This is a genomic window from Streptomyces sp. NPDC018045 (assembly GCF_044327445.1).
Lineage (GTDB): Bacteria > Actinomycetota > Actinomycetes > Streptomycetales > Streptomycetaceae > Streptomyces.
This window is the reverse complement of sequence record NZ_JBIRFL010000007.1, coordinates 114,015-223,511: the sequence shown is the minus strand read 5'-3', so window position 1 is coordinate 223,511 and position 109,497 is coordinate 114,015. Positions and strand designations below refer to the sequence as shown.

Genomic DNA, 109,497 nt, shown 5'->3' with positions numbered 1-109,497 from the left:
TCTCGGTGACCGTGAGCCGTACGTACAGGCCCACGGCGAACAGTGCCAGGCTCAGCAGGAACGGTACCCGCCAGCCCCAGGCGAGGAACCGGTCGTCGGGAAGGGCGCCGACCGCGGTCACGACAGCGGTGGACACGAGCGTGCCCACCGGGGCGCCGAGCTGGGTGAAGCTGGTCCACCGCCCGCGCGGGCGCTCACCGGCGTGCTCGGCCGCCATGAGAGTGGCGCCACCCCATTCGCCGCCGATCGCCACCCCTTGGACGACGCGCAGCAGGACGAGCAGGACGGGGGCCCACACACCGATCGTGGCGTAGGTCGGCAGCAGTCCGATGAGGAAGCTGCCGGTGCCCATCAGGCCCATCGTCGTCAGCATCATCGACTTTCGGCCGAGCCGGTCGCCGAAGTGCCCGAAGACGACGCCGCCGAGCGGACGGGCGAGGTAGCCGGCGGCGAAGGTGCCGAAGGCCGCGATGGTGCCGGTGGCGGGGTCGGCTCCGGGGAAGAACAGGTCGTCGAAGACCAGGGCGGCGACGGTTCCGTAGACCAGGAAATCGTAGAACTCCACGGCCGTGCCGAGCAGGCCGGACAGGGCTACGCGGCGCAACTGTGCGTCCTTCGGGCCGCGTCGGCGTGACCGCATGACGTACTCCCTTGGGGCGAGGGGGAAGGGGCGTCCGGGCCCGGCGGACGGGGCGGGCCGGGGCCCCGGCTCCGGCTCCGGCACGTCAGGCGTAGAAGCGGGACAGGCTCTGCAATACGGCGGCGGGCTTGTCGCCGCCATCGATCTCGACGGTGCCGTCCACGGCGATCTGCACGCCGCCGGGTACGTCCTCGACCGAGGCGAGGCGGCCGGCCAGACGGATACGGGCGCCCGCCTTCACCGGGGCCGGGAACCGGACCTTGTTCAGCCCGTAGTTGACCTTGGCAGTGACGCCGCTGACCTGGAGGACCTCGGTGAACAGCGGGATGAAGAGCGAGAGCGTGAGATACCCGTGGGCGATGGGGGCGCCGAACGGGCCGGTCTGCGCCTTCTCGGGGTCGGTGTGGATCCACTGGTGATCGTCGGTGGCGTCGGCGAAGGTGTTGATCCGGTCCTGTGACACGGTGATCCACCGGCTGGTGCCGAGGTCGCTTCCCGCGAGGGCGCGCAGCTCGTCCAGGCCGTTGACGGTGATGCTCATGGGGCGTACTCCGTGGTGTCTGTGGCGGATGGGTCGGATGGGTCGGATGGGTTGAATAAGCCGGATAGGGCGAGTGGGGTGTGAGGGGTTCAGCGCGCGCCGCAGAGGCCCCGCACGGGGGCTCGTGTCGGAGCGTGCGATACGCGATGGATTCAGCGCGCGCCGTACAGTTCCCGTACCTCGGGCTTGCGCAGCTTCCCCGAGGCGGTGCGCGGCAGCGTGTCCGTGAAGACCAGCGACTTGGGGACCTTGTACTTGGCCAGGCGCCCGGCGAGCGAGGCGAGCACCGCGTCGGCGTCGGGCACGGCGCCCCCGCGGGCGACGACGACCGCGCGGGGCACCTGTCCCCAGGTGGGGTCGGGGACGCCGATGACGGCGCACTCCGCGATGTCGGGGTGGGTGAGCAGGGCGGCTTCCACCTCCGCCGGGTAGACGTTCTCGCCACCGGAGATGATCATGTCCTTGAGCCGGTCGACGATGGTGACGTAGCCGTCGGCGTCGATGCGCGCGGCATCCCCGGTGCGCAGCCAGCCGTCCGCGAGGACCTCGGCGCTCTCCTCGGGCAGCCCCCAGTAGCCGGCCATGACGTGCGGCCCGCGCACGATCACCTCGCCGGTCTCGCCCGGCTCGACCGCGGTCAGGTCGGGGCGGACGACCCGTACGTCCGTGAAGAAGTGCGGCACGCCGGCCGATCCGGTCTTGGCCCCGGCGTGCTCGGCGTCCAGGAACAGCACCCCGGGCGATGCTTCCGTCATGCCGTATCCCTGCCGGAAGGAGAGCCCGCGCCGGTGGTACGCCTCGATGAGCCGGGCCGGGACGGGCGCGCCGCCGCAGTTGAGGGTGCGCAGCGACGAGAGGTCGGCGCGCTCCCAACGCGGGCAGCGTGCCATCTGCTCGTACATGGTGGGCACCCCGAACATGAAGGTGACCCGCTGCTGTTCGACGAGGTCGAGCGCGGCGTCCGGGTCGAAGGACTCGACGAGGACGCAGGTGCCGCCCTTGAGCAGGACCGGCAGGGTGAGCATGTTGAGCCCGGCGGTGTGGAACAGCGGCGCGGACACCAGCGCCACCTCGCCCGCCGTCAGGTCGGTGTCCACCAGGACGTTGACGGCGTTCCACAGGAGGTTGGCGTGGGTGAGCACGGCGCCCTTGGGGCGGCCGGTCGTACCCGAGGTGTACATGATGAGGCACACGTCGTCGTCGGTGACGGTCGCGTCGATCCGGGCCGTGGGTGCCGCGGCCAGCAACTCCTCGTACGGCGCGCCGACTTCGATGGTGACCGTGAGGCGCGATGCCTCCCGCGGGCCGGGCACGAGCGGTTTCTGCGCGGCGGCGTGGACGAGGACCGCCGCCCCCGAGTCGGTGAGCTGGTAGGCGATCTCGGGGGCGGCCAGCCGGGTGTTGAGCGGGACGAAGACCGCGCCCAGCAGGCCGGCGGCGAAGAGCGTTTCGAGGTACGACGGGTGGTTGGGCCCGAGGTAGGCGATGCGATCGCCGCGGCGCACCCCCAGGCCCCGCAGGGCGTGCGCGAGACGGGTGGTGCGCTCGTGCAGTGCGGCGTAGGTGAGCGCGGTGCCGTCGTGGAGCAGGGCGGTGCGGTGGGGCGTCTTGCGGGCCCGGCGCGCGGGCCACGACCCGATTCCTTCGTTGCGCATGGCGGGTGCCCTTTCAGGCGCGGGGGAGGCCCAGCAGGCGGGCGGCGTTCTCCTTGAGGATCTTCGGTCTGACCTCGTCCTTGATCGGCAACTGGGCGAAGTCGGCGAGCCAGCGGTCGGGGGTGAGGACCGGGTAGTCCGAGCCGAACAGGACCTTGTCCTGGAGCAGGCTGTTGGCGTACTTCACGAGCTGCGGCGGGAAGTACTTCGGCGACCAGCCCGACAGGTCGATGTGCACGCCCGGCTTGTGCGTGGCCACCGCCAGGGCCTCGTCCTGCCAGGGGAACGAGGGATGCGCGAGGATGATCTTCAGGTGGGGGAAGTCCGCGGCGACGTCGTCGACGTACAGGGGGTTGGAGTACTTCAGCCGGATGCCGCCCCCGCCGGGCACGCCCGCGCCGATACCGGTCTGCCCGGTGTGGAACAGGGCGATGGCGCCGGTCTCCTCGATCACCTCGTACAGCCCGTACGCGAGGCGGTCGTCGGGGAAGAAGCCCTGGATGCTCGGGTGGAACTTGAAGCCCCGCACGCCGTGCTCCTCGACCAGGCGACGCGCCCGCTTGACCGCCGCCCGGCCGCGGTGCGGGTCGAGCGAGGCGAAGGGGATGAGGACGTCCGGATTGGCGGCGGCCGCCTCGGCGACCTCCTCGTTGGGCACGGGCTCGGTGCCGGTGGCGGCCTCGGCGTCCACGGTGAAGACGACCGCCGCCATCTTCCGTTCGCGGTAGTAGGCCGCCATCTCCTCAAGCGTCGGCTTCCGGTCGCCCTCGACCTTGAAATACGCGCCGGAGGCGGCATACAGGTCCTCGTCCAGCGACGCCGCCCCCTTCGAGGACACCTCGGCGTGGGTGTGGACGTCGATCGCGGTCAGCTCGTCGATGTTCACCGGGCCTCCGGAAGGCGGGGGGCGGGGATGCCGACGGTCTGCGGCTCGGCGCCGAGGGTGGTGGGCCAGACCGCGGCGATGCCGTCGGGGCTCCAGCCGCCGTCCGCGTACGCCGCTGTGGTCTCCTGCGGGTGTGACCACAGCGTGAGCCGGTCGCCGCCGATGCCGACGCACTGCCCGGTCACGTCCCGGGCGGCGTCGGAGGCGAGGAACGGGACGAGTGCGGCGCAGTCCTCGGCGGTGCCGAACCCCTCACCCTTGCGCAGCACGTCCGGCAGCGGCCGCCCCTGCTTCATGGCCGCGATGTACGGCGCGAACGCGGGGATGGTCTCGGTCATCGCGGTGGCGGCGACCGGCACGATGGCGTTGACCGTGATCCGCGCCCTGGCCAGCTCCATCGACCAGGTGCGGGCCATGGCGGCGATCCCGGCCTTGGCGGCGGCGTAGTTGGTCTGCCCGAAGTTGCCGCGCTGGCCCGCCGGCGAGCCGACGAGGACCAGGCTGCCGCCCTCGCCCTGCTCCCGCATGCGTACGGCGGCGGCCCGGGCGCAGGTGAAGGTGCCCCTCAGGTGGGCGGTCACCACGGCATCGAAATCGTCGTCGGTCATCTTCCACAGCACCCGGTCCCGCAGGATGCCGGCGTTGGTCACCATGACGTCGAGGCGGCCGAACTCCGCTACGGCACGGGCGACGAGCCGGTCGGCGGCCTCGCTCGTACCGACCGCGGCCGCTTCGGCCACGGCCCGGCCACCCGCCTCGGTGAGGCACTTGGCGGTTCGTACGGCCGCTTCCTCGTCGATGTCGTTCACGACGACGGCGGCACCGGCCCGGGCGAGCGCGGCGGCGTAGGCAAGTCCCAGACCGCGGCCGGAACCGGTGACCACGGCGACCTTCCCGGTCAGGTCAACGGGGTGCGGAGCGGCGGTCTTCGGGGACGAAGGGTTCGGCACTGCGCGGTCCTTTCGACAGGCGGGGCGCGGGGAGGTGAGGCGTCAGCGGGAAGGCGTCGCGCGCCGGGACGTCTCGGGCTCGACCGGCGCCGGCCGACACAATGGAAGCTAAGACCAATCATTGTTGTCGTCAATAGTTGTTGGGGTGATGGGAGTACGGCATGCTGGGGCCAGCAGCGTCACCGCCCCGCCGCGGGGCCCGGCCCAGGGAGCCAGCCATCACCGCCCAGACAACGCCCCAGCGAACAGCGCCCGTTGACGCTGACGAGCCCTGGATGCGGGGCCTGCACTCCGACACCGGCTATCTGCTCTACCGGATCGGGCTCCGTTCCGGGCAACTGTTCAACGCGGCGCTCCAGGAGTCCGGCCTGCGGCTGCGCCACTACGCGGTGCTGCGCTACCTCGCCACCACCGAGGGCGCTCTGCAGCGCGAACTCAGCGAACGCCTCGGGTACGACCCCAGCGCCATCGTCGGCCTCGTGGACGACCTCGAACGCAAGGAACTCGTCGAGCGGCGCCCCGCCCCCGGTGACCGGCGCAGCCGCGTCGTCGCCCTCACCCGGGCGGGCGAGGCATTTCTGAGGGACGCCGACGACGCGAGCCGCCAGGTCACGGACCAGTTGGCCGGCCCGTTGTCACCGCGGGAACGCGAGACGCTGCACGACCTGCTCCTGCGTATCGCCCGTCCCGACGAGGGGGCGTAACCGCCGTGACGATCGGAGCCCGGCGGCGTGCGCCGGTCAACCCCGGTCGGCAAGGGCCGGGTTCGCCACATCAGCGGGCACGGCCGGCGTCACTCATGTCAGGCAAGCCCCCGACCCGCACGGCGATGATATTCGGGTGCTGGTCACCGGCGTGCGCACCTATGGTGGACCGATGGCGTCGATCAAGCAGGTCCAAATCACCTTCGACTGCGCGGAACCGGAGCGTGTCGCTCGGTTCTGGTGCGAGGTGTTGGGGTACGTCGTACCGCCGCCGCCGGAGGGGTTCGCCACGTGGGACGATTTCGATCGCTCGCTGCCGCCTGAGCGGCAGGGGGCGGCGTTCTCCTGTTGTGATCCCTCGGGCGTGGGCCCGCGACTGTTCTTCCAGCGCGTTCCCGAAGGCAAGGTCGTCAAGAACCGGGTCCATCTCGACGTGCGGGCCGGCACCGGGCTCGTGGGGGAAGAGCGCCTCGCCGCACTTGAGGCGGAGTGCGCACGGCTGATCCCGCTCGGCGCCGTACGTGTGCGACTGCTGCGGGCCGACGAGTACAACGAGTCGTGCATCGTGATGCAGGACGTCGAGGGCAACGAGTTCTGTCTCGACTGAGGGGCCGCGGACGTGCCGCCCGGATTCCCCGGGCCGCTTCGGCCACGGCCCCCGTCGTCGGCAGGCACTCAGGCGGGGCTCATCCTGGCCCGTATGGTCTTGCCGCCCCGGGGATCGTCGAGGACGTCCAGCCGGCGGGCGAGGGCGCTGACGATCGCCAGGCCGCGACCGTGCTCTTCGGACACGCCAGCCGTGCGGTGGCGGGGCCGCGAGGGCGCGTCATCGTGGACTTCGATGGTGAGGTGCCCGCTCGGCGCGGCGCACAGCCGCAGCCGGCAGACACTGTGGGCATGGCGCGTGGCGTTGGTGACCAGTTCCGAGACCACCAGCGCGGCGTCGTCGGCGTTCGCCCGGGTGAGCGCCGCGGTGTCCTCCCGGGCGAGGAAGGCCGCGGTCAGCCGCCGCGCCCAGGAGGCGGCGGTTTTCGCGCGGGGCAGCAGATATTCGTCGCGGACGGTACGGCTGCGGGCAGGCAGGCGTGGTGACATGGTGTTCCCTCCCCCTCCAGAACCCGGCCGGCGCACGCTGAACGAGGCGCCGGGGCCGCCGGGGCGCGGCGGCCGGTTCTGCAGTACTGGTATGCCCTGCCCCGTGCGCACCAACCGGTGGCCGCGCCGCCGACCGGCCGGCCGGTGACATCCGGCCGGTGGCGCGCGCCGCGGCGCACGGGCCGGCGCTCAGGGCCGTGCGGGGCGCGCGGCGGGGGTGATACGGCTGTGGATGCGGTACCGCTCGTGCGCCGGTACGGAGGCGGGGGCGAGGCGTACCGTGACCGGGCCCGCGAAGGTGTAGGCGCGGGCGGCCGCGTGGCCACGGACGGCGACCGACAACTCCAGTTCCAGCGGCGCCAAGGCACCCCGCAGTTGGCGGTGGCTGGCCTCGGGCACCTGGAGGACGAAGGTGTTGGGGACCACTACGCGGCCGCGCCCCACGATCACGGCGCGCTCGTCGCAGATCCGCCGCAGTATGGTCACCACCTCCAACGGGTCGCGCCGTGCCGCGCGCCGGCGCCGGTGCCAGCCGAAGGCCCGGTCGTCCATCCACGCTTCGAGACCGCTCAGGATGCCCATCCCTGGCGGCTGCCCACAGGCCCGGGAGCCATGTTGGCCCGTTCGGGTGACCGCCGGTTCCGGCGGGTCACGGCCGCGTGGCGGGCCGGCGGGTGCTCGTGTTCAGCGGGCGAGGCGGGCCCGGATCGTCTTGCCGTTCCCGGGCCCGGAGGTGATGGCGAGGTGGCGGGAGAGTTGGCGGATCATCGGCCACCCGAAGCCGCCGCTGCCGCCGTCCAGATCGGGGGTGCGTTCGCGCGGGCGGACGGGGCTCGGGTCGCTGACCGAGACGGTCACGCTGCCAGGGGCGGCGGACAGTTCGAGGCGGTAGCGGCCGCCGCCGTGGCGCAGGGCGTTGGTGACCAGTTCACAGACCACCAGGACCAGGGTGTCCGCCCAGGCGGGATCACGTGCGGGGGTCAGCCGTTCGGCGAAGGCGTGCGTGGCCCGCCGGACATCGCGGAGGCCGGCCGGGCTGTCGCCCTCCACCACGGTCGTCTGCGGGACCGGCCGGCGCAGGGTCTCGGTGTCGCTCATACGCGTGCCCCATTCGTGGTCGGTCGCACTGCTGCCCACTGCATATGCCCGACTCTCGGGCGCTCAGTCCCGAACGCCCCGCCATCACGCTTTTTCCGGTACTGCTGAACACCAGAACCATGTGCCCGATGGACGCGGAAACCTGTCCTCGTCAGGGTAGACATCTGCACGCGTGAAGATTATGGTGGTGCCCGTAGCCAAGAGTCGATGAGGGCGCGGCAGAGGTGATCTGCCGCGCACGCGGTGCCAGAAGGCAGGGCACGGCAGTGGAGCGGCGGGGCCGTCAGGTACGCACGTGGGTCCCGCCACTGACTGCCGGGCCGGTGGCCCCCGGGGCCGCGAGTATCACCGCACCAGGCAGTAGCAAGAGGTTGACCAGGAGAAACAAGGAGGCAGACGCCATCAGGATCGCCCGGGCGAGGAAGTGTCCGCCCGGGTACCGCAGACCCCGAAAGGACAGGTGGTCCCCGGTCACGCATCCGCGATCCCCGTATGCCCCGCCTCTCTCTGGGCGGGCCGACGGAAACAAGGAGCCGGCTCAGCAGTTGGCCGGCAGATGGTGTTGAAGTCCCCTCGGGGCCCTGGTGCCGCACGGCACCAGGGCCCCTCGATGTGTGTAACAGAAGAGGTGCACGTGACAGCAGAAAAACCCCGTAGTTCCGCCGACCGTCTCGACGACGACGACTACCCCGCCTACACGATGGGGCGGGCCGCCGCGATGCTCGGCACCACCCCCGGCTTCCTCCGCGCGATCGGCGAACACCGCCTGATCACCCCGTTGCGCTCCGAAGGCGGCCACCGCCGCTACTCCCGCTACCAGTTGCGCATCGCCGCCCGCGCCCGCGAACTCGTCGACCAGGGCACCCCCATAGATGCCGCCTGCCGCATCATCATCCTCGAGGACCAGCTCGAAGAAGCCCGCCGCATCAACGAAGAGATGCGCCGCGCCGGCCACGGGCCCCGGCCGGAGACCGAGACCTGATCCACGGCTGCGTTGGCCCGACCTGCCTGGGGCAGCAGGGCCGATCAGCCGGCCGGCGCAGGCCGGCGATGTGTGTGCCGGGCGAGGGGTGGGGCCGGTTTCTGCGCGAGCCGGCTTTCGCCTGCCGACGCGCCGGTTGCGTCCCCATGCGGGTCAGCCGGAAACCGCCACCCGCTCCACAGGAATCCACAGCTCCGTGTCCGCCTGTGTTCCGTCTTCCGAGAGGCGGGTACGGAGGATTTCGGGGCCCGGCCTGCTCTGGTACGGGTTGGACGGGAACCACTGGGTGAAGACGTCGCGCCACAGCAATTGCAGCGCCTCCGGGTAGGGGCCGGAGTCCTCGAAGACCGCCCAGGTTCCCGGCGGGACGACGAGAGTGTCCAGGTCGCCGGGGGCGTCCGCCTGGGTCACCACGCCGTGGTAGTAATCGAGTTCGGTGCCCTCGGCCCGGCTCGGGTCGAGGTCGTCGCAGACGGCCACGATTCCCTCCGGCTGCTGGTCGGAGAGGGCGGCGATCCGCCGTATCGTCTCCTGGCCGATGCCCCGGATGAACTCCGCGATCGCCGGGTTCGCCCCTTGGTGGACGAGCGGGACCCGCGCCTTCTTTCCGACGACGTGGAACTCTTCCTTCTCCGTGATCCGGTATCGCATACTGCTGCTCCCTTCGACAATGAGGCGGAAGGACATCCGGGGCTGGGAACGCAGTGCAGCGCCGTCCCGCCGGGCCTCGCCCGGGCCCACACCGTGTACGGCCCGAAAAGCCCGCGCGAACGCTTCCCCCGAGCCGTAGCCGTACCGGATCGCGATGTCCAGCAACGTCCGTTCGCCGGTGAGTACCTCGGCCCCCGCGACCGTGAGCCGTCGGCGGCGGATGTATTCCGACAGGGAAATCCCGGCGAGCGCGGAGAACATACGGCGGAAGTGGTATTCCGACGTCCTCGCGATTCTCGCCAGCTCGGTCACCTCGATCCGACGGCAGATGTGCGCCTCGATATGGTCCAGGGCCTCGTTCAGCCGCTCCAGCACTCCGGTCTCCTTCCTTCACGCCCCTCACGTTAGGAAGAGCGCGTGGTCCCGCACCCGACATCTTGTGCCCGGTTCGGTCGGGTGGGGTGGGGGCGGGAGTCCTGCTGTCCTCGGGGTGGAGGCGTGGGGTACTGCTGCGGGGTGGCTGTGATGACCCGATGGGCCGGGGCGGAGCGTCGGGCCTAGGGGATCAGGACGACCTTGCCCATCGTGCCGCGGCTCTCCAGGGCGCGGTGTGCGGCTGCCGCCTTGGCCAACGGAAAGCGCTGTACGTCCGGTACGAGACGGCCGGCCGCGGCCTCGGCCAGGGACGCGGTCTCCAGCGTCCGCAGCGGGTTGTCACCGCCTGCCTTGGCCATCATCGCCGGGCCGAGGACGGACTCCGAGGTGATGCCGCGTGCGGCCAGCTCACCCTCGGCGAACGTCAGCGGGCCGCCGGTCAGCGGGCCGCCCGAGGACCAGCCGAAGACGAGGTGACGTCCGCCGCGGGCGAGCAGCTCCACGGCGGCGCGGCCCGGCTCGCCGCCCACGGAGTCGAAGACGAGGGTGGCGCCGGGGGCGGCACGTGCGTCCAGGAAGGCGCGTACCTCGGTGGGCCAGTCGGCCTTCTTGTAGTCCACGGCGAGGTCGGCCCCCAGCTTCCGTACGCGTTCGGTCTTGACCGGGCCGCCCGCGAGGCCGATGACGGTCGCTCCGGCGTTCTTCGCGTACTGGACGAGCAGGGAGCCGATGCCGCCGGCCGCGGCCGGGACGATGGCGATGTCCTCGGCGGTGAGGTCGGCGAAGAGCAGGATGCCCATGGTGGTGCGGCCGGTGCCGATCATGGCCACCGCCTGGGCTTCGTCCAGGTTGTCGGGGACGGCGTGGAGCCTTGCGGCGTCGGCGACGGCCTTCTCGGCGTAGCCGCCCGGGTGCATGCCCAGGTGGGCCACGACCCGGCGGCCCAGCCAGATGGGATCCGTCCCTTCCCCGAGGGCGTCCACCGTGCCCGCGACCTCCCGGCCGGGGATGGTCGGCAGGTCGGGGAGCGGGGCCGGGCCGCCGGCGAGGCCCTCGCGCAGGGCCGTGTCGAGCAGGTGGACACCGGCCGCCGCCACGGCGATCCGTACCTGTCCGGGGCCGGGGCGGGGGTCGTCGACCTGCTCGTACGTGAGGTTCTCGGCGGGGCCGAAGGTGTGCAGCCGGATCGCGTGCATGACGTCTCCTGGTGAGGGCGGTGCCCGCCCCGTCGGTGGGGTGGGCATGGTCGTTGACCTGGAAGTACGGCGGACGGTGGGCGGCGGGCGGCCGTCGGTGTGCGCGGCCTGCCTGCCGTTGCCGTTGGCCCTCACTCTGTTTCCTCGACTTTGGCTGAGGTCAAGCCCGGATCATGAGGCCCGGAGACGTGCGGGCCCGTGAGCCGGGGCGGGGGCCGGGCCACCGGCCCCGGCGATACCGACGGAACGGAGCGCCAGAGTGCTCGCCTCCAGGGCGCTGCTGAACGAGACCTCACTCAGTACGCCGGGTGCCGCCACCTGGTCACCCGCCAGGTAGACGCCGTCACCGCGGTCGACGGAGGGGCGGTCGCGCCAGGTGGTGCCCGGCAGATCCACCGCCCCCGTACGGCCGAGGGCCAGGGCGTCGCGACGCCAGGTGGCGCGCTCGCGCCAGCGCGGGAAACCGGCGTCCAGCAGGCGTTCGGCGCGGGCGATGCCGTCGGCGCGGTTCTCGCCCGGGCCGATACCGGCCTGGCACTGGAGCAACTCCTCGCCGTACGGGGCGAGGGAGCGGTCCGCAGTGGTGAAGCGCTCGACCCACCCCGGGAAGTCGAGCCCCGAGACCGCGAACAGGTCACCGTGCCGGGACCGCAACGCGACGTCGAGCAGTGCCGTACGGGCGCTCTCCCAGCGCAGACGGTCGTCCTTGAGGAGGGCCCGGGCCGATTCGAGCTGGGTGGCGACGATCACCGGGCCGTCTTCGGGGAGCGCGTCGACACGGGCGCCCGTCTCGACGCGTACACCCAGCACGCGGGCCTGGTCGGCCATACGGGTGATGAGTTCGCCCCACCCGCCTCGGATGTAGCGCGCCTCAGGAGGCAGGGCGGTGGCGCGGCGAAGGCGCTCCTGCACGAACGCGGCGGACAGCGAACCCGGGTCGTGGTGGAAGGTGGCGACGCCGATGTAGTGGGCGGCGGCACGCGCCGCCGCCTCGCCCACCTGGCTGGCGGCCCAGGTGAAGAAGTCCTGGTCGACGGGGGCGCGCCGGCGTCCGCGCAGCTTGAGCAGACCCGCCGGGGGGATGCGGCGCAGTACGCCGTTCCGGTGGAAGCGGATGCGGGTGGCGGGCAGGAGCGGCAGGGGGGCGAGCGGCTTGAGCAGGCCCCGCTGCTTGAGCCAGGTCCAGTGCGGGCCGCCGTTGTAGAGGGCGTGCGGGCCCTCGTTGGTGCGGTACGGCCGATCGGCGGTACGGGCGCGGCCGCCGAGCGCGCGATGCGCCTCGTGGAGGGTGACGGTGGCGCCGCCCTCGGCGGACGAGATGGCCGCGGTCAGGCCCGCGAAACCGCCGCCGATGACGGTGATGTGGGGTCGTCGCATGGTGGCGCTCCTCGGAGTCGGGGGGTGAGTGTGCCGATGTCTTCGTGGAGTGGACGGGCGAGGTGGCGCCGGTTGTGACATGCGTGCGGGACGAGGGACGTTTTGGCTGTTCAGGGGCTTGGGTCGGGGGATTGTCAGTGGGGTGGGTCACGATGGGGGCAGTTGGTCGTGCGGGCAGGCTCGGGACATCGCTCGGGCATCGCTCGGGACGGCGTTCGGACGCGTTCGGACGGCGGCCGGGGTGGTGTCCGGGGTGGGAAGTCGGCGCGGACAGCGGGGCGGAGACAGGTAGGGCACGACAGTTGGACAGAAAGGCGGTGGGCGGGCGTGAGGGAGCGTGACGGCGGGACCGGGCGGCCGGGGCAGCGGGGCGGAGCGGGGCGTCCGGTACGGGAGGTTCGGCGGCCGTCCGTGCGGTTGCCGGAGCTGAAGCCGTACGTGGGAGCCGAATTGGAGATCGAGGGGGATTACGACGGGCTGGAGTTCGCGGACGCCGATCTGGCGGGGCAGCCGGGGCGCGGGGCCCGGTTCATGGACTGCGCGCTGCGGCGGTGCGCCTTGGACGAGACGGACTTGAGCCGGGCGCGGTTCATCGACAGCGTGCTGGACGGGGTGCGCGGGGTGGGGACGGACCTGTCGCAGGCGTCACTGAGAGACGTCGAGGTCCTGGACGCACGGCTCGGCGGCGTCCAGACGCACGCGGCGGTGCTGGAGCGGGTGCTGGTGCACGGCGGGAAGATCGACTTCCTGAATCTGCGCAAGGCGAAGCTGAAGGACGTCGCCTTCGAGGGGTGCGTGCTGGTGGAGGCCGATTTCGCCGGCGCGGAGCTGGAGCGGGTGAGCTTCGACGACTGCACGCTGACCCGGGTGGACTTCAGCGGCGTACGGATGCGTGATGTGGACCTGCGCGGGGTGGCCCGGATGGACATCGCCCGGGGGATCGACCGGCTGGCGGGAGCGGTGATCAGCTCGGCGCAGTTGATGGACCTGGCTCCGGCGTTCGCGGCGGAGATCGGGGTGCGGGTGGAGTGACCGGGAGGGGGAGGCGGCCGGGTGGGTCCTCGGGCGCGGAGGTGGGGTGACCGGGTTGGTGCTCGGGCGCGGGAGTGAGGTGGCCGGGCAGGTGTTGAGGCGGGGGGGGGAATGGCCGGGCAGGTGTTCAGAGGCGGGAGTGAGGTGGCCGGGTGGGTGCTCGGGCGCGGGAGTGAAATGGCTGGGCGGGTGCTCAGACGCGGGGGAAGCGGGCCTGGAGGTCCCATACGGCCGGGTTGTCGCCGAGTCCGTCGTGCAGGTCGGTGAGGTCGGCGATCAGGTCGTGCAGGAAGTCGCGGGCCTCGCGGCGCAGGGCGGAGTGCTGGAAGGTGAGCGGGTCTTCGTCGGCCGGCATCCAGTCGGCGTCGACGTCCACCCAGCCGAAGCGGCGCTCGAAGTACATCCGGTCCGCCGATTCGGTGAAATCCAGCTCCGCGAACTGCGGCTGGGCGGCGCGGTTGCCGAGGGGGTCGCGGTCGATCCGTTCGACGATGTCGCACAGGGCCCAGGCGAAGTCCAGCACCGGCACCCAGCCCCAGGCGGTCTGGATCTCGCGGTCCGCCTTGGTGTCGGCCAGGTAGACGTCACCGCAGAAGAGGTCGTGGCGCAGGGCCCGCACGTCCGCGGTGCGGTAGTCCATCTGCGGCGGGTCCGGAAAGCGGCGGGAAAGGGAATAGCCGAGGTCGATCACGTCCTTGATGGTGTCACGCTCGTACGTTCGTCCGCGCCGTCGCGGTCGTCGTAGCCGAACAACGAGGTAGGAGGCCCGGCGATTCAGCGGGCCGGCGGACCGGCGAGACAGCGGAGCAACGCGACAGCGCGACCACGAGGTAACGAAACAACGAGGCAGAGGGTGGGGATTGGATCATGACGGGTTCCATGCTCAGACGCTCGGGCGTCGCACTGTTCGCCGCCGCGGTACTGGCGGCGTTACCGGTGCTCGGTACGGAACGGGAGATGACCGCTGCGGCCGCTTCGGCGCCCATGGCGGGGACCGCGGGAGTGGGGGCGGGGGCGGCAGAGGGGAGCGCCGGGCGCCTCGGGACTGAGCAGGGCGGCGGCTACGGCAGCGATGACGGACGAGGTTTCGGCAGCGGCAGCGGTCGTGGCGAGGGCGACGGTTGCGGGGGCGGCAGTGGTGGGGAACGCGGCCACGACGATGATCGCGGCAGCGGAAAGCGCTGGCGAGGCGGCTGGGCGACGTCCGTGCAGGCACCGCACGGGCTGATGCCGAACTGGTCGACGCAGGGCTTCACCGACCAGACGGTCCGGCAGGTGGTCCGGGTCAGTACGGGCGGCACCCGCGCCCGTGTCGAGCTGTCCAACCGTTACGGCCGCACGCCGCTGACGGTGACCGGCGCGACCGTCGCCCGTGCGGGAAAGGGGGCGGCGGTGCAGGACGGGACCGTACGGCACCTGCGCTTCGAGGGGCAGCGGTCGGTGACCGTGCCCGCGGGTGGCGAGGTGCGCAGTGACGGGCTGCCGATGAAGGTCAGGGCACTGGAATCCCTGACCGTGACGCTGTACCTGGCGGGGCCGACCGGCCCCGCCACCTTCCATCACTCGGCCTTCGCCACGACCTACCGGGCGACGGGCGATCACCGCGCGGCCACCGGGGGCGCGGCGTTCACGGAGCAGTCCCAGTCCTGGTACTACCTGTCGGGAGTGGAGGTTTCCGGCGGGAAGGACGACGCCTGCCGGAGAGCGGTGGTGACGTTCGGCGACTCCATCACCGACGGTTACGGCTCGACCGTCGACGCGAACCGGCGCTATCCGGACGCGCTGGCGGAGCGTTTCGCGGCGGCCGGGCATCCGCGCAGCGTGCTCAACCAGGGCATCGGCGGCAACCGGGTCACCGCGGACTCGACGTGGGCCGGGGAGAAGGGCGTGGCCCGTTTCCGGCACGACGTACTCGGCGAGCCGCACGTGGGCACGGTCATCGTGCTGGAGGGGATCAATGACATCGGCGCCAGCGCCTCGCCGGACTGGCCCGACGGCCCGGCCCCGGACGTGTCGGTCGCCCAGCTCATCAAGGGACACCGTTCGCTGATCCGCCAGGCACACGCGGCGGGGGTGAAGGTGATCGGTGCGACGGTGACGCCGTTCAAGGGCGCCGCGTACTACTCCGAGCGGGGCGAGGCCAAGCGGGACGCGCTCAACGAATGGATACGCACCTCCGGTGAGTACGACGAGGTCGTGGACCTGGACCGGGCCGTGTCCGACCCGGCCGACCGGGACCGCCTGGCCCCCGCCTACGACGTCGGCGACCACCTGCACCCGAGCGACGCCGGATACCGCGCGATGGCGGAGGCGGTCGATCTGGACGAGCTGTGACGAGGTGAGGACCGGCCGGGCGGTTACGGCAGCGGCGCCTCGTGCTGCCGCCAGAGCATCGGCCACGACCCGCCCGGCCACCTGCATCGCGTCGAGTGCCGCAGCCGTCATGACCCAGCACTCCGTGCCTCGCCACCCACGCCCTCTCACCCACGCCACGCCCCCCTCACCCACGCCCCACCACCCGGCGCCCCACCCCCCGAAGTACGCCGCGCCCCGCCGAGACGGAGGTCTCGGCGGGGCGCGGCGGGTGGCTGTCCCGGGGCCGGCCGTTCAGGGGCGGGCCGTGCCGGGGCAAGGCGCTCGGGATCAGACGTTGACGCCGAAGTCCTTCGCGATGCCGGCCAGGCCGGAGGCGTAGCCCTGGCCGACGGCGCGGAACTTCCACTCGGCGCCGTTGCGGTAGAGCTCGCCGAAGACCATGGCGGTCTCGGTCGCCGCGTCCTCGCTCAGGTCGTAGCGGGCGATCTCGGCGCCGCCGGCCTGGTTGACGATGCGGATGAAGGCGTTGCGCACCTGGCCGAAGTTCTGGCTGCGGTTCTCGGCGTCGTAGATCGAGACCGGGAAGACGATCTTGTCGATGTCGGCCGGGAGGGCGGCCAGGTTGACCTTGATCTGCTCGTCGTCGCCCTCGCCCTCACCGGTGACGTTGTCACCGGTGTGCTCGATGGACTGGTCCGGCGTGACCTTGTTGTTGAAGAAGACGAAGTGCTGGTCCGAGTAGACCTTGCCGCTCGGGTTGACCGCGATGGCGCTCGCGTCGAGGTCGAAGTCCGTGCCGGTGGTGGTGCGGACGTCCCAGCCGAGGCCGACCGTGACGGCGGTCAGGCCCGGTGCCTCCTTGGTGAGCGAGACGTTGCCGCCCTTGGACAGGCTTACAGCCATGGGGATGTCCCTTTCCTCGTCGAATCGTCGGGCTCCGTACTGCGGACGAAGCTACCGTCACCCTGCACAACGCCACGAAGGGACCGTCGGGTTCCAGCTCCCTTTACTTTCTTTGCCAATTCCTGATGCCGGGTGGCGAGAAGGGGCGGCAGGTGAAGGAGGAGCGGCTGTGGGGGTACGGCAAAAGAAGGTGACGGAAGCGCGCGGACGCGGGATCATGGGGGCATGTCAGGGCCCTATGTCATCCGCGGTTCGGTCGCTCTTCCGGAGGCCGAACTGGTGTGGCGTTTTTCGCGTTCCTCGGGGCCTGGCGGACAGCACGTCAACACGTCGGACAGCCAGGTGGAGTTGCGTTTCGACGTCGCCGCCACCGAAGCGCTGCCCGAGGTCTGGAAGGAGCGGGCGCTCCAGCGGCTCGCCGAGCGCGGCCGGCTGCTGAACGGCGGGGTGGTCTCCGTACGGGCCTCCGAGCACCGCTCCCAGTGGCGCAACCGGGAGACCGCCGCCGTACGGCTCGCCTCGCTCCTCGCCGAGGTCACCGCGCCGCCGCCCAAGCCACGGCGCAAGAAGCGGATACCGCGCGGGATCAACGAACGCCGGCTGCGGGAGAAGAAGCAGCGCGGCGACGTCAAGCGCGGGCGCTCCGGCCGCGACTGGACGTGAACCCGTAATCCGCCGAGGCCGGGCCCCAGCCGCCCAGCCGCCCAGCCGCCCAGCCGCCCAGCCGCGTCTCTGCGGCCCCGCCATGCCCTCACGCCCTCCACATCACCCCAAATGCCGATACTTCCCCCGGAAGTAGGTGAGCGGCCCGTTGTCGTCCCGTGTGACGTCCGCCGCCAGGACCCGTCCGATCACCAGGGTGTGATCACCCGCCACGACCCGCTGTTCCGTACGGCATTCGAGGTGGGCCAGGGCCCCGCCGACCAGGGGTGACCCGGCCTGTTCGCCCCGTTCCGTAGGAATGTCCTCGAAGAGCAGTCGGTCGCTGATGCGGTTCTTCATGGCGAACCGGCCCGCAATGTGCCGCTGCCCTTGCGACAGCACCGAAGCGGCCCAAAGGGGCTGGCGCTCCAGAAGGTCGTCCATGCGTGAGTCGTTGCGAACGCTCACCATCACCAAGGGCGGTTCGAGCGACACCGACATGAAGGCCGTGGCGGTCATGCCCACGTCCTCACCGCGCGGTCCGTCGTCCGGATCGTGCGCGGTGATCAGTACGACCCCGGCGGCGAGCCGGGACAGGGCGGCGCGGAACTCGTCGTCACTCACCCCTCCAGGATGGGGGATCGTGTCTTCACCGGGCGCGGAGAGTGGCGTGGCGGGCGCCGCGGGGCGATCACCGGGCGTGGCGTCGGAGGTTTTCGTGAACACGCCATGAACGCTAACGGGGGCCGTAGGCTGCCCGCATCGGGCCCGGGGACCAGGCGCGCCCTAGGTCCGGCGGCCGAGGGTGTTCTTGCGTCCGGATTTGCGTTCAGGAATTGTAGAAGCGCCTCCAGCGGCACCCGGGTGGGGAGCGTCAAGCGGCCACCACGCTCTGTGACTTGAGTCACAGCAGCCGGTAATTGTTGACCCTGTGTACCGAGTGAACAGCTCACTGTGATTCAGTGGCCGTGGCAATCGGACGACACAGAATCCTGGAGTTGCTGTCGAGGTCTCGGGGAGAGCGAGCGATGGAGACCGAGTCGGAGCCATATGTCCGTCTTGCGACCCTGCGGCAGTTGCACCAAGTGGTCGCCGAGCTGAACACCGCACGCAGCCTTGCAGACACCCTGCAGACCGTCGCCGACGGAGTGATCACGGGGCTCGGTTACGAGCTGGCCGCGGTCAACCTCGTACGGCCGGACGGTGACCTCGTGGTGGCCGCGGTCGCCGGCAGCGCCGGTGCCGAGGCCCTGATGGCGGGCCGGGTCGGCTCCCGTGCCTCCTGGGACCGCCGGCTGAACATGGGCGAGCGCTGGGGCGGCCTGTGCTTCATCCCGCACACCGAGGGCTGGGTGCTGGACGACGACGATGTGCCGCAGTGGCACGCCGCCGGGCCCGAACCGCGCTTCCCCGGTGAGTGGCATCCGATGGACCGCCTCTTCGCGCCCATGTACGCGGCCGCGAACGGCAGCGGCGAACTGCTCGGCGTGATCTCCGTCGACAAGCCGCGCAACGGCCGCCGCCCCGGCGCGTGGGGGCAGGAAGCGCTGCAGATGTACGCGTTTCAGTCCGCCATCGCGATCAGCAACGCCCGGCTGCGCGCCAACATGCAGCGGGCGCTGGTCCGGCTGGAGCGCGAACAGCAGGCCCTGCGCGCCAGTGAGGAAAGCTTCCGGCAGGCATTCGAGTACGCGCCCAGCGGCATGGCCATCGCCGAGATGGGCGGTGACCAGCACGGCCGGCTCCACCGTACGAATGACGCGCTGTGCCGCCTGCTGGGCCGCCCGGCCTCCGCGATGCGCCGCTACTCCTTCTCCGACCTCGTCCACCCCGAGGACATCGGCACCCTGCTGCGGACCTCCGCCGAGGGCGGGCGCGCCGAGCTGCGCCTCGCCCGCCGCGACGGCACCTACGTGTGGGTCTCGCTGCGCAACTCCGTCGTCGCCGACACCACCGACGGCCCGCGCTTCCTGCTCACCCACGTCGAGGACATCGAGGAGCGCAAGCGCCACGAGCTCCAGCTCGCGCACCGCGCCAGCCACGACGCGCTGACCGGGCTGCCCAACAGCGCCGAGCTGCGGGCCCGGCTCGGCGCCCGGCTGTGTTCGCGCCCGCCCGGCTCGGACGCGGACGCGTACGCCTCGGCCGCCTCCGCCGCGTCGGTGGCCGCCTTCCAGGAGGCGCACGGGTTCGGCACGGACGGCCCCGAGGTCTTCGACGGGTACGACGCCGCCGACGGGCCGGAGCGGGTGCCGTCCGGCCCGTACGACCACCACGTGCACGTCATCGCGCCGTCGGACGGGCCGGAGGACGACGGGGCCAAGGGGCTCGCGGTCCTCTTCTGCGATCTGGACGGCTTCAAGTCGATCAACGACCGTTTCGGGCACCACACGGGTGACGCGGTCCTCATCGAGGTGGCCCGCCGGCTGACCAACGGCGTCCGGGACGGCGACACGGTCGCCCGGCTCGGCGGCGACGAGTTCGTGGTGCTCGCGGACGGCCTGGGCAAGGCCGACGCGCAGGACCTCGCGGTCCGGCTCCGCAACGGCATCATCCCGCCCATCCGGGTGGACGGCCGCGGCGTACGGGTGGGCGCCAGCTTCGGCATCGGGTGGGCGGCCTGCGGGATGTCCGCCGAAGAGGTGCTGCAATCCGCCGACCAGCGGATGTACGTCGAGAAGCGGTCCCGCTCGAAGGCGAGCCGACGCGCGGGCTGAGGGCGCGGCCCCCGGGAGCCGCGCCGACGGCACGCCGGACCGTGGGCTTTCTGTAGCGTGCCTGTGGCCGTTCCGAACCGGCGTGCCATCGCTCGAACGGGGTAGGCTGCGCCGATGCGGCGGGGCGCCGCCGGGGGCCCGAAGATCAGCACAGCCATCTCGCACAGACCGCTGGGGAGTGACACGGAATGACGGCCGGCAACAACGGTGCGGGCACGCCCGAGGACGACGACCCGTTCGCCCACCTCTACCGCTCCGAAGGCGGCGAGAGCGGCGCGCAGGGCGCGGCGGGCGGCGGCTCGGCAGCGCGCCGGCCGGGCGTACCGCGTGCCTCGTACAACCAGGTGCGGGCGGTCGGCGAGCGCCAGTACGGGCAGCGGCAGTACGGCCAGCAGCAGGTCCCCGCCCAGCAGCCGTACGGTCAGCAGAACGCCCACTACGCGGCCCCCGAGACGCTCCCGGGCGCCGACAACGCCCGCCAGGGTCCGCCCCCCGGTCACGGCGACGGCGGCGCGCCCCGGCGCAGCCACAAGGGCCTGCTGATCGGCGCGGTCTCGGTCGTCGCGGTGGTCTGCATCGGCATCGGCGTCGCGATGCTCACCAACAAGAACGGCGACAAGAAGGACGAAGCGGGCGGCGGTGACCCGACCCCGACGGCCGGACAGTCCGTCGAGCCCAGCGAGAAGCCGTCCGGCAAGCCGTCCCAGGGGCCGCTGCCGAAGGAGGCCGCGGCGTCCCTCTCGCTCAGCCCCGAGGCGAGCACGGACAAGTCGGTGCCGGGCGCGAAGTCGACGAACGGCGCGTATGTGTCGCTGAACAAGGTCGGCGCCTCCGCCACCTGGTCGGTGGACGTGCCGCAGAGCGGTGAGTACACGGTGCTCATCGACTACGGCGTGCCCGGCAAGGACGCGAAGACGACGCTCGCGGTGAACGGGGACCAGCCCGACAAGATCAACATGTCGAACTTCGCCCATGCCGCCGAGGGCGCCTGGGACAAGGGCTGGACGACCACCTACCGGTGGGTCAAGCTCAACAAGGGCACCAACACGGTCAAGATCTCCTGCGAGCAGGGCGACCAGTGCGAGGTCAATCTCGACCGGGTCTACCTCAAGGCGGGGCACGTCAGGCGCTGACGGCCCGCAGGTCGCGCGGGCGGGGCCGCGCGGACGCGCCGGCGGCCCCGGAAGAAGGCCCCGCCCGTCCGGCAACGTCCCGAACGGCGCTGGGGGCAGTGACTCTCACGCCACCGCCGGATGCTCCGTCACCATGACCTCCTCCAGCAGCTCTTCGTACGTCCCCCGGTCGAACTCGCCCGCCGCCGGGGCCCGTACCGTCGCCGCCGACAGGGCCACCGCGCGGGACAGGCGGGCGGGCCAGGGGAGGTCTTCGACCAGGCCGGAGAGCAGGCCGGCCACCGCGGAGTCGCCGGCGCCGGTCGGGTTGCCGGCGATGCGGCGGGGCGGGGCGGCCTGCCAGGCGCCGTCCGAGGTGACCACGAGCATGCCGTCGGCGCCCAGGGAGGCGGCGACCGTGTGGGCGCCGCGGCGGCGGGCGTCGCGGGCGGCGCGCAGGGGCTCGGTGGAGCCGGTGAGGGCGGCCAGTTCGTCGGCGTTGGGCTTGGCGAGGTCGGGGCGGGCGGCCAGGCCGCGGCGCAGCGGCTCGCCGCTGGTGTCCAGCAGGACGGGCACGCCCGCCGTACGGGCGGCGCGGGTGAGCCGCGCGTAGACATCGACGGGGACGCCCGGCGGTAGGCTGCCGCACAGGGCCACCGCCCGCGCGTCGGCGAGCAGCTCGCGGTAGGTGGACATGAACGCGTCCCACTCGGCGGGCGTGACGACCGGGCCCGGCTCGTTGAGCTGCGTGGTGTCGCCGGTGGCCTCGTCCACGACGGCGACGGTGCGCCGGGTCGCGCCGCCGAGCGGGACCAGCGCGTCGGTCACCGAGGTCTCCTGGGCGAGCAGCGAGCGCAGCGCGTCGCCGGTGCCGCCGCCCGCGAAGCCGGTGGCGACCGCCTCGTGGCCGAGCGCGGTCAGCACCCGGGCGACGTTCAGGCCCTTGCCGCCCGGGCGCTCGCAGACCTCGGTGACGCGGTGGGTGGTGTGCGGCTGGAGCCGGGGCACGCGGTAGGTGATGTCGAGGGCAGCGTTCAGCGTGACCGTGAGGATCATGGTTCCCCCTCCCCGGAACATACGTGGACGGACGGCGGCACACCGGGCCGGGCGGCCGGCGGGCCCGTACGGACGGACAGGCGCGCGGGTGCGCGAGTGCGCAGCGATCATGCCATCGCGAGCGGCGGTTGGCCCAGCCCTTGGGCCGACCGCCGCACGGCCGGCACCGCTCCGGGCGCGCCGAACCGGCCATGTGCCACAGGGGGCACGGCGCGCCGCACCCGCCCCGCCGGTGCGCGGACGGCGACCCGCGCACCGTCTCCGGCGGGCCGTCCGCGTCCCGCCCGTACGCCGTCCGGGTCCCGTCTCACCCGCCCGTGGGCCGCACCACCCATTCCCCCTGCCGCACCACGCCCACCAGGTCGTACGAGGCGTCCAGGACGACCAGGTCGGCGTCCTTGCCCGCCTCGATCGCGCCGGTGCGGCCGGCGATGCCGAGCAGCCGGGCGGGGTTCCCGGACAGTGCCCGTACGGCCTGGCCGACGGTCAGCCCGTCGATGGTGACCGCGCGCTTGAAGGCGCGGTCGAGGGTGAGGGTGGAGCCCGCGATGGACCCGGCGGTGGGGCCGTCGCTGATCCGGGCGACACCGTCCTTGACCTCGACCGTCATCGGGCCGAGCGGGTACATGCCGTCGTTCATGCCGGCCGCGCCCATCGCGTCGGTGATGAAGGCGACCCGGTCGGCGCCGGCGCCCCGGAAGGCGAGTTCCAGGACGGCGGGGTGCAGATGCGTACCGTCGTTGATCAGTTCGACGGTGACCCGCTCGTCCTCCAGGAGGGCCGCGATCGGCCCCGGCGCCCGGTGCCCGAGCGGCGGCATCGCGTTGAACAGGTGGGTGGCGACGGTCGCGCCCGCGTCGATGGCCTCGCGGGTCGCGTCGTACGAGGAGTCGGTGTGGCCGATGGCGGCGAGCACGCCGGCGTCGGCGAGCAGCCGTACGGACTCCAGGCCGCCGGGCAGTTCGGGCGCCAGCGTCATCATCTTGGCGGTGCCGCGCGCGGCGTCCACGAGCTTGCGCACGTCGGCCGGGTCGGGGTCGCGCAGGAGGCCGGGCTGGTGGGCGCCGCAGCGGTGCGGGGAGATGAACGGGCCCTCGAAGTGGAGGCCGGCCAGGTCGCCCTGCTCGGTCAGCTCGGACAGCACGGCGGCCTGCCGGGCCAGGTCGTCGAGGTCGCCGGTGACGGTCGAGGCGAGCAGGGTGGTGGTGCCGCGCCGCCGGTGGGTGCGGATCGCCGTCAGGCACTCCTCGGCGTCGGCGGACGAGAAGGAGCCGCCGCCACCGCCGTGTACGTGCATGTCGATGAAGCCGGGGACGACGAGGTGCCCGGTCAGGTCGAGCACCTGGTCGCCGGGGGCCGGCGCGGTCGCCTCGGCGGCGCTCGCCGCTTCGGTGATCCGGGTGCCCTCGAAGGCCACCAGGCCCTCGTCGGCCACGCCGGACGGCAGGGCGACCCGGGCGCCGGTCAGGACGGTGCGCCGGGGGCTCGGGGCGCGGTCCCCGGACTGTTGCAGCGGCATCAGGCAGTTACCTCCGTGGAGAGAAGATCCCAGGCGAGCAGACCCGCGCCCAGGCAGCCGGCGGCGTCCCCGAGCGCGGCCGGAACGATCAAAGGGAGCCGCTGGAAGGTCACCCGTGCGCGGACCGCCTCGCGCAGCGGCTCGAAGAGGGTGTCGCCCGCCTCGGCGAGCCCGCCGCCGATGATCAGCGTGTGCGGGTCGAGCAGGGTGAGCGAGGTGACCAGGCCGTCGGCGAGGGCGTCCACCGCGTCCTGCCACACGGCCCGCGCGCGGGCGTCGCCGGACTCGACGGCCTTGGCGGCGTCGGCGGCGGTGGCCCGCGGGTCGCCGCAGGCCTCGGCCCAGGCGCGGCCGACGGCGGCGGCCGAGGCCAGCTTCTCCAGGCAGCCGCGCTGTCCGCAGCCGCACTCGGGACCGCCGGGCCGTACGACGATGTGGCCGATCTCGCCCGCGCTGCCGTGCGCGCCCGCCTCGATGCGGCCCTCGATGCCGATCGCGCCGGCGATGCCGGTGCCGAGCGGCACGAACAGGAAGCGGTCGGCGCCGCGGCCCGCGCCGATGCGGCCCTCGGCCAGACCTCCGGTGCGTACGTCGTGGCCGAGCGCGACCGGGACGCCGCCCAGGCGCTCGGAGAGCAGGGCGCGCAGGGGGACATCGCGCCAGCCCAGGTTGGCGGCGTACACGGCGACGCCCCGCGCGTCGTCGACGATGCCGGGGACGGCGACGCCGGCCGCCGCGGCGGGGGCGCCGAACCGCTGCCGCCCGGTCTCGCGCAGTTCCTCGGCGAAGTCCAGGATCGAGGCGACGACCGCTTCCGGGCCGCGTTCGCGGCCGGTGGGGCGCCGGGCCTCGTGCAGCAGCGTGCCGTCCGCGCCTGCCAGGGCGGCCTTCATTCCGGTGCCGCCCACATCGAGGGCGATGACGTGTTTCACGGGAACAGTTTCGCGCGATCGGCCGTGAAAGGTCTAGTCCACTCGCGGGGACGGCGTGGTTCCGCTTGTGGAGGCGGTGAGGGCCGCTCGCGGGGACCGCGAGGTTCTCCGCGCGGGGACGCCGTGGCTCCGTTTCGGGTGGGCGCTGTCGCGCGGGCGTGACCTGCGCGTGTGACAGGCGATACGTAAGTGAAATGAGGGGTGGTGTAGACCTTGTGTGGGTAATCGGGGGAGACTCGACATGCATGCCGGTTGAGGGCGGACCCCTGAAGCCACGGGGCATTCCCCGGCAAGCACGGAACATTCGGGACAAAAGGCGGTAATGGCAGTGCAGCGGCGGTACTTGAGCCTGGCGGCAGCGGGACTCACCACGGCCATGACGCTTTCCTTGTCCGCCTGCGGCAGCGGCGCGGGCGACGGCGGCGACGTCACGCTCAAGCTCATCGCGGCGGACTACGGCGACAACAAGGCGAACTCCTCCCAGCACTACTGGGACAAGCTCACCAAGGACTTCGAGAAGCAGAACCCGGGCATCAAGGTCGATGTCTCGGTCTATAGCTGGAAGGACGTCGACAAGAAGGTCGAGGACCTGGTCAAGTCCGGTAAGGCACCGGACATGGCGCAGATCGGCGCGTACGCCGACTACGCGGCCGAGGGCAAGCTCTACGGCGCCGACCAGCTCCTCTCCATCCCCGTGCAGGCCGACTTCGTCCCCGCTCTCGCGGAGGCGGGGGAGTACCAGCGCAGGCAGTTCGGGATGCCCTTCGGCGCCAGCACCCGCCGCCTGTTCTACAACAAGAAGCTCTTCGCCGAGGCGGGCATCACCGACCCGCCGCAGAACTGGTCGGAGATCGCCGCGGACGCGGCGAAGCTCAAGGCCAAGGGCGTGAAGATGCCGTACGCCCTGCCGCTGGGCCCGGAGGAGACGCAGGCCGAGACGCTGATGTGGATGCTCAGCGGCGGCGGCAGCTACACCGACAGCATCGGCAAGTACACGATCGACTCGCGCGAGAACGTCAAGACCTTCGAATGGCTGAAGAAGGACCTGGTCGCCCCGGGGCTGACCGGCACCGACCCGGCCAAGCTCAACCGCCAGGACGCGTTCGACGCGTTCGCGGCCGGTGACGTGGGGATGCTCAACGGCCACCCCACCCTGATGAAGCAGGCCGAGGCCAAGGGCGTCGACTACGGCACCGTCGAGCTGCCGGGCGTCACCGGCAAGGCCAAGGCCACCATGGGCGTCGCCGACTGGATGACGGCGTTCAAGCAGAACGGCCACCGCAGCCAGATCGGCAAGTTCCTCGACTTCGTCTACAACGACAAGAACGTCATGGACTTCTCGGGCGAGTACGGGCTGCTGCCGGTCACCACCTCCGGCTCCCAGGCGATGCTCGCCGACAACAAGTACGCGAAGCTGCACAGCTTCCTGCGCCAGCTCGACAACGCCGAGTTCTACCCCGCGGACAAGACCTCGTGGCCGCTGGTCAGCAAGACCGTCAAGGCGAAGATGGGCATCGCGGTGGGCGCCAACGGCAACCCGTCCAGTGTGCTCAGCGACATCCAGAACACGGCGATCGAGGCGGACAACACCGCCAAGTGAGCCGCCGCGGCGGGCCGCGGGCGCGGTCCGCCGCCCGGCTCCGGGCCGGCGGCGGGGGACTGTCGTACCGCGGCCTTATCGTGGACGGGTGATGACGAGCGACAGCACCGACGGCGGCACCGGAGGCGGTGGCATAGGAGCACTGTCCGCCCAGGACGAGGCGGTGCTCGGCGTCGAGCGCCGCTCCTGGCCCCGGCCGGGCGCCAAGGAGCGGGTCATCCGCGAGCGGCTCGGCATCTCGCCGACCCGCTACTACCAACTGCTGAACGCGCTGCTGGACGACCCGCGGGCGCTGGCCCACGACCCGGTCACGGTCAACCGGCTCCGCCGCGTCCGCGAGGCCCGGCGCGGCCGCCGCTGAGCCGGGGCGCAACCACAAGCCGCCGCCCCGGCCCCGACCGGGCACCGCAAGCCGCCGTCCCCGCCCGCCCCGCCTCCGGCCGAGCCGTCCCCGACCCCCGCCCACGGCCGGTTCCGGCCCCGTCCGTGCCGTCGCGCTGCGCCGGTGCGCCCGTACGCGCGGCGCGTGCCCGCGCGCGACCGGTAATGTCGAGGGCATGGGCAGCCCCCCGAACTCCTTGCCGACGCCGGTCACCGAAGCGGGCCGGGACGGCCTCGCCGCGCTGTTGGACAGCCCCGGCCGAGCCGTGATCGCTCTCGACTTCGACGGCACGCTCGCCGGCATCGTGCCCGACCCCGAGAAGGCCCGCGCCCACCCCGGCGCCGTGGCCGCGCTCGCCCGTCTCGCGCCGCTGCTGCGCTCGCTGGTGGTCATCACCGGCCGCCCGGCCGGTGTCGCGGTCCGCCTCGGCGGCTTCACGGACGCGCCGGGCCTGGAGCGGCTCGTGGTCCTCGGCGGCTACGGCGCCGAGCGCTGGGACGCGGCCACCGGCACGGTACGGGCCCCCGCGCCGCCGCCCGGCGTCGCCGCCGTACAGGCCGAACTCCCCGGCGTGCTGGACACCCTGGGCGCCTGGCACGCCTCGTGGGTGGAGGACAAGGGCCGGGCCATCGCCGTGCACACCCGCCGCGCCGAGGACCCGCAGGCCGCCTTCGACCTGCTGCGCGAGCCGCTGTACGCGCTCGCCGAGCGGCACGGCCTGATCGTCGAGCCCGGCCGCTACGTCCTCGAACTGCGCCCGCCCGGCATGGACAAGGGCGTCGCGCTCGCCGAATACGTACGGGAGACCGGCGCCACCACCGTCCTGTACGGGGGCGACGACCTCGGCGACCTCGCCGCCTACTCCGCCGTGGACAAGCTCCGGTCGGACGGCCTGGCGGGGGTGCTGGTGTGCAGCGGCAGCGCGGAGGTCGCAGAGCTGGCCGACCGGGCGGATCTCGTCGTCGACGGTCCGCCGGGCGTCGTCGCGCTGCTGCACGCCCTCGCGGACCGGCTGGGAGCCCCCGCCTGACGACCCGCGGCCGGGGCTTTCCCGGGACGGGACCCGGCGGCCTGTTCGACGCCCGCGGCCGGGGTCCGCCCGGGGCCCCGGCGCCGCTACCGCTCCAGCGCCCGCAGTTGCTGGAGGAACCAGCGGTCCGGCGGCAGCGCGGTGGCCGCGGCGGCCAGCCGCTTCGTGCGCTCGGCCCGCTCGCCGTCCTCCATGGACAGCGCCTCGTGCAGCGCGCGGGCGGTGCCGCAGATGTCGTACGGATTGACGCAGACCGCGTCCTCGCCCAGCTCCGCGTACGCCCCGGCCTCCCGGGACAGCACCAGCGCGCAGCCCGTCTCGGAGATCACCGGGATCTCCTTGGCGACCAGGTTCATGCCGTCCCTGATCGGGTTGACCAGCGCCACGTCGGCGATCCGGTAGGCGGCCAGCGACCGCGCGAAGTCGTCCTTCACGTGCAGCACGACCGGCTGCCAGCCCGGGGTCCCGTACTCGGCGTTGATCTCCTCGGCCAGTCGCCCGACCTCGTCGGTGTAGGCGCGGTAGACCTCCAGGTCCTGGCGGGAGGGGTAGGCGAACGCGATGTGCACGACCCGTTCGCGCCACTCGGGGTGCCCGGCGAGCAGCGCCCGGTAGGCGTGCAGTCCGCGCACGATGTTCTTGGACAGTTCCGTTCGGTCCACCCGCACGATCGTCCGGCGGTTCTCGCCGCCGATCTGCTCGCGCAGCGCCGCCAGCCGCTCGTCCACGTCGGGCTGGTGCGCCCGGTCCCGCAGGAACTCCGCGTCCGCGCCGAGACCGTGCACGCCGAGCCGGGTCGTCCGGCACTCGTGGACGATGCTCAGCCCGCCGTCCGCGTCCCGTTCCACCTCGGCGCCCAGCACCGTCGCGCAGCACTCCGCGAACGCCTCGGCCCACCGCTGCGTCAGGAACGCGGCGCGGTCGCCGCCCAGCATCCCGCGCAGCACCGCCTCGGCCACGTCGTCGGGCAGCATCCGGAAGTAGTCGGCGGGCGCCCACGGCGTGTGCGAGAAGTGTCCGATGCGCAGGTCGGGGCGGCGGGCCCGGAGCAGGCCGGGCACCAGGGCGAGGTGGTAGTCCTGTACGAGCACCACGGCGCCGGGCGCCGCCTCGTCGGCGAGCGCGTCGGCGAAGGCCGCGTTGTACGCCTCGTACGACGCCCACTGCGCGCGGAACGCGTCGTCGAAGGAGGGCTCCAGCGGCGTCTGGTAGAGCATGTGGTGGACGAACCACAGCACGGAGTTCGCGATGCCGTTGTAGGCGGCGGAGAAGACGTCGGCGGGGATGTCCAGCATGCGGACGCGCTGACCGCCCGTGTCGGCGGTGTCCAGGTGGCCGCCGCCGCGCCGGACGGCCTCGCGGTCGCCGTCCCCGAGGGCGGCGCACACCCACACCGCCCCCACGTCCGGTCCGATCGCGGAGAGGCCGGAGACCAGCCCGCCGCCGCCGCGTCTGGCGGTCAGCGTGCCGTCCTCCTCCCGCGCGTACGAAAGCGGGCCGCGGTTGGACGCGACGAGAACCTGGGCACCAGAACGCTCGGAGACCATGTTGCGAGACTAGCCCGCCACCGATCCGCTCAAACGTGCGCAGCGACGGCGGAACGTCACGGTTCACGCGACGCCCGGAGCCGGCCCGCCGGGCACCGTCGCCTCAGGCCGCGCGGCGCTCCGCGTACTCCGGTATCTCCACCATCGGCGGCCGCTCCTCGGTGTCCACGTCCCAGGTACGCGGCACGAATCCGGCCTCGCCGCGCTCGAACTGGGTCAGCCGCGGCCGCACCAGATGACCGCGGGCCAGCCGGAGCTGCGCCGTGCGGTAGATCGCCGCGGCCATCCTGCCGAGCGCCTGGCCGCTCTGGTGGCGGTGCTTGCGCACCCCGACGTCGACCTGGGCCAGCGCGTCCAGACCGGCCGTGTGCAGGGCGTCGACCAGCAGGCCCAGCTCCACGCCGTACCCGACCGGGAACGGCAGCCGCTCCAGCAGCGACCGGCGGGCCGCGTACTCCCCGCCCAGCGGCTGTACGAATCCGGCGAGCTGCGGCCAGTGCAGGTTCAGCAGCGGCCGGGCGACCAGCTCGGTGACCCGGCCGCCCTGGCCCGCCGCCTCGCCCAGCGGACGGTCGTACATCCCCTTGACGAACTGCACGCCCGGGTCGGTCAGCAGCGGGCCGACGATCCCGGAGACGAAACCGGCGTCGAACTCGCGCAGGTCCGCGTCGACGAAGCAGACGATGTCGCCACCGGTGGCCAGCAGGGAACGCCACAGCACCTCGCCCTTGCCGGGCAGCGCGGGCAGCCGCGGCAGCACCTCGTCCCGGTGGACCACCCGCGCGCCCGCCTCGGCCGCGACCTTGGCGGTGCCGTCCGTGGACCCGGAGTCCAGCACCACCAGCTCGTCGACGAGCGGCACCGCCGGTGTCATCAGCTCCGTACGGATCGCCTCGACGATCGCCCCGACCGTCGCCTCCTCGTCGAGCGCCGGCAGCACGACGGAGACCGTCTGCCCCGTCTCGCGTTTCGCGGCCAGCAGCCGGTCGAGCGGGCGGTCCACGGCCGACCAGGACCGTCCGGCCAGCCAGCGCTCCACCTCTTCCAGCACCTGCGCGTCTCCTTCGTTCCCGGGTCGGCGATGTGACCCATCTCGCGGTGCGGACGGCTGTCTCAACCGCCCTGCCCTTCGGCTACAGTCTTGAACAACGCGATCGCCCCGGACATGCCGGGGTCGGCGCGACAAACGCCTGGGCCCCGGCCCAGCGCCATACCGCTCATCCAGAGGGGCAGAGGGATACGGCCCGTTGAAGCCCCGGCAACCCTCCAGTCGGTCTCCGTCGCCGCGCACCGCGCGGCCCGCGAGGCTCCCGGCTAGGGAAGGTGCCAATTCCGTCTCGCGGCGAGATGCGTCGCGAGGAAGATGAGGAGAAAGGGCCTCGCCTCCATGGCTGTGCAACCCGTCGAAAGCACCACGTCCGCCGGCGTCTTTCTCGGCCCGGCCGCCGCGCTGTCCTGCCGCGAGTGCGGCGAGCGCTTCGGCCTCGGACCGATCTTCGCCTGCGCGTCCTGTTTCGGGCCCCTGGAAGTGGCGTACGACCTGCCGACGGGCGACCCCGAGGGCCTGCGCAAGCGGATCGAGGCGGGCCCCCACAGCATCTGGCGCTACGCGCCGCTGCTGCCCGTCCCGGCGGACGTCGCGGACAAGCCCAACCTCAACCCCGGTCTGACCAAGCTGGTCAAGGCCGACAACCTGGCCCGTGAGCTGGGCGTCACCGGCGGGCTGTACGTCAAGGACGACTCCGGCAACCCGACGCACTCCTTCAAGGACCGGGTCGTCGCCATCGCCGTCGAGGCCGCCCGCGCCTTCGGCTTCACCACCCTGTCCTGCTCCTCCACCGGCAATCTCGCCGGGGCGGTCGGCGCCGCGGCGGCCCGGGCCGGCTTCCGCTCCTGTGTGTTCATCCCGCACGACCTGGAGGCGGGCAAGGTCGTCATGGCCGCGGTCTACGGCGGCGAGCTGGTCGGCATCGAGGGCAACTACGACGACGTCAACCGCTTCTGTTCGGAGCTGATCGGCGATCCGCTGGGCGAGGGCTGGGGCTTCGTCAATGTGAACCTGCGCCCCTACTACGGCGAGGGCTCCAAGACCCTCGCCTACGAGATCTGCGAGCAGCTCGGCTGGAAGCTGCCGGAGCAGATCGTCATCCCGATCGCCTCCGGCTCCCAGCTCACGAAGATCGACAAGGGGCTGAAGGAGCTGATCGCGCTCGGACTGGTCGAGGACCGGCCGTACAAGATCTTCGGTGCCCAGGCCGAGGGCTGCTCGCCGGTCTCCGCGGCCTTCAAGGCCGGCCACGACGTCGTACGGCCGCAGAAGCCGGACACCATCGCCAAGTCGCTGGCCATCGGCAACCCGGCCGACGGCCCGTACGTGCTCGACATCGCCCGGCGCACCGGCGGCGCGGTCGAGGACGTCGACGACGGCCAGGTGGTCGACGCGATCAAGCTGCTGGCCCGTACGGAGGGCATCTTCGCCGAGACCGCCGGCGGCGTGACCGTGGGCGTGACGAAGAAGCTGATCGAGAACGGCCTGCTCGACCCGGCGCTGACCACCGTCGTGCTGAACACCGGCGACGGGCTCAAGACGCTGGACGCGGTGGCGCCGACCACCGGGCCCACGGCGACGATCAAGCCGAGCCTGGACGCGTTCCGCGCCGCCGGTCTGGCGGACTGACCGCCGGGCGCGGCCGCGCGCACCCGTACGCGTCGCCACGCGCCGGTACGCGTCGGCACACTTCCGCCCACGCCCGCCCTTACGCACCCTCCCGCAAGCTGGAAGGCAGAACACCATGAGCGTCAACGTCCGCATCCCGACCATCCTGCGCACCTACACCGGCGGGCAGGCCGAGGTCTCCGCCGAGGGGGCGACCCTCTCCGAGGTCATCGAGGACCTGGAGAAGAACCACGCCGGTATCGCGGCCCGCGTCCTGGACGACACCGGCAAGCTGCGCCGCTTCGTGAACGTCTACGTCAACGACGACGACGTGCGCTTCGAGCAGGGCCTGCAGACGCCGACGCCGGACGGCGCGGGCGTCTCGATCATTCCGGCGGTGGCGGGCGGCTGCTGAGCCGGCCGCCGGGACGCCGTAACGATCTTTTTCGGCCCTTCCCCGGGCCGACGGCTGGAATCGCCCCGTCCACACGAAGTGGACGGGGCGATTCCGTGTTGTTAAAGGCGATACAGTTGAGGTGATCCCTCGTCTAGTGCGCACCGAACGCCCGTGAGACCCCGGCAAGTTGTGCGCGAAGTGTGGACATGATTTGTCGTGTTGGTGAGCTTTGCCCGGCCCGACTTGCCCTGACCTATGGGCTTTTCCTCGCATATTTGCGATTGTTCGCGAGCAGAATTCTCGTCCGACTGACCTGTTGCGCTGGGCAGTTGGACAGATACATTCAGCGGCGGTCGACGCGTTCCGGCGCACACCCCCTCCTGTCGGGGGGTGAGGTCTGACCCGGGTCCGCGGAGTGCGGTCCTGTGCAAGGGCCAGTAATAGGGGAGTTAGGCATGGCTCAGGGCACCGTCAAGTGGTTCAACGCGGAGAAGGGGTACGGCTTCATCGCGGTCGACGGTGGTGCGGATGTATTCGTCCACTACAGCGCGATCCAGATGGACGGTTACCGCACCCTTGAGGAGGGTCAGCGGGTCGAGTTCGAGATCTCGCAGGGCCAGAAAGGGCCGCAGGCGGACATGGTCCGCGTGGCCGGCTGAAGCGCCGACCGACTGCTGCGTACGAAGGTCCGCGTCCCCTGTGGGGGCGCGGACCTTCTGTGTTCGCCGGGCCGGGGGCGGGCTCCGCGGAGGGGTGTCAGGTCGCCCGGTTGCATCCGGTTTGACGCCTGGGCTCCCTGGGGATGGCTCCTGCCGACGCGCTTGCCTACCGGCCCGTCACCCGGCCGGTACCCCCATACGGGGCTTCTTCGAAGCCGCTTGCGCTCTCCCGTCGCCCGACCACCACCCCCATACGAGGCTTCTGCGAAGCCGCTTGCACTCTGGGGGGTCGAGTGCTAATCATTGCGTTAGCACTCTACGAGTGAGAGTGACAGCTAAGGACCGACTCGGTGAGGTCCGTGGGCAGGTGGGGCAAGGAACCACAGGCTCACAGACCGTCCGTCGCGGGCGCCAGCGCGGTCCGGAGTATCCACCCTCCCCCAGACCCAGTCCGGGGGGACCCCCAGTCCGGGAGGACCACTTCACATGGCCAAGATCATCGCGTTCGACGAGGAGGCACGGCGCGGTCTCGAGCGCGGGATGAACCAGCTCGCCGACGCCGTCAAGGTCACCCTTGGCCCCAAGGGCCGCAACGTCGTCCTCGAGAAGAAGTGGGGCGCCCCCACGATCACCAACGATGGTGTGTCCATCGCCAAGGAGATCGAGCTCGAGGACCCGTACGAGAAGATCGGCGCCGAGCTGGTCAAGGAGGTCGCGAAGAAGACGGACGACGTCGCCGGTGACGGCACGACGACCGCGACCGTCCTGGCCCAGGCCCTGGTCCGCGAGGGCCTGCGCAACGTGGCCGCCGGCGCCAACCCGATGGCCCTCAAGCGCGGCATCGAGCGCGCCGTCGAGGCCGTCTCCGCCGCCCTGCTGGAGCAGGCCAAGGACGTGGAGACCAAGGAGCAGATCGCTTCGACCGCCTCCATCTCCGCCGCCGACACCCAGATCGGCGAGCTGATCGCCGAGGCCATGGACAAGGTCGGCAAGGAAGGCGTCATCACCGTCGAGGAGTCCCAGACCTTCGGTCTGGAGCTGGAGCTCACCGAGGGTATGCGCTTCGACAAGGGCTACATCTCGGCGTACTTCGCCACCGACATGGAGCGTATGGAGGCGTCGCTCGACGACCCGTACATCCTCATCGTCAACTCGAAGATCTCCAACGTGAAGGACCTCCTTCCGCTGCTGGAGAAGGTCATGCAGTCGGGCAAGCCGCTGCTGATCATCGCCGAGGACGTCGAGGGCGAGGCCCTGTCGACCCTGGTCGTCAACAAGATCCGCGGCACCTTCAAGTCCGTCGCCGTCAAGGCCCCGGGCTTCGGCGACCGCCGCAAGGCCATGCTCGGCGACATCGCCATCCTCACCGGTGGCACGGTCATCTCCGAGGAGGTCGGCCTCAAGCTGGAGAACGCCGGTCTCGACCTGCTGGGCCGCGCCCGCAAGGTCGTCATCACCAAGGACGAGACCACCATCGTCGACGGTGCCGGTGACAGCGAGCAGGTCCAGGGCCGCGTCAACCAGATCCGTGCCGAGATCGAGAACAGCGACTCGGACTACGACCGCGAGAAGCTCCAGGAGCGTCTGGCGAAGCTGGCCGGCGGCGTGGCCGTCATCAAGGCCGGTGCCGCCACCGAGGTCGAGCTCAAGGAGCGCAAGCACCGCATCGAGGACGCCGTGCGCAACGCGAAGGCGGCCGTCGAGGAGGGCATCGTCGCCGGCGGTGGCGTCGCCCTGCTGCAGGCTTCCTCGGTCTTCGAGAAGCTGGAGCTGGAGGGTGACGAGGCCACCGGTGCCGCCGCTGTGAAGCTGGCCCTGGAGGCCCCGCTGAAGCAGATCTCCGTCAACGGCGGCCTTGAGGGCGGCGTTGTCGTGGAGAAGGTGCGCAACCTGGCCGTCGGCCACGGTCTGAACGCCGCGACCGGCGAGTACGTCGACATGATCGCCGAGGGCATCATCGACCCCGCCAAGGTCACGCGCTCCGCGCTGCAGAACGCCGCGTCGATCGCCGCGCTGTTCCTGACCACCGAGGCCGTCATCGCCGACAAGCCGGAGAAGGCCGCCGCGGCCGCTCCGGGCGGCATGCCGGGCGGTGACATGGACTTCTGATCCTCCCGGATCATCTGTCCTCGATCGCCGGGGCGGCACTCCTCCTCCCAGGGGGGTGCCGCCCCGGCGGCGTTTGCGGGCGCGGCGCCAGGGCGGGTCCGTACGGCTCCGGCGCGGCTGCCCCGTCCTGGTCGCCGTACGGCTGAGGTGAGCCGATTCCGTACGGGGGTCCTTGCGCGACCCCCGGCCCGACGGGGCACGATCGCCCCATGACGACTCGAAACAGGCAGACCGCCCGGCCGGACCGGTTCCCCGCCGACACCGTCGCCCTGATCACCGGTGGCAGCAGCGGAGTGGGCCTGGCCGCCGCGCGGCGGCTGCTCGCGGACGGCGCGCGGGTGGTGGTGTGCGGACGTGACGAGCGCCGCCTCGACGCCGCCGTGGCACAGCTCGGGGAGCAGGCGAACGAGGCCGTGGCGGGCGGCGAGGCGGCCGTTGCGGATGCGACGGGAACAGCCGGCGCCGCGGCGGACCGGGTGCTCGGCGTACGGGCCGACACGAGCTGCGTCGCCGACCTGGACGCCGTGGCCGAGGCGGTCCGCGACCGCTTCGGCCACCTCGACATCATCTTCGCCAATGCGGGCCGGTACGCCGCCGCTCCCTTCGAGGAGATCACCGAGGCCGACTTCGACCGGGCGGTCGGTGTGAACTTCAAGGGCGTGTTCTTCACCGTCCAGCGGACGCTGCCGCTGCTGCGGGACGGCGGCGCGATCGTCATCAACGCCTCGTCGCTTCTGCAACGCGGACAGGCGGACGCCACCCTGCACGCCGCGACCAAGGCCGCCGCGCACAACCTTGCCCGGACGCTCGGGGCGGCGCTCGCCGGGCGCCGTGTCCGTGTCAATTCGGTCAGTCCCGGCTACGTCGAGACACCGATGTTCGCGGACTCGGAGATCGACCCGGCGGAGGCGGAGAAGCTGCGGGCGCAAACGGCGGTGGGCCGGTTCGCGCGGCCCGAGGAGATCGCCGATGCGGTGGCCTTCCTGGCCTCCGGCGAGGCGTCGTACGTCACCGGACAGGACCTGGTCGTCGACGGCGGACTGCACGGCTGCGCCGTGTGAGGGCGGGGCGCCGTCGAGGGGTGTCCGGGCGGGCCGGCGTGGCAAGGGTGTCCGGGCGGACCGGCGTGCCGCTGTGCGGTCCTGCCGACGGGCCGGAGTGCCGTCGTATCGCTATGGCGTTATGTCGCTTTATGTGAGATGAGGCACGTAGGGCGGCGCTGGTCCTGTTATGGCAACGCCGTCCATACTTTCCGGAGCCGTACCGGAGGTTGATCTTCCGGTACGGCCTGCCCCCGCACCCCGGACGCCCCTTAAGGACGCCCATGAGCACGCTCGATTCCCTGATCGTCGGCCTCAACGACGGTCTCTGGACCTACCTGCTGATACCGCTGGTGGTCTGCGCGGGCCTGTATTTCACGGTCCGCTCCAGGGCCGTGCAACTGCGGCTCTTCCCGGAGATGCTGCGCGTGCTCAAGGACAGGTCGCAGCCCAGGGCGGACGGCTCCAAGCCGGTCTCGTCCTTCGGTGCCTTCACCATCTCGGCGGCCGCGCGGGTCGGTACGGGCAACATCGCCGGCGTCGCCACCGCCATCACCCTCGGCGGGGCGGGCGCGGTCTTCTGGATGTGGGTGATGGCGCTGGTCGGCGGCGCCTCGGCGTTCGTCGAGTCGGCGCTGGCCCAGCTCTACAAGGTCCGCAATCGCGACGGCTCCGGTACGTACCGGGGCGGCCCCGCGTACTACATGCAGCGCGGGCTCGGGAAGCGCTGGCCCGGTGTGCTGTTCGCCGTCGCCATCACCGTGACCTTCGGGTTCGTCTTCAACGCCGTGCAGTCCAACACGATCACCTCGGTCGCCTCCGGGTCCGTCTCCGGCAGCGGGTCATCGTGGTTCGCCCCTGCGGTGGGGCTGCTGCTGGCCGTACTGCTGGGGGTCGCGATCTGCGGCGGCGTCCGCCGCATCACCTCCGTGACGACCGTCCTCGTACCGGTCATGGCCGTCGTCTACCTGCTGCTGGGCACCGCCGTCGTCCTCCTCAACCTCGGCGACCTGCCGCGGGTCTTCGGCGACATCGTCGGCGGCGCGTTCGGCTTCAAGGAGCTGGCGGCCGGCGGGATCGGCGCGGCGATCCAGCAGGGCGTCCGGCGCGGCATGTTCTCCAACGAGGCGGGCCTGGGCTCCGCGCCGAACGCGGGCGCGGCGGCCGAGGTCACCCACCCGGTCAAGCAGGGGCTCGTGCAGTCCCTCGGCGTCTTCTTCGACACCCTGCTGATCTGCACGATGACCGCCTTCATCATCCTGACGACCACCCCGGAGCTGAGCGGGCGCCAGGGCGCCGACCTCACGCAGACCGCGCTGACCGACACGCTCGGCGGCTGGGCCGGTCACGTGCTGACGGTCGTCGTCTTCATGCTCGCCTTCAGCTCCATGATCGGTAACTACTACTACGGCGAGTCCAACATCGGCTTCATGACCCGGCGCACCTGGGTCCTGCCCGTCTACCGTGCCCTCGTCCTCGCGGTCGTCTTCCTGGGCGCGCTGGGCTCGGTCGGCGTGATCTGGAACCTCGCCGACGTCTTCATGGGCTTCATGGCCCTGATCAATCTCCTGGCCATCCTCCCGCTCTCGGCCATCGCCTTCCGCCTCCTCGACGACTACACCGCGCAGCGCCGCTCCGGCCTCGACCCGGTGTTCACCAGGTCCCGGATGCCGGACCTGACGGGGGTGGAGTGCTGGCCGGACGAGCGGCCCGCGGCGGATCGCGGGCAGGCGGAACACGGGGAGCGGGAACACGGCGAGCGGGCGGGCGCGGGAGTGCGCTGAGCCCCGCGGAACACCGAGCCCCCGCGTAACACCGAGCCCCGCGTAACACCGTGCCCGCGCCTAACCCGGAGCCCGCGCGTACCGCACGGCCGGGGCGTCGGCGGCGGCCGGGTCGGTGGCGGTGTTCAGGTCCGCGAGGGCCTGCTTGCCGAAGCCGAAGAAGTACGTCGCGAGGAAGCCGGCCGCGTAGCCGACGAGCAGGCCGAGGGCGTAGACGGCGAGCGTGGCGCCGAGCGGCCGGTCGCCCTTGAGCAGGGGGAACAACGCCCACCCCGACGGGCCGATGGCGGTGGAACCGGTCGCCGTGCCGAGCTGGTTGAACAGCCCCACGAAACCGCCGCCGAACGCGCCGCCCACGCAGGCGGTGACGAACGGGCGGCCCAGCGGCAGCGAGACACCGTAGATGAGGGGCTCGCCGACGCCGAGGAACCCCGCGGGCAGCGCGGACCTGATCGTCGTACGGACCGAGCGGTTGCCCGGCAGGCGGACGTAGACCGCGAGGGCGGCGCCCACCTGGCCGGCCCCGGCCATCGCGAGGATGGGGAGCAGGACCGTGTAGCCCTGCTGCTCGATCAGTGTGGTGTGGATGGGGATCAGGGTCTGATGCAGCCCCAGCATGACGAGCGGGAGGAAGAGGCCGCCGAGCAGGAACCCGGCCGCGGCGCCGCCGTGGGCGAGCAGCCAGTTCGCGCACGTGCCGATGGCGGCGGCGGCCCCGCCGGCCAGGAACATCAGGCCGAAGAGCGTGACCAGGCCGGAGACCAGCACGGTCACGGTGGGCGTGACCAGGACGTCGAGTGCCTCGGGGACGTACCGGCGGCACCACTTCTCGACCAGTACGGCGAGCAGCGCCGCGCCCAGCGCCCCCAGGACGCCGCCCTGGCCCGGCGAGAGCTGCTGCCCGAAGACGGTCACCTTGGCGACGCCCGCGTACACGATGATCGCGGCGACCGCGCCGCCCAGCACGGGCGTACCGCCGAACTCCTTCGCGGTGTTGTGGCCCACGAAGACCGCGATCAGTGACATGAAGCCGGAGGCGATCGCGGCCAGCGCCGGCACGAGACCGGGCAGCACCCCGAAGTTGGTCAGCAGGCCGTTCAGACCGGCGATGATGCCGCAGCCGATGAGGGCGGGGATCAGCGGGACGAAGATGTTGGCGATCCGGCGGAGGAAGAGCTTGACCGGGGTGGCGTTCCTGGCCTTCTGACGGGCCTTGAGGGCGGCGCCCCGGTCGGCGAGTTCCGCGGCGGTGGGCGTTGCGGGAGCGGCGGGGCCGGGCGCGGGAGCGGCGGGGCCGGGCGTGCCGGGCGCGGTGTCGGGAGGTGCTTCGTGTCCGGCGTCGACCAGGGCGGTGAACTCCGGGGTGACGCGGGCGACCGTGCCGGGGCCCAGCACGATCTGGTACGTGTCGTCCTCGACGACGCCCAGGACGGCGGGCAGCGCCTTCAGGGCCTCGTCCCGGACCAGGGAGCGGTCCGCGAGGCCCAGGCGCAGCCGGGTCATGCAGTGGGCCACGGACGTGACGTTGGCGGCGCCGCCGACCAGGGGGAGGATCGCGGCGGCGGTGGCGCGGTTCTTCTCATCGGACATGTGGGGTGCCTTGCTGTGCGTACGTGCCGGAGCGGGGCGGGTCAGCCGTCCTGGGCGGTCGGGGTGTGCAGGGCGGTGTGCAGCGCGGCCCTGAGATGGCCGCGGGAATCCGCCAGCAGGTGGGCCGCCGTCGGCCCGTCGACCCCGGCCAGGACGACCAGGATGGCGTTCTTGACCTCCCCGTCCGTGGCGGCGAGCGCGGCCTCGATCTCCGGGTCCCCGGCGCCGGTGGCCAGTGCCACGATGCGGCGCGAGCGGGCCCGCAGCTTCTCGTTGGAGGCGCGGACGTCCACCATCAGGTTCCCGTAGGTCTTGCCCAGCCGGATCATGGTGATGGTCGAGAGCATGTTGAGGACCAGCTTCTGCGCCGTACCGGCCTTCAGCCGTGTGGAGCCCGTGAGGAGTTCGGGCCCGACGACGACCTCGATGCCGTGGTCGGCGGCCGCGGCCAGCGCGGAGCCGGCGTTGCAGGACAGGCCGATGGTCAGCGCGCCGCGGGCCGCGCGGGCGTGTTCGACGGCACCGATCGCGTACGGGGTGCGTCCGGAGGCGGAGACGCCGACGACCGTGTCGTCGGCGGTCAGACCCAGCGCGTCCAGGTCGGCGGCGGCCAGTTCCTTGCTGTCCTCGGCGCCCTCGACGGCGGCGATCATGGCGGTGGGGCCGCCCGCGATCAGGCCCACGACCTCGGCCGGGTCGGTGTTGAAGGTGGGCGGGCACTCGCTCGCGTCCAGCACGCCGAGGCGGCCGGCCGTGCCCGCGCCCGCGTAGACCAGCCGGCCGCCGCGGGCCATCCGCTCGGCGGTGGCGTCGATGGCGGCGGCGATCTCGGGAAGCCGGTCGGCGACGGCGGCGGGGACGGTGGTGTCCTCGCCGTTCATCGTGCGGGCGATTTCCAGGGTGGACAGCCGGTCGATCTCGGCGAGTTCGGGGCGGAAGGCTTCGGTGGTGAGGGTGTCCAGTTGGGCGCGCAGTTGGGCGTAATCGGCGGGGGAGGTCATGGTGGTGGCGGCTCTTTCCGGGCTCGTACGGCTCTGTACGGGGGAGCGGAGGCGGCAGGCGGTCGGGGGCCGGGCGCGGCCGGGACCGGGACCGGGGCCTTCGGGCCGGGGCGGCGATCGGCCGCCGGCCGGCGGTCAGCGGTGGGGCGTACGGGACGAGTGGCGGTGGGCGAGGGCTTCGTAGGAGGCGGACAGGGCGGGCGCGGCGGTCTCGTACGTCCGCTGCGCGACGCCCACGAACAGGCAGTCCACGACGAGCAGTTGGCTCGTACGGGAGGACATGGCGGCGGGGCGCAGCTCGCTCTCGCGGGCGGTGGACGTGGCCAGGACGTGGTCGGCGTACGCGGCGATGCCGCCGTCCGGGCGGCCGGTGATCGCGATGGTTGTCGCGCCCCGGTCGAAGGCCACCCGCAGCGGCTCTATGACATCGGTCGTTCGGCCCGAATGGGTGATCGCGACGGCCACGTCACCGGCGCGCATCTGGACCGCGTTCGTCACGGCGAGGTGCGGGTCGGAGTGGGCGTGTGCGATCAGGCCGATCCGCAGCAGCTTCTGGACCAGGTCCTGGCCGACCAGGTTGGACGCCCCTATGCCGTACACGTCGATGCGCCGGGCGGTGGCCAGCGCGCCGACCGCGGCCTCCAACTGCGTCAGGTCCAGCCCGGCAGCGGTGTCGGCCAGGCACTGCTGCTCCTCCTGGGCCAGCTTCGCGACCACGTCGGGGAGCGCGTCGTCGACCGCTATGTCGGCGGTGACGGCGGGCGCGCGGCCGGTGGCCTGCTGGGCGGCGAGGGCGGCCAGCGCGAGGCGCAGGTCGCGGTAGCCCGGATAGCCGAGCAGGCGCGAGGTGCGCACGACGGTGGCCTCGCTGGTGCCCGTGCGCTGCGCGAGGCCGGTGACGGTGAGCGCGGCGCAGCCCGCCGGGTCGCCCGCGACGGCCTCCGCGACCCGCTGCATGGACCGGGTCATGGACGGCGCCAGCGTCCGTACCTTGGCGGCCAGGGCCGCGGGGGCGGGCGGGCTCGGGGTGGGCCGGGCGGCGGCGCCGGAGTCCGTGAAAGTTTCCTTCAGGTCGGGGCTCACGCCTGAAAAGTAATTTCACCACTGGTCCGCGTCAATACCCTGTGGACGGCGTGGCCCCCGTGGCCGGTGGCGCCGGAGCGGTTGTCGGTGGTGCGCGCGAGAATGGGGGCATGGAGCTCGAACAGGCACTGCACGCGGCCCGTGCGCTGGTCCTCGCGGACCTCGTGGCGGGCGAAGTCGCCGACGCGGAGATCGTCTCGCTCGTCGAGGAATCCGTGGCGCACCGCCGCTGGTGGGTGGAGCAGTGGCCCGCGGGCGCGGAGTTCGTGGCCGGGCTGATAGCGCAGGACGTCCAGGACGCGCTCCTGGAGCGGTACGGCCGCTGGCCGCTGTGCCCGGTGTGCACGCACAGCGGTGATCCCCACGCGCTCGACGTCGAGCCCGAGTTGGGCCCCGACCCGCACTGGGTCTGCCCCAAGACGGCGGTCTCGGTGGCGCGGGTCGGCTCCCTCGGCGCCGGTGCGGGCGGCTGACATGGCGCTCTACATCGACCCGCCGACCTGGCCGGGCCACGGCCGGATGTGGTCCCACCTCGTCAGCGACGCCTCGTTCGAGGAACTGCACGCCTTCGCCGAGCGCCTCGGCTGCCCCCGCAAGGCGTTCGACGGCGATCACTACGACATACCGGCGGAGCGCCACGCCGACGCGGTGCGGGCGGGCGCGCGGGAGATCGGCAGCAAGGAGCTGGTCCGCCGGCTGCGCGAAGCCGGCCTGCGCCGTCCGAAGACCCGGGAGGGCGGGGCGGCGGGCCGGTAGGCCGGCGGCGGGGGTACGAGCCGGGGCCGGGCGGCGTGCGGCGCCCAAGGCCGGGACCCGCGCCCGGACCGGCACCGCGCCCCGGCACGACTGGACCGGCACCGCGCCCCGGCACGACGAAGGCCCGCCCGGGAAGCGGGCGGGCCTGAGCTGACCGTCGAGAGGCGAGGGCGAGGGGCGGCGCGGACCCGCCGCAGCCCCGCCCCGTCTCAGCCCCGGTCCCCCTCGGCCGCCCCGACCGGCTCCGCCGCCGTCGTGTGCGGCGTGCCGGCCGAGGAGGCGACCAGGCGGGAGGTGCTCTTCGTGCGGTGCAGCCGCAGGGCGACGAGCGTGGTGCCGACGCCCAGCGCCGCGAGCGCCGAGGCCGTCCACGCGACGGCCGGGTAGCCCCAGCCCGCGCCGATGACGAGCCCGCCGAGCCACGGCCCGAGGGTGTTGCCCAGGTTGAAGGCGGAGGTGGTGGTCGCGCCGGCCAGCGTGGGCGCCGCGGTCGCCACGTTGAACATCCGGGCGTTCAGCGCCGGCGCGGTGGCGAACGCGGTGACGCCGAGCAGCAGCGAGAGCGTGACGGCGGCGGCGGGGGTGTGCGCGGTCAGGGCCAGCAGCGCCAGCACGGTGGCCGAGGCGGTGATGCCTGCGATGATCGTCCCGAACGGGTGCGCGTCGGCTGTCCGCCCGCCGACGAACGTACCGATCAGCGCGCCGACGCCGAACAGCGCCAGCACGGTCGGCACGCTGCCCTCGGCCAGTCCCGCGGTGTCGGTCAGCAGCGGCGCCAGGTAGGAGAACAGCGCGAAGACCGCCGCGCCGTTCAGCGCGGTGCCGATCAGCGCCAGCCAGACCTGCTTGTCGCGGTAGATGCTCAGTTCGCGGCGGAGCACGGGCCGTTCGTCACCGGTCGGCACGGCCGTCCGCGGCACCAGCGCGACCACGCCGACCAGGCCGATCGCCGACAGGGCCGCCACGGCCCAGAAGGCGGACCGCCAGCCCGCGTGCTGCCCGAGCAGCGCGCCGGCCGGGACGCCCGCGATGTTGGCGATGCTCAGCCCGCCGACCATCACGGCCATCGCGCGGGCCCGCGCGGTGACCGGCACCAGCGACACCGCGACGGCCGCGCCGACCGCCCAGAACCCGGCGCAGGCGAGCGCGCTGACCACCCGGGAGACGAACAGCACGGCGTACGACGGCGCCACCGCGCCCGCGACCTGCCCGAGCCCGAAGACGGTGAGCAGCGCGATCAGTGTGGTGCGGCGGGGCAGTTGCAGGGTGGCGCCGGCGAGCACCGGCGCGCCGACCACCATGCCGATGGCGAAGGCCGAGACCAGCAGGCCGGCCTGCGGAATGGACACCCCCATGTCCCGGGCCAGGGGCTGGAGGATGCCCGACAGCATGAATTCGCTGGTGCCGAGGGCGAAGACGGAGAGTCCGAGGACGTAGACGGCCAGGGGCATGCGGGTGCGATCGGGATGGTCTTGCATGTCACGAACGAACAGTGCCGACACGCATGACATTCCCGGTCGCCGTGTCGGGTCGGAACGGTACCGGGTGGTTCCGGACGGGTGGCCGGGTCGCGTTCCCTCGGCGTTTTGCCCCGTGGGCCCGGGGTACCCCGGCGGCTCCGCCCGGTCCGTGACGGCGAGGAGGCCCGGATGGGGCGTACGGCGAGGAGGGACGTATGAGGCACACGAGGGCGGTGGTCAGCGGCGTGCTGACGGGCATCGGCACGGCCGCGTTCGTCGACGAGACGGTGTTCCACCAACTGCTGCACTGGCACCACTTCTACGACAAGTCCACCACGGACATCGGCCTGGTCTCCGACGGGCTGTTCCACGCGGGGAGCTGGCTGGCGATGGTGGCGGGCCTGGTCCTGTACGCGGACGTGCGGCGCCGCGGGACGCTGGTGCCCCGGGCCTGGTGGGGCGGGCTCTGCCTGGGGCTGGGCGGGTTCCAGCTCTACGACGGCACGTTCCAGCACAAGGTCCTGGGCATCCACCAGATCCGGTACGGCGTGGACCTGGCGCCGTACGACTGGACGTGGGACGGGATCGCCGTGCTGCTCCTGGCGGCCGGCGCGCTCCTGCTGGCCCGCGCCGCGCGCACCGCCCCCCGCGCCGCTTCGCCGCGCACCGCGCCGTCCACCACCCCGCGCGGCCGATGACCTCTGCCGCCCTGCCGCCGCCCTTCACCGCGGCCGTCACCGCCGCCACCGTCCTCGGCTGCCTCGCCTACCTGGCCGCCGCGGCCCGGCTGCGCGCCCGGGGGGACGCCTGGCCGTACGGGCGTGACGCGCTGTTCTGTACGGGCGGCGCGGTCCTGGTGGCGGGCGTCGCCGAGCCGTGGGGCGCCGCGCCGCCGTTCACCGCCCACATGCTCACCCACCTGTGCGTGGGGATGGCGGCCCCGCTGTTCCTGGTGCTCGGCCGCCCGCTGACGCTGACCCTGCGCACCGCGCCCGTCCCCGTCCGCCGCGCCCTGGTGGCCCTGACCCGTTCGCGCTGGGCGACGGTCGCGGTGCTGCCGCCGGTGGCTGCCCTGCTCGACTTCGGCGGGCTGTGGCTGCTGTACCGCACCCCGCTGCTGTCCGTCAGCCACCACGACGCCTGGCTGAACGCGGCCGTGCACGCGCACATCCTGCTCGCCGGGCTCCTGTTCTCCTTCGGGCTGCTCGCCCTGGACCCCGTACGCCACCGTCCCGGTCCCGGCCTGCGGGCGGCCGTGCTGCTGGCCGCGGGCGCGGCGCACGCCGTCCTCGCCAAGTCCCTGTACGCGGCGGGCCCGCCCGGCACCTCCTTCGGCACCGCCGACCTGCACCTGGCCTCGCAGGTCATGTACTACGGCGGCGATGCCGTGGAGCTGGCGCTGGCGGCCGTCGTGGCCGGGCAGTGGTACCGGGCCGGGGGGCGTGCGCTGCGGCGCGAGGGGCGCGCGGGCCGGCCGGGGCCGCGCGGTGCGGCGGCCGCCGTCACCCGGTGGTGAGCAGCTCCAGTTCGGTGGTCAGGTTGCGGCGGGCCACCCGCTCCCACTGCTGCTTGCCGTACGGCGTCCGGAAGACGCTCGCCATGCCCAGGAGGTGGCGCAGCACCTCGGCGCGCCCGGCGTGGAACTCCCGGTCCGGCACGAACCCGTACTCCTCGCGGACGGCGGCGGCGTAGGCCGCGTACTGCCCGGGCGCCCCCGCCAGGACCGCCAGGTCGGCGTCGCACAGGGCCGCGCCGTTGTGGTCGTCGGGGGCCGGGTCGTGGCTCGCGGTGAGGCGTACCAGGCGGGCGACCTCCGCCGTACAGGCATCGCCGATGCCCAGCTCGGGCAGCGCGCGCTCGGCGAGGGCGGCGCTGCGCTCCTCGTTCTCGGAGCGTTCGGGCCGGTAGACGGCGTCGTGGAACCAGGCGGCGAGGCGGACGGCGTCCCAGTCCACGGGGACTCCGGCGTCCAGGTCGGTCGCGTGTACGGCCAGCTCGTCGATGCGGTCCAGTACGGCGATGAGGTGCCCGGTGGTGTGGTACCGGCGCTGCGGCTCGGCCCAGCGGCCGAGCAGGTTGTCCGCGTACGGGGCGGGGTCGGGGTCGGTGGGGCCGCTGCCGCCCCGGGCACCGGCGACGGCGGTGGCCCAGCGGTGGTGCAGGTCCGGGAACGGGTCGGCGCCGCCACCGAAATGGGTGTGGGCCGTGCCGGACGGAGGTGTCGTGCGAGCCATACGGCCCATTGTGCCCGGGTGGAGGTCAAGAGGGGCTTTCCGGTCGAGTACCGGGGCGTTGTGGTCCCGGCGGGCGGGTCGGCCCGTACCCTGGGGCATTGGACTAGACCTGTCGTCCTTCGCTGTCCGTGTCGGCATCCCGTCTCGTCCTGCTGAAGTCGTCACGTCGAAGGAATGGGGACCCATGACCAAGCGCGCACTCCTGGAGGTGATCGCGCTCGACGCCGCCGACGCGGTGGCCGCCCAGGCCGGCGGGGCGGACCGCCTCGAACTCGTCAGCGACATGGCCGCCGACGGCCTCACCCCGTCGCCGCGGACCGTCGCGGCGGTCCGGGCGGCCGTCGACATCCCGGTACGGGTGATGCTGCGGGCCGCCGACGGTTTCGCGGCGGGCGACGTGGACGCCCTGTGCGCGTCGGCCGCGGCGCTGCGGGCCGAAGGGGCGCGGGAGTTCGTCTTCGGCTTCCTCGACACGGACGGCCGGCCGGACCTGACGGCCGTCCGGGCGGTGGCCGCCGCGGTCGACGGCTGCCGGTGGACGTTCCACCGGGCCATCGACCGGGCCGCCGACCGCGACGCGCTGCGCAAGGAACTGGCCGGGCTGCCCGGCCTCGACACGTACCTGACGGCGGGCTCGCCCGCCGGTGTCGACGACGGACTGCCGACGCTGCTGGCCGAGCGCGCCCGTACGGCGGAGGGCGAGCCCGGCTACCAGCCGCGACTGCTGATCGGCGGCGGCCTGGCGCTCGCGCACCTGCCGGAGCTGCTGGCGGCCGGCGTGGACGCCTTCCACATCGGCGGCGCGGCGCGCCCCTCCGGGTGGGACGCGCCGGTCGACGCGGGAGCCGTGGCGGCGTGGCGCGAGGCGCTGGAAGGGGTGCCGGTCTGAGGCACGACTTCGGGGCGGACCGACGAGGTCGCTCCTAGGCCCGCCCGGCCGGTACCCGCCGGTCGGGCGCGCCGCTCGGTGCCCGTCCGGCGGGCGCGGGGGCGTGCCGCCGGGTCGTCGCCACGGCCGAGGCCAGGGCCAGCAGGACGAGCGCTCCGGACGCCAGCGGGAACCAGTGCGGCCCCAGCAGCCCGATGGCCGCACTGCCCACGCCGCCGCCCGCCGCCATGCCCAGATACAGGGCGCTGCTGTTGAGGGAGAGCAGCAGCGGAGCGTTGGCCGGGTCGAGGGACGCCGTCCGGTGGGCCAGCGCGACGGCCATGCCCCAGGCGAAGAGCTGGACGACCAGGACGTACCCGAGGGCGCCCGCCATGGTCAGGGACAGCCAGGGCAGCGCGAGATAGCCGGCCGCCGTCACCGCCGCGCCGGTGACCAGGACGGGCCGTACGCCCAGCCGGTCCACCGCCCGGCCGCCCAGCCAACTGCCCGCGACCGAGGACAGCCCCCCGACGAACATGATCAGGGTCAGTCGGCCCGCGTCACCGCCGGTGGCCGGGCGCATCGCCGTCGCCAGGTAGATGTAGACGCTCTGGACCGCGAGGAAGAAGAGGAACGTGGTGCCGATGCCGCCCAGCACGCGGCGGTTGCCCAGCGGCACCAGGCGCTCGCGCAGGCCGGGCGCGGCCGTCGGGGCGGGGATGCCGCGCAGCAGTACGGCCAGGCCCGCCAGTGCCACGGCGCCGAGCGCGACGACGAGCCACATCGTCAGCCGCCAGTCGGCGTCGCCGATGTAGGTGCCGAGGGGGACGCCGAGCGCGGTCGCGACCGTCATCCCGCCCATGACCGTGGCCAGCGCCCGGCCGCGGCGCTCGGGCGGCACGAGCGAGGCGGCGGCCGCGCTGGCGGCCGGGGTGTAGAGCGCGGCACCGGCCGCGGCCAGCAGGCGGGTGGCGAGCAGCAGCGGGTAGGTGGGGGCGAGGGCGCTCAGCGCGTTGCCCAGGGTGAAGACGGCGAGGGCGGTGAGCAGCAGCCGCTGCCGCGGCCAGCGGGCCGTCACGGTGGCGAGCGGCGGGGCGAGCACCGCGTACCCGAGGGCGAAGACGGTGACGAGCTGTCCCGCGGCGGGTACGGAGATCTCCAGGTCGGCGGAGATGTCGCCGAGGAGGCCGGCCATCACCATGGTGTCGGTCCCGACGGCGAACGCGCCGAGGGCGAGCAGAAGCAGACGTAGACGCACGGGTGTCCTTCCCGGATCCGGCGCGGGCGACGGAGGAGGCGGCCACGACGACGGGTAAAGTTTGATGTGCGTCAAACGATATGGATTGTTGGATGATTGTCAAACAGTTTCGGGGCGGCCGGAAGGAGCGGGTGTCGTGGTGAACGAGGAGGGAGAGCTGCTGCCGCAGCCGGAGACCGCCGACATCGATCTGGTCAAGGTGTTGCACGCACTGGGCGATCCGACCCGGATGCACCTCTTCCGGGTCTACGCGTCGGGCGAGCAGTACGACTGCTCCTCCGAACGCCTGGGCCTGGACCACCTGCACAAGTCGACGGTCTCCCACCACATGCGGATCCTGCGCGAGGCCGGAATCGCCTCGACCCGGGCCGTCGGGCGCCACCGCTACGTACGGCTGCGCCGCGCCGACCTCGACGCGCGGTTCCCCGGCCTCGTGGAGTCGCTCCTGAACTCGCCGGAGCCGTGACGGGACCGGCCGCCGCGCAGGCCACGGGCGCTCACCCGGCGGCCGCGCCGAGCCGCTCCGGAAGGGCGGCCGCGTGGACCACCGTCAGCCCGGAGACCGGCCGGGTCAGACAGACGTACAGGCGGCGCAGACCGGTGCGTTCGTCCGGCTCGCCGTCGACGATCGCGGCGGGCTCGTCGAGGACGACGTAGTCGTACTCGAGGCCCTTGGCGAGCGTGGCCGGGACCAGGGTCAGCCGGGCCCGGGCCGAGGTCTCCTCGCCGGGCGCCAGCACGGCCAGGCCCGCCGCTTCCAGCGCCGCGCGCAGCGCGGGCAGCCGGGCCTCGGCCGCGATCAGGCCGACCGACCCCTCCTTGCCCAGCGCTTCGTGGCAGGCGGCGATGACCGCGTCGTCCAGCTCCGCCCCCGGCACCGGCCGGACCGTGAAATCCCCCGCCGCCTCGCGGATCGAGGTGGCCTCGGCCAGGTCGGGCGCGATCGCGGGCAGCAGCCGCGAGGCGTACGCGATGACCTCGCGCGGCACGCGGAAGCCCAGCGTCAGCTCCTCGATCCGCGCGCCCGGCTTGCCCAGGTGGGCCAGTGCCTCCTCCCAGGTATCCGTGGACCACGGGGTGGTGCCCTGCGCGATGTCGCCCAGAATCGTCGCCGAACCGGTCGTACAGCGCCGGCCCACCGCCCGGTACTGCATCGGCGACAGGTCCTGCGCCTCGTCCAGCACCACGTGCCCCAGGGAAGGCGTGCGGGCGACCAGGTCCGCCGCCTCGTCGACCAGCACCGCGTCCGCCGCCGACCACTTGGCGCTCTTCACGCTGCGCGCCGGCTTCGCCCACAGGATCGTCTTCTGCTCCTCCGGCGTCAGGATGCCCTCCGCCTGCGCGGCCAGGAACTCCGCGTCGCACAGCAGCCGCAGCACCAGCTTCGCCGGATCGACCGGCGGCCACACTTCCTTGACCAGGGCCTTGACCGCCGCGTTGCGCGCCACCGCGTCCTGCACCCGGTCGTCCGGCGCCTCGCCCGCCTGTTCCATCCGGACGAGCACCGCGTGCGCGATCCGCTGCGGCAGCGCCTCCCGGGCCGCGCCGTAGCGGATGTCGCGGCGCAGCAACTCCTCGACGATCTCCTCGATCTCGTACGCCGGCACTCGCCAGCGCCGCGACCCGCGCACCACCACGCACGCCTCGGACGGCATCCGCACGTGTGACCACACCGCCCGCCGCAGCACCTCGGCCAGCCGCGCGTCCCCCTTGACCGTCGCCGCCGCCGCGTCGTCGGTACCCCGCACCTCCACGTGCGCCACCAGATCGTCGACGGTGGCCTGCTTGACCTCCAACTCGCCCAGCGCGGGCAGCACCTGCTCGATGTAGTGCAGGAACGAGCGGTTCGGACCGATGACGAGGGTGCCGGAACGGGCCAGCCGCTCGCGGTGCGCGTACAGCAGGTACGCGACCCGGTGCAGCCCCACCGCCGTCTTGCCGGTGCCCGGCGCGCCCTGGACGCAGACCGTGCCGCCGATCCCGGCGCGGACGATCTCGTCCTGCTCCGGCTGGATCGTCGCCACGATGTCGCGCATCGGCCCCACCCGCGGCCGTTCGATCTCGGTCTGAAGCAGCCGGCTGTGCTGCTCCGCCTCCGCCGGGTCGGTCAGGTGCTCGTCCTCGTACGCGGTGAGCTGCCCGCCCGTGTAGCCGAAGCGGCGGCGCAGCTCCAGGTCCATCGGGTCCTTCTTCGAGGCCCGGTAGAACGGCTGCGAGACCGGCGCGCGCCAGTCGATGACCATCGGGTCGCCGTCGGCGTCGTGGACGTGCCGGCGGCCGATGTAGAAGTTCTCGCCCGCCGCGCCCTCGGCGGCGTCCACGCCCGGGGCGTGCAGGTAGTCGAGGCGGCCGAAGAAGAGCGGGGTGCCGGCCAGGTCGGCGAGCGCCTTGATACGGGCCTCCACCTCGCCCTGGAGCACTTCGGCGTTGACCCAGTTCGCGGTGACGTCCGCGATGTTGAGTGCCTGGGCGTCCCGGCGCATGGCGCGCAGCGCCGCCCGCGAGGCGGCGAGGTGGGCGCGTTCGCGTTCCAGGGGGTCGGGCCGGCCGTGGGCCTGGTCCCGGGGATGGACGGGTGCCTGGTCATGGGCGTGCGAGGGCACGGTGTTGCCTCCGGCGGATCCGGCTACGGACGTACGTGACGGCGTACGCGTAGGCGTCTTCGGGTGCGGGCAGATGCGTTCAGATGCGTGAAGCGAGAAGCCGGCCGGTTTCCGTGCGGCCGGTGGCACTCCGCTGAGGGAGGCGGGCAGACCGGTGATTGTAGCCAGCAGGTATCAGGGGCGCCAACGCATTTACGCAGCGAGGTGACCGGCGACGACGCGGACCTCCCGGGCGCGCCCCGCGACGATCGGCGCGGGACGCCTCACCTTTCCGCCCGGGCCCGTCCGTCTCCCGTAGGGGGCGGGGTAGGCCCAGGGGCTGACCAAAGACCCGTGCGGGATGGGCCCGTGGGCCGATGTGCGGGCCTTCCGCGAAAACCATCATGGAGACATGAGCAGCGCAACCTTCACCCCAGGCACCCTGCACCCGGCCCACGGCGCCACCGCCCTCGGCCCGGACGCCGCCGGTGCGCCGCACTCCCACGAGCAGCGCCACATGGTGGGCAACGTCTTCCGCGCGGTCAAGGTCTTCGCCGCCGCCGCGGTCAGCGTCGTCCTCCTCGGGGAGTACGCGGACGACTGAGCCGGACGCCCGCGGACGGTCACCCGGCACCGCGGCCGACCGCCGACGCCGCACTCCGCTCCAGCGCCCGCCCGACTCGAACCGGCCCGCCCGACCGGCCTGCGCCGGCCCGACCGACCCGACTGATACGCAACCAGCATCCAGACGACCGGAAACCGTTACAAACAGTCGGTCCCGATCGACTAGCGTCGCCGCAGACAGCGCGCGTCCGGCGACGAGAAGGGGCCCAACAAGTGTCTGCCGTCGAGGGGACGCGGTCGGTACCGCACAGACGACCGTGGACGCGGCATCTCACGCGCCCGGACAAGAAGACGATAGCCGCCGTGATGCTGCTGATGGCATCCATGGCCGCGCTGGCCGTCGTGTTCCGGCTGGTATCGCTGTCCATGTCCGACATAGCGGTCTACCGAGCCGAAGGCGAGGCCGCGGCGACCGGCGGCGACCTGTACGGCTTCACCGTCACCGAGTGGAACCTGCCCGCGACGTACCCGCCCTTCGCCGCCCTGCTGTTCATCCCGACGACCTGGCTCCCGCTCGGAGCTCTCAAGGTCGCCTCCGTCCTCGTCAACGTGGCCCTCGTACCGGTCCTGCTGCACCTCTCGTACAAGGCCGCGTACGTCACCGGCACCGGCGACCCGGCGGGCGCGTCCCGACTGCGGCGCGCGCGGACCCTGCCCGCCGTGCTCGCCGCCACCGCGCTCGCCATCTGGCTCGAACCGCTCTTCCAGACACTCGTCTTCGGACAGATCAACATCGCCCTGACCTGCCTGGTCCTGTGGGACCTGGCCCGACCGGACGGCGCCCGGCTGAAGGGCTTCGCGGTCGGCATCGCCACGGGCGTCAAGCTCACCCCGGCGGTGTTCGCCGTCTACCTGCTGATCACCGGCCGGGTACGGGCCGCCTGCACCGCCCTGGCCGGCTTCGCCTGCTCCGTCCTGCTCGGGGTGCTCGTCCTGCCGGACGCCAGTGTGGAGTTCTGGACGCGGCGGATGTTCGAGACCGGCCGGGTCGGCAAGGCGTGGATCGTCGACAACCAGTCCTTGCAGGGCCTGCTGGCCCGCTGTCTGCACGTCGAGCAGCCGGGACTGCTGTGGGCCGGCGCGGCGCTGCTGACCGGCATGGCCGGGCTCCTCGTCGCCCGCCAGGTGTACCTGCGGCGCGGCCTGGACTCCTGGGGCGTGCTGTGCACCGCCGTCACGGCCCTGCTCGTCTCGCCGATCAGTTGGTCCCACCACTGGGTGTGGTGCGTGCCGCTGCTGGTCACCCTCGGGGCGCACGTCCGCGGCGTATGGTGGCGCCGTCTGCTGCTGGTGGCCGTGGCGGTCGCCTTCACGGCCCGCACGATGTGGGTGCTCCCGCACCAGGGCGACCGCGACCTGCACTTCTCCTGGTGGCAGCAGCCGCTGGCGGCTCCGTACCCGGTCCTGGGGCTGGTGCTGCTGGCGGCGGTGGCCTGGTGGAGCCGCCGGCCCCCGGCCGTCCCGCAGTCCGGCCTGGTCCGCCGTCCCTTCCCACTGCCGCGCACCGCCCGCGGCCCCCGCGAACTGAGCACCCGCGTCCCGGAACGCTGACGCGCGTACGGGCCGGTCCGCGTCGCTGCCGATGCGGCGGCCCGGGCCGGGCGAACGCCGACGCCTGGCCGGAAACCGGGCGAACCGACGCTGGTCCGCCGGGCCCGTACGAACCCACACCCGCCCGCCCGGGCACCGGCCCGCCCTCAGCCCTCCGCCAACAGCTCCGTCGCGTCCACGATCCGGTACGCGTACCCCTGCTCCGCCAGGAAGCGCTGCCGGTGCGCCGCGAAGTCCTGGTCGACGGTGTCGCGGGCGACGACCGAGTAGAACCGTGCCTCGTGTCCGTCCGCCTTGGGCCGCAGCACCCGCCCCAGCCGCTGCGCCTCCTCCTGCCGGGACCCGAATGTGCCCGACACCTGGATGGCGACCGTCGCCTCCGGCAGGTCGATCGAGAAGTTCGCGACCTTGGAGACCACCAGCACGGAGAGTTCGCCGTCCCGGAACGCGCCGAAGAGCTTCTCGCGCTGCGCGTTGCTCGTCTCCCCCTTGATGACCGGCGCGCCCAGGTGCTCACCCAGCTCGTCGAGCTGGTCGATGTACTGCCCGATCACCAGGGTTTGCTCGCCCTTGTGCCGCCGGACCAGCGCCTCGGTCACGCTCTGCTTGCTGGCCGTCGTCGCGCAGTACCGGTACTTCTCCTCCACCTCGGCCGTCGCGTACGCCAGCCGCTCCGACTCGGTCAGGTTGACCCGCACCTCGACGCAGTCCGCCGGCGCGATGTACCCCTGCGCCTCGATCTCCTTCCACGGCGCGTCGAAGCGCTTCGGGCCGATCAGCGAGAAGACGTCCGACTCGCGCCCGTCCTCCCGCACCAGCGTCGCGGTCAGCCCCAGCCGCCGCCGGGCCTGCAGGTCGGCCGTGAACTTGAAGACCGGCGCCGGCAGCAGGTGCACCTCGTCGTAGACCACCAGCCCCCAGTCCCGCGAGTCGAACAGCTCCAGGTGCGGATAGACGCCCTTCCGCTTGGTCGTCAGCACCTGGTACGTGGCGATGGTGACCGGCCGGATCTCCTTCTTCGTACCGCTGTACTCGCCGATCTCGTCCTCGGTCAGCGAGGTCCGCTTCACCAGCTCGTGCTTCCACTGCCGCGCCGAGACGGTGTTGGTGACCAGGATCAGCGTGGTCGCCTTGGCCCGCGCCATCGCACCGGCGCCCACCAGCGTCTTCCCGGCGCCACAGGGCAGTACGACGACACCCGATCCGCCGTGCCAGAACCCTTCCACGGCCTGCTGCTGGTAGGGCCGCAGCGCCCAGCCGTCCTCCGCCAGCTCGATCGGATGCGCCTCACCGTCCACGTATCCGGCCAGGTCCTCGGCCGGCCAGCCCAGTTTGAGCAGCGTCTGCTTGATCTGCCCGCGCTCGGACGGATGCACCACGACCGTGTCCGGGTCCAGCCGCGCCCCCACCAGCGGCTGCACCTTCTTCGACCGCAGGATCTCCTCCAGCACCGGCCGGTCGGTGGTGCTGAGGACCAGCCCGTGCGCCGGGTGCTTGGACAGGGTCAGCCGCCCGTACCGCGACATCGTCTCGGCGATGTCCACCAGCAGGGCGTGCGGCACCGGGTACCGCGAGAACCCGACCAGCGCGTCCACGACCTGCTCGGCGTCGTGTCCGGCGGCCCGCGCGTTCCACAGCCCGAGCGGCGTCACCCGGTACGTGTGCATGTGCTCGGGCGCCCGCTCCAGCTCCGCGAACGGCGCGATGGCCCGCCGGCACGCGTCCGCCTGCTCGTGGTCGACTTCCAGCAGCAGCGTCTTGTCGCTCTGGACGATGAGAGGTCCGTTCACGCGCCTCGCCTTTCGCGTCACTGCGCCCGGCCGTTCCCCAGCCCCGACCGCGGCACCCGGCCGTCCGTACGGCCAAACGTCCAGTGTGCCGCATGGCCGGGCGATCACTTCCGGGTCGCTGAAGGCGCGGTCCGCCGCCGCGGGGCGCGGCGAACGGCGCGATGTCACGCCGGCGGCGCGTTGTCAGTGGTCGGTGTCACACTGATGTCGACGGATGCCGCTGAGGAAGTGGCGTGATGAGCGTGGCGCACGAAGATCACTACGGTCCTTGGACCGTAGAGCAGGTTCAATCGAGAAGCCGCTGCCGGTCGAGCTGGACCCGGGGTCCCTGGTGCGGCAGAGGCGCTGACGACTCAGACCTGCCAGAGCCTGTGGCTGGAACCCCAGCGGCAGCTCCGGGGTGGCGGGCGCCCGGCCGGGGGCAGACACAGGCTCTCTCAGGGGCGGGCGCTCTGCTGACGCGCGGCCGGGGCCTCACGGAGGCTGTCCCGGACCTGCGACCGGGGCCTCACGAGGCCGTCCCGGGCCCGTGGCCGGGGCCCTCACGGGCTGCCCCGGGCCTGCTGCCCGGGCCCTTCACGAGGCCGTCTCGTCCGCCAGTTCCGCTACGCCCGTGATGCGGTGGAGGGGGAAGGTGCGGACCTCGTCGGCGGTGTGGTCGTAGGCGGTGACGAAGCCGCCCTCGACGCGGACGGGGGCGATGACGCGCTGGCTGGCGGCGCCGTCGGCGTTGACGTAGCCGATCCAGAGGGTGGCGTTGGTCAGGACGGCGGCCTGCATGGTGGCGAGCGTCTCCGCGGAGGTGGTGCGCGGGAGAGCGCCGGGGGCCGGGGCGGGAGCGTTCGACGGCTTGCGTTCGGCGGTCGCCGCCAGGTCGCCGGCGCGGATGGCGCGGACCGCCGCTTCGAGGAGGGTGGAGTCGGGCGCGGGCGGCCCCTCGGGGACCGGGGTGGGCGCGGAGCGCGGCGGGGTGCGGTAGGCGTCCGGGCGGGCGATGAGGACATCGCCCTCGGCGGACTCGGCGGCGGGGGCGTAGCCCATCGCGCGCAGGCCCTCCAGGAGCTGGTCGGGCAGGGCGGCCGAGGCGAGCACGGTCGGGGCGAGCCGGCGCAGGCGCAGGCCGACGGCGCGCCGGTCGGCGAGGATCTCCGTGAGGAGCGCGTCGTCGTCGCAGCGTACGTACGCGGAGGCCGCGCCGACGCGGAGCCGGCCGTGGCGCCGGGCCACGTCGTCGATGAGGTAGGCGAGCGGCTGCGGCACCGGGGTGCGGGAGTGCGCGGCGAGGAAGGACCGCAGCTCGGCGGCGGAGCGGCCGGCGTCCAGGGCGCGGCGTACGGAGGCCGGGGTGAAGCGGTAGACGGTGGCGCCGCCCTTGGACTCGACATCGGCGAGCACACCGAGCGCGTCGGCGAGGGGGCGTTCGAGCGGGCCGGGGGCGACGGCGGTCAGGTCGGCCTGGAGGAGGACGTGGTCGAGGGGTTCGGGGAGGAGGGGGGCGAGGAGGGCGGCGGCGCGCGTGGCGGGGTCCTCCGCGTCAGCGGAGCCGGGCCGGGAGCCGGAGCCGGTCTCGGGGGCGGACCTGACCCCGGCCTCGGTGCCCGCTTCCAGGAGGGCGCGGGTGTGAGTGGCGAGGGCGCCACGGCCGGTGATGCCGAGGAGTTCGGCTTCGGTGAGCGTCCACCGGGCGATGCGGGAGCGCAGATCGTCGGTGGCGGCCGTGGCGGTGGCCGGGCCCGCGTTGCGGGCGGCGTCGGCGTCGGCCGCGGTGGCCGGGTCGGGGCGGCGGGCGCCTGCCGTGCTGCCGCTGTTCGCGGCGGGGCCCGCCGCTGTCCGGCCCGCGCCGCGCAGCGGACGTTCCCAGCGCAGCCGGTCCAGTACGGCTTCGGCCGGTACGGCCGTGCCGGGGGCCAGGGACGCGAGCAGGGTGAGCGTCCGGCGGCGTACCTCGGGCGCCGCGGAACGGTCGAGGTTCGGGCCGAGCGCGGACAGGGTGCGGCCCTTCGGGTCGGGCGTGCCGACCAGCCCGGCCGTACGGGTCGCCGCGAGCCAGGCCGTGGCCAGCCGCACCCAGCGCTCTTCGGCCGGGAGCCGGCGCCAGTCCTCGGCGGCGGGGGTGGGCGCGTACCGCTCGTCGGCCTCGCCGTCGGACGCCAGCAGCCCGGCGCCGTAGGCCAGTTCGAGCCAGAACGCGGCGAGCTGTTCGGTGACGTCCAGGGCGGCCGCGGTCCGCTTGAGGTCGCGGACCGACAGGCCCCCGGCGCGCAGGACGCCCGGCCCGCCGAGGTCCCACTCCTTGAGCAGTTCCTCGACGGTGGCCAGCGCGGTGAACGCCTGGCCGGCGGCAGCGCTGTCCACAAGCTGTGGATCGCGTTCGGTGGTGGGCGCGAGGGCGGGCGGCAGGGGCTCGGGGACGTGGTGCGCGCGCCCCGCGCGCAGGTGCAGCGCGGCCTCACGGGGCAGGACCACGTTGCGCGGCCCGGCGGGCAGCAGCAGCCCACGGTCCAGCAGCCACCGCAGGTGCGCGGCGGGCCGGTCGGTGACGGCACCGTACGGCGGGCCCCAGACCAGCCGGTCCAGCACGGCGAGCGCCTGGCCGGGTGCTGCACCGAGCAGCGCGGCCATCCGCGTACGGTCCTCGAACAGCCCGGTCAGGGCGGCGACGGCGGTCACCGGGTCGTGGGTCGCGGCCAGCCCGGCGGCGGCCAGGATCTCCTGGAGGCGGCCGGGCGACATGCCGGACGTGGCTTCGGCGACGGTCGGGCCCAGGCCGGTGGGGGAGGGGTGCGCGGGTCCGGGCGCGAGCAGTTCCCGGGCCGTACGGACGAGGCGCAGCCGGTCGTCACCGCCCCAGACCAGCGCCTGGCCGCGGAGGGTGCGCAGGGCGCGGGGCAGCTCGGCGGTGATGGCGGCGACCGTGCCGGGGTCGAGGGCGGCGCTCCCGGCAGCGGCGTCGGCCCCGCCCGCCCCGGTCGGCTCGCCTGCCCTGCCGGCCCCGTCCGCCCCCGCAGCGTCCACATCGTCCGCCCCGCCCGCGTCCCCCGCCATCAGCCCGAGCAACGTCTCGTACGGGCAGGGGTCCGGTGCCACCGCCAGGGCCTCGGCGGTCTGGAGCGCGAAGCGGTCCAGGCGTTCCACGGCCCGGACGGCGGAGGCGCGGGTGCCGGCCCGGGTGGCGAGCTGGGTCAGGTCGCCGGGGACCGGGTTGAGGAGGTCGGGGCGGGCCCGCAGCAGGTCGGCGAGCCCGCTGTCGGGGCGGGTGCGGAGCTCTTCGGCGAGCGTGCGGGGTGTTTCACTCATCCGCTACACGGTAGCGGGGGCGTGTGACGTCGGCGGGTGCGGCGCCGCGCCCCGGCACCTCTGTGCTCTCGCGCCCCGCACCTCCGCGCCCCCGCGCTCGCCGTGCCCGCCCCTGCCGTCACCGGGAACGGCGCCGCGCGGGCCGGTCGGCGCCGCCACCCCCGTGGGAGAGGCGATCGGGGGTACGGTCTCGGGAGGAACCGGGCTGTGCCACAGGGGATTTCGTGGGGATCGAGAGCGACCAGCTTGTCTTCGACTATCTGAGCCGGGTCGGTGATCTGGCCCAGCAGCGCGGGCTGTCCTCCGGAGCGCGGATGCGCCTGGTGGCCGAGTTGCGGGCGCAGGTGGACGCGGTGAAGCCGGACACGGTGCCCGGGGTCAGACGGGTGCTGGCCCGGCTCGGTACGCCCGAGGCGGTGGTGGCCGCGGCCGGCGGCAGCGGCCCGCCTGCCGCGCGGGCGCCTCAGGGCGGGGCGGAACCGCCGTCGCGGCCGGGCCTGCGCGACAAGCTGGGCGGGGCCGCGCGCCGCTTCGGCCCAGGCGGTACGGGGAGTACGGGCGGGACGCACGGCGGCGGTACGGGCAACGGTGCGAGCGCCCCCGGCGAGACAAGCGGAACCAGTGCTTCCGATGCTCGCGACGGCGGCGCGCCCCACGACGGCGCCCCGGCCGGCGACGGCACCCCCTCCAGGACCGGCGGTCTCCCGACCCTGTCCGGCCTGGGCGATGGCCTGCGCGGCCTCGTCGGCAAGGTCCCCGCCCCGCGCGACGGCAGGCGCCGCTCCGCCCGCGCGAAGGAGCCGGAGCCACCGCCCACCGCGTCCCCGCCGCACCTCGCGGGCTTCGACGAGCTGGGTGACGGCACCGTCGCCTTCGGCGAGGACACCGGAGAGCCCGACTGGTGGCGCGTGGAGGAGAGCCCGTTCGGGCCGGTCGGGACGTACGAGTCCGGTGAGACGGTGCCCGGCTTCATCGGTGGCATCGAGATTCCCGAGATCCGCGAGCGCCCGCCGGGCGAGCGGAAGGAGGGCGGCCCGCCGTCCCTGGAGAAGGGCGAGCGGGGTGCGGACGGCGAGGCGGCCGACGAGGAGTCCGAGGACGGGAACGCGGACGGGAACGCGGACGGCGAGGAGATGTCCGCGCCGCCGCGCACCGGCCTGCTGCCGCGCGTCCTCGCGTGGCGGCGGCGGTCGGCCGCGCCCGAGCCGTACGCGGAGGAGCCCGAGCCGGTGGAGTACGCGCCGCCCGCGCGGCCCCCGCTCAGCCCCGTTCTGTTGCTCGCCGTCCTGTTGCTGGTCGCGGGCGCGGTGCTGGGGTCCTGGCTGGCGCTCGGCGGCGGCTGGGTGATCGCGTACACCTCCCGGCGGCTGTCACGCGCCGAGGCGAAGTTCGCGGCGCTCGGGGTGCCGGGAGCGATCGCCGGCGGGCTGGTGGTGTGGCTGTGGGGCCGCGTGGACGGGCGGTGGGGCGAGCCCATCGCCGAGGGGCAGTTGGGGCACGAGATGGCCGGGGTGCTGCCGGTGGTGGTCCGTGTCGCGGCTGTCGCCTCGGCGCTGTTCCTGGTGTGGCGGATGCGGAGGCTGCCGCGCTGAGCGCCGGGGCGGCGAGCGGGCACGGGCGGGCCGTACGGATGCGGGCCCCAGCGGGCGGGCCGTACGGATGCTCCCGGGCGGACCGCACGGACCCGCTCCCCGAGGGGCCGCACGCGCGCCGCCCCCTGTACGCGGACCCCACGAGCGCCGCCCCGCCCGGCCGCCGCTACTTCTTCGCCAGCTTCTCCTGCAACTGGGCCAGGATCTGACCCGCCGCGGTGTAGCCGATGCCCTGGATCCACAGCTCGTCGTCGACCCGGAAGGTACGGCCGTTCCTGACCGCCTTCATGTTCTTCCACAGCGCCCCGCCGGTGACCTGCGACTCCTTGGACTTCTCCGGGCTGCCGTACGCCGTGTAGAAGACCGCGTCCGCGTCGGCCTTGGTCACCTGCTCCGCGCTGACCTCGATCATCATGCCGTCCGGCGCGTCCCGCACCACGCTGGTCGGGCCGGTGCCGATGTCGTTGAGGACGGTGCCGATGTAGCTGCGGCAGCCGTAGACGCGGGTGTCGGCGCCCGCGACGAAGCGGACGACGTTGGTCGTGGTCCGCTTCGCCGCCGCGGCCCCGCCGAGCGCCGCGGTGACCCGCTCGGCGTGTGCCTCGTACGCGGCGACCGCCCGCTTCGCCTCGGGGATCCTGCCCAGCGCGTCGGCGTGGGTGGCGAAGTTCTGCTTCCACGGGTAGCCGGTGGTCTCCGTCATGACCGTGGGCGCGATGGCCTTGAGCTGTTCGTACCGTTTTCCGTCGCGCACCTTGCTGGTGAGGATCAGGTCGGGTTTCAGGGCGGCGACCGCCTCCAGGTTCGGCGCGCCGATCGTGCCGACGTCCTGGATGCCCGCGAGCTTGTCCTTCGGCAGGTAGTTCAGGAAGCCGCCGGCCACGTCGGCGCGGGTGGCGCCGACCGGCCGGACCCCGAGCGTGATCGCGGAGTCCAGCTCCGCGGTGTCCAGCACGACCACGCGTTCCGGCGCGTTGGGCACCGTCACCTCGCCCTGCGCCGTACGGACCCGGTGCCTGCCCTCGCCGGCCGCGGGCTGCGCCCAGGTGGTGGCGGGCTGCGCCGGGCAGTCGGCCGCCTCGTCCGAGGACCCGGAACCGCCCGGTCCGGACGGGCCGCCGGACCCGCCCGAACCGCAGGCGGCCAGGGTCAGCGAAGCGGCCAGAGCGGTGGTCACGGCGAGCAGGGCACGGCGGCGCCCGGCCCACGGAACCGGACGGGGGACTGCGGGGAGCGGCATGACAAGCCCTTTCGGCCGGGCCGCCCGCGGCGCCGGCGGGCGGCCGCGCGGACGGCGGGTTACGGAACTGGCGGAGCCAGCGGCGGCGCAGCTACGCGGACCCGGGCGGGGGCGCGCCGCCTGCCCCACCCGGAGCCTGCCAAGGCCGCCCCGGCACCACCAGAGGTGAGCCCGTCACCGGATCGGGTACGACCACCGACTCCAGCCCGAACACCTCCCGCACCAGCCCGGCCGTGACGACCGCCGAGGGGTGTCCCTGCGCGACGATGCGCCCCTGCTTCATCGCCACCAGGTGGTCGGCGTAGCGCGCGGCCTGGTTGAGGTCGTGCAGGACGGCGACGACGGTGCGCCCCCGGTCGTGGTTGAGCTGCCGGATCAGGTCCAGCACCTCGACCTGGTGCGCGATGTCGAGGTACGTCGTCGGCTCGTCCAGGAGCAGCAGGCCGGTCTCCTGCGCGAGCGCCATCGCGATCCACACGCGCTGCCGCTGCCCACCGGACAGCTCGTCCACCGGCCGGTCGGCCAGCGGCGTCACGTCCGTACGGTCCATGGCCTCGGTGACGGCCTGCTCGTCGGCCTCGGACCACTGCTGCCACCAGTGCTGGTGCGGCTGGCGGCCACGCGAGACCAGGTCGGCGACGGTGATCGCCTCGGGCGCGACGGGGGTCTGCGGCAGCAGCCCCAGCGACCGGGCGATCTTCTTGGTGGGGATGCGGGCCAGGTCCGTACCGTCCAGCAGGACGGTGCCGCGGCGCGGCTTGAGCAGCCGGCCCAGCGCCCGCAGCAGGGTGGATTTGCCGCAGGCGTTGGGGCCGACGACGACCGTGACCGCGCCGGGCGGGATGTCGATGTCGAGCCCGGCGACGACCGTGCGGTCCTCGTAGGCGAGCGTCAGGTCCCGGGCCGCGAGACGGCCGCCGGCGGGAGCCGTGTCCTTGCTGCCCTCGGTCACGCGCGTCCTCCCACGGCCCGGCTGCGGATGATCAGGTGGATCAGGTACGGGGCGCCGACGGCCGCGGTCAGCACCCCCACCGGCAGTTCGGTCGGCGCGAGCAGCTTGCGGGCGAGCAGGTCGCCGAGGACGACGACGACCGCGCCGAGCAGCGCCGAGCACAGCAGCGGGATCTGTGCCGTACGGGTCAGGCGGCGGGCGGTCTGCGGGGCGAGCAGCGCCACGAAGTCGACCGGCCCGGCCGCGCCGGTCGCCGTCGACGCCAGCACCACGCCGAGCGCGACCAGACCGAGGCGGGTGCGGTTCAGCCGTACGCCGAGGGCGGTCGCCGTGTCGTCGTCCAGCGAGACGGTGCGCTGGGCGCGGGCCGCCCACAGGACGGCGGGCAGCAGCACCAGCAGCGCCCATCCCAGCGGCGCGGCCTCCGCCCAGCCGCGCCCGTTGAGCGAGCCGGTCAGCCACACCTGCGCCTGCTGGGCGACGAGGCGGTCGCCCTTGGTGAGGAACAGATGGGTGAGCGAGCGCAGTGCGACGGCGAAGCCGATGCCGATCAGGACGAAGCGGGTGGCGTGCAGGCCGCGGCGCCAGGCGAAGACGTAGCCGAGGGTGGCGGCGAGCACGCCGCCGGCGACCGACAGGTACGGCAGGACGGCGTACGAGGTCACGCCGAACGTCATCGCGCCCACCGTCAGCGCGCTCGCGCCCTGCGTGACGCCGATGACGTCCGGGCTGGCGAGCGGGTTGCGGGCCACGTTCTGGATCAGCCCGCCCGCGACCCCGAAGGCCGCGCCGACCAGCAGGCCGGCCGCCATCCGGGGCAGCCGCAGCGTCCCGACGACCAGCTCCTGCGACGACGGCCGCCCCAGGACGACCCGCAGCGCCTCACCGGGCGGCACGAAGGATGCGCCGACACACAGATACGCCAGGCAGACGGCGGCGAGCAGGACGGCGAGCACACCGGCGACGCCCGCCGCCCGCCGGTGCACGAGGAAGGAGCCCCGCCCGGCGCGCACGAGCCCGTACCCGGCGGGCCGCGTACGGGCGTGCCGTACGACGGCGCCGGGGCCGGTGGCCGGTCGCGTCATGCGGGCACCGCCTTCCGCCGTACGAGGGCGACCAGGAACGGGACGCCGATCAGGGCCGTCAGCACCCCCGCCGGCACCTCGGACGGCGGGAACAGCACGCGCCCGGCGACGTCCGAGAGCAGCACGACGACCGGGCCGAGCAGCGCCGCCATCGGCAGCAGCCGGCGGTGGCCGCCGCCCACGGCCGCGCGGGCGAGGTGCGGCACGGCCAGGCCCACGAAGGCGATCGGCCCGGCCGCCGCGACACCCGCGCCGGTCAGGACGGTCGCCCCGAGCCCGGCCACGACCCGTACGGCGGCGACGTGCTGCCCGAGCCCCCCGGCCACGTCCTCGCCGAGCGCCAGCGCGTCCAGGCCGCGCGCGACGGACAGCACGAGCACCGCGCCCACCAGCAGGAACGGCCAGATCCGCGCGGCGACCTCGCTGTCCCGGCCGGTGAGCGAGCCGACCTGCCAGAACCGGAACTCGTCCAGCGCCGCCGCCTTGGTCGTCAGCACCGCCATCGTCACCGCGACGAGCAGCGCGTTGACCGCCGCGCCGGACAGGGCCAGCTTCACGGGCGTCGCGCCGCCCCGCCCGCCGGCGGCGATCGCGTGGACCGCGACCGCGGCGGCCCCGGCGCCCGCGAAGGCGAACCACACATAGCCGCTGAGGGTGTGCACGCCCAGGAAGGACAGCGCGAGGACCACCCCCACCGAGGCGCCCTGGCTGATGCCGAGGACCCCCGGGTCGGCGATGGGGTTGCGGGTGATGCCCTGAAGGGCCGTGCCGGCGAGGGCGAGCGCGGCGCCGACCAGCAGGCCGATCAGCGTGCGCGGCAGCCGCAGGAAGCGCACCACCTGCGCGGCGTCGCCGTCCCCGCCGTACAGCAGCGCGTCGAGCACCTCGGACGGCGTGAACGGGCGGCTGCCGACCGCGAGCGAGAGGAGTACCGCCAGCAGCAGGGCGAGCACCGCCACCGCCGTCCAGCCGACGCGGCGTCCCACCAGGGGGGCTCCGGGGCCACCGGACCGGACGACTGGCATCGGTTCCCTTTCGCGACGGCGCCGCGGGGCGGGGGAGCGGGGCGAAGTCAGGAGGCGCTCAGTGTAGGCCCGCCGCACCGCGGTCATCGGCCACAATGGCCACCATGGCTTCGCACACCCCGGTACCCGATCCCACGGTCGCCACGGCCACGCAGTCGCTCACGGTCGGCTTCGACCTGGACATGACGCTGATCGACTCCCGCCCCGGCATCAAGGCGGCCTATGAGGCGCTGTCCGCCGCGACCGGGACGTACGTCGACGCGGACGCGGCGATCACCCGGCTCGGGCCGCCGCTGGAGCAGGAGATCCGCCGGTGGTTCCCCGAGGAACGGGTGGCCGAGATCAGCGACCTGTACCGGGAGCTGTACCCGTCCCACGCGATCACCGGGACGCTCGCGATGCCGGGCGCCCGCGAGGCGGTGGCCGCCGTCCAGCGCCACGGCGGCCGGGCGATCGTGGTGACCGCGAAGTACGAGCCCAACGCCAAGCTGCACCTGGACCATCTGGACATCGGCGCGGACGCCGTCATCGGCTCGCTGTGGGCGGAGGCCAAGGCCGAGGCGCTGCGCACGCACGGCGCGTCCGTCTACGTCGGCGACCACACCGGTGACGTACGCGGTGCGCGGACCGCCGATGCGCTGTCCGTCGCCGTGGCCACCGGGCCGTGCGCCGCGGACGAGCTGCGCGCGGCCGGCGCGAACGTGCTCCTCGACGACCTGACCGGCTTCCCGGCCTGGCTGGAGGGGTACCTGGCACAGCGGGCCCGGCGGACCGCGTGAGTCCGCCCGGCCCGGGCGCTCACGCCGTGGACGACCTCGCCTGCCGGCGCTGCGCCGCGACGGAACGCAGCACTCCGGCCCCGGCGATGAGGAAGCCGGCGCCCATCAGCATGCAGACCCAGTAGAAGACGGACGGCAGCGGATCGGCCCCGATGAACAACGGGGTCACGGTGGCGAGAGTGGCCACCGCGCCAATCAGGAAAACAATCGCGCCGATCCGGACCAGCAGATCCCCTGCCTGGGGAGTTTCGTCAGACACAGGACCAGGGTAAGTCCGGGCCAGAAGCGCGGGGGAACCACCCGGCGACGTCTTGTCACCGGGCACCGGACCATTAGCCTTGGGGGGTGGCGGGTCAGGTGGCCCGCTGCACTGCTATCCAGAGCTGTTTTTTCCCGCAGGAAACACCGTAACCAGACCCCAGTGGTCTTCCGACGAGTACGAGGACGAGGACAGACGTGCCTACCGGCAAGGTCAAGTGGATTCACTAAGCACGCATGTCTTAGGGTGGCGATCATGCAACCCAACCTGCGCTACCTCGCAGCCCTCCGGCTGTCCTCCGACTCCGACGAATCGACCGCCATCGTCCGGCAGCGTCGAAGCATCCAGCACCACCTGAGCGCCCCCCATGTCGCCGGCCTCCTCGTTGGCGAAGCCGAGGACACCGACGTGTCCGGCGGCCTCTCCCCGTTCAAGCGCCCGAAGCTCGGCAAGTGGCTGACCAACCGCCAAGACGAGTTCGACGTGATCATTGCCGCCAAGCTCGACCGGCTCACGCGAAGAGCACTTCACTTCAACGAGCTGCTGAAATGGTGCAACGATCACGGAAAATTCATTGTATGCGTTGAAGAAGGATTCGATCTTTCCACCGGGCCCGGAAAGATGATGGCCCAGATCACGGCTGTCTTCGCCGAGGCCGAGTGGGACACCATCCAGGCCCGCATTCTCAACGGCGTACAGACCCGCCTCGAAAACAAGAGCTGGCTCGTGGGCGCGGCGCCGACCGGGTACAAGCTGGTCGAGGCCGAAGGTGACCGCCGGAAGATCATTGAGCGGGAAGAGTCCTACTGGCCCGTGGTCGAGGACATCAAGAATCGGATCAGGGAAAAGAAGCAGACTACCCACAAGATCGCCAAAGAGTTCAACGAAGCAAAGATCCTCACCTGGAGTGATCATCAGCGGGTCCTCAAAGGCAAGGAGCCCAAAGGCATCCTGTGGCAGGCCACGATCATCAACAAGATGATCCGCTCGCCATGGTTCGCCGGGATCTACACATACAAGGGGGAAGCCGTCCTCAACGACGACGGTGAGCCGTACGTCATGCCGACACAGCCCCACGCGACCATGGAGGAATGGTTCGACCTCGTAGACCGCATAGCACCCGCCGAGAAGGAAGAGGGAGAAACCGTGACGCGGGCCGCGAAGAGCCTCCTCGCCGGGGTCGCGAAATGCGGTGAATGCGGCGCCTCGCTCGCCCGAGTCAACACTTCCGGAGCGAAGCGCAAGGACGGCACCCGAGCACCGTCAAGATCCTTCTACCGGTGCACCAACCGATTCCGCGGGGGGACATGCGAGAAGGGCGCCTACATCGCGTGTGAAGAACTCGACCGGGTCGCCGAGGACATCATCGTCAGCAGCGTCGGCCAGTGGGACATGTACGAGCGGGCCGGCGCGGGCCCCTCGAACAAGAAGGAGCTGGAAGCCGCCGAAGCTCGCCTGACCAAGCTCGAAGCCGACTTCCTTGACGGCAAGTACGACGGGGAAGGGCAGGAAGACTCCTACTGGCGGATGCACAAGGCCCTGTCCGGCAAGGTGCAGGCCCTCAAGAGGGCCGAGGAGGAGCGCAAGAGTCCGGAGATCAAGGCCACCGGCCGCAAGTACGCAGAGGTCTGGGCGGAGAAGGATGAGCACGACCGCCGGGACTTCCTCCGCGAGTACAAGGTCACCATGTGGGTCTGGCGTGACTGCCTGCCGAACATGACCCGCGGCAACCGATCCGGCGCCGTGCTTGACCTCGGAGAGATCGGCCGCATCGCCGAGGAACTGAAGCTCGTCATGCCGGAGGCGGCTGACTGGCTCTGGCACGGCTGGAACGTCCCCCAGCACTGGGCATCCCCCCACCTGCTCGAAGACCCCGAGTTCCGAGAGCTGATGGAACAGACTTACGGCGCGGCCGAGCTGCCCAAGGTGCTTCAGGAGCGCTTGGAGAAGTACAAGAAGGAACGCGAGAAGCGAGAGACCGCCGAGCAGACCGCGTAACTGATCGAGTGGAACCCCCGGCACGGTGGATGCGTCGGGGGTTTCACGTGTCGGCGGGCGAGCACGGCTGGCGGAGCAAGCGAATGATTCATTCATCGACCGACGGCGGGCTGGACTGCACCTATCTGTGCTCGGCGAGTCGCGTGCGCAGAGACTCCGCCAAGTCGTCTGCCACGCCGGCCAGCTCCGGGTACGTGTCGGAGACCAACATCAGAAGGCGCCTCACCGCCTTCGCCTCGCCCGCGGTGGTGAGTGCCAAGCGCGGCCCGGACTCGGCTGCCATGCCAGCCAGCCGAGATGCAGTCTCTCGCGCGTCGGGGAGGAGGCGGGGCGCATTGCCGAGATGCCCGACCTGTATAGCCATACCGCCTATGCGGGCGCCGTCTCCGATGATGTTGTGCACAGTCATGGCCACAAGATCGCACAACCGGCCGGCGAGGGGAACATCAGAGCCCCGACCGCACGTCTCGGGGGAAGAACGCGCGGCCGGGGCCGTCGGTGGCAGGCTGGCCAGTCAGTCGCGGGTGCGGAGCATCTGCGCGCGTCGGGGGCGCCATGCCATGGCGTCGTTGATGGCGTCGGAGATGGTCAGCTTCGGTGCCCATTCCAGTGCTTGCATGGCGCGGGTGTTGTCTGCGCAGAACCCGGCGACATCACCGGGGCGAGTCGCGGCCTCTGTGACGTCAAGGGTGCGCTTGGTCGCCGCCTGGAAGGCGAGGGCCATTTCTCGGACGGTGGTGCCGTGGCCCGTGCTGAGGTTGAGGACGTTGTAGCCCTCTTCGGTGGGCACGGAGTCGAACCGCTGTAGAAGGGACACGTGGGCCTGTGCGAGGTCCCAGATGTGGATGTAGTCCCGCAGTCCGGAGCCGTCGCGGGTAGGCCAGCCTGTACCGGTGATGGTGAACTGCCCGTCCCCCTCGGCTGCACTGATAAGGCGGCCGAGAATATGGGTGGGCGCGTCGATCTGGAGCCCCGTCCTCAGCTTGGGGTCGCTGCCGATCGGATTGGCGTAGCGCAGCGCCACCGCCGTGAGCGCGCCCGTGCGGGCCACGTCCCGCAGGAAAGTCTCGACGATGGCTTTGGTCTGGGCGTAGGGGCTTGAGGGGCTGATCCGGCTGCCCTCCGTGACCTCGGTGGTGTCCCCGGCGTAGACCGACACGGACGAGCTGAAGGCCAAGCGGCGGCAGTTGTTGCGGATGAGGTGGGCAGTGAACTCCACCGTCTTGCTGACGTTCTCGCGGTAGTACCGCACCGGATCAGCGACGGACTCGGGCACGACGACCAAGGCGGCACAGTGCACGGCCGCGTCGATGGGGTGCTCGGAGAAGATCCGATCGATGAGCGCGCCATCGGCGACATCGCCCTCGTAGAAGTGCCGGCCAGTGGTGAACTCTCGGCGGCCGGTGATCAGGTTGTCCAGGATGACGGGTTCGATCCCCTGGTCGGTGAGTGCGGAGGCGATGGTGCTGCCGATGTAGCCGGCGCCTCCGGTGATGAGTACGGTCATGATCCGATCCGTTCTGTGGGGTCGAAACTTCCAGCGCAGCGGAAGCCGGTTTGGACGCTGCTGTACCGCTGATCGCCCGCGAATCGCTCGGCGGTGCGGCACTGGTAGCGGTAGTGCATCCAGCTACCGCCGCGCGCGGTGCGGTACCGCTCTTTGATGTGGTCATAGAGCGCGCCGTACGAGTGATCGGGCTGGTAGGGACGGTAGAGGCTGCCCGTCCACTCCAGGACGTTTCCGGCGAGGTCCATCACTCCAAAGGGGGATGCGCCGTCAGGATGCGATCCCACGCGGGTGGTGGTGGGCGCACGATGGCGCATGTGGTGAGTGCTCCACCATTGGCGCCAGGAAGCAGCGTCAGTGATGGGGGAGGAGTCGTTCCAGTGTTCGGCGCAGTTGCAGGCGTCGGAGGCCCAGCGGTCGCCCCAAGGCCACGTGCGGAAGGAGCTGGGACCACGGGCGGCGTACTCCCATTCAGTTTCCGTGGGCAGCCGCAGGTGTGCCCACGTGGCGTAGGCGTCTGCGTCGGCGGCGCACAGGTGGATGGCCGGATGGTCGGGCACCTCATGCCAGCGCCAGCGCGGTTCCGCTGCCCCGGCTGGGTAGCGCCAGCTTGCACCTGGACGCTCCTCCCAGAACTCCGCCCCGTAGACCAGTCCGAATCCGCGCTGCTCTGCCTCGGTGACGTAGCCGGTGACGGTGGCGAACTCGGCGAACTGGCGGTTGGTGACCGGGTATCGACCGATCGCGAACGGAGCCACTTCGACTGTGGCTGTGGGGGTCTCGTCCTCGAACCATGACCGGTTCAGATGCTGCTCTGCGTCCAGTTGGTTGAGTTGGGCCGTGGTGCTGCCCCGCAGTAGCACGCCAGCGGGAATCGGAACGAGGTCCACGGTCAACCTCCAGCCAAGGCTGGGACGACGAGAACCGTCTGGTCGGCCGTCAACAGGGTGCGAGGGATGTCCGCGCGCCCCACGATGGCCCCGTCAACGGCCACGTTGAGCCAGGAGGCCACGACACCCGGCGTGCTGAAGACACGGCCCCTCAGCGCCGGGAACCGGTTGGTGAGGATTTCCAAAGCACTGAGCACGGTGGTGGCTTCGACCTCCACCACAGTCGTTTCACCGATCACGGTGCCCCAAGCATCGGGGACTTGGACGTTGGGCATTGGTACCTCCCGCGGAAGAGAGGGGTGGAGGCCCGCCCCCTGCCGAGTCCCGCGGCCAGGGCAAGGGGGCGGGCGTCTGTGGGCTAGCCGGTGCTCGGCTTGCCGGTGAGGCGTTCGCGCATCCGTTCCACCAGCTCAGCCCGCTTGGCTTTCTGGTCTTCGGCGGCGCGGCGGTCCTTGGTCACGATGGCGTTTCGAGGGTCAGCCTTGGCCGCGTGGCACGGGCACGGCTTACGCATAGTCGTCCTCCGGGTCTGGGAGGCGTAGGCACGCTTCGCAGTTCACGGCGCGACGCCAGGTAGTGATCTCGTCGTCGGCTGTCCCGGAATCGCACAGGGGGCGGTGTTTGGGTGGATCTTCGCCGACCACGCGGGCCTTGTGGACGGTGAAAACGTCTTCTCCGACCGTGACGCCGAACATGCCGTGTACGCGGGTCACCGCGCGGCCCTGCCCTTCTTGGACGCAGGAGCCGGGCGGTCGTGGTCGGGGTGCCGATCAATGAGGACACGGCAGTCCGCGGCCTTGGATCGGTCGCCTGATGCAACGGCGGCGTCGAGGTCGCGGGTCAGCTTCTGGCAGCGGGGGCAGTTCATGGTGGGTCCTGAATGGGGGGGGAGGAAAGGGCGGAAGTGGGGACGGTCAACCATGAGGGCGAAGAGAGACTTCCTGTCCCAGGTAGTCGACGGGACGGGCGACATCTATGGAGGAGTCGATGCCAACGGGGGGCCGGCTCCTGAAGATCAACGTCTTGCCGCCACCACTCCTGTACCGCATGTCGGCCACCTGGTGCCACATGTCAATGAGCACCCAGTCACCGACCCGGACGTGGTCCGGTGTCAGCACCATGCGCGCCGTACCGCGCGGCAGGGCAGGCCCTCGTTTGCCGTGATCGTCCGGCGAACCCACTGCTTCGTCCTTTGGCTCTTATAGCGGGATCTTGGTAGTTGGGGAGGTCCGCCCCTGCCCCTGCCGGCTCCGGGGGAGAGGCAGGGGCGGGCGTTACGGGGATGAGGAACGGAGCCAGACGGCTGCGAAGAACGCTCCGATGGCCACAGTGATCAGGAACAGGAAGACTTCCTCGGCGGCGGCGCGGCGCTCAGACGACTGACGCCCCTGCGCCGCTGGTCCTGGCGGTCCTGGAGGTTCTTCAACTCCGCCTTCTGTGCGGTAGTGGCGAAGCGAACGGTCTTGGCGTCTACCGACCACGAGAGACCAGAGGGGCGTACCAGCGTGAGTACCGTCCCCTCGGCCGACTCCACGGTGCCTGTGCGGTCCTTCGAGCAATCCCTGACCACATCCCCCACTTCGTAGAGGGTCTTGTTCATCGAAGTTGCTCCCTCTCAGGTAGTCGTCGAACGGGGCACGGAGCTGGAGCTGCTGGCCTGACGGTGCGGATGCGCGGATATCTGGCGGTTCACGTGCTGCACCGTGGCCACACTGCCGATCCCGCGGGCCCTCGTGCGCTGGTTGTCGAGAGCGCGACATATGTTGCAGCCCTCGACGGGTACCGGCTCAAGAGTGGGAAGCGCCAAGGCAATCGGGCCGGACACAGCATGTCTGCTCGACATCTTGAACTGCCCCTCTGCATCGCTTGTACCGCTTGCGCAGCCTGGCTAGTTGACCTACTGACGAACAGGTAACCGCGCCTTAGCGGACGGCGGTACGGTACGTGCAACGTGGCGACTTAAGAACCTTAAGAATCGACCCAGGCCGGGGAGATGAAGGCAGTGAGCAAGATCGTCAACAACGAGATGCTGGCCCGCCTGCTGGCCGAGGCTGATTGGACCTACAGTCAGCTCGCCATGGCGGTGAATCGGGCTGGCACAGAGACCGGCAAGCCTCTCCGGTACACCGCGGTGTCTGTGCACCAGTGGCTCAACGGGGGCAAGCCACGCAAAAATGTGCAGCCGCTCGTACGTGAGGCGTTCGCCCGCAGGCTCATGCGTCCGGTGACAATGACCGAGCTGGGCTTCGAAGAGTCCCCTGCACCTTCCCGCACCATGGACACAGTGGAAGGACTCGTGGACCTTGGGAGGCGCGACATGGACCCGACGCGAAGGGGTGTGCTCGGGGCAAGCCTGTTCTCCGTGGCACTGACCATCCCGGCCTGGCATGACGTCGTTGGCAGGGCTGAGGCGGTCCAATCCGGGCGCAGCTCGCGGATCGGCTGGGGGGAGGTGGACATGGTGATAGCGATGACCGACAAGCTGTCCGAGGTGGACGACCAGTTCGGCGGCCGACATGCACGCCCCATGGCCGCTTCCTTCCTGGTGAACACTGTTTCGGCCTACCTCCAGGCTGACGCTCCGCAGGAGGTGCGGGAGGGGATGCTGTCCGCAGCCTCCGACCTGTGCTACCTGACTGGCTACATGGCTGTGGACGAGGGCTACCACGGTCTGGCTCAGCAGTACTACCTCAAAGCTCTGGAACTGGCCGGCCACGCCAACGACCACCTCACGTACTGCACGACTCTCCGCGGGATGAGCCTCCAGGCGGTCGATCTGGGGCACGGGCAGCGTGCGGTTCGACTCGCTGACGCCGCTGCCGCGGCTTCCCCGCACGCCGGCCCTCGGATGCGGGCTTTCCTTGCCGGCCAGCAGGCGCATTGCTATGCGCAGATCGGTGAGAAGCACACGGCTGTGCGATACATGGCCGAGGCCGAGGTCGCGATGGAGAAAGCAGAGTCGAAGGAGAAGGCTCTCGGGTCGTATGACCCCTCCTCCCTCTACTACCACATCGCCCAGGTGAAGTTCGAGATGGGTGATCTGGCCGGCTCGGTGGAAGCCATGGTCGAATCAGACCGTCTGTGCTACCAGGTCTACCGCAGGAGTCGGGTGAAGCACCGGCAGATGATTGCGGAGAGGAAATTGTCCATCGGGCACCTCGAAGAAGCCTGCGCAGCGTGGACCTTGGCCCTAGATGAGTACCCGATGGTGCAGTCAGGGCGCTGTGATGCTCGGTTCCGCGAAATGGCGGCCCTCCTCAAGCCCTATTCGAAGCACGGGGCAGCGAAGGAGCTGTTGGACCGGTACAAATCGTTGCCAGAGGCCGTCAAGGTATAGGCCAGTACAAGCCCCCCCTCTCGAAGGAGGGGGCTTACTGCTTCCTGGGGTGTCTCAGGAGGTGTATATAACCCCCGGCATAAAGTATGTAGGTGTGATAGCGGGGCGAACAGTACGGCATCTCGCCCAAAAGTTGCCCATTTCACACCAATGATTCATTCATGCGGCCCCCGCCGCGCCAGGTTCGCGCCAACGAGCCCCAGGAACGGCCTTGAGGGCCCCTCTCGGGCGCCTTTTCGGCATCGGACACCCTTCCCTCGGCCTACCGCCGGCCAGGCCGCCGAGAGGCCACTGAACGCTTCATACCCGTACGCGGCCGGAGGAACCCACCCCCGGTGGGTCCTCATGAGGTAATGAAAGGTATTACCCCCGTGATGCACAGGCAGACGCAATGATTCATTCACCCATTGCCCTTGAGGGAATCGCATACCGAAAGACTCCAGCGGTAATGACGAGATACCTATTTGGGTCACGCGTGAATGCATTTGCGACACAACGGCAATAAGTCATTGCGGCCGAATGAATGAACCATTAGCGCCTATCGGGGCGCTGCATAACGGAGTGCCTTACCTTCGTCACTCAGAGTTGATCTGAGACACACGCGAGTGCGGTAACAGTTCCATAACGAATGGTTCCGTCGGGACCGCCACTCAAGCAAAGACTAGGCAAAATGCGGCGGGTGAGTCATGGCGCTATGTGATGGCAATGCGACTGACGGTAGTGCCTGAAGCGGGTAGAAGTGATACGTCTCACTATGTTGCCTATTGATTAGAGGGCCGTGAATGTGCAACGCGCGTCTTCCTTATGTACGCGCGAATGCGTGTGCATCATGCGTGCCTAACCACAAGTTGAACTGAGACGCGAAACCACGTAATGTTCTTCCTGTCAGCCCCACGGGGCAGGCACCCGGAGGAAAGCCCCAAGGGGGCGATTACAAAGGCAGTGCTGGCGACTTGATAACTCAATAGTGGACGGCGATAGAGGCTAAAGCCTCTGGGCCTCTGCCTGCCGGAATGAGCGGCTTTTAGGTGCGACACCGGGCAGAGGTGCGAGAGTGCCGATTAACGGTGCTCAAAATGGCACACAGCTACCGAAAGGGCGATACATGGACTGTTCAGTCTGTGCCGCGTGGGGGATAACCAAGTCTGCCGAATTTCAGGGGTATTGGGATGACGGCAGGGAATGCCTCATGTGTGCTGGATGCAAGAATGCCGGTGCCGGGCGCGGTAAAGGTGACCCTGTAGCGCTCCCTGACGGGCGTTCGCTACTGGACCCCTTTTTTTCCCACAAAAGTTGATTTGAGACGCGAGGTATAGCAATGACGATGACGAACACCAACTACTACGAGGCCATCATCTCGAATGGTGGCCTCACCTTCTCTCCAATGCGTCCGACGCCCGTTAGTGGCTACATGGTGAGCGTTGCGGGCAGTGAGCGCACTTTCCCTCTGCACTCGTTCAGCGTTTCCGACCTGAACAAGTACATGCACGAATACCTTGACCGGGTCGTGTACGAATCGATGTTCTTCGGAGCCTGGATAGACGGTGATCTCGTGTACCTGGATCTGTCTGTGAACATCGCCGATCGCAATGCGGCGGTAGTGCTAGGGCGCATGGAATCCCAGCTCGCCATTTACGACGTGACCAATGAAAAGGTGATCTCCCTGTGAGTAAGCGAAAGACGCTTATTGAGCCTGCGATGATCCTTTTCCTTGTCATAGCGGCTTTCGCTGGCGGTTTCTCCTTCGGGGGGTACGTCCAGCATGAGGACGACGCGAGAAAGCTCGCCCCCGTCATTTCTCGAAATGAGGACGAGTGTTTTATCCGGGAGAACTTCCCTGGCATACCTGACGCCCCGGAATGGTGCAACGACTGATTGAACAGCTTTGGCCGGGCCGGTGTGTTCACACCGGCCTAGGCCATGGCTGGTCACTCGACCAACACCACCAAACGAAAGGAATGGCCATGCGTATTCGCGTAGTGGACTCGCACGACTACCTCACGCAGGAGGAGAAGCACATCACCGCAAATGAGGTCTACGGAGCGCTTCGAGAGGCGAAGGGCCCGCATAAGCGGCTGTTCATCAGCCTCGATAAGGGGACCACCCTTGAGCGCCTGGACTCCACTAAGGGGCGCAAGATCTACGGCCCCGCATGGGTGCATGTCAGCGCCTTTGCCGACGGCAGTATTGAAACGGTGGTGCGGTAGTGAGAAAGGAACCACTCAAGGTCAGCGGGAACAAGGAATATCCGATCACGTTGACCGATGAAGATTGGTCGACACTGGCTGCCGTGATCGTCATTCAGCGGAGACGTTCACGATATGCCCGGGAGATAGACCAGCTTGGTGGCGCATTCACCGCGATTGTGCGGGGGCGCCGGGACGGAACCGTTTGGCTCCGGGGCAGCGAACTGCACTGGATCGGTGCCATGAATGCTTCCGGGCATCGGTATTCCGATGACGTGGAACGCATCAAATGCGAGATTCTTTCTCAGCTCGAATCGGTGGAGGCATGACAATGACGCACTTCGGAGATCTGCACGCGGCTCAAAGGAACGTCAAGCGGGCCGATTGGGGGTTCAGTGCCCTCAAGCAGTACGCAGCGCTTCCGGGTGTCGGTGAAACCGGAATAGACGTACCCACGGTATACGACGTGCGGGATGAGGACTTCATTGACATGGCGCAGGCGCTAATGAGCGCACTACTTCACGCTGGGCGGGAGCTTGGTCTGAACATCGAACAAGACATTGTCAACGGGGGCCTCTCTCGCTTCCATGAGGAGACCGAAGAGGAGTGGGCCGAAGAGGGCAGGGCGGAAATCGAACTCTTCCGCAGCAACGGTCAGGAGGACCTGGAGAGGAAGTTTCTGATGGAGGAGTACGCCAGTGTCTGAAATTGCTGGGCCCGTAGCTATCACCATACCCGCCACGCTGCTGGACCAAATCCTAGAAATCCACCACGCTCGCGATGAGGACATGACCGACCGCTACGACTACTACGACAATGCCGATAGTGCCGTGGAACTTGTCTCGGAACTCGCTGAGCTGATCTTTGAGGGGACGCTCAATGTCTGATTCAGCCTCCAACGTGCTGCGAAACGCACGCAAACAGATAGAGGACCACGAGGCCGGATGGCTGGCGACGCTCCGCGAAGAGGTCCCGTCTTACGACCCCGATGAAGGATACGCCGACGACCATGAGGTTTGGCGCATGGACGAAGTTCAGAGGGACCAGGCTTTCGCAGCTCAAGAACTGCTGCGCGATCTCCTGACCGAATTCCGAAAGGTAGCAGCATGACCACGGACGCATACGTACTCGAAGAGCACCCCGTAGACCTTTCCGCCCGCGAATTCTGGGTAAACACGGACGGTGGCGTACGGCACACTCTCGAATTCCAAGAAGGTCTGGACCGGCAAGGAAGCATTGAGGTGGTGTGGTCCTCGGAATCCCGTGACCGCATTGCGTGGGAGTCACGAAGCGCTATTGAGATCTCCCTAGCTGACGCACGCTTCATGATCTCCGCGCTTTCGGTCCTGGTGGCCGAAGCGGAAGAAAAGGCCATGGCCTCTCAGCACTGACGGGCCTTGCCTGGGGCCGCTCGACCGTGCTCTTCGAGCGGCCCTTTGCATGGCCTGTCAGCCTGACAGGCAGAACTGAGAAAGGAAAGCCGTGCATATCGCCTGCGAAAAGGACCCGTCGCACTGGTCCAGTGTCCACGTGGTCACCGCCCGGCCCGACGGGCGCGGAATGCGAATCACTGCCCATGTGTGCGCCGATTGCCTTGATCACTGGGTGGCCGAGCTGAGTAGGCAGGACGGGCATCAGCTCATGTCGTACCGCTCGCTGGATGACAACTGCCGTCCGTACGGGCTGTGTGAGATTCAGGGGAAGCGCAATGCCTAAGATCACCATCCGTGCCGGGCAGTGGGAAGAGGACCGCAGCCGCATACGGGTCCGCATGTGGCGTGAGAGTGAGGAAGCCCCCTTCGTAGACCTCGTTTTGGGGGAGTGGCGCCAGCAGCTCTACCGGGAGATGCCCGCTACGACGCTCACCTTCCTTGCGGAAGAGCACGGCGTTACCAACCCGCCGAAGCGGTACCGCAAGGACTACCACAACGATTACAACATTTTCCTTTACGACCTTGTTGGGGAGTGTGAAGCATGAGCGGCTGGCGATACGAGGTCTGGGTGTGTGACACCGGCTATCGGAAACCGGCAGACCACGACGGGTCGTGTGGGGCGTGGAAGCGCGCGGGCATCCACTGGAACGCGAAGTGGTTCAACGCCTTCGAGGAGGCGGCCCTCCACGGTCACGCGCTTGTGGAGGCCATCCCGGTCGGCATCGATCCGGGCTGGAAGCCTCACACCGCCTTTGAGCACGTCCACGGTGGCGGCCTCTGCAAGGGCTGCTGGGACAAGCACATGAACACGCACACCGAGCACGTTCTTGAGGACGTTACGGGGTGGTGCCGCCCCTGTCTGGACGTGGAAAAGAGGCGGGGCCCGCTGACCCGGACCCCGGATGGTCGGGTGTTCATGTGCGAGGACTGCCGGGCGGCCTTTCGGCGCCACCATGAAGGGTGCGCACGCGGCGAAGGCCGCGACCCCGACCCGCGTCTGTACCGGCCCGTCCTGGATGTGGCCCGCGAAGACGCGGGGGCGTGACGGACATGGGCAAGGGCTCGACCAAGAGCGAAGTACGGCACTTCCAGACGCTCGATGACGGGCGTATCGGGTGCTGGTTCTGGGGCTGCGGTGACCCCGCAACGCGGTGGATCGATATGGAGCGGTACGGCATTCGCCGCTGGCTGAGCACGGCCTACTGCGACGACCACGGCGACCGTGAGCACGCCGATTTCCACCACACCTACCGCGTACGGCAGATCAAGGAGAACCCCAGCAAGTGAGCACGGCCACCAGGTGGATAGCCACCTTCAACGAATCGATCGGTCGGCTGGACATCATCAGCTCGGACCATCCTGAACCGGTCCACACGTGGCGTCGCCGTCAGGACCACATCCACGCGATTCAGACCCTGATCCTGTGGAGCTGGGAGCGTCCGGAGCGCGGCTTCCGCACCGCGGCCCTGTGGGAGCGCCTGGACGGCGGCCTCCTGGTCGCCGACGCCTGGCCCATCCGGATCACCGTGGAGGACCGATGAGCCTGACCAAGCGGTACATGGAAGACCTGTCGACGCTCACGTGGAGGGCGCACGAGGCGGCCGGCTGGGAACGAGGGGTGGACCGGATGACGGCTTTGAGTGAGGTGTTCAGCGCCTGTGGGGAGGCGGCCACGGCCTACCAGGACCCCGAGCGGGTAACGGTCGCTTTCGTCCGGGAGGTCACCAACTCCTACCTGGACTCCCGCACTCGGATTCGGGAGCTGGTGGCCGCATGATGCGCAAGACACTCCCGTCGGGCCTCCAGGTGAACCCGCTCGGCCGCTGCGCCGATAGCTTCTGCCCCCGCGACGCGACCCTGGTCACCACTTTCATCTCCAAGCGGGGTACGTCCCCAGTTGGGCCGGTCGGGTACTGCGCCCTTCACGTCGAAGCGCGGTTCGTGGATGACGAGACGTACGAGTGGCGACTCGCGAACTATGCGGGGCACGGTGTGGGGCCTCGCGTCTACCCGCGCAGCTCTTATGAGATTCGGGAGCCGAACGAGGTCGAGGCCGCCGAGCTGGCGCACGAGCGGGCGGCCGAGGAGCGGTGGACGGCTGAGGGCCGGATCGGGGAGTACCGACGAATAGTCGAGCTGCACTCGGCCTCGAAGGTCGACGGGATGTTGGTGGATGCGTTGACCGCTGCTGCGTGTGTCGCCCTGCATGACGCGCTGAACGAGAAGAGCCGGGCCCGGTGGCTCGCCATGCCAGTAGCCCAGCAGTGTGAAGTAGCCGTTCGGCTCACGATGCGAGCGGCCGGATGAATGGGGAAGCAGGAATGACAAAGACAGAGGCAGCACGGATCAGGGGGCTGGTCGCCAACGCCCACGAAATATGGGTCGCTTGGTCACCTACGACCTTGGTGGCGACCGCGATGCGGTCGCTGCTGTGGGACATCGACCACCCGGCGCCCGAGGACCAGACCCCCGAGGTCTACTGCCAGTGGCTCGACACGGTCGAGCCGCGGTGGCCCGAGGGAGATTTCATTCACCCCCGCGAGGTCGCGCGCCTCAAGGCCGCGTGCTGGGAGTTCCACGGAGAAGGACGTGTCCCGGAGGAAGAGGAGACAGGGGAGAGCGCCAGTGAATGAATCGACGGTCACGTACCACTGGGCCCTGATCGAGTACGGCGACGAGAAGCGCGTCCAGGTCTTCAAGACGGCCAAGGGCAGGGGTTGGGCCGAAGCCATCGCATGGCGGTGGGGCCGCTGGAACCTGTCATCAGCAGCCATGACGAAGGCGACGGTCCGGTACCTCGGACGGTCGGAACCGCGGGTGCAGTACTAACCCGTGCGCAACTGAACAGCTCGAACGAACCCGCGGCCACTGAGTGAGGGGCCGCGTTCTTGGTGCCCGCTGACAGCGGGTGCCTTTGGTGAGGGCCAGGCCGGTGGATGACCTGGCCCTTCGCCATGGGTGCTCGACAGAGAGGAGAAGCACATGAAGTCGCTTTGCCTGGGGTGCAAGGCCAAGGAGGAAGAACGGGAGGCCGTGACAGTCGTCGCGGTCGGCCATGCAGCGTGGGACGTGTGCAAGGCGCACGCCGACCGGTTCACCGGATACCTCGCAGAAGTCTTCCAGACGGACGGCAAGGCCCCACTCGTGGAGGAGCGCGGCTCAGTCGTCGTGACCGGAACGATCCCCGGCTACGAGCCGGAGGCGGCCCGCCTGGCGCTGGAGAACAGCGGCTACCGGATCACCGGACACGTCGAAAAGGACACCGAGTTCATCGTCTGCGGCATCCGCCCGGCCCCGCACAAGGTGAAGGAAGCGGAGGCGGCCGGCACGGCGTGCCTGGACGCCACCGCGGCCGGCCGCTTCCGCGAGGCCGTGGCCACCAACCAGTGGAAAGCCAACGACCCGCTCCCCGAGGTCGTAGCAAAGAAGACGGCCGAGGACGTGAAGGCCCAGACGGAGGCTGAGGAGAAGTGGCGGGAGGAGAAGAACCGCCGCTTGGCCGAGTCCCGAGTGCAGTGGGCCCAGGAGCGCCAGGAGAAGGACGCCGAAGAGATCCGGCGACTCGCGAAGAAGGCACTCCCGCCCGAGTTGACCGAAAGCCAAAAGATCCGCGCCTGGGCGAAGGAGCACGGCTACGGGCCGCGCGACCGCGGTGCCATCCCCGCTCACATCCGTGAGGCGTACCGACTCGCCACCGCTGGCCAGGAAGCGCTTTCGGTGGTGACGGGATGAAGGAGTTCTACCCGGAACGCATCTGTGCCGTCTGCCGCGAGGACCTGGACGAGCTGGAGATCGCGTACGGCGACTGCCCGGTGTGCGAACAGTTCGTCTGCGAGGGCTGCGACGACGGCTACGACCCCACCACAGGACAGATGGTCTGCCCTGACCACGCGGCCGACCCGCGAGCCAAGAACTGCACAGAGTGAAAGGCGCCAGCCATGCGTGAAGGCATCGAGATACCCGACATCCGTCGACTACCGCGGCGGGGCGACCGATGGGACGAGTCACGTTCCGCGGGCGAGTCAGCCGCTCGGCGCTCGGAACCGGTTCCCGCTCGCGAGATCCGTGGTGGATACCAGGTCATCGGTTTGGCCGCCAACCCCTCGCGCCACCGAACCGACGGTTGGCGTGTCGGACAGGTCCTGATCCGAATCAACGAGTCGGGCCTCACCCGCATCGAGATCGGCTTCCACAGCGAATGGCTGGCCTGGGAGGGCGACCCCGAGACCCCCATCCCCGTCTACCGCCGCTGACCAGCACACGGAAGGAATTATGACTACCGCATTTGAACAGATGAAGTACGGGCCGCTCGGCGAGACCGTCGCGGCCAACATCGACCAGACGGAGGGCGATCCGATCGGCGTGTACGCCGCGATGCTCGCCCTGTACTCCTCCGCTTTCGGTGGGAAGGTCTACCTGGAGTCCGGCCGGCCGGTGACCGTGTGGACGGTCCTCATTGGCCAGTCCTCGGCGGGACGGAAGGGTACGGCGTACCGGGCAGCCCGAGCCCTGGTATCTCCCGCGATCGGCGCTTTCCTGGACGCTCGCACCAAGCGGGGCATCAGCTCCGGCCCGTCCTTGGTGAACACCCTCTACTCGATCGAGCTTGAGACCACCAACACCGAAGGAGGCGTTGACGGTCGCGCCATGGTCTTCGAGCACGAGTGGCGCGCCATCCTGAAGCGCAGCCGCAGGTGCCCCACCTTCACGGAACAGATGTGCGTTGCCTGGGACGCCGAGCCTCTTTCCAACGTGACGAAGGGAAAGGGCGGCGCGAGAGACGAGCAGATCGTCTTCGAGCCGAAGATGGGGTTCCACGCTCACATCACGCCGGGCTCGTGGCACCAGTACGTGCGCCAGGAGGACGCGCTTGGCGGCATGTACAACCGGATGCTGCCGGTGCTGACGCACCGCTCGAAGCGCCTGCCGTACGACCACAAACCGACATGGAAGCCTGACCCGCGGCTGAAGGAGGCGTACCGGTGGGCCAACGATAAGCGTCGGACGATGACCTTCACCGCGGAAGCGGGACGCCGGTACGACCAGATTCGGGCGATCATCGATGACAAGCTGGAGTCGATGCCTGAGCATTTGTCCTGCTTCTTCGAGCGGGCCGCCGAACAGGTCCATCGGGTTGCGGCGGTCCTGACCATCCCGGAGCAGAAGACCAAGATCGGCAAGCGTGCTCTTGAGGCTGCATGGGCCTTCGTCCAGTACTCCATGACGAGTGTCGAGAGGCTGGTCACTGAGGCCGAACCCGGTCACGCCAAGATCAAGTCCCTCCCCGAGGCCATCCGCGACGTGCTGGAGCGCAACGGCGGAGAGGCCACTTCCACCCTCATGCTCCGGTCGCTCCAGGCTCGGACGAACGCCCAGGGGCTCAGGGAGCAGGTCGATCAGATGGACGACGTGGAGTACTACCGAGGCAAGTCTTCGACGGCCGGCCCCAAGCCCGTGATCTACCGCTTCACCACGGAGGACAGCCCCACCGCGGTAGAGAACGAGAGCGATGCCCCGGAGCAGCGGCCCGTGCTCAAGGTTGTGGCGGAGCCGAAGGTCAGGAAGCCAGCCCCGAAGAAGGTCGTCGTCCCCCAGCCGAAGGTGGCGCCGACGGCCTCATCTGACAACCCGCTCTTTGCTCTGCTGTGACACACCGAGTACGGAAGCGCCCGGAGGGGCGTTACCAGTGCTTGCGGTGCCGGGCCGCCTTCCTCACCAGGGAGGCGGCCTCTGTCTCTCGCTTCGCCTGTCCGGGCGAGGCCCTGGCCCATGGGCCCGAAGGCTTCCGCGAGCACCTGGTGTTCCCGCGGGACCTCGACCGGTCCTGCGCGGCGTGGAACTGCCCCGACCCGGACGGCCAGGAGCACTACCACGGACCTGAACCGTGGTGTGACGAGCTGCTGTGCCGCCGGTGCGGCCACGGCTGCGACTGCGACGTGTGCGCAGGCGAAATCCACGCTCCCGGCCTGCTCGTCCTGGACGACATCCCGGAGCACGAGCTGAGCCAAACAGTCAAAGGGAGAAAGAAGAAGGAAATGGATGAACTAGACGATCTTCTGGCCGAGTTCAAGGTCGGGGACTACGTGAGAGCCAAGGGCGTGGACACCCGCGGGCACGCGGTGACACGGGTCGGCACGCTCCTGGCCGAGCCCAAGAAGGTCACCGCTCAGCGCAACGGCACGCCCGCGAAGGGGCGACGCCTGTTCGTCGGGCTGGCCGGCACCGACCCGGCCGAGCGATCCACCTGGACGACGATCTTTCCGGACTCAGGATCGGTCGAGCGTACGGAGGAGCCGAAGAGCGGGCAGTGGTCGAACACCGAGCTGCGAGAGTTCCCGGGCATCAGGACAAGCAACCATGGACACCGGATGTACTTCGGAGGCAAGGGCGGCAAGCGGTCGGTCGAGCCGGCCGAGCCCGTGGTCCTCGCAAGTGTCTCCTACGTCGGCGACGGACGGTACGAGATACGCGACGCCGACAACGGCGAGGTGCTGCTGACGTGCACCCTCCAAAGCCGTATCTGGTGGGCGCCGGCCAGCCCGGTCCCGCCCGAGCCCCAGGTTCCGGCTCCGGTGTCACACCCCGCGGCTACTGTGAAAGAAGACCTCGGCAAGCCCGTACATCATGTGCGAACCGGGGAGCTGGTGGGCTACCTCACGCACAAGCAGTTCACCCCCATCGACAAAGTGGAGCAGTGATGAGCGACGAGACGACCGTTGACCCGATGGCCGAGGCTGGCAAGAGGTGGGCGGCGGACGTAGCGGCACGGGCCGGTGCGGTGTTCCCGGTGTTCCACGTCAAGGTGATGGCGGGGGCCACCCGTACGGCGTTCGACTTCTTCTTCCAGAGGCCGAGTGAGTTCGCCGCGGCCCGTGTTCTGATGACCCTGATCGAAGGCGGCCACGAGGTGGTCGTGAAGGAGCACGCCGACAACTGGATTCGGGTGTCTCTCTCGGTCACGAACGATCTCCTCACGCAGTGGGAGAAGAGTGAGGGCACGGATGAATGAACGATTGGACAAGTTGATGGCTGAGGTCTTGGCCGTGTTCGAGGAACACGAGCAGCAGGACAAGAAGCGCAGGGCTCAGGCTGCGCGAGCCTACGCGGCGGACGAGCAGCGAGACTCGCCGGCAGGCACGGAGGCGTGACCGTGAAGGAAGAGCTGGACCTCGTGTGCATCGACTCCCGGCACGGTGGATGTGCCGGAGAGGTGATGTACCGGGAGAGCACGAGTGGAACCCGGGCCACCGCGCCGCGGTGCGACCAGCACCACGCGATGGCGATGGAGCGGGCCGAGAAGCGGACCAGGAGATGTCGATGAGTGAGTACTACGCGGTGTCGCCTGCCGCTGCGACGTTCCTTGTGACGTTCCGTGACGGGTCCTCGACTGAGGTCGAGGCCAAGGAGGTGCACACCGACGAGCACGGTGCGGCGTTCCTGGGCCGGAAGAGCGAACAGCAGGGGAAGGGACTGGTCGCCTTCATCCCTTATGGCGACTTGCGCATGATCCAAGTACTGCCGCAGAGCAAAGTGCAGAAGCGCAAGAAGGCGTCGTCATGACGCCCGGCGAGATGCCGAAGAGGCGGCCGGCACGGATCGTGCAGGGCCGCTTTTCTTCACTCGTCAGCAGGTGGAACAAGGTGGCCGTGCAGTCGGTCGCTGGCGGAACAGAGGGAGCTGCGGAATGAGTATCGAAAACCGACTGTCTCCCGAGGGGCCGAAGAGCGCGAAAGAACTTCGCCACCTTCTGTACGGCGACCACGGGCAGCGCCTGGGGAGGTTCCAGCGGAGCGCCTACGAGCAGCAGCTCGCCGCACTGGACCCGTACTACTTCACCGGGCACGTCCAGGAAGACGAGTACACGCACGACGTGAACGCCGAGCAGCAAGCTCGCTGCGGCGCTGGTCGGGCAGACCTACAGGCGGCAACCGACGCGGATTGCCCGGCGTGCCTGAAGGCCCGCGCCGCACACGACAGCGGAGGCGGAGAGCAGCCCTAGGGGCCTGAACGCAAAAAGCGCCCCTCCCCGACCACATCGGTCGGGGAGAGGCGCTTTCGTTTTACCTTGCAACTGTCATGAACATCGAATAATTCATTCACTCAAGGCCCATCTCTCAACCCTCTGGGCAGTACCCCTACTGTCCGGAAGCTGAATCATTCGCCTTCTCGTACTCGGCGAGCTTGCGGTGGAGGGCTGCAAGCTCGTCGTACGGAGAGGTCTGGTGCAGGGCCTCGCTGGTCTTGCCGTCCTCAACGCGCTGCGCGACCTCGCCCGCGCCCAGGAGGGCGGCGACGATGACGGCGAGGCTGTACCAGTCGATCTCGGACCAGCGTGCGGTGAGGAGCTGCGCCAGGGCCGCCAGGGCGGCGGCGACGCGAGCCGGGTGGGTGCGGAGATAGGTCACGCTGCCTCCTTCGCGGCCGGCTGGCCGGGGACGGTGGTGTCGGGGGTCGGTTCCGCGGTCTGCGGGACGGTCGGCTTCGGGTCCTGAGTCGGGACGGTCGGCTTCGGGTCCTGCGTCGGGCCGGTCGCCGGCGGGGCCGGGCGCGGTGCGGGGCGCGTCCCGCAGCAGTCGCAGGTGCACGCGCACTTGACGATCACCGTGACCTTCTTCTCCGGCTCAGAGGTCGTCGCCTTGGGCGGCGAGACCGGCGTCGGAGCCACCTTCTTCGTCGGCGTCGCGGTCGAGCTGGTGCTCGGCGCCGGAACCTTCGGCTTCCGGACAACCGCGGGGGCGCCCCCCTTCACACGGATCTCCTGACCCGCGGTGATGAGGTTCGGGTTGGTGATCTGCGGATTGCGGGCGAGCAGGGCCGAGAGCGACTGGCCCGTCGCGCGGGCAATGCCGCTCAGGCTGTCGCCCTTTCGCACGGTGTAGAAGTCGCCGGTCGTGACCGTCGGCTTAGAGGCCGGCTTGCTCGGTTCCGGCTTCGCCGGGGGAGCGGTCGGCTTCGACGGCGGGGTGCTCGGCTTGGTCGGGACGTTGATCTCCTGGCCCTCGTCCACCCGGTCCGGGTCCTTGATCTGGGGATTGGCCATCAGGAGGGACGCCAGGGTGACACCCAGGAGCGCGGCGATACCGCCGAGGGTCTGTCCCCGCTTGATCTTGTACTTGCTGCCGCTTGCGGTCGAGTCGCCCGAGCTGGTGGCCGGCGCTGAGGCGGTGGCTGCGAAGGTGAAGCCCAGCCGACCCTTGAGCGCGGGATCCGCGGTGGTGATGCCCTCCGCGTACGCAGGAAGACCGTAGCCATGAACGTACGCGTCCCGGCGGAGCCGCTGACGCTTCATGACCTTGTTTCCATTGGCGTTGTTGGCGAGCGACGTGTTGCCTTCAACCGTGTAGATCCACTGACTGTCATAGGCGTAGCAAAGGCCAGTGTGGGTACTGCCCGAAGTGCCGTAGATAATTTGACTTCCGATAGCGGGGAACTCGCTCCATCGCCCGCGGGCCTTGAACCACTCCATCGCGGTGTAGACACTCGCAGTGCGGGGAAACAGATCCGCGACGCCAGCCTTCATGGCGACCCAGCTCACCCAGGTTGCACACCACGGCTGATAATTACTCCATTCGAGGCCGGGAACCTGACCCGAATACTTCTGGTGGCCGCTCGGCCGCTCACCCGGAGCGCGCTCGGCCTGATAGCCGACCTCTCCGAAAGCAACCGACAGAACCTTGGAAACCTGACTCATGCAGCCCCCTTTCGGGCATAAAAAAAGGCCCCCATCGTGGGAGCCGAGAACTTTCTCTAATGATTCATTCACTCGTACGTGGAGGGCGGGCCGTGGTCGCTGGCTCGATGCCGTTCTGGCGAAGCTGCCAGGCGTAGTCTGCGCTCACGTGCCGGTAGTACTCCACCAGCGCTTGCAACTCGTAGACGGTGTCCTGTAGCTCACCCCGCCACTTCGCGAGATCTTCAATGTGCTCACGTCGCGCGCGGTCGAAAGCATCCCGGCGCTCGATCCACAGCTTGAGGAAGGCGGCGAGTGAAGCGAGGCCGCCCGCGCCGAAAACGACGTTGAGAATGTCGGGTGTGTTCATGGCCCCCCTTAAAGTGTGCCGACCCACCTGATTTCAGCGAAAGATCCCCAGCGGTACTGCCAGCTCACTTCCTCGTTGGCCCACGCGTACTCAGAAGAGGAGTCGCACCTGCTGGCGAACTGGACCTTCGAGCCGGCCTTCAGCTTCTGCACGGTCGAGTGCCCGCCGCACAGGGTGTAGCTGGTGGACTGGGAGGGCGAGATGGTAGCGACAGAGGCCGCAGCAACGGCCTCACCTGTGCCGATCGTCATGTCTACGCCTACTTCGACCCGGAACTGGTGCCGGTTGTCTCCGAGGGCGCTGGCGGTGTTCCAGGCCCCGGACAGGGTGATCCGGTACCGGCCGTCGATGGGCACAACGAACTGCCATGCGGTGTCGGCCTGCATCGTCCAGTCGGCCTTGAAGGTCGGGACCATGCCGGGCCAGGTCTCGTACGACGTGCCGTTCTCCCCCTCTGTGCCCAGAGGGTAGAAGGGGAGAACCGAGTAGGAGCCGCCGGCCATCATCTTCCGCTTCATGCCGACCATGCGAGCAGCCGGCGGATTGCTCAGGAATCGGTGTACATCAGAAATGCGCGAATTCATCTTCGCGGCGTCTTCGATTTCTCGGGGAGCCCAGGACTCAATAACAGGTATGGTCATGGGGCTCTCCCTACCCAGCGCATTTCGAGAAAAGAACGGCCGGGTACATCCCGGCGGCCGAGTATGAAGTCCTTGTCGGCGACTCCGCTCGCTGATACCATGTCACCCTTTTTGAGGTTGATGGTGGTAGCGATCGATCCGATAAAGCGTGCCATGCCGTCCGAAGCGTGCTGGGCTCGTCCAGGACAGTGAGAGGCGAAAGCGCCGTACCCGGTGCCCCACTGGCTGTCCGTAGCTATATTCCGCCCCAGTCGGAAGTGGACGTTATTGGCCTCGCCGTTGGTGTCGATTACTCCACCAAAGGTTACGGCGTAAAGACCATCTTCCGGAGCCCTGAGCCCCAAGAGGGGGCCTGTGCTTCTGGTCATTTCGCCGCCAGTGGTGTCGTACTCGTCGCCGGGACTCGCGCCCTTACCCGGCGGGTAGAGGGGCATTGTCTTCCAGGCGTTGAACGGTAGCCTCCCCCACTCGTAGCAATCAGCCGGATTGGAACCTGCGTAACTGCCGCGCTGAATCATGGTCACCTTGCTGGCCGGCGGACCGTACAGAAAGCGATGCACATTCCGCACGAAAGTGTTCATCGTGTCGGCCGTGACAATTTCCCGCTGTCGCCAAATGTGGACGAGAGGAGTTGCCATCAGGGCTTCACCCCCACCCATCTCAGTTCGAAATGCGATACAAATTGCGCGAAATTACCTGATCCCAGAAGGAAAGGGACCTCCGAGTGGACGGCCAGGGACGCAAAGTCACCGGCTCGCAAGGGCACAGTCGCAGAGCCGGCGCCAACCTTCTCCGTGGATGTGGCGCGGCCGAAGCCGACGCGCAGGAAGTTCGAAGCAGCGATGGATCCGCCGTCCGTCTGGTTCTTGCTGAGAGCGCCCACCACCCACGTCAGAGGGTCCGAGACCGCTCGGACGATCAGGCCGAAAGAAATCTCGTAGAGCCCGTCCGCGGGCGCGTAGATCTTGTAGGGGTCCTTCGACATGAACCCGCCAGTGGTGTCGTAGGAGTGGGCGGCGCCCTGGCCCATCCCCGGCTTGTCGAACTCCACCACTTGGTACACACCACCGGGCTTCTGCTGGGAGCCGAGGTTGGCCACGGTCCGGCGGCATGCCGGCGGCTCCAGGAATCCGCGGAGCGCGCCGCTGACGTACTTCTTCATGTCGGCCGGGGTGACCTTCTCGCCGTCAGCCCACGTCTTGATGTCTATCAACTCGTCACCCCAGTACGGTCGTTGCTCCGAGCGCGGACGCCTTGTCATCGCCGAGAATCCAGGTCGGCCGTCCGTCCGAGACGCCAGGCACTTGGATCGTGACGCAGACGGCGTTCGCGGTGGTGTCGAGCACCAGCTCGCCCGGTGAGGCACCGGCACCAGGCGTGTCCGAGGCCAGGAGGCTGAAGTTCAGGTCTCCGAAGCGGCCTAGCTGCTTGGCACGGTCGACGACCCCCTCCGGCCACACGTAGCCGGTGAGGTCGGAGGACTCCACCAGGACCACGAAGAGCGACGTGAACGCCGAAGGGGCGGTGAGTGGCACCCGGTTGACTGCCGCATATTGCTTGATCTCCCGCACCGGAACGACCGGCACGGACGACACGTCGGCACTTCGGTAGACGAGGTTCATCACGGTGGAGGTCTGACTGCCCGGTACTCGCCACACCACATCTCCCGGCCGGCCGTCGTACGGCCACATGGCCACCGCGATCCAGTGGCCCGAACTGAGCTGCTGCGCCTGGGCGACGTGTCCCTCCGGCGAGAGAAGCTGCGGCTGCGCACTGGCGGAGGCGCACACCGAGACGATGAGGTCGTTGACGCGGGTCGCGGCCGGCACCGCGAGGCCGGCGTACTCGGTCGCGCCGTACAGCGCCGAATTGGACGTGGCATACGTCGGGTACGTCACCGGAGCGAGAGCCTTGGCCGCCCACTCGGCCCCGTCGAAGAACCGCACGACGGCCGGTGAGGTCCACGCCGCACCGTTCCAGACCCGGCTGGTGCCTTCCACCCACGCACTGCCGTCCCACGCCATCGACGGGTTGTAGCTACGCGCCATACTGCACCCACACATCCCCGACCTGCGGATTGGCGGGAGCCGTAGGCCCGCTGAACAGCCGCGCCGTGCCCACGTTCGGCGCGGAGACGGACCCAGCGGCCTCGACGCATCCGTCTGCCCGGACGCGGAAGACGACCGGATCGCTACCGGCCCGGCCCCGCGAGACGGTGATGGCGCTACCGCTGGCGCTCACGCCCTCCCACTGGCCGATGACGAGGGGCACGTGGCTGCCGACCGGATCAAGTACCAAGGCGCCGTTGTTCTTGATCCGAGTGAACTCGCTGTACCCAGCAGGACTCTTGCCCTCGGTCGTCAGCTTGATCACGTTGCCGGTGGTGTCGCCGGCCGAACCTTCAGAGTCGGGCACCGTGACCTGGCCCCAGGTGTGGCCAGCCTCCACCGAGAGAGAGACACCGCGGCGGGGAACGTAGGCGACGAGCTGTTCGTCGGTGTACTGCTTCGAGCCGTGAGGGTCGAGCTGCCCGAGGTGCCTCTTGAAGCGCTCGCCGAGGTCGGAGGAGGTCAGCTTCATGCGGCCGACGCCGAAGTCCACCCAAAGCGCTTCGCGGCCGTCGGCCGGGCCCCAAAAGGGCTGGACCACACCATGGTCGTCGGCAACGAGCTGCACGATGGGCGTTCCGTTGATGTCCACCAGGTCGGTTACCTGCTCGGCACTGTCCTCCGAGCTGTCCCAGACCAGGCCGACGCCGCCGGCCACGCGCACACCGGCCTCGTTTTCAGCCACGTCCGCAGGGGTGCCCCCGAAGAGATTACGATCTGCCATAAGGGCTCCTTCAGTCAGAGGGCGTTGGCCTCGTAGGTTCCGGAAAAGACAATCGAAGACTTCCGAGGGAAAGTCAGAAGGTAATCCAGCCCCTCGCTCAGGTACTTCGGGGACGGGTAGAATATCCGGACGACATTCGTCTTGTTTCCCATGTTCGACATCCCGCTCAACTGGACGTAGTTAGGCATCCCAGCGTCATAATTTGAGTTGATCATCTGCCCGCTGAAGTGCTGGCCGATACCCGAGGTCGGGTTCACCGGAAGAGTGAAGGAAAGCGGTCCCGTGCCCGACTGCTTCACGTCCGTATTCGAGGTGTTCTCAATGTCAATGGAAAAGTGCACCGTGTTGGGTGCGATCCACCGCCACAGGCCCCGATAAAGAATACCGCTCGGTAGCTTCCCCGTGTTCACGATCTGCGGCGTATACGTCCTGGCCTTGCCCAGGTGGCGCGTGACCATGTAGCCATCGCGGCCGTTGAACGCCTCGTACTGCGTATCGTTGTTATTGCTGTCCATATCGTAGAAAAAGTGACCAGTATCGTGATAGTCGGCCGTAACCCGCGTGTTCCATGGGGTCGCGATGCGGGCCGGCATGTCGTACGGAGCCACGTTCAGCAGCGTGATGGCGCCGTCCTTGGCCGGCGCGGTGACCTCGTGAAGAACCATCTCCCAGCGCTGCCCGGCGATCCGCTGCGGCCTCGGTGCGATGGGGGACTTCGACGGCTGGCCCTTCACCACGACGATGTTCGCGCAGCCCTTCACCACATCCGTACGGATGACGATGGTGTCCTTCCTCGGGTTCTCGGTGGGGTTGGCCTCCACATCGACGGTCAATATCGAATCGCTCTTGTAATAGAAGCCACCAACCCATGCTGCTCCGGGCTTGAGTTCGATCGTGCGACCGTTGATGACTCGCGCGTCGAACGGCATGGCCGATCCGTTGTAGGAGGCGTTGACGAGCTTGAAGTCAAGGCGGTCGCCACCCCACAGCTTCGACATGGATTGCCAATCAAGCTGTGACACGACCTCCCGGCCGCCACTCTCATTGCTCTCGGTGAACGGGAAACTGATCTCCGCCATCTACATCCTCGATTCCAGCTTGCGCAACTTCTCTTTCATTTCCCAGACGGTTTTGTAGAGGTTGAGTGGTTCGCCCGTCCCCTGGTCGCCGATTTTCGGAGTGACGGACTGAAGTCGACCACCGTCCTCGACGGAGATGTTGACCTCTTTCACGACATCCTGGTACTCCTCGCCGTCCGCGGCGATGGTCACCACGTCCCCCACGAAGTAGTCGCGGCCGAAACGGGTCTGTTCGGTGTCGATCGGGTAGATCTGGAAATGGCCGGTCTTCTCACCCTCGGACAGGGCCTTGACGGCGGCCTCTTCCACGGCCTTGACGTAGTGGTCGAGCATGACCTTCTTCGCGGCCTGCGTAGCTCCGGCGAGTTCCGCGGCAGCGTTGGCCGTTTCGATCGCCGCTGCTGCCTGTGCTGCTGCCGCCTTGCTCTTTTCAGCCTCTGTCTTAGCGGCCTCGGCGTCCTGCTTGGCCTTCTCCGCTGCTGCCTGTGCCGCTGCCTGCCTCTTCTTGGCGGCGGCCAGGGCCGGTGTCCACTCCGCGCCGTCTGGTCCGGTGCCCAGATCTTCCGTCTCACCTTGCTTCCGCACGACCAACTCGGGCTCGCCACCCTTGCCGGTCTTCAAGGGGATGTCCCGGCGATCCACGAAGGTCTCCCGCTTCACGCCCCACTGCGCTTCGCCGTCGAAGTCGATCTTCTGCCACAGGTAGCGCTCGGCGCCCTCGCCCTGGCAAGCCACGATGGCGCGGGTCGTCTTGGGTGCTTTGAGCTGCCACTCGTATTGCCGCAGGTTTCCCAGGTCGGGGGAGAATCGGACGGACCCAGACAGGTCCCGGCACTCATAGACGCGCATCTGGATCTTCCGGGACGCGTGATCCCAGATGAGCCGGTAGCCGAGTCGCTTGCCCTTCAACCACTCCTCGAACTTCGCGCCCAGGTTGTCGAAGCGGAGCGTGTCCTTGAGTGTGCCGCCGAGTGCATTGGCGCCTCCCACCTCCAGGCCGTCGACCTTGCGGTCGGGCAGGGCCCGAGCGCCGAAGGCCAGGTCGGCTTCCAACCACAGCGCTTGGCCGAGAGGACCACCGGCCGGCCGGTGGTCCTGGCCGGCGTACTGCTTGTTCAGGGGCAGGGCAGTCATGGTGTCCGTGCCTGCCCCCTTGCTGCCTGGGAAGGCGAGGAACCCGTACACGAGGTCGGTGTCGCACTTGCCCCCGACGAAGACACTGCCCGCGGCGGTGTGCTGGTCAGTCGTCCAGTACCGCTCGAAGGCATCGATCTGCCCGCTGAAGACTGGCGTTGGCACGCCGTCCTGATAGATCACGATGCCGCGCCCTTGGCGCAGCAGGCTCTCTTGGTGCGTGCCGCTCTTCACGAGGAGCTGCCAGGTGCCCGGTGCGTTGAAGCGGACGGTGAAGTCGAGCTTGATCCACGTATCGATCTCACCGACGATGCGGCGCTCTCCGTTGTGGACTGCTCCTCTCACGTAGACGCGGTAACCCAATCGGGCCTCCTAGTAACACTTGTAGCGAGGCCGGAAAGAAAGTCTCAAAGAAGAAGCCCCCGAAGCGGGGGCCATTTCGACAGAGATTTTCGATGTTCCGGACGGGACCGACCAGAGCACAGGATTTGGGGAGAGGTCTTCCCAGTAGTTCCGTCCCTGATCGTCACGCAGGATCTTGTAACCCGGGCGGGTATCAATAGTCAGCGTTCGGCCGGCCGCTACCACATCAGTCGTTGCCGCCGGTATCTCGAACGTCTTGTCGCCGAAGGAGAACCGGAAGCCGCGGACTGGCCCTTGCAGCTCCCAGACGGGCCACGCCTCTGTATCACCCGGATTGTGGACTGCGAGGTCCGGAGTGGAGACCAGTCCCTTCTCCAGCCCGAGGGGAAGGAACGCCCCCTGCGTGGAGAGGAAACCTTTCCCCTTGCCGAACTTCCACTCCGCGACCTGGAGCTGGTCCGAGTAGAAAAAGGGGTCAAATGCGGTGAACTGGATGCCGAACATGGCCCAGCGGAAGCCCGCTGTGTCTTCGCCCTCGTCGCCTTCGAGACCGCCCTTGTAGTAGCAGTGAAGGTATCGGGGCTGAGAGTCTGCTTCCACGAACTTCAGCACGCAGTACCCGGCGAGGGGGTCAAGGGCGCTGACGAGTCGGCGCTTGAGCCGCTTGAGGGTGCGTCGGTCAACTCCGTGGAGGTAGACCGGGATCATCACCTCGCGCTGAGCGTACCGCGCTGAGCGGTAGAGCGATCCGTGCAGATTCGGGCTCGCGTCCGCGTGCAGCTCGACAGGCGGCATGTCCAGGCCCTGGGCACCGGACTGGATCATGATGGCTGGCCAGTCCTTGCCCTGAGACCCGGTGAGGGGGATTTCCTCCCCCTCACCGTTGGAGCCTCGAATCGAAACGTAAGTATGCCCCCACTCCGCAGGAACGGGCGGCTGAGGCCGAGTTGGCTGCGGTACCTCAACTACCTGTGTTTCTGTTGCCGGAATCGGCATAGGCATCTTTCCTTTCGATTAGAAGCCAGCCATCACCTCCGCTGTCCGCATAGCACGGAGAACTGCATCGGTGGTGTTCTCGGCTTTGGCCTCATGGACGTGGATCTCGTATCGCCGACCAGCGACCATTTCCTCGGTCTTCCGTGAGTTGTAGACCCGCTCTCCGCCCCGGAAATTCACCAGCTCGGGCCCGTGCTCGCCGACCATCGCAAGGCCGGCGGTCGCCGACTTGGTACCGGTCCAGTAGCCGCGGGTTCCGGACAGTGCCGCGCGCCACCCCGATCCGTAGCGGCTGATCGCGTAGTTCAGTCCCGCGTAGATCGAGGCCAAGGGGTCGAGCTGTCCCAGGGATCGGTACGGCCCCGCGTACGCGGCGAAGGTCGTGTCGATGGTCTGGAGTAGCCCCTTCGACGGGTGCCCCGACGCCGCGTTGCTGTCCCAGTTGTTCACCGCGGCCGGGTTGCCGCCGGACTCGACGCCGATCCGGTGGAGGATCAGCCCCACGTCTGACGCGGAAATGCCGCCCTTGCCGTCGAGTTCCTTGATGACCCGCTCAACCAAGGGCCGCCACCGGTCAACGGAGCCGCCCGTGAGGCCGGCGTACTCGCCCGCACCCTGAGTCAGCTTCGCGAGGGAGCCGGGCCACGGGTTGAGGACCGGCCCCTTCTCCGCGCCCGGAGCACCGCCCCGCGGGCGGAGGGCGCCGTCGGCGCGGTTGCCGTAGCCGAGCTGGCGCCGGATGCTGCGGGACTCGTTACCACCAACCGTCTCCAGGGAGGACCCTTGACGGCCGGTGGCGATGTCGATGTGCCCCCAGTTGCCGGGGCCGAAGCCCTTGAAGACCATGAGGTCACCGGGCCGGGCCTGGCTGGTCGGGACCATGCCCATCTTCGAGACCCACGTGGCCACAGCAGGCCAGCGGTTCCCCGGCGTCCCCGTAGGGGAGCCGCCGTACGCCGCGTTGGCGTGCGCGTGGTCCACGACCCAGGACACGAAGTCTGCACACCACGACTCGTATGCCGAGCTGCCGATGTACTTCGTCCCGGACATGTCGCCGGACTTGGCTTCCTGGAGGGCGACCTTGACGACCTGGCCGCCCCCGCCGTTCGCGTGGTCGTCGGCCCACTTGCCCCACTTGGCGAGCCAGGGCTCGGCCTTGCTGAACGCGTCCGCGTTGAGCTTGCCGGGCGTACCGAACTTCGACGCGAGGGACTTGAGGCCCGGCTCGATCGCCGCGTCCCAGCCCTTGTGAACGGCTTCCTCGTAGCCCTCGAAGGGATCGTCCTTGTGTCGGCGGACCCACTCGGCGCCGCCGACGATGCCGCCGTTGGCGTAGACGTTGCCGCCCTTCCGGGCCTGCTCATTCCAGCGGAGAATTGTCTCTGCGCCCAGGGCGCGAACGACCTCCGGGCGAAGGATTCCCTCGCCGCGGCTGAGCATGGCGGGCACCGTGTCCACCCCCGGCTGGTAGCCGGGAACAACACCGCCAGTGGAGAAGTGCACCGGAGACAGCGGGGAGCTGGTTCCGGCGAGTTTCGCCATGGCGCCGATCATGCCGACTGCGCCCGCGTTGTAGGGGCCGGAGACCGTGGTCCTGGTCGAGCTGTCCACGAGGGACATGGCATCCCGCCAGACCGTACGGATACGGCTGCTGGCGGCCTCGAAGAAGCGCCGCGTCTGATTTACGCCCCCGCGGAGACGGGAGAATGAGGCGAGGCTGCTCGTCGTGGACGACGAGACCTGAGAGGCGACACCCGTCCAGACGCTCTGACTGGAACCCTGGAACGTCCGCTCCGCTGCGGTGAGCGGCCCGGACAGGTGATTCGCCCACCGCTGCTGAGCGGGCTTGATCTGCCCGTCAACGGCCTGGCGAACCTGAGCAGCCACGCCCGTCCAGGAGGCAGTCGAAGCCGCCTGATGAGCGCGTATGGCCGCAGTCATGGCGGCAAGCGCATCCTCGATGCGCTTGGCCGCTTCCTCGAACGCCTTCGCGTCCGGGATCGGCGTCACCGCCTGGTCCGCCTTGGCGCCGACTGTGGCCGGCGCCCCCGTCTTCGCGGAACGATTGAGTCCGAGGATGGTTCGATACCCGAGTGCCCGAACGGCGTCCGGGCGAAGTACCGCCTCGCCGGGGGCCAGGAGAGCGTGAACGCGGTCGTGGCCCGGCGCGTAGCCAGGGACGATCCCGCCGTCCGCGAACTTGAACAAGCCCTCGGTGTTCGGCATCATTTCGCGCGCCCGCGCGTAGAAGTTGTCCCAGACCTCTTCGGCGAATTCTGAGGGATTCGAGACGAGCTTCTGCACCAGCCCGAGCATTGAACGCACGTCATCGATCACGCCGTTGAAGAGTTCCTTCAAGGTGTCGATCGCTTCGTGGAGAACCTTGGCCGGATCGGTGAGCAAATCCTTGGCGACGGAGCCCAGACCCTTCAAGGTGTCCCAGACGCCACCGACCAGGTCCTTGATCATTTCCAGCAGATTCTTCGGGTTGAGCAGGTCGCCAGTGAACTTGGCTCCCCGCTGAAGGATGTTTCCTTCGCCCTTCCAGACATCGTCCCAGAAGAGTTGGCCCGCGGTAGGCGCAACGGCGCCGGCCGCCAGGCCGATCAAATTACCGACACCGGTCGGCGTAGCCTTCAGGAATTCCGGCAGCCGGGAGAACATGAAGTCCCGCAGATTCCCGAATCGGTTGTTCGCCGCGCGGCCGGAGGCGTCACCGCCGGCGCGCGCACCCCAACGGCGCACGTTCTGCCCCGTGGTGCCACCGATCTTCGACCCGGCCGAGGCCATGTCGATACCGCCACTGAACGCGTCGAACGCGGGGGAGAAGTCAATGGCGTTGGTCAGCTCTTCCAGGATGCTGAACGGCCAACGCTTCCCGCCGCCACGGCCCTTGCCCTTCGCGATACCACCCTTGGCGAACCGGGAGAGCTGGCCGCGCGCCGCGGCGGCGTTCCATGAATTAATAGTTCCTTCACCGAGGTGGGCCGCGACCTCCGGACGGAGGATCGCTTCTCCCGGGCTGAGGATCGCGGGGATGGAGTCGACACCAGGCGCGTAGCCCGGCAGGACGCCACCCAGGGCGTGTGTGCTCGGCTTGCGGGACGACTTCTTCTTGCCCTTGCTGCCGCCACCGCCGAGACCGGTTGCCGCATTGACCTCGCCGACGTTGCTCTTGAGCGAATCGGCTTCGTCAGCAGCTCCCTTCAGGGCGCTCTTCAGGTTGTTGACCGATGCGGTCGTGGAGGTGACCCGCTTCTTGCTCAGTGAGTCGAGTCGGCTGTTGGCCGTGCTGAGCTTGGACCCCACCGCATCGACGGCCGAGTACAGCGAGGACCCGCCACCCTTGAACTTGTCCCGCAGGGACTTCAAAGGCTTGCCGTTCAGCGTCGTCATGCGCTCGACGCATTCCTGAATGACACGACGGACATCCCGAACCTTCGGCTCCGTCCAGCCGAACTCTTGACGGAGCGCCGCCAGAGGCCGACCGTTCAGTTCCGTGACAGCAGTCGCCGCACTCTTGATCTTCGACTGGGCGGTCTCTGCCTTCTGCGAGAGGGCCGCGACCTCCTGGCGGGCGCCCCCGGTCTTGCCGTCGTTGAGGTCGCGCAGCGCCTTGGCCGCTCCCTCGATGTGCTGCTGTGCGTCCCGAGCTGCTGCTGCGAGGCTGCGGCCGGCGGTGCCGCCGAGGGCGTTGATCTCCGGTTCGATAGAGATGGTGTTGATCCCACGCAGTGCCTGCTTCAGCGCCTGGATCTTCTCGTCCAGGGCGCGAAGCGACTGCTCGGCTTGGCCGGTCTGGACGCGGACCTCGGTGGCGCGGCTGTCCTGGCCGCGGGCCCGGTCCATGGCGCGCTGCGCCAGGTTCCGGCTGTCGCCGCGGATCTCGGTGCGCTTGTCCTTCCAGGATCCCCAGAAGCCGCGCTCCGAGCCTGCACCGCGAATTCCCGCAGCGCCTTGACGCAGGATGCGGGTACCGCCTCTGGCGCCCTTGAGGGAGCCGCGGACGAGGCCGACGGCCGGGCTGGCCGTCTTGGCGAGCTTGCCGACGATCTTCGTCAGGAGGCCGAACCCGATGAGGAACGGTGCGGCCACCGCGGCGATTTTCGCGGCGGTCAGGACTGCGTCTCGAAGGCCGGGATGCTTGTCGAGGAACTGTACGGTCGTCTTGATCCATCCGGTGAAGGTCTTCAGAACCGCGAAGAACTCTTCAAGCAGCTCCCCGGCCATCGGGAGGACCTTCTTGCCCAAGGACTTGGCGTCGTTGAGCAGGCCGCCCTGGTAGTCGTACTGGACGTTACCGTTCTCGTCCTTGACGACCTTCCCGTCCTTGCCCTTCCGGGCTACCTTGTGGCCCATGATGGTCGAGCCGAGGCCGGTGTACTCGAACTGCCCGTTCTTGCCCTCCTTCATGAAGAGCTTCTGAAGGGCGACCTGGCCGGACTCCTTCATCTGGCCGATACGACCGGAGATGGTGGCGCCTGACATGCGGGCGGCACTGCCCTTGATTCCGTTATCACCCGTGCCCCAACGTTTCAGCAGGGCGTCAACGAACTCGGACCCTTGCAGGCCGCCGGTGTGCTTCGCGTCCTGCATGAACTCGTACATCTTGGCAGAGGCGTCGACCCGCTTGCCCTTTTTGTCCTTACCGTCCTTGAAGCCCATCATGAGGGCGAGATCCTGGGCCGGCATACCCACAGCGCGCTCGAACTGCTTCAGGTTGCGCATAGGGATGCGGCCCATATCCATGATGACTTCCATGGCATACATGCCCTGAGACACCATGGTCGGATCCATGATCCCGCCGAACGCGGCGGAGTCGCCGATCATCTCGACCACGTCACTGGACTTCTTCGCGACGCGGGCCGAGCCCTTCTTCTTCCGGGCCGGATCGTCCGAGCGGAAGTCTCGGTCGTGCGCACCGATGGCACGCGCGTAACGCGTGCTGTACTTCTGCATGTCCTCAAGGGAGTACGGAGTCGCGATGGCGTACTTCTGCATCTCCTTGAGCATCGCGGTGACGTCTTTGATCTCCAGGCCCATGCCGTGCAGGCCGGTCTGAGCCTGCATCATCGAGTCCGCGCTTCTGACACCTACAGTGGTCAAGCCCGCGGACAGCAGTCCGAGCGGGCCGATCAGGTGGTGTGTGATGAGTCGGCCGGTCTCGACCGTGCCCGTGCCGAAGGCGGTCATCTTGCCTGCGGCGGTGCTCCAGCCCTTGTTGACCCGCGTGAAGAACGATTCATTCACCGCACGCAGAGCCGCCAGCTCCCGCCGCTGTTCGGCGATCGAGTCAACCAGCATCTTGCGCTGGATCCGGGCTGCGGCTAGCTGGTTGGCCAGGTCTTCGCGGCGTGCCGCGGCCATCAGCCGTAGGCCAGCCTGCTGTTGGCGAAGCGTGGCCTGTTCCTCGGCGCGCTTGCGCCGCTCGTTCTCCCGGTGGGCGGCGTAGTACGCGCGCTCATAGGCGTCGCGCTCCCGCTCCTGCCGGATCTGCTGCTGATGGATCTCACGGTCCATGCGTGCGGAATCCTCAAGAGCACGACGCCGCTCCGTCGCCGCACGACGGGCAGCTCGGACCTGAGCATCGGCCGCGCCGTCTGCGGCCTGCGCCTTCTGGGCTTCGGTCCGACGGTACGCCTCAAGGTCCGCCCGGTAGGACGACAAGAGAGCGCGCGCACGCTTCTGTGCCGTTCGATCCTGCGACTGCGCCAGCTCCTTGTCCGCACGGGCCATCCCCTCAAGGGACTGCTGGTGCAGCCGGAGGGCGGTCTTCGCTTCCCGGGACAGGCCCCGTGTCCGCTCTTCCGAAGCCTCAAGGACTTGGCGTGCCCGAGCAGCCACCTGGGCGCCGTGCGCTCGGGTGATCTCCTGCTCGACGCGGGCGTACCGGGCGGCCTCGGTTTCCTTGACCTTCTGCCGCTCGCGGGAACCCTTGGCGCTCTCGCGGGTGATGCCGAGCTGCATCGTGCGGGCCTCGGCCGCGGCTTCGCGCGACAGGCCGGTGAAGGCTCGGCTCAGCCCCTTGCCCAGCGCGGTGCCGGCCTCACGGCCGATGCGCCCCATGGTGGAGGTGAGGGAGGCGCGCATCCGCGCCAGGGCGTCGCGGTCGAGGTGGGGTTCGATGGAGATGTAACCCGTACCGACCTTGATTCCGCCGCGGGGTCCGGCCATGCTGCCTCCTAAAGGTTGCTCATCTGCGTGAAGAAAGAGGACAGCGCGGCGCCATCAGCGAACTCGTGTAGAGGTTCCTTGGGCTTCTCCGGTTCGGTCTGTCCAGGGCGCGGAAGCGGCGTAGGAACCGTTAGTCCCTCCGCGTTCTCCGAGTTGGCCTTGATGAAGAGGAAGTTGGAAATTTCGGCAGCGTCGCTGACGCGCGCTATGAGGTGGTCGGTAACTGACCAGGCGGCGGATTCGTCCACCTCTGCCAGGAAGGCTGAGCGTCCAGGTTTTTTAAGGAGTGACTGGATCAGTGCATGGACGCGTCGCAGGGAGAGCCGCCCGCGCCATAGGTCGAGCAGATCTATTCCGAAGAATTCGAGGAAGTCAGCCTCGATTGCATCGGAGAAGTCTCGTATGGCGTGGACGGCCCCGATCAGTTTCCCGCGGTGCCGAAGCCTGCGGCCTCAGAGACCTTTTCGGCGAAGTCCTGGAAATCGCGGATCTTGGCGCCGCTGGCCTTATAGGTGCCCCACTGGTCACCGAGGATCAGCTTGATTGCCTCGATCTCGTCGTCCACCTCCAGGAGGCCGACCGGAAGGTCGAGCGGCGCGGGGACGGTGTACTCGATGCCCTTGTGCTCAAAAGTGGTCGGCTTATCCTGCTCAGCCTCGGCCTTCTTGGCGGCGGTGTTGGTGCGCGGGGTCTTCGCAGCAGTCATGGAATCTCCAAAAGGGCATAAAAAAAGCCCCCGTGAGGGGGCTGAAAAAATGGGGGTATGAGAGAAGGGCCGGGGAATTTGTCCCTCCCCGGCAAAGGAGGAGAATCGTTACTTCTCGATGGCCTTCGTCGTTACGGTGAGCGAACCTGCCTGCGCTTCAACACCCTTGACAGCAGCCTTAACGGTGTAGACACCCGCGGTCGCGTCAGAGGCAACAGAAATGGTGGAGGTCAGGTTGCCCTGGTCATCGGTGTTGGCCTGCGTCGCGACGACCTTGCTCTCGGAGGGGCCGGCGATCGTGATGGCGGCTGCGGTGTTGGCGGCAAAGTTCTCGCCAGTCAGGACGACGGAACTGCCCTGCTCGACGGTGTTGCCCGACAGCCGGGCCGCGGCGGGCTCGACGACGATGGTGCCGGCGTCGTTCAGGTCGTCATTCGTGAGGACGTAGCCCAGGCCGCCGTTGTAGTCCAGAGCGTCGATGGTCAGCTCGTACTTTTCATTCTCGGTTCGCTGAAGCTGAATAGCGCCGCGGTCCGAGATCATCGCTCGGCCGATGACGCATCGGTACTGGGTCTTACCCTGCGACCAGTCCACGACAAGCGTGATTTCCTTCAGGTCCGGAGTGGACTTCAGATCCAGTCGAAACAGGCCCGGAGTCTCCTTGGACTCCACCCACTCCGCACCGAAGAACAGCTCGGTCGTGAGCCGAGACGTCTCCATCAGGGTCGCCTTCACCTGGAAGGCCGCGGACTTCACGTTGTAAAGAACGGGCACAGCAGACTGCCAAACATTCACCGGATTCGTCTCGATAGACGGGGTGATTGTCACGCCGCCTTCATCGACATAGCCGAGATTCTTGTACGGAGCGCCGAGCTTATCCAGGCCGGAGGGAAGGACGGTTCCGGTCCCCGGGGCGTCACTGGTTCGTGGGGCCGGCGCGATGGAAAGGGAGCCCTTCGGAGCGAACCGAATCTTCTGTGCATTACCGGTGTCAGTAGACAAAAGCGCCTCCAAAAAGGCATAAAGATAGGCCCCCGAAGGGGCCTGGCAAGGTGTTCAGGTGGTCAGTCAGTCGGTCGCCCAGGTGATCGACCCGATCTCGGGCGGCTTCGGCGGGATATACGGGACGGGTGGAGTTCGGTACGGAGCACTCCACTCCGACTCGCCGCCGTCCAGCTTCGAAATCTTGGCTCGCACCTCAAAAACGTCACCAGCATTGAAGGGGCGTCCGTAGGCTTCCTGGGTGAAGGTAAAGTCGGTCGCCGGCCAGTCCTGGCCGGTGTTGACGACGGTCACCCGTTCCGCCGGAGGAGTATCCGGGTGCGAATTGACGTGAGTGATCTCAAGGACGATTTCGGTACCGGGGGTGCCGACAAAATTCATGCTCTTGAAGTCGAACTTCATGGCGCTGGGCATGGCTACTCCTCGATGTAGGAAACGGTGACCTCCCCGCCGTAGCAGTGCTCACGAGAGGTGCTGTCCGGCAGGTACTTGGGCGTGTCGATGTCCGCCACGTCGAGCACCAGGGCGCCGGAGACGGAGAGGCCCGGAAGGTCTTCGAGCAGGGCTTCGCGGATCTCGTAGGCGAGAGAGGCGGCCTTTCCGCGGTCGGGGTGGTAGACCTCGTACTCGATGTCGGCTCGGTCCATGCGGGACCGGACGGCGCGAAAGCCTCCGGAGTGCGCGAGGTACACCGTCGTGTCGCCGGGAGTGCGGCCCACCAGGTCCCCGGTCACAGCCGTCTTGAGGAGGGGGAAGCGGCCCCGGAGGTAGGGGACGAGGAAGGTGATCGGGTCGAGGGTCACTCGATTCGAGCCTTCAGCAGTGCGGCCTTCAGGAAGTGCCGGCCGGGGTGCTTGTGTCCCTTGCGGTCGGTCCAGCCGCGCTCTTGCAGCATGGCGTGGCGGACCCGCGGGTGCGTCTCGATAGTGACGTTGCCCCACCAGCCGAAGACATCCTGGTTGAGGGTCATCCCGATGTTCTTCCGGATCTCATTGAAATGGGGCTTGCGTGGGCTGCTCCGGGGCACCCCGGCAATCGCCAGCTTCATGACGCTGGTGGTGTATGAGGCAACGGCCACCTGCGTCTCGTGAGACTGGAAGACCTGGCGTTCCCAGCCGCGTTCCATGACCACCTTCGTGTCGGCCATCAGTTCATCGCCCTCCAAGCTCGAATGCGGATATGACGGAGGCTGCCGTGATTCCAACTCATAGGTTCACCCTCGACCTCGTACCAACTCCCGCGGTAAACAAGGCGGTCGACCGCCTCGACCGGGGTTCCCCATGGCAGGTAGACGAGTAGTCGCTCCTGTGAGGTCTCCCGTTCGGGGCTGCGGACTTCGAACGAGCGATCCGGCTGGACATGCGCCCTGCCGGCCCACGCCCGCGTCGCGTTTTCCCAATCCCGACTTCGGGAGTAGGCGCCCTCGACAATCGGGGCTTGATAGATCTCGACGGGATCAGAGAAGCGAATCATCGGCCCCCTCATGTCGAGTGAGGGCCACCGTCCCCAGCTTCCGCCGGTAGCGCTTGAGCGAGGCGCGGGCTGCGGGCGAGAGCTGCTGGACGGAGGAGGTCGAGCCGAACTGGACCTCGATGTCGCCGACCCGCTCACTGACGATGCCCGGCTGTACGGACAGCCACCGGATCACCTCTGAGCACAGCACGGCCCGGATGCCGGGCGCGTCCTCGGAGTACCGGCTCCCGCAGTAGTCCCGGATGAGAGCGGAGGCGTCCTGTATGAACGCCTCCACCTGCGGCTTCTCCGCGCCCTCGAAGGCCCGACCGATCCTGACTTCAATGTCGGTTACGGAGACAGGCATCAAGCCTCTCCCTTCGAAGAGAGAGGCGGGGTTACTTGCCGGCCGCGGCGGTCTTCGGCTTCACGCCGAACACGACGAGCTGTTCCGGGCGGATGATCTTCGCATCGTAGAAGACGCGGCTCTTCACGGCCTGCGTGAACTTCTTCTCGGGCTCGTACGCCTTCATCTCGGCCATGGGGACCAGGAGGGAGACGGCGTTGGTCGAACCGAGAATCATGTCGATGCCGGAGGCGTCGGTGTGGGCGCTCTTCACGAACTTCTGCTTCGAGCGGTTGTGGTTGCCGAGCGTGGTGGTCGAGAAGACCGGGAGGCCGAGGATCTGGCCGATCTGTCCGGTCGGCATGACCGAGCCGCCGCCCCAGTGCGCTGCGTCCTTGAACTCCGGGTTGCGCAGCAGGTTCGCCTTCACCTTCGGAGAGATGATCAGGTAGCGCGACTCCGGAGCCTGGTTCACGTCCAGCTCCTGGATCATGTCCACGAGAACGTCGTAGATGTCGTCGGCGAGACGGTCGCCGGCGGCGTTCTCGGCTCCCTCGAACTTCTTGATCTTGCCATGCAGGGTGTTCGCGGCAGGGGCCTCGCCGGCCTTGACGCCGTTGTAGTCCTTGCCCTCAATGCCGTACGCGATGGTCTTCGCGATGAGGGAGTCCATCGCGATGGCGGTCTTGCGAGCGCGCTGGGTGACCAGGTTCTCGAAGAGGTTGATGCCGTCCTTGGTCTGCCACTGGTGGACGCCATCGATCTCGATGTTGAAGCTGGAGCCCTTTCGGACCCGCACGTCCATGTACTCCAGGCTGGCGTGGTCGGCCTCGCCGATCGACTCGTAGGCGTTCACGGTGCCCTTGTCCGAAACGGTGTCGTCCACGAAGTGCGGGACGTGAAGCACGTCTCCCTCACGCCGGAAGTCGCCCTCGAAGTTGCGATTGCAGATAAGCGAGGACCCGAGGACAAGGTTCTCCTCCAGGTCGGTGAGGAGCTGGGCGGTGTAAAGCTCAGGGATGAAAACAGAACCGCTGTTGGCCTGGTAACCATCGCCAGCGGTCGTATTGAAGCCATTAGAAAAAACGGGCGCAGTAGTCAAAGGCGGTGCTCCAAAGTGCAAGCATCGCGGCGTCTCAAATCAACTTTCTTCACAAAAAAAGAAGTATGTGTTGCCGCAATCAGTTATCGGGGAAGGTGGATCAGACCTCGCCGCGCTGAAGGGCGTCGAACTTGCCCGCCTTCTTCGCGGCAGTGATCTGGGCAGGCGTCATCCGGGCCATGTGCTCGCGAGTGAGCTGCGGGACAGCAGTGCCGCCCTGGCGGCCAAGGCCGAGGCCCTGGGCGAACTCCGGCCCGGCTGCCGGCTTGGGAAGAGACGAGACGAACGAGGTGACCAAGTCAGCGTTGACACCGCCGTCGTCGCTCACGAACCCGGCGACGTTCAGGTACTCGACGCCGGGCAGCTCGACGCCGGCCTTGGCAGCCTGGGCGCGAAGCTCGGCCTCGGCCAGCCGCGTGCTGAACTCCGCGGCGACCGCCTGGCGAGCCTCTGTACGAGCAGCCTCAAGAGCCTTCTCGTGATCGCCGAGCGATGACCGCCGGGTGCCCTCAAGCTCCAGGGACGCGGCCTTGAACCGGTCCTCGTTCTTGCGGGACATCGCCTTCCACTTCTCGACCTCAGCCTGAAGGGCAGCAATGTCATGGGTGGAGTCGGAGGCGGGCGTTTCGTTCGGGGTCTCAGTCATGTGCAACATCCATTTCGGATAGGAGAAACAAAAAAGACCCCATTCCGGGGTCATCGTTCAAGGCTCGGCTACTTGCCTGCCTTCTCTCTGGCAGCATTACCGGAATTACCTCGGGGCGGCTTGCCAGCCGCCTTCTTGGCGTCACCTCCACCAGGCTTGGCGTCCTGGTCGGGCTGCGCCATCGCGGCCTTGTCAGCCTGCGACATATACTTGTCGGCCCGTTCCATTTCGGACTTGGCCTCTTCTTCCAACAGCCCCTCGAATCGCTCGATCTGCTGCGGGGTATAACCCGCGTCGAGCCAGAGCTGTTGCTTCGGAACGCTGAGCATCTGGAGCTTCAGCAACGAATCCATGTGCTGCGCTTCAGTGCGGTTCTCGGGGTCCTTCCACATGACCTCGGCTTCGAATGCGTCGGCACGCTCCTTGTCCTTCTTGACGAGGAAAGCGAGCCGCATAACCTTTTCCCAAGACTCGCCGAAGTGAAGCATTCTCTCCTTCGTCTTGGCAATGAGGCCAGCTTCTGCTGAAGTAATGGAATCGCCAGAGGGGACCTGGCCACCCTTGAGCATGTAATGGAAGGGTACCCTCGCACAACTCGCGAGGTGCTGGACGAGCATATCCACCAGGGCGACGTAGTTGGACAGGTCGGCGGCGTCGAATTGCCCGAAACTCGCGGCCGGATCCTCGGCCTGGAGGAGCTTGTCGACGGCCACACGGAATGGCTCCACCGGCCGGCCGTCTTCATCCTCTTCGATCTCCAGCCCAGTGACGTACCTTTGCGGCCATGCTGCATACTCAGACGCCACGAGGGCGTCAGCGGTCACCTTATTGATCGCATTCTGAAGAGGAATGATAGGCGCCAGGTCCGACATGGGTTCGCCGATCAAGCGGGAACGATTCTGCAAGGGGACGACAGGCACAACCTTCAGAGGATTGCGCTCGGTCTTGTCGATCGCGTATCCAGCGAGCGAGGGCCCGCCGGTGCAGACCACATCCTCAAGCCAGAGGGTGCAGTGCTCGCGGCCCCAGTCGTCCACGAAGAATTTCGCCGCGGCTTCGACCTCGCGACGAGAGCCGGGTTTGAACTGCACGACGACCGTCTCGGCCGACTCGACGTTAATGGTCGGCTCCCCGTCGGCATCAGCCCAGACGATGACGTAGGCGGACCCTTGCGTCATCGCATCCAGGTGCCCCGCCGCGGATTCGGAATCCATGAAGTTTCGCTGCCATATTCGGCGGGCGTCCTTGTCCGCCTCGGGCTCATCGGTCATACGAAAACCCTGAATGGCCAGCCGCTCGTTGACACTGTCGATCACGAGGCCACAGAAATTGTCGTTCCAGCGGTCGAAAACGTCGGCGAACTCACTGCGGTACTTGGACTGGGCAAATAGCATCCTCTGATGCCGGCCGTCGTAGTACTCGCCGAAGCCTCGGGCCTTGCCCCGCTGTGCGGCGAGCTTGCCCTTGAGGTAGTCCATCCACTCAGCGGGAGTGGCCGGTGGCGATCCGATGCTGTCGCCCGGGGTTTTCTGCAACGTGGCAGCGGTCATTCAGGCCCCTTTCTGTGCGGGGCCTTACTCAGAACCCAACTACACGCCTTCGCTTGATCTGCATTCGTCCGTCAGCAATCGCATCGGCGCGGGCCTCGAAGGCGAGGATCGCGCACACGGCCAGGTCGATCTTTCGTTTCGACCTGGGGGAGTCCTTGCAAATAAGGAGGCCCTGGGGGACCTCCCTCGTCACTGCGTTAAGGCAATGCCGGGTCAGATCCGGGTCTCCGTCGTGCTTTACGTCGCCAACTGCGACGGCGGAGTGCAGACGCTCGGTGGCCTCACACATCCTCATGGGCTTGTTGGTCCAGTACTCAAAGACGTAGTCGTCGCCGTAGGTGATGGCCCACCGACCGATGGCTTCCTGCCAGTACGGCGGATCTCCGTAGAACCACTCGACCTTGTACGTCTCAAAGGCGCGTTTAACCGCGGCCTCGACGGAGAGAACGTCGACTTCCCAGTCCGGTTGCTTCGGATCTCGGGGGTTCTCCCAGAGCCCCAGGACGAACAGTTTCCCGTCCCGCAGGCGGGCGCCGACCAGTCCTGTGCTGTCGCCGCGGAGACTTCCGTCGAATCCAATGGCGATCTGGTCGCCGGGGAGAATGGGGTCGTCCTCGTCCAGGCACGCATCCCACTCGGCCTTGATCAACCAGCCGTCAGCATTTTCCTGAATGTTGTTCAGGTAAAACCGGTAGGCGACGGCCGCGCTCGTGCGCGGGTCCATGACGGCATCGACAATGCCGTCCACGTCGACCCAGTAGGAATCGCCGTAAGCGTCGATGACTGCGGCACGAACGGCGTCCTCGTCCTTGAGGTCAACGTCCCGTACAGCCTCACGGCAGTCGTAGAGAATGCGCTTGGCCCCGAGTTCGATCGCGGCCTCGTAGGTCCGCTGAGCAATCGAATTCTCGTTGGGGTTGAACGCATTGGTTGTTTCGATGAGCCGACTACCGGCGCCGGCTGTTTTCTGGACGTTCCGGTCCAGGGTCTCCCAGACGTACGTGCCCTGGTTGTTGTCGACCCAGTGGTGGACCTCGTCGCAAACAACGAAGTGGCGGTGCGCCGGCCCCGGCAGAAGCGTTACTGCCGGGGCCGGGCAAAGGTGGGCCTCGCCCCCTCAAGTCCACGGCTGCTGGAAGTCACGGGCTCAATTCGGCCGGGTCGCCCATCCTTGAATTGGATGGTCGCCTTGCCGATGTCGAGGTTGTATTCCTTCTCTGCCGGGGACTCGGCCAACATGCCGCGGATCATGTCGCGAGTGTTGGCAGTCTGGTCGAGCGAGGTAGCAGCGATCTGGACCAGGGGGAGCGGAACCCGCTTTCCGACCGGCATCCCGTTCTCATCGAAGTGGGAGAAGCGACAGGGGCCGATGAATTCGACGATGGCCAGAGCCGCCAGAAGCGGCGTTTTCCCCCACCCCTTTGCGCGGCGAAGTGCGGCAGTCCGGTACAGCCAGCGCCCATGCTCATCAATTGCGTACATCCAGAGGACGAAGCGCAACTGCTCGGGGCTGAACCGCCAGGGCTGGCCGGCGTTCTCGCCGTCCGGCTGAACGATGTATCGCTGGGCCCAGCGGATGATGCCGTAGCCAAGGCTCCGAGTCGGGTGGGGAACGCCAGCCGGCATGTTTCCTGTCAGTGGCATCCCTCACCCCCTCTCTAGGACTCGGAGAGCATCTTGAACAGCTCCGCATCCATGTCTGTTGTGGCCTCTGTCGCGGCCTTCTTGGCCTCGGCCTCGGCCTGCTGGTCGAAATTCATGCGCAACCGCGCGCGGTCTTCCGTCGTCGCGCCCCACTTGCCCACGCGCTGGCGGATCTCGCCGGCGAGTTTCACGTCGCCTTGGTAGAAGGCGTCCACGAGCCGGGTGGTCAGCTCCAGCTCGGCCCAGTCGGTCTCAAGCCAGTGCTCCGTTTGCGGAGCGCTGGCCCATGTCCGCCAGAAGCGTTTGGCGCCCCCGGTCGTCACACCGAGGGCTTTCGGTAGGGCCCGCCCCTCTCCGGAAGCGAGGGTCAGAGCGTGTTCACCGAGGGCATGGTCGGTGTTGCGTCGGCGTGCGTTGGGGTCGGGGGCCGGCCCGCGACGAGCTGGCATCAGCGCACCGCCTTGATCAGGCCCTCGTCCACCCCGTACAGCTCGGCCAGCTCAGACAGCTCAAAGAGTGCGTCCTGCTGCCACGTCCGCTTCTCCGAGGCGCGGTTCGGCCGGCGGTTGGCCTTGACCGGTGGGAAGGCACAAGCGCAGTCGGCGCACAGGCCGTCGCAGTCAGACACGGAGGTCTCCCCTGGGGTGTGTGAGTGAATGAATGATTCGGACGGGTGCTTGGCCGCAGTGGCGGGTAAAATGTGGGAACCGGCCCGACATGGTGTGGTCGGTAGGGTCCTGGTGCCAGCGGATTACCTCCGGGAGCCGCAGAAGGCCCCCGTATGCAGGGGGCCTTCGCTATACCCGGTCTTCGCAGAGCGTCTTACGTCGGTGGCAATCGCGGCACAGGACCCAGAGGTTCGACAGCTCCCAGGAGCCGCCCTTGGAGACGGGAGTCAGATGGTCCACCTCCAGCTCGGTCTTCGATCCGCAGCGTTGGCAGGTGAAGCGGTCGCGGGCGAGGACCAGTGCCCGGCGCTTGTGAAAGTCACCAGGGCGGTTCTGATTCCGGGCGGAAGTGCCCCACCGCCGCGGGGGTGGGGCGTGCGTCTCGCAGCGTCCGGACCGTACGGTCACGGACGTGCAACCCGCGGACATGCAGATTGTTTTCGCTCGGGGCATCCTGATCCGTCCGTCCCTTCTGCCAGAGAGACCAGCCGTGTAGGCCGAATGGGAGGCCCCGGCTGGTTGCTGATCTGGCAGCCGGGGCCTGTGTCCCTCCCTGGACCTCTTACTGAAGAGCTGACTCAATTCAGGAGTTCAACAAGGAAGGAAGTCGGTAACAGGCAGAGCCTCATTGGCTCTGCGTTAAGAAGTAGTCAAGGTCCTCTGTCGTTCGACCTCGTTTCACTCGGTCTCACTAAGTATGTAGGTGTTACCGGGAGCCGGGATAACAACAACTTGTTGAACTGAGACGCTTGTCACAGTGTCGGAGGTGGTTGTGGTGAGACACGTCCGGAATGCCGCGTTCTGGGTAACGGTTACAAGACTCAAAAGTTGATCTGAGTCCGGCCCAGGTAGTAGGGTCGCGATCTTGGAGACGTTGCGTTGATCACACTCGCGAGAGGGAATCATGACAAAACTGCCGACAGACGCCACCTTGAGGAAGCTCTTCCACCTTGGCGTTTCCGACAAGAAGATCGCCGAGCAGTATGACGTCTCCGTACAGGCGGTGAACAAGCGAATGCGGAAGATGGATCTTCACCGGAAGCCCATCGCTACGGAAGTGACCGACGTGCTCAACAGAGCGTGGTCGGTCAAGTCCGTGGAAGGGCCCGAGTCGCACCACAGCCGCCGTGCGATGAAGGGGTTGAAGTACTTCCTGCGTCAG

Annotated in this window: 120 protein-coding genes and 1 riboswitch (2 of these 121 running past the window's edge); of the genes, 56 read left to right on the top strand and 64 right to left on the bottom strand. The window is 69.5% G+C overall.

Going from position 1 to position 109,497, the window contains the following annotated elements:
• The 5 genes from ACH4EB_RS19360 to ACH4EB_RS19340 all read right to left on the bottom strand — a co-directional run.
• Positions 1-640 carry the 5' portion of an MFS transporter gene (locus ACH4EB_RS19360; protein ID WP_398348751.1) on the bottom strand. It extends 692 nt beyond the left edge of the window, so only the first 640 of its 1,332 coding nucleotides appear in the window; its start codon is at positions 638-640; its stop codon lies beyond the left edge, outside the window.
• An 85-nt stretch (positions 641-725) separates the two neighbouring features.
• Positions 726-1,181 carry a MaoC family dehydratase gene (locus ACH4EB_RS19355; RefSeq protein WP_398348750.1) on the bottom strand — a complete coding sequence of 152 codons (456 nt, stop codon included), beginning with the start codon at positions 1,179-1,181 and terminating at the stop codon, positions 726-728.
• A 152-nt stretch (positions 1,182-1,333) separates the two neighbouring features.
• Positions 1,334-2,836 (bottom strand): o-succinylbenzoate--CoA ligase, encoded by a 1,503-nt coding sequence (gene menE / locus ACH4EB_RS19350; protein ID WP_398348749.1) that lies wholly within the window; start codon positions 2,834-2,836, stop codon positions 1,334-1,336.
• A gap of 13 nt (positions 2,837-2,849) precedes the next feature.
• Positions 2,850-3,722 carry an amidohydrolase family protein gene (locus ACH4EB_RS19345; RefSeq protein WP_398348748.1) on the bottom strand — a complete coding sequence of 291 codons (873 nt, stop codon included), beginning with the start codon at positions 3,720-3,722 and terminating at the stop codon, positions 2,850-2,852.
• Positions 3,719-4,672 (bottom strand): SDR family NAD(P)-dependent oxidoreductase, encoded by a 954-nt coding sequence (locus ACH4EB_RS19340; protein ID WP_398348747.1) that lies wholly within the window; start codon positions 4,670-4,672, stop codon positions 3,719-3,721. Before ACH4EB_RS19340 ends, ACH4EB_RS19345 begins: the two co-directional genes overlap by 4 nt.
• Before the next feature lie 275 nt (positions 4,673-4,947).
• Between ACH4EB_RS19340 and ACH4EB_RS19335 the strand changes: the two genes are divergently transcribed.
• Positions 4,948-5,376 (top strand): MarR family winged helix-turn-helix transcriptional regulator, encoded by a 429-nt coding sequence (locus ACH4EB_RS19335; protein ID WP_398348746.1) that lies wholly within the window; start codon positions 4,948-4,950, stop codon positions 5,374-5,376.
• Between the two features lie 172 nt (positions 5,377-5,548).
• Positions 5,549-5,983: a VOC family protein gene (locus ACH4EB_RS19330; RefSeq protein WP_398348745.1), complete on the top strand. Its 435-nt coding sequence runs from the start codon at positions 5,549-5,551 to the stop codon at positions 5,981-5,983.
• Between the two features lie 68 nt (positions 5,984-6,051).
• On the opposite strand, the gene ACH4EB_RS19325 is transcribed toward ACH4EB_RS19330, so the two are convergent.
• The 3 genes from ACH4EB_RS19325 to ACH4EB_RS19315 form a co-directional block, all read right to left on the bottom strand.
• The gene (locus ACH4EB_RS19325) at positions 6,052-6,471 is read right to left on the bottom strand and encodes an ATP-binding protein (RefSeq protein ID WP_398348744.1); all 420 of its coding nucleotides are present in this window, start codon (positions 6,469-6,471) and stop codon (positions 6,052-6,054) included.
• Positions 6,472-6,660: 189 nt separating this feature from the next.
• Positions 6,661-7,053 (bottom strand): FhaA domain-containing protein, encoded by a 393-nt coding sequence (locus tag ACH4EB_RS19320; RefSeq protein WP_398348743.1) that lies wholly within the window; start codon positions 7,051-7,053, stop codon positions 6,661-6,663.
• Positions 7,054-7,155: 102 nt separating this feature from the next.
• On the bottom strand, positions 7,156-7,569 hold the full coding sequence (locus ACH4EB_RS19315) for an ATP-binding protein (protein ID WP_398348742.1): 414 nt from the start codon (positions 7,567-7,569) through the stop codon (positions 7,156-7,158).
• Positions 7,570-8,179: 610 nt separating this feature from the next.
• On the opposite strand from ACH4EB_RS19315, the gene ACH4EB_RS19310 reads away from it, so the two are divergent.
• Positions 8,180-8,551 (top strand): MerR family transcriptional regulator, encoded by a 372-nt coding sequence (locus tag ACH4EB_RS19310; protein WP_398348741.1) that lies wholly within the window; start codon positions 8,180-8,182, stop codon positions 8,549-8,551.
• A gap of 153 nt (positions 8,552-8,704) precedes the next feature.
• Here the strand turns inward: ACH4EB_RS19310 and ACH4EB_RS19305 are convergent, their stop codons facing one another.
• From ACH4EB_RS19305 to ACH4EB_RS19295, 3 genes are all read right to left on the bottom strand, one after another.
• A complete protein-coding gene (locus ACH4EB_RS19305) occupies positions 8,705-9,577 on the bottom strand; it encodes a GyrI-like domain-containing protein (RefSeq protein ID WP_398348740.1) in 873 nt (290 codons plus the stop codon).
• Between the two features lie 182 nt (positions 9,578-9,759).
• On the bottom strand, positions 9,760-10,773 hold the full coding sequence (locus ACH4EB_RS19300) for a zinc-binding dehydrogenase (protein WP_398348739.1): 1,014 nt from the start codon (positions 10,771-10,773) through the stop codon (positions 9,760-9,762).
• A gap of 171 nt (positions 10,774-10,944) precedes the next feature.
• Positions 10,945-12,150 (bottom strand): FAD-dependent oxidoreductase, encoded by a 1,206-nt coding sequence (locus ACH4EB_RS19295; protein ID WP_398348738.1) that lies wholly within the window; start codon positions 12,148-12,150, stop codon positions 10,945-10,947.
• Positions 12,151-12,477: 327 nt separating this feature from the next.
• Here ACH4EB_RS19295 and ACH4EB_RS19290 point away from each other — a divergent pair, with 327 nt between their 5' ends.
• Positions 12,478-13,182: a pentapeptide repeat-containing protein gene (locus ACH4EB_RS19290; RefSeq protein ID WP_398348737.1), complete on the top strand. Its 705-nt coding sequence runs from the start codon at positions 12,478-12,480 to the stop codon at positions 13,180-13,182.
• A gap of 193 nt (positions 13,183-13,375) precedes the next feature.
• Here the strand turns inward: ACH4EB_RS19290 and ACH4EB_RS19285 are convergent, their stop codons facing one another.
• The gene (locus ACH4EB_RS19285) at positions 13,376-13,873 is read right to left on the bottom strand and encodes a hypothetical protein (protein ID WP_398348736.1); all 498 of its coding nucleotides are present in this window, start codon (positions 13,871-13,873) and stop codon (positions 13,376-13,378) included.
• A 176-nt stretch (positions 13,874-14,049) separates the two neighbouring features.
• On the opposite strand from ACH4EB_RS19285, the gene ACH4EB_RS19280 reads away from it, so the two are divergent.
• Complete coding sequence (locus tag ACH4EB_RS19280; RefSeq protein WP_398348735.1) at positions 14,050-15,516, top strand: SGNH/GDSL hydrolase family protein; 1,467 nt, start codon at positions 14,050-14,052, stop codon at positions 15,514-15,516.
• A gap of 309 nt (positions 15,517-15,825) precedes the next feature.
• Here ACH4EB_RS19280 and ACH4EB_RS19275 read toward each other — a convergent pair whose 3' ends face one another.
• Entirely contained in the window at positions 15,826-16,401 is a 576-nt protein-coding gene (locus tag ACH4EB_RS19275; RefSeq protein ID WP_398348734.1) for a TerD family protein, read from the bottom strand.
• Between the two features lie 225 nt (positions 16,402-16,626).
• Here ACH4EB_RS19275 and arfB point away from each other — a divergent pair, with 225 nt between their 5' ends.
• A complete protein-coding gene (gene arfB / locus ACH4EB_RS19270; RefSeq protein ID WP_398348733.1) occupies positions 16,627-17,064 on the top strand; it encodes an alternative ribosome rescue aminoacyl-tRNA hydrolase ArfB in 438 nt (145 codons plus the stop codon).
• Positions 17,065-17,166: 102 nt separating this feature from the next.
• On the opposite strand, the gene ACH4EB_RS19265 is transcribed toward arfB, so the two are convergent.
• Positions 17,167-17,769: a flavin reductase family protein gene (locus ACH4EB_RS19265; protein ID WP_398348732.1), complete on the bottom strand. Its 603-nt coding sequence runs from the start codon at positions 17,767-17,769 to the stop codon at positions 17,167-17,169.
• A 302-nt stretch (positions 17,770-18,071) separates the two neighbouring features.
• On the opposite strand from ACH4EB_RS19265, the gene cdgB reads away from it, so the two are divergent.
• Together cdgB and ACH4EB_RS19255 are read left to right on the top strand one after the other, a co-directional pair.
• Complete coding sequence (gene cdgB, locus ACH4EB_RS19260; RefSeq protein WP_398348731.1) at positions 18,072-19,760, top strand: diguanylate cyclase CdgB; 1,689 nt, start codon at positions 18,072-18,074, stop codon at positions 19,758-19,760.
• Positions 19,761-19,948: 188 nt separating this feature from the next.
• Positions 19,949-20,893, top strand: a complete 945-nt coding sequence (locus tag ACH4EB_RS19255) for a carbohydrate-binding protein (protein ID WP_398348730.1) — start codon at positions 19,949-19,951, stop codon at positions 20,891-20,893.
• A gap of 105 nt (positions 20,894-20,998) precedes the next feature.
• Here the strand turns inward: ACH4EB_RS19255 and ACH4EB_RS19250 are convergent, their stop codons facing one another.
• The 3 genes from ACH4EB_RS19250 to ACH4EB_RS19240 all read right to left on the bottom strand — a co-directional run bounded on the left by ACH4EB_RS19250 (position 20,999) and on the right by ACH4EB_RS19240 (position 24,379).
• Positions 20,999-21,928, bottom strand: a complete 930-nt coding sequence (locus ACH4EB_RS19250) for a 1-phosphofructokinase family hexose kinase (protein ID WP_398348729.1) — start codon at positions 21,926-21,928, stop codon at positions 20,999-21,001.
• A gap of 307 nt (positions 21,929-22,235) precedes the next feature.
• Entirely contained in the window at positions 22,236-23,447 is a 1,212-nt protein-coding gene (nagA, locus tag ACH4EB_RS19245; RefSeq protein WP_398348728.1) for an N-acetylglucosamine-6-phosphate deacetylase, read from the bottom strand.
• Complete coding sequence (locus ACH4EB_RS19240) at positions 23,447-24,379, bottom strand: ROK family protein (protein ID WP_398348727.1); 933 nt, start codon at positions 24,377-24,379, stop codon at positions 23,447-23,449. Before ACH4EB_RS19240 ends, nagA begins: the two co-directional genes overlap by 1 nt.
• A gap of 328 nt (positions 24,380-24,707) precedes the next feature.
• On the opposite strand from ACH4EB_RS19240, the gene ACH4EB_RS19235 reads away from it, so the two are divergent.
• The 3 genes from ACH4EB_RS19235 (at position 24,708) to otsB (ending at position 27,391) form a co-directional block, all read left to right on the top strand.
• Positions 24,708-25,979: an extracellular solute-binding protein gene (locus tag ACH4EB_RS19235; protein WP_398348869.1), complete on the top strand. Its 1,272-nt coding sequence runs from the start codon at positions 24,708-24,710 to the stop codon at positions 25,977-25,979.
• A gap of 91 nt (positions 25,980-26,070) precedes the next feature.
• Positions 26,071-26,340: a DUF3263 domain-containing protein gene (locus ACH4EB_RS19230; protein ID WP_398348726.1), complete on the top strand. Its 270-nt coding sequence runs from the start codon at positions 26,071-26,073 to the stop codon at positions 26,338-26,340.
• Positions 26,341-26,536: 196 nt separating this feature from the next.
• Positions 26,537-27,391 (top strand): trehalose-phosphatase, encoded by an 855-nt coding sequence (gene otsB / locus ACH4EB_RS19225; RefSeq protein WP_398348725.1) that lies wholly within the window; start codon positions 26,537-26,539, stop codon positions 27,389-27,391.
• 86 nt (positions 27,392-27,477) lie between these two features.
• Here otsB and ACH4EB_RS19220 read toward each other — a convergent pair whose 3' ends face one another.
• Positions 27,478-28,938, bottom strand: coding sequence for a trehalose-6-phosphate synthase (locus ACH4EB_RS19220; protein ID WP_398348724.1), 1,461 nt, complete (start codon positions 28,936-28,938; stop codon positions 27,478-27,480).
• A 103-nt stretch (positions 28,939-29,041) separates the two neighbouring features.
• Positions 29,042-29,989: a glucosyl-3-phosphoglycerate synthase gene (locus tag ACH4EB_RS19215; RefSeq protein ID WP_398348723.1), complete on the bottom strand. Its 948-nt coding sequence runs from the start codon at positions 29,987-29,989 to the stop codon at positions 29,042-29,044.
• Between the two features lie 163 nt (positions 29,990-30,152).
• Positions 30,153-30,308: riboswitch (SAM riboswitch) on the top strand.
• A gap of 17 nt (positions 30,309-30,325) precedes the next feature.
• On the opposite strand from ACH4EB_RS19215, the gene thrC reads away from it, so the two are divergent.
• From thrC to ACH4EB_RS19185, 6 genes are all read left to right on the top strand, one after another.
• On the top strand, positions 30,326-31,615 hold the full coding sequence (gene thrC / locus ACH4EB_RS19210; protein ID WP_398348722.1) for a threonine synthase: 1,290 nt from the start codon (positions 30,326-30,328) through the stop codon (positions 31,613-31,615).
• Between the two features lie 115 nt (positions 31,616-31,730).
• Positions 31,731-32,009 carry a MoaD/ThiS family protein gene (locus tag ACH4EB_RS19205; protein WP_398348721.1) on the top strand — a complete coding sequence of 93 codons (279 nt, stop codon included), beginning with the start codon at positions 31,731-31,733 and terminating at the stop codon, positions 32,007-32,009.
• Between the two features lie 437 nt (positions 32,010-32,446).
• Positions 32,447-32,650 carry a cold-shock protein gene (locus ACH4EB_RS19200; RefSeq protein ID WP_003986833.1) on the top strand — a complete coding sequence of 68 codons (204 nt, stop codon included), beginning with the start codon at positions 32,447-32,449 and terminating at the stop codon, positions 32,648-32,650.
• Between the two features lie 486 nt (positions 32,651-33,136).
• Positions 33,137-34,759 carry a chaperonin GroEL gene (gene groL, locus ACH4EB_RS19195; protein WP_030022296.1) on the top strand — a complete coding sequence of 541 codons (1,623 nt, stop codon included), beginning with the start codon at positions 33,137-33,139 and terminating at the stop codon, positions 34,757-34,759.
• 209 nt (positions 34,760-34,968) lie between these two features.
• A complete protein-coding gene (locus ACH4EB_RS19190; RefSeq protein WP_398348720.1) occupies positions 34,969-35,820 on the top strand; it encodes an SDR family NAD(P)-dependent oxidoreductase in 852 nt (283 codons plus the stop codon).
• 263 nt (positions 35,821-36,083) lie between these two features.
• Positions 36,084-37,583, top strand: a complete 1,500-nt coding sequence (locus ACH4EB_RS19185) for an alanine/glycine:cation symporter family protein (protein ID WP_398348719.1) — start codon at positions 36,084-36,086, stop codon at positions 37,581-37,583.
• A gap of 60 nt (positions 37,584-37,643) precedes the next feature.
• On the opposite strand, the gene ACH4EB_RS19180 is transcribed toward ACH4EB_RS19185, so the two are convergent.
• From ACH4EB_RS19180 to ACH4EB_RS19170, 3 genes are all read right to left on the bottom strand, one after another.
• Positions 37,644-39,173, bottom strand: a complete 1,530-nt coding sequence (locus ACH4EB_RS19180; protein WP_398348718.1) for a PTS transporter subunit EIIC — start codon at positions 39,171-39,173, stop codon at positions 37,644-37,646.
• A gap of 41 nt (positions 39,174-39,214) precedes the next feature.
• Entirely contained in the window at positions 39,215-40,174 is a 960-nt protein-coding gene (murQ, locus tag ACH4EB_RS19175) for an N-acetylmuramic acid 6-phosphate etherase (RefSeq protein ID WP_398348717.1), read from the bottom strand.
• 135 nt (positions 40,175-40,309) lie between these two features.
• Positions 40,310-41,257, bottom strand: coding sequence for a MurR/RpiR family transcriptional regulator (locus ACH4EB_RS19170; protein WP_398348716.1), 948 nt, complete (start codon positions 41,255-41,257; stop codon positions 40,310-40,312).
• 110 nt (positions 41,258-41,367) lie between these two features.
• Here ACH4EB_RS19170 and ACH4EB_RS19165 point away from each other — a divergent pair, with 110 nt between their 5' ends.
• Together ACH4EB_RS19165 and ACH4EB_RS19160 are read left to right on the top strand one after the other, a co-directional pair.
• Positions 41,368-41,730 (top strand): hypothetical protein, encoded by a 363-nt coding sequence (locus ACH4EB_RS19165; RefSeq protein WP_398348715.1) that lies wholly within the window; start codon positions 41,368-41,370, stop codon positions 41,728-41,730.
• Position 41,731: 1 nt separating this feature from the next.
• Positions 41,732-42,013, top strand: a complete 282-nt coding sequence (locus ACH4EB_RS19160) for a DUF4031 domain-containing protein (protein ID WP_398348714.1) — start codon at positions 41,732-41,734, stop codon at positions 42,011-42,013.
• 209 nt (positions 42,014-42,222) lie between these two features.
• Here ACH4EB_RS19160 and ACH4EB_RS19155 read toward each other — a convergent pair whose 3' ends face one another.
• Entirely contained in the window at positions 42,223-43,464 is a 1,242-nt protein-coding gene (locus tag ACH4EB_RS19155) for a Cmx/CmrA family chloramphenicol efflux MFS transporter (protein ID WP_398348868.1), read from the bottom strand.
• A 224-nt stretch (positions 43,465-43,688) separates the two neighbouring features.
• Between ACH4EB_RS19155 and ACH4EB_RS19150 the strand changes: the two genes are divergently transcribed.
• Both ACH4EB_RS19150 and ACH4EB_RS19145 read left to right on the top strand, forming a co-directional pair.
• Positions 43,689-44,171, top strand: a complete 483-nt coding sequence (locus tag ACH4EB_RS19150) for a DUF2243 domain-containing protein (protein ID WP_398348713.1) — start codon at positions 43,689-43,691, stop codon at positions 44,169-44,171.
• The gene (locus ACH4EB_RS19145; protein WP_398348712.1) at positions 44,168-44,989 is read left to right on the top strand and encodes a cytochrome c oxidase assembly protein; all 822 of its coding nucleotides are present in this window, start codon (positions 44,168-44,170) and stop codon (positions 44,987-44,989) included. The genes ACH4EB_RS19150 and ACH4EB_RS19145 overlap by 4 nt, the downstream gene beginning before the upstream one ends.
• On the opposite strand, the gene ACH4EB_RS19140 is transcribed toward ACH4EB_RS19145, so the two are convergent.
• Positions 44,976-45,707, bottom strand: a complete 732-nt coding sequence (locus ACH4EB_RS19140) for a hypothetical protein (RefSeq protein ID WP_398348711.1) — start codon at positions 45,705-45,707, stop codon at positions 44,976-44,978. The two genes, ACH4EB_RS19145 and ACH4EB_RS19140, sit on opposite strands and share 14 nt — an antisense overlap.
• Positions 45,708-45,891: 184 nt before the next feature.
• Here ACH4EB_RS19140 and ACH4EB_RS19135 point away from each other — a divergent pair, with 184 nt between their 5' ends.
• Positions 45,892-46,596 carry a copper homeostasis protein CutC gene (locus ACH4EB_RS19135; protein ID WP_398348710.1) on the top strand — a complete coding sequence of 235 codons (705 nt, stop codon included), beginning with the start codon at positions 45,892-45,894 and terminating at the stop codon, positions 46,594-46,596.
• 34 nt (positions 46,597-46,630) lie between these two features.
• Here ACH4EB_RS19135 and ACH4EB_RS19130 read toward each other — a convergent pair whose 3' ends face one another.
• Entirely contained in the window at positions 46,631-47,833 is a 1,203-nt protein-coding gene (locus tag ACH4EB_RS19130; protein WP_398348709.1) for an MFS transporter, read from the bottom strand.
• Between the two features lie 139 nt (positions 47,834-47,972).
• On the opposite strand from ACH4EB_RS19130, the gene ACH4EB_RS19125 reads away from it, so the two are divergent.
• Positions 47,973-48,299 (top strand): ArsR/SmtB family transcription factor, encoded by a 327-nt coding sequence (locus ACH4EB_RS19125; protein ID WP_398348708.1) that lies wholly within the window; start codon positions 47,973-47,975, stop codon positions 48,297-48,299.
• A gap of 31 nt (positions 48,300-48,330) precedes the next feature.
• On the opposite strand, the gene ACH4EB_RS19120 is transcribed toward ACH4EB_RS19125, so the two are convergent.
• On the bottom strand, positions 48,331-50,436 hold the full coding sequence (locus tag ACH4EB_RS19120) for a HelD family protein (protein WP_398348707.1): 2,106 nt from the start codon (positions 50,434-50,436) through the stop codon (positions 48,331-48,333).
• A 391-nt stretch (positions 50,437-50,827) separates the two neighbouring features.
• Between ACH4EB_RS19120 and ACH4EB_RS19115 the strand changes: the two genes are divergently transcribed.
• A complete protein-coding gene (locus ACH4EB_RS19115) occupies positions 50,828-51,019 on the top strand; it encodes a hypothetical protein (protein WP_398348706.1) in 192 nt (63 codons plus the stop codon).
• 326 nt (positions 51,020-51,345) lie between these two features.
• The gene (locus ACH4EB_RS19110) at positions 51,346-52,590 is read left to right on the top strand and encodes a glycosyltransferase 87 family protein (RefSeq protein WP_398348867.1); all 1,245 of its coding nucleotides are present in this window, start codon (positions 51,346-51,348) and stop codon (positions 52,588-52,590) included.
• Between the two features lie 146 nt (positions 52,591-52,736).
• On the opposite strand, the gene ACH4EB_RS19105 is transcribed toward ACH4EB_RS19110, so the two are convergent.
• On the bottom strand, positions 52,737-54,380 hold the full coding sequence (locus ACH4EB_RS19105; RefSeq protein WP_398348705.1) for a DNA repair helicase XPB: 1,644 nt from the start codon (positions 54,378-54,380) through the stop codon (positions 52,737-52,739).
• A gap of 576 nt (positions 54,381-54,956) precedes the next feature.
• Positions 54,957-57,677, bottom strand: coding sequence for a helicase-associated domain-containing protein (locus ACH4EB_RS19100; protein WP_398348704.1), 2,721 nt, complete (start codon positions 57,675-57,677; stop codon positions 54,957-54,959).
• Between the two features lie 224 nt (positions 57,678-57,901).
• Here ACH4EB_RS19100 and ACH4EB_RS19095 point away from each other — a divergent pair, with 224 nt between their 5' ends.
• Entirely contained in the window at positions 57,902-59,269 is a 1,368-nt protein-coding gene (locus ACH4EB_RS19095) for a hypothetical protein (RefSeq protein WP_398348703.1), read from the top strand.
• A 166-nt stretch (positions 59,270-59,435) separates the two neighbouring features.
• On the opposite strand, the gene ACH4EB_RS19090 is transcribed toward ACH4EB_RS19095, so the two are convergent.
• The 4 genes from ACH4EB_RS19090 to ACH4EB_RS19075 form a co-directional block, all read right to left on the bottom strand.
• The gene (locus ACH4EB_RS19090; protein WP_398348702.1) at positions 59,436-60,509 is read right to left on the bottom strand and encodes an ABC transporter substrate-binding protein; all 1,074 of its coding nucleotides are present in this window, start codon (positions 60,507-60,509) and stop codon (positions 59,436-59,438) included.
• A gap of 91 nt (positions 60,510-60,600) precedes the next feature.
• A complete protein-coding gene (locus ACH4EB_RS19085) occupies positions 60,601-61,461 on the bottom strand; it encodes an ABC transporter ATP-binding protein (protein WP_398348701.1) in 861 nt (286 codons plus the stop codon).
• Positions 61,458-62,546, bottom strand: a complete 1,089-nt coding sequence (locus ACH4EB_RS19080) for a FecCD family ABC transporter permease (protein ID WP_398348700.1) — start codon at positions 62,544-62,546, stop codon at positions 61,458-61,460. Before ACH4EB_RS19080 ends, ACH4EB_RS19085 begins: the two co-directional genes overlap by 4 nt.
• Positions 62,543-63,571: a FecCD family ABC transporter permease gene (locus ACH4EB_RS19075; RefSeq protein WP_398348699.1), complete on the bottom strand. Its 1,029-nt coding sequence runs from the start codon at positions 63,569-63,571 to the stop codon at positions 62,543-62,545. Before ACH4EB_RS19075 ends, ACH4EB_RS19080 begins: the two co-directional genes overlap by 4 nt.
• A gap of 95 nt (positions 63,572-63,666) precedes the next feature.
• On the opposite strand from ACH4EB_RS19075, the gene ACH4EB_RS19070 reads away from it, so the two are divergent.
• A complete protein-coding gene (locus ACH4EB_RS19070) occupies positions 63,667-64,350 on the top strand; it encodes an HAD family hydrolase (RefSeq protein ID WP_398348698.1) in 684 nt (227 codons plus the stop codon).
• Positions 64,351-64,369: 19 nt separating this feature from the next.
• Here ACH4EB_RS19070 and ACH4EB_RS19065 read toward each other — a convergent pair whose 3' ends face one another.
• The gene (locus ACH4EB_RS19065) at positions 64,370-64,609 is read right to left on the bottom strand and encodes a hypothetical protein (protein ID WP_398348697.1); all 240 of its coding nucleotides are present in this window, start codon (positions 64,607-64,609) and stop codon (positions 64,370-64,372) included.
• Between the two features lie 255 nt (positions 64,610-64,864).
• On the opposite strand from ACH4EB_RS19065, the gene ACH4EB_RS19060 reads away from it, so the two are divergent.
• A complete protein-coding gene (locus ACH4EB_RS19060) occupies positions 64,865-66,607 on the top strand; it encodes a recombinase family protein (RefSeq protein ID WP_398348696.1) in 1,743 nt (580 codons plus the stop codon).
• Positions 66,608-67,121: 514 nt separating this feature from the next.
• Here the strand turns inward: ACH4EB_RS19060 and galE are convergent.
• From galE to ACH4EB_RS19040, 4 genes are all read right to left on the bottom strand, one after another.
• On the bottom strand, positions 67,122-68,114 hold the full coding sequence (galE, locus tag ACH4EB_RS19055; RefSeq protein ID WP_398348695.1) for a UDP-glucose 4-epimerase GalE: 993 nt from the start codon (positions 68,112-68,114) through the stop codon (positions 67,122-67,124).
• Positions 68,111-69,004, bottom strand: a complete 894-nt coding sequence (locus ACH4EB_RS19050) for a formylglycine-generating enzyme family protein (RefSeq protein WP_398348694.1) — start codon at positions 69,002-69,004, stop codon at positions 68,111-68,113. Before ACH4EB_RS19050 ends, galE begins: the two co-directional genes overlap by 4 nt.
• Before the next feature lie 2 nt (positions 69,005-69,006).
• Positions 69,007-69,279, bottom strand: coding sequence for a MoaD/ThiS family protein (locus ACH4EB_RS19045; protein WP_398348693.1), 273 nt, complete (start codon positions 69,277-69,279; stop codon positions 69,007-69,009).
• 1,058 nt (positions 69,280-70,337) lie between these two features.
• On the bottom strand, positions 70,338-70,604 hold the full coding sequence (locus ACH4EB_RS19040) for a hypothetical protein (RefSeq protein ID WP_398348692.1): 267 nt from the start codon (positions 70,602-70,604) through the stop codon (positions 70,338-70,340).
• Between the two features lie 426 nt (positions 70,605-71,030).
• Between ACH4EB_RS19040 and ACH4EB_RS19035 the strand changes: the two genes are divergently transcribed.
• The 27 genes from ACH4EB_RS19035 to ACH4EB_RS18905 all read left to right on the top strand — a co-directional run bounded on the left by ACH4EB_RS19035 (position 71,031) and on the right by ACH4EB_RS18905 (position 83,959).
• Positions 71,031-72,341, top strand: coding sequence for a tetratricopeptide repeat protein (locus tag ACH4EB_RS19035; RefSeq protein ID WP_398348866.1), 1,311 nt, complete (start codon positions 71,031-71,033; stop codon positions 72,339-72,341).
• A 1,324-nt stretch (positions 72,342-73,665) separates the two neighbouring features.
• Positions 73,666-74,010, top strand: a complete 345-nt coding sequence (locus ACH4EB_RS19030; protein WP_398348691.1) for a hypothetical protein — start codon at positions 73,666-73,668, stop codon at positions 74,008-74,010.
• Positions 74,007-74,216: a hypothetical protein gene (locus ACH4EB_RS19025; protein ID WP_398348690.1), complete on the top strand. Its 210-nt coding sequence runs from the start codon at positions 74,007-74,009 to the stop codon at positions 74,214-74,216. The genes ACH4EB_RS19030 and ACH4EB_RS19025 overlap by 4 nt, the downstream gene beginning before the upstream one ends.
• 89 nt (positions 74,217-74,305) lie before the next feature.
• Entirely contained in the window at positions 74,306-74,548 is a 243-nt protein-coding gene (locus ACH4EB_RS19020) for a hypothetical protein (RefSeq protein ID WP_398348689.1), read from the top strand.
• On the top strand, positions 74,548-74,856 hold the full coding sequence (locus ACH4EB_RS19015) for a hypothetical protein (protein WP_398348688.1): 309 nt from the start codon (positions 74,548-74,550) through the stop codon (positions 74,854-74,856). Before ACH4EB_RS19020 ends, ACH4EB_RS19015 begins: the two co-directional genes overlap by 1 nt.
• Before the next feature lie 2 nt (positions 74,857-74,858).
• The gene (locus ACH4EB_RS19010; RefSeq protein ID WP_398348687.1) at positions 74,859-75,233 is read left to right on the top strand and encodes a hypothetical protein; all 375 of its coding nucleotides are present in this window, start codon (positions 74,859-74,861) and stop codon (positions 75,231-75,233) included.
• On the top strand, positions 75,226-75,414 hold the full coding sequence (locus ACH4EB_RS19005; protein WP_398348686.1) for a hypothetical protein: 189 nt from the start codon (positions 75,226-75,228) through the stop codon (positions 75,412-75,414). Before ACH4EB_RS19010 ends, ACH4EB_RS19005 begins: the two co-directional genes overlap by 8 nt.
• Positions 75,407-75,637, top strand: a complete 231-nt coding sequence (locus tag ACH4EB_RS19000) for a hypothetical protein (protein WP_398348685.1) — start codon at positions 75,407-75,409, stop codon at positions 75,635-75,637. The genes ACH4EB_RS19005 and ACH4EB_RS19000 overlap by 8 nt, the downstream gene beginning before the upstream one ends.
• Positions 75,634-75,918, top strand: coding sequence for a hypothetical protein (locus ACH4EB_RS18995; protein ID WP_398348684.1), 285 nt, complete (start codon positions 75,634-75,636; stop codon positions 75,916-75,918). The genes ACH4EB_RS19000 and ACH4EB_RS18995 overlap by 4 nt, the downstream gene beginning before the upstream one ends.
• Before the next feature lie 317 nt (positions 75,919-76,235).
• A complete protein-coding gene (locus ACH4EB_RS18990) occupies positions 76,236-76,505 on the top strand; it encodes a hypothetical protein (RefSeq protein WP_398348683.1) in 270 nt (89 codons plus the stop codon).
• On the top strand, positions 76,502-77,005 hold the full coding sequence (locus ACH4EB_RS18985) for a hypothetical protein (RefSeq protein ID WP_398348682.1): 504 nt from the start codon (positions 76,502-76,504) through the stop codon (positions 77,003-77,005). The genes ACH4EB_RS18990 and ACH4EB_RS18985 overlap by 4 nt, the downstream gene beginning before the upstream one ends.
• Complete coding sequence (locus ACH4EB_RS18980; RefSeq protein WP_398348681.1) at positions 77,002-77,247, top strand: hypothetical protein; 246 nt, start codon at positions 77,002-77,004, stop codon at positions 77,245-77,247. The genes ACH4EB_RS18985 and ACH4EB_RS18980 overlap by 4 nt, the downstream gene beginning before the upstream one ends.
• On the top strand, positions 77,244-77,501 hold the full coding sequence (locus ACH4EB_RS18975) for a hypothetical protein (protein ID WP_398348680.1): 258 nt from the start codon (positions 77,244-77,246) through the stop codon (positions 77,499-77,501). Before ACH4EB_RS18980 ends, ACH4EB_RS18975 begins: the two co-directional genes overlap by 4 nt.
• Positions 77,498-77,737, top strand: a complete 240-nt coding sequence (locus tag ACH4EB_RS18970; protein WP_398348679.1) for a hypothetical protein — start codon at positions 77,498-77,500, stop codon at positions 77,735-77,737. Before ACH4EB_RS18975 ends, ACH4EB_RS18970 begins: the two co-directional genes overlap by 4 nt.
• Entirely contained in the window at positions 77,734-78,267 is a 534-nt protein-coding gene (locus ACH4EB_RS18965) for a hypothetical protein (protein ID WP_398348678.1), read from the top strand. Before ACH4EB_RS18970 ends, ACH4EB_RS18965 begins: the two co-directional genes overlap by 4 nt.
• Positions 78,268-78,281: 14 nt before the next feature.
• Positions 78,282-78,593, top strand: a complete 312-nt coding sequence (locus ACH4EB_RS18960; protein ID WP_398348677.1) for a hypothetical protein — start codon at positions 78,282-78,284, stop codon at positions 78,591-78,593.
• Complete coding sequence (locus ACH4EB_RS18955; protein ID WP_398348676.1) at positions 78,586-78,789, top strand: hypothetical protein; 204 nt, start codon at positions 78,586-78,588, stop codon at positions 78,787-78,789. The genes ACH4EB_RS18960 and ACH4EB_RS18955 overlap by 8 nt, the downstream gene beginning before the upstream one ends.
• Before the next feature lie 153 nt (positions 78,790-78,942).
• Positions 78,943-79,692: a hypothetical protein gene (locus ACH4EB_RS18950; protein WP_398348675.1), complete on the top strand. Its 750-nt coding sequence runs from the start codon at positions 78,943-78,945 to the stop codon at positions 79,690-79,692.
• Positions 79,689-79,886 carry a hypothetical protein gene (locus ACH4EB_RS18945; RefSeq protein ID WP_398348674.1) on the top strand — a complete coding sequence of 66 codons (198 nt, stop codon included), beginning with the start codon at positions 79,689-79,691 and terminating at the stop codon, positions 79,884-79,886. The genes ACH4EB_RS18950 and ACH4EB_RS18945 overlap by 4 nt, the downstream gene beginning before the upstream one ends.
• A gap of 12 nt (positions 79,887-79,898) precedes the next feature.
• Complete coding sequence (locus ACH4EB_RS18940; RefSeq protein ID WP_398348673.1) at positions 79,899-80,213, top strand: hypothetical protein; 315 nt, start codon at positions 79,899-79,901, stop codon at positions 80,211-80,213.
• Positions 80,214-80,232: 19 nt separating this feature from the next.
• Positions 80,233-81,609 (top strand): DUF3987 domain-containing protein, encoded by a 1,377-nt coding sequence (locus ACH4EB_RS18935; protein WP_398348672.1) that lies wholly within the window; start codon positions 80,233-80,235, stop codon positions 81,607-81,609.
• 386 nt (positions 81,610-81,995) lie between these two features.
• Complete coding sequence (locus ACH4EB_RS18930; RefSeq protein WP_398348671.1) at positions 81,996-82,658, top strand: hypothetical protein; 663 nt, start codon at positions 81,996-81,998, stop codon at positions 82,656-82,658.
• A complete protein-coding gene (locus ACH4EB_RS18925) occupies positions 82,658-82,969 on the top strand; it encodes a hypothetical protein (RefSeq protein ID WP_398348670.1) in 312 nt (103 codons plus the stop codon). Before ACH4EB_RS18930 ends, ACH4EB_RS18925 begins: the two co-directional genes overlap by 1 nt.
• Before the next feature lie 16 nt (positions 82,970-82,985).
• On the top strand, positions 82,986-83,108 hold the full coding sequence (locus ACH4EB_RS18920; protein ID WP_398348669.1) for a hypothetical protein: 123 nt from the start codon (positions 82,986-82,988) through the stop codon (positions 83,106-83,108).
• Entirely contained in the window at positions 83,105-83,281 is a 177-nt protein-coding gene (locus ACH4EB_RS18915) for a hypothetical protein (RefSeq protein WP_398348668.1), read from the top strand. Before ACH4EB_RS18920 ends, ACH4EB_RS18915 begins: the two co-directional genes overlap by 4 nt.
• The gene (locus ACH4EB_RS18910) at positions 83,278-83,520 is read left to right on the top strand and encodes a hypothetical protein (RefSeq protein ID WP_398348667.1); all 243 of its coding nucleotides are present in this window, start codon (positions 83,278-83,280) and stop codon (positions 83,518-83,520) included. The genes ACH4EB_RS18915 and ACH4EB_RS18910 overlap by 4 nt, the downstream gene beginning before the upstream one ends.
• 124 nt (positions 83,521-83,644) lie before the next feature.
• Complete coding sequence (locus ACH4EB_RS18905) at positions 83,645-83,959, top strand: hypothetical protein (RefSeq protein ID WP_398348666.1); 315 nt, start codon at positions 83,645-83,647, stop codon at positions 83,957-83,959.
• A gap of 136 nt (positions 83,960-84,095) precedes the next feature.
• On the opposite strand, the gene ACH4EB_RS18900 is transcribed toward ACH4EB_RS18905, so the two are convergent.
• The 27 genes from ACH4EB_RS18900 to ACH4EB_RS18770 form a co-directional block, all read right to left on the bottom strand.
• On the bottom strand, positions 84,096-84,365 hold the full coding sequence (locus ACH4EB_RS18900) for a hypothetical protein (RefSeq protein ID WP_398348665.1): 270 nt from the start codon (positions 84,363-84,365) through the stop codon (positions 84,096-84,098).
• Positions 84,362-85,651 (bottom strand): LysM peptidoglycan-binding domain-containing protein, encoded by a 1,290-nt coding sequence (locus ACH4EB_RS18895; protein ID WP_398348664.1) that lies wholly within the window; start codon positions 85,649-85,651, stop codon positions 84,362-84,364. The genes ACH4EB_RS18900 and ACH4EB_RS18895 overlap by 4 nt, the downstream gene beginning before the upstream one ends.
• A gap of 64 nt (positions 85,652-85,715) precedes the next feature.
• A complete protein-coding gene (locus tag ACH4EB_RS18890) occupies positions 85,716-86,000 on the bottom strand; it encodes a hypothetical protein (RefSeq protein ID WP_398348663.1) in 285 nt (94 codons plus the stop codon).
• 8 nt (positions 86,001-86,008) lie between these two features.
• A complete protein-coding gene (locus ACH4EB_RS18885) occupies positions 86,009-86,641 on the bottom strand; it encodes a hypothetical protein (protein WP_398348662.1) in 633 nt (210 codons plus the stop codon).
• A complete protein-coding gene (locus tag ACH4EB_RS18880; protein ID WP_398348661.1) occupies positions 86,638-87,222 on the bottom strand; it encodes a hypothetical protein in 585 nt (194 codons plus the stop codon). The genes ACH4EB_RS18885 and ACH4EB_RS18880 overlap by 4 nt, the downstream gene beginning before the upstream one ends.
• Before the next feature lie 56 nt (positions 87,223-87,278).
• On the bottom strand, positions 87,279-87,854 hold the full coding sequence (locus tag ACH4EB_RS18875) for a hypothetical protein (protein WP_398348660.1): 576 nt from the start codon (positions 87,852-87,854) through the stop codon (positions 87,279-87,281).
• Between the two features lie 4 nt (positions 87,855-87,858).
• Positions 87,859-88,689 carry a hypothetical protein gene (locus ACH4EB_RS18870; protein WP_398348659.1) on the bottom strand — a complete coding sequence of 277 codons (831 nt, stop codon included), beginning with the start codon at positions 88,687-88,689 and terminating at the stop codon, positions 87,859-87,861.
• Positions 88,679-89,473, bottom strand: a complete 795-nt coding sequence (locus tag ACH4EB_RS18865) for a hypothetical protein (protein ID WP_398348658.1) — start codon at positions 89,471-89,473, stop codon at positions 88,679-88,681. The genes ACH4EB_RS18870 and ACH4EB_RS18865 overlap by 11 nt, the downstream gene beginning before the upstream one ends.
• A 14-nt stretch (positions 89,474-89,487) precedes the next feature.
• Positions 89,488-90,552 carry a hypothetical protein gene (locus ACH4EB_RS18860; protein ID WP_398348657.1) on the bottom strand — a complete coding sequence of 355 codons (1,065 nt, stop codon included), beginning with the start codon at positions 90,550-90,552 and terminating at the stop codon, positions 89,488-89,490.
• Positions 90,553-92,049: a hypothetical protein gene (locus tag ACH4EB_RS18855; protein ID WP_398348656.1), complete on the bottom strand. Its 1,497-nt coding sequence runs from the start codon at positions 92,047-92,049 to the stop codon at positions 90,553-90,555. It lies immediately after the preceding gene.
• A gap of 9 nt (positions 92,050-92,058) precedes the next feature.
• Complete coding sequence (locus tag ACH4EB_RS18850) at positions 92,059-92,874, bottom strand: phage tail family protein (RefSeq protein ID WP_398348655.1); 816 nt, start codon at positions 92,872-92,874, stop codon at positions 92,059-92,061.
• Positions 92,875-93,063: 189 nt separating this feature from the next.
• Positions 93,064-99,219, bottom strand: coding sequence for a hypothetical protein (locus tag ACH4EB_RS18845; protein ID WP_398348654.1), 6,156 nt, complete (start codon positions 99,217-99,219; stop codon positions 93,064-93,066).
• Between the two features lie 8 nt (positions 99,220-99,227).
• On the bottom strand, positions 99,228-99,467 hold the full coding sequence (locus ACH4EB_RS18840) for a hypothetical protein (RefSeq protein WP_398348653.1): 240 nt from the start codon (positions 99,465-99,467) through the stop codon (positions 99,228-99,230).
• A gap of 173 nt (positions 99,468-99,640) precedes the next feature.
• Positions 99,641-99,925 carry a hypothetical protein gene (locus tag ACH4EB_RS18835; RefSeq protein WP_398348652.1) on the bottom strand — a complete coding sequence of 95 codons (285 nt, stop codon included), beginning with the start codon at positions 99,923-99,925 and terminating at the stop codon, positions 99,641-99,643.
• Positions 99,926-100,033: 108 nt separating this feature from the next.
• A complete protein-coding gene (locus tag ACH4EB_RS18830) occupies positions 100,034-100,927 on the bottom strand; it encodes a hypothetical protein (protein ID WP_398348651.1) in 894 nt (297 codons plus the stop codon).
• A gap of 66 nt (positions 100,928-100,993) precedes the next feature.
• A complete protein-coding gene (locus ACH4EB_RS18825; RefSeq protein WP_398348650.1) occupies positions 100,994-101,341 on the bottom strand; it encodes a hypothetical protein in 348 nt (115 codons plus the stop codon).
• A gap of 2 nt (positions 101,342-101,343) precedes the next feature.
• Entirely contained in the window at positions 101,344-101,730 is a 387-nt protein-coding gene (locus ACH4EB_RS18820) for a hypothetical protein (RefSeq protein WP_398348649.1), read from the bottom strand.
• Positions 101,727-102,074: a hypothetical protein gene (locus ACH4EB_RS18815; protein WP_398348648.1), complete on the bottom strand. Its 348-nt coding sequence runs from the start codon at positions 102,072-102,074 to the stop codon at positions 101,727-101,729. Before ACH4EB_RS18815 ends, ACH4EB_RS18820 begins: the two co-directional genes overlap by 4 nt.
• Before the next feature lie 309 nt (positions 102,075-102,383).
• The gene (locus tag ACH4EB_RS18810; RefSeq protein ID WP_398348647.1) at positions 102,384-102,746 is read right to left on the bottom strand and encodes a hypothetical protein; all 363 of its coding nucleotides are present in this window, start codon (positions 102,744-102,746) and stop codon (positions 102,384-102,386) included.
• A gap of 31 nt (positions 102,747-102,777) precedes the next feature.
• Positions 102,778-103,827 carry a hypothetical protein gene (locus ACH4EB_RS18805; protein ID WP_398348646.1) on the bottom strand — a complete coding sequence of 350 codons (1,050 nt, stop codon included), beginning with the start codon at positions 103,825-103,827 and terminating at the stop codon, positions 102,778-102,780.
• Between the two features lie 100 nt (positions 103,828-103,927).
• Positions 103,928-104,473 carry a hypothetical protein gene (locus ACH4EB_RS18800; protein WP_398348645.1) on the bottom strand — a complete coding sequence of 182 codons (546 nt, stop codon included), beginning with the start codon at positions 104,471-104,473 and terminating at the stop codon, positions 103,928-103,930.
• 68 nt (positions 104,474-104,541) lie between these two features.
• Positions 104,542-106,023, bottom strand: a complete 1,482-nt coding sequence (locus tag ACH4EB_RS18795) for a phage portal protein (protein ID WP_398348644.1) — start codon at positions 106,021-106,023, stop codon at positions 104,542-104,544.
• A 28-nt stretch (positions 106,024-106,051) separates the two neighbouring features.
• Entirely contained in the window at positions 106,052-106,771 is a 720-nt protein-coding gene (locus ACH4EB_RS18790) for a hypothetical protein (RefSeq protein ID WP_398348643.1), read from the bottom strand.
• 332 nt (positions 106,772-107,103) lie between these two features.
• Complete coding sequence (locus ACH4EB_RS18785) at positions 107,104-107,667, bottom strand: hypothetical protein (protein WP_398348642.1); 564 nt, start codon at positions 107,665-107,667, stop codon at positions 107,104-107,106.
• Positions 107,668-107,681: 14 nt separating this feature from the next.
• Positions 107,682-108,116: a hypothetical protein gene (locus ACH4EB_RS18780; protein WP_398348641.1), complete on the bottom strand. Its 435-nt coding sequence runs from the start codon at positions 108,114-108,116 to the stop codon at positions 107,682-107,684.
• Positions 108,116-108,295 carry a hypothetical protein gene (locus ACH4EB_RS18775; protein WP_398348640.1) on the bottom strand — a complete coding sequence of 60 codons (180 nt, stop codon included), beginning with the start codon at positions 108,293-108,295 and terminating at the stop codon, positions 108,116-108,118. The genes ACH4EB_RS18780 and ACH4EB_RS18775 overlap by 1 nt, the downstream gene beginning before the upstream one ends.
• Positions 108,296-108,464: 169 nt before the next feature.
• Positions 108,465-108,764, bottom strand: coding sequence for an HNH endonuclease (locus tag ACH4EB_RS18770; RefSeq protein ID WP_398348639.1), 300 nt, complete (start codon positions 108,762-108,764; stop codon positions 108,465-108,467).
• Positions 108,765-109,239: 475 nt separating this feature from the next.
• Here ACH4EB_RS18770 and ACH4EB_RS18765 point away from each other — a divergent pair, with 475 nt between their 5' ends.
• On the top strand, positions 109,240-109,497 hold the 5' portion of the coding sequence (locus tag ACH4EB_RS18765) for a hypothetical protein (RefSeq protein WP_398348638.1). 273 nt of this gene lie beyond the right edge of the window; only the first 258 of its 531 coding nucleotides appear in the window; the start codon lies at positions 109,240-109,242; the stop codon falls past the right edge of the window.

Coding starts and splice junctions, on each gene's coding strand:
- ACH4EB_RS19355 (WP_398348750.1), bottom strand. CDS start 1,181: ATGAGCATCACCGTCAACGGCCTGGACGAGCTGCGCGCCCTCGCGGGA.
- menE (WP_398348749.1), bottom strand. CDS start 2,836: ATGCGCAACGAAGGAATCGGGTCGTGGCCCGCGCGCCGGGCCCGCAAG.
- ACH4EB_RS19335 (WP_398348746.1), top strand. CDS start 4,948: ATGCGGGGCCTGCACTCCGACACCGGCTATCTGCTCTACCGGATCGGG.
- ACH4EB_RS19330 (WP_398348745.1), top strand. CDS start 5,549: ATGGCGTCGATCAAGCAGGTCCAAATCACCTTCGACTGCGCGGAACCG.
- ACH4EB_RS19325 (WP_398348744.1), bottom strand. CDS start 6,471: ATGTCACCACGCCTGCCTGCCCGCAGCCGTACCGTCCGCGACGAATAT.
- ACH4EB_RS19320 (WP_398348743.1), bottom strand. CDS start 7,053: ATGGGCATCCTGAGCGGTCTCGAAGCGTGGATGGACGACCGGGCCTTC.
- ACH4EB_RS19315 (WP_398348742.1), bottom strand. CDS start 7,569: ATGAGCGACACCGAGACCCTGCGCCGGCCGGTCCCGCAGACGACCGTG.
- ACH4EB_RS19310 (WP_398348741.1), top strand. CDS start 8,180: ATGTGTGTAACAGAAGAGGTGCACGTGACAGCAGAAAAACCCCGTAGT.
- ACH4EB_RS19300 (WP_398348739.1), bottom strand. CDS start 10,773: ATGCACGCGATCCGGCTGCACACCTTCGGCCCCGCCGAGAACCTCACG.
- ACH4EB_RS19295 (WP_398348738.1), bottom strand. CDS start 12,150: ATGCGACGACCCCACATCACCGTCATCGGCGGCGGTTTCGCGGGCCTG.
- ACH4EB_RS19280 (WP_398348735.1), top strand. CDS start 14,050: ATGACGGGTTCCATGCTCAGACGCTCGGGCGTCGCACTGTTCGCCGCC.
- ACH4EB_RS19275 (WP_398348734.1), bottom strand. CDS start 16,401: ATGGCTGTAAGCCTGTCCAAGGGCGGCAACGTCTCGCTCACCAAGGAG.
- arfB (WP_398348733.1), top strand. CDS start 16,627: ATGTCAGGGCCCTATGTCATCCGCGGTTCGGTCGCTCTTCCGGAGGCC.
- cdgB (WP_398348731.1), top strand. CDS start 18,072: ATGGAGACCGAGTCGGAGCCATATGTCCGTCTTGCGACCCTGCGGCAG.
- ACH4EB_RS19255 (WP_398348730.1), top strand. CDS start 19,949: ATGACGGCCGGCAACAACGGTGCGGGCACGCCCGAGGACGACGACCCG.
- ACH4EB_RS19250 (WP_398348729.1), bottom strand. CDS start 21,928: ATGATCCTCACGGTCACGCTGAACGCTGCCCTCGACATCACCTACCGC.
- nagA (WP_398348728.1), bottom strand. CDS start 23,447: ATGCCGCTGCAACAGTCCGGGGACCGCGCCCCGAGCCCCCGGCGCACC.
- ACH4EB_RS19230 (WP_398348726.1), top strand. CDS start 26,071: ATGACGAGCGACAGCACCGACGGCGGCACCGGAGGCGGTGGCATAGGA.
- otsB (WP_398348725.1), top strand. CDS start 26,537: ATGGGCAGCCCCCCGAACTCCTTGCCGACGCCGGTCACCGAAGCGGGC.
- ACH4EB_RS19220 (WP_398348724.1), bottom strand. CDS start 28,938: ATGGTCTCCGAGCGTTCTGGTGCCCAGGTTCTCGTCGCGTCCAACCGC.
- thrC (WP_398348722.1), top strand. CDS start 30,326: ATGGCTGTGCAACCCGTCGAAAGCACCACGTCCGCCGGCGTCTTTCTC.
- ACH4EB_RS19205 (WP_398348721.1), top strand. CDS start 31,731: ATGAGCGTCAACGTCCGCATCCCGACCATCCTGCGCACCTACACCGGC.
- ACH4EB_RS19200 (WP_003986833.1), top strand. CDS start 32,447: ATGGCTCAGGGCACCGTCAAGTGGTTCAACGCGGAGAAGGGGTACGGC.
- groL (WP_030022296.1), top strand. CDS start 33,137: ATGGCCAAGATCATCGCGTTCGACGAGGAGGCACGGCGCGGTCTCGAG.
- ACH4EB_RS19190 (WP_398348720.1), top strand. CDS start 34,969: ATGACGACTCGAAACAGGCAGACCGCCCGGCCGGACCGGTTCCCCGCC.
- ACH4EB_RS19185 (WP_398348719.1), top strand. CDS start 36,084: ATGAGCACGCTCGATTCCCTGATCGTCGGCCTCAACGACGGTCTCTGG.
- ACH4EB_RS19180 (WP_398348718.1), bottom strand. CDS start 39,173: ATGTCCGATGAGAAGAACCGCGCCACCGCCGCCGCGATCCTCCCCCTG.
- murQ (WP_398348717.1), bottom strand. CDS start 40,174: ATGACCTCCCCCGCCGATTACGCCCAACTGCGCGCCCAACTGGACACC.
- ACH4EB_RS19165 (WP_398348715.1), top strand. CDS start 41,368: ATGGAGCTCGAACAGGCACTGCACGCGGCCCGTGCGCTGGTCCTCGCG.
- ACH4EB_RS19160 (WP_398348714.1), top strand. CDS start 41,732: ATGGCGCTCTACATCGACCCGCCGACCTGGCCGGGCCACGGCCGGATG.
- ACH4EB_RS19155 (WP_398348868.1), bottom strand. CDS start 43,464: ATGCCCCTGGCCGTCTACGTCCTCGGACTCTCCGTCTTCGCCCTCGGC.
- ACH4EB_RS19150 (WP_398348713.1), top strand. CDS start 43,689: ATGAGGCACACGAGGGCGGTGGTCAGCGGCGTGCTGACGGGCATCGGC.
- ACH4EB_RS19145 (WP_398348712.1), top strand. CDS start 44,168: ATGACCTCTGCCGCCCTGCCGCCGCCCTTCACCGCGGCCGTCACCGCC.
- ACH4EB_RS19140 (WP_398348711.1), bottom strand. CDS start 45,707: ATGGCTCGCACGACACCTCCGTCCGGCACGGCCCACACCCATTTCGGT.
- ACH4EB_RS19135 (WP_398348710.1), top strand. CDS start 45,892: ATGACCAAGCGCGCACTCCTGGAGGTGATCGCGCTCGACGCCGCCGAC.
- ACH4EB_RS19115 (WP_398348706.1), top strand. CDS start 50,828: ATGAGCAGCGCAACCTTCACCCCAGGCACCCTGCACCCGGCCCACGGC.
- ACH4EB_RS19110 (WP_398348867.1), top strand. CDS start 51,346: ATGCTGCTGATGGCATCCATGGCCGCGCTGGCCGTCGTGTTCCGGCTG.
- ACH4EB_RS19100 (WP_398348704.1), bottom strand. CDS start 57,677: ATGAGTGAAACACCCCGCACGCTCGCCGAAGAGCTCCGCACCCGCCCC.
- ACH4EB_RS19090 (WP_398348702.1), bottom strand. CDS start 60,509: ATGCCGCTCCCCGCAGTCCCCCGTCCGGTTCCGTGGGCCGGGCGCCGC.
- ACH4EB_RS19080 (WP_398348700.1), bottom strand. CDS start 62,546: ATGACGCGACCGGCCACCGGCCCCGGCGCCGTCGTACGGCACGCCCGT.
- ACH4EB_RS19075 (WP_398348699.1), bottom strand. CDS start 63,571: ATGCCAGTCGTCCGGTCCGGTGGCCCCGGAGCCCCCCTGGTGGGACGC.
- ACH4EB_RS19070 (WP_398348698.1), top strand. CDS start 63,667: ATGGCCACCATGGCTTCGCACACCCCGGTACCCGATCCCACGGTCGCC.
- ACH4EB_RS19060 (WP_398348696.1), top strand. CDS start 64,865: ATGCAACCCAACCTGCGCTACCTCGCAGCCCTCCGGCTGTCCTCCGAC.
- galE (WP_398348695.1), bottom strand. CDS start 68,114: ATGACCGTACTCATCACCGGAGGCGCCGGCTACATCGGCAGCACCATC.
- ACH4EB_RS19045 (WP_398348693.1), bottom strand. CDS start 69,279: ATGCCCAACGTCCAAGTCCCCGATGCTTGGGGCACCGTGATCGGTGAA.
- ACH4EB_RS19040 (WP_398348692.1), bottom strand. CDS start 70,604: ATGAACAAGACCCTCTACGAAGTGGGGGATGTGGTCAGGGATTGCTCG.
- ACH4EB_RS19035 (WP_398348866.1), top strand. CDS start 71,031: ATGCTGGCCCGCCTGCTGGCCGAGGCTGATTGGACCTACAGTCAGCTC.
- ACH4EB_RS19030 (WP_398348691.1), top strand. CDS start 73,666: ATGACGAACACCAACTACTACGAGGCCATCATCTCGAATGGTGGCCTC.
- ACH4EB_RS19020 (WP_398348689.1), top strand. CDS start 74,306: ATGCGTATTCGCGTAGTGGACTCGCACGACTACCTCACGCAGGAGGAG.
- ACH4EB_RS19010 (WP_398348687.1), top strand. CDS start 74,859: ATGACGCACTTCGGAGATCTGCACGCGGCTCAAAGGAACGTCAAGCGG.
- ACH4EB_RS19000 (WP_398348685.1), top strand. CDS start 75,407: ATGTCTGATTCAGCCTCCAACGTGCTGCGAAACGCACGCAAACAGATA.
- ACH4EB_RS18995 (WP_398348684.1), top strand. CDS start 75,634: ATGACCACGGACGCATACGTACTCGAAGAGCACCCCGTAGACCTTTCC.
- ACH4EB_RS18990 (WP_398348683.1), top strand. CDS start 76,236: ATGCCTAAGATCACCATCCGTGCCGGGCAGTGGGAAGAGGACCGCAGC.
- ACH4EB_RS18985 (WP_398348682.1), top strand. CDS start 76,502: ATGAGCGGCTGGCGATACGAGGTCTGGGTGTGTGACACCGGCTATCGG.
- ACH4EB_RS18970 (WP_398348679.1), top strand. CDS start 77,498: ATGAGCCTGACCAAGCGGTACATGGAAGACCTGTCGACGCTCACGTGG.
- ACH4EB_RS18965 (WP_398348678.1), top strand. CDS start 77,734: ATGATGCGCAAGACACTCCCGTCGGGCCTCCAGGTGAACCCGCTCGGC.
- ACH4EB_RS18960 (WP_398348677.1), top strand. CDS start 78,282: ATGACAAAGACAGAGGCAGCACGGATCAGGGGGCTGGTCGCCAACGCC.
- ACH4EB_RS18950 (WP_398348675.1), top strand. CDS start 78,943: ATGAAGTCGCTTTGCCTGGGGTGCAAGGCCAAGGAGGAAGAACGGGAG.
- ACH4EB_RS18945 (WP_398348674.1), top strand. CDS start 79,689: ATGAAGGAGTTCTACCCGGAACGCATCTGTGCCGTCTGCCGCGAGGAC.
- ACH4EB_RS18940 (WP_398348673.1), top strand. CDS start 79,899: ATGCGTGAAGGCATCGAGATACCCGACATCCGTCGACTACCGCGGCGG.
- ACH4EB_RS18935 (WP_398348672.1), top strand. CDS start 80,233: ATGACTACCGCATTTGAACAGATGAAGTACGGGCCGCTCGGCGAGACC.
- ACH4EB_RS18930 (WP_398348671.1), top strand. CDS start 81,996: ATGGATGAACTAGACGATCTTCTGGCCGAGTTCAAGGTCGGGGACTAC.
- ACH4EB_RS18925 (WP_398348670.1), top strand. CDS start 82,658: ATGAGCGACGAGACGACCGTTGACCCGATGGCCGAGGCTGGCAAGAGG.
- ACH4EB_RS18920 (WP_398348669.1), top strand. CDS start 82,986: ATGGCTGAGGTCTTGGCCGTGTTCGAGGAACACGAGCAGCAGGACAAG.
- ACH4EB_RS18910 (WP_398348667.1), top strand. CDS start 83,278: ATGAGTGAGTACTACGCGGTGTCGCCTGCCGCTGCGACGTTCCTTGTG.
- ACH4EB_RS18905 (WP_398348666.1), top strand. CDS start 83,645: ATGAGTATCGAAAACCGACTGTCTCCCGAGGGGCCGAAGAGCGCGAAA.
- ACH4EB_RS18895 (WP_398348664.1), bottom strand. CDS start 85,651: ATGAGTCAGGTTTCCAAGGTTCTGTCGGTTGCTTTCGGAGAGGTCGGC.
- ACH4EB_RS18890 (WP_398348663.1), bottom strand. CDS start 86,000: ATGAACACACCCGACATTCTCAACGTCGTTTTCGGCGCGGGCGGCCTC.
- ACH4EB_RS18885 (WP_398348662.1), bottom strand. CDS start 86,641: ATGACCATACCTGTTATTGAGTCCTGGGCTCCCCGAGAAATCGAAGAC.
- ACH4EB_RS18880 (WP_398348661.1), bottom strand. CDS start 87,222: ATGAACACTTTCGTGCGGAATGTGCATCGCTTTCTGTACGGTCCGCCG.
- ACH4EB_RS18870 (WP_398348659.1), bottom strand. CDS start 88,689: ATGGCGCGTAGCTACAACCCGTCGATGGCGTGGGACGGCAGTGCGTGG.
- ACH4EB_RS18865 (WP_398348658.1), bottom strand. CDS start 89,473: ATGGCAGATCGTAATCTCTTCGGGGGCACCCCTGCGGACGTGGCTGAA.
- ACH4EB_RS18860 (WP_398348657.1), bottom strand. CDS start 90,552: ATGGCGGAGATCAGTTTCCCGTTCACCGAGAGCAATGAGAGTGGCGGC.
- ACH4EB_RS18850 (WP_398348655.1), bottom strand. CDS start 92,874: ATGATCCAGTCCGGTGCCCAGGGCCTGGACATGCCGCCTGTCGAGCTG.
- ACH4EB_RS18845 (WP_398348654.1), bottom strand. CDS start 99,219: ATGGCCGGACCCCGCGGCGGAATCAAGGTCGGTACGGGTTACATCTCC.
- ACH4EB_RS18835 (WP_398348652.1), bottom strand. CDS start 99,925: ATGACTGCTGCGAAGACCCCGCGCACCAACACCGCCGCCAAGAAGGCC.
- ACH4EB_RS18825 (WP_398348650.1), bottom strand. CDS start 101,341: ATGCCCAGCGCCATGAAGTTCGACTTCAAGAGCATGAATTTTGTCGGC.
- ACH4EB_RS18815 (WP_398348648.1), bottom strand. CDS start 102,074: ATGGCCGACACGAAGGTGGTCATGGAACGCGGCTGGGAACGCCAGGTC.
- ACH4EB_RS18810 (WP_398348647.1), bottom strand. CDS start 102,746: ATGCCTGTCTCCGTAACCGACATTGAAGTCAGGATCGGTCGGGCCTTC.
- ACH4EB_RS18800 (WP_398348645.1), bottom strand. CDS start 104,473: ATGACTGAGACCCCGAACGAAACGCCCGCCTCCGACTCCACCCATGAC.
- ACH4EB_RS18795 (WP_398348644.1), bottom strand. CDS start 106,023: ATGACCGCTGCCACGTTGCAGAAAACCCCGGGCGACAGCATCGGATCG.
- ACH4EB_RS18785 (WP_398348642.1), bottom strand. CDS start 107,667: ATGCCACTGACAGGAAACATGCCGGCTGGCGTTCCCCACCCGACTCGG.
- ACH4EB_RS18780 (WP_398348641.1), bottom strand. CDS start 108,116: ATGCCAGCTCGTCGCGGGCCGGCCCCCGACCCCAACGCACGCCGACGC.
- ACH4EB_RS18770 (WP_398348639.1), bottom strand. CDS start 108,764: ATGTCCGCGGGTTGCACGTCCGTGACCGTACGGTCCGGACGCTGCGAG.